Source organism: Rahnella laticis (assembly GCF_015644585.1).
GTDB classification, from domain to species: domain Bacteria; phylum Pseudomonadota; class Gammaproteobacteria; order Enterobacterales; family Enterobacteriaceae; genus Rahnella; species Rahnella laticis.
Map to the genome: position 1 here is coordinate 170,810 of NZ_JADOBI010000005.1, position 115,343 is coordinate 286,152.

Sequence of the window (115,343 nt, forward strand, 5' to 3'; positions counted from 1 at the left end):
AGAACTGGCATATCTGTTCGTACATCGATTTGAAATTCCTGAATGCCCCCAACTCGGTGGTCCAGCATATCCTGTATATGATGAGTAGGGTATTCTATTCCACCCAACTTAACGACATCATGAATGCGTCCTACAATATCACTAAGATATATGCCATCAACACGTTCATCGATAGTAGCCAGATCCCCAGTTGCATAACGTATAAGAGGCATTAATTTATTATGATAACCAGTGACAACAATCTCATTATTAGCATCTACTAGTCTGTTTTCAAGAAAACCTTCAGAGTCTAATACATACAAATCTGTGGAATTATTATTCAATTCATATGCTATGACACCGATTTCAGCTAACCCATATCTATTAATAACACTGCATCTTAAAGTTTTCTCGATAGCTTCGCGCATATATGGCTGTAAAAGTTCCCCACTGGATTCGAATACGCTAAAAGTTTTGTCGCTGCCATATTTATTTTCAATATAACAAGCTAGCGCATATATAGTTGATGGGTGAGCATGTGCAAGAAAAGGTTTTCTTAATTTCAATGTTTTCCATATTTCTTCAAGACCTTGCTCATCAATCCGATCAAAAAATATATTACTACGATTCATCGCAAAACATTTAAAATCTTCGCGGCTTGGCCACTCTGGTATAGTGGCATCAGGAAAGCGACAAGCAAAATGTAATTCAGAAAGATATTTTTTTTTCCCTATTGATTCGCGACAATACAATGTAACTGCGGATGAATAGTCTGCACCTTGTTGATCATAATAGATAAAGCACGATAAGCCTGTTGAACCGCCTGTTTTACAAACATGGTGACGGGTTTCTTGTAATGGGCTGGAAAGTAAACGATGCCCTTGTTCTCGAATGATATCTTTCGTCAAATAAGGAATGTCTTGAAGATAGCGGACATCATTGTAAATTTTCTCTGGATCAAATTTATTGGAACTGAATAAGTCTCTATAATATGGAACATTTCTTCCCGCAAAGCTAACTATATCTGCCAAACGTTTAGCGACACTTTTTTTTCGCTGAAGATAGGGTATCTGATAAAAACTAGACAATTCTTGTACTTTATCCCTGACATTCCTTTTTTCCATTCTTTCAGCGATGGGGTATGCAATACAAGCACTTGCCAGGCCCTTAATGATTTTGAAAGGTTGTTGACTTAAAAGTCTTTCGCTAAACTTTAAAAAAGGATGGTTAGCATCAATCATTTTCTGCCTCCACGCTTTCGATTTTCTCTACCGCTACATCAGAGAGAATAGAACCGTGCTCCATATGTATTTTTCGCGTACATACATTATTAATCAGTTTTGGATCGTGAGTAGCTACCACAAGTAATGATGCTTTATTAATTAATGACTCCAATCTTTTCTTCGCTTTATTTTTAAATGCTTCGTCGCCAACGCTTAACCACTCGTCCATGATGATAATATCAGCGTCAACACTTGTAGAAATTGCGAAAGCCAGTCGTAACATCATACCACTGGAGTAGATTCTTACTGGTAGATTTAGATATTCACCCAGTTCTGTAAACTCTGCAATTTCATCCACTTTCGATTTAATGATGGATGGTTTTAACCCATCCATGATACCTCGCAGATAAATATTTTCGAATCCTGTCGCGTCCGGGTCCAGACCTGTTGATACATCTAATAACGATGCGATTCTACCTCGACTTAAGAGTGAACCTTTTACAGGAGCATATACACCTGCTAAAACTCGAAGTAATGTTGTTTTTCCCGAACCATTATGTCCGACTAAACCAACGCGTTCGCCTTCATTGAATTCGAAATTAAGATTATCCAAAGCACGTACAAAAGGATATTTCCCTGCATCTTTTCCAATTCGACCACCAGTTGATAAATTAATCAGTGTCTTTTTAAAAGATCGATGCGAATTTTCATAGATTGGAAATTCAATTGACATATTTTTTGCAGAAATAACTGAAGACATATTCTTTAACCTTATAACCAGTAAGGAATTCTTTCTCTGTAGCGAACCAACAACAGTTGCGAAATCGCGAATCCTATAACGAGCAATATAAGACTTGACGCCCAAGATTCAATGTTGATTGGATGGCCAAGAATTGGCGCTCTTATTATCTCAATCAAATGATAAAACGGATTAAAATCAGCCGCCCATTCTCTGCCCTTGAGAAGATTTTTTTGCCACATTATCGGAGTAAAGAAAAATGCCACTTGTAATATATTTCCAACAATAGGCAATATATCACGATACCTGGCGCACAATATACTCAGTACCAAACAAATCCAAACACTGTTTAAAAATAAGATAGCTAAACCTGGGAACAATAGTAAAAATTCAACTTTAGGGAAAGTCCCAAAAAAGAACATCAATATAATCACTACAGGTAGGCTATGTAAGAGAATAATAAAATTACGACACGCTATTCTGCATACATGGACCGATAATGGCATCCTAATTTGCTTTATGATATAAGCAGATGCAATGAAACCGCTACATCCTTCATTTACACAAGTGCTAATAAATTGCCATATGATGAGACCAACGCCTAAATATGGTAAATAATCAACGATTTTTTGATTAAGTAAAGTTGAATATAAAAAACCTAAAACGCCTACCATGATCATAGTGCTAATAGTAAACCAGAATGGGCCAAGGATGGAGCGGCGATAACGTTGTTTTATATCGTGCCATCCTAACGAAAACCATATATCCGGCCTCTTCAATGCCACGTATAAATCGCTTGTACCAGTATGGTGGTGCCATTCATCCTGCGATTTTACATCTTCAGATATTCTGTTTTTACTTTCTTCTTGATATGTATTATTTTTCATAATTCACTCATAGATATTCATTTCTTAAATTTCAAAGATGTATTGCATCATCAAATAAAACACCATTTTTGTCTTTCTCAGAAAGTTGAATGCATGCATCAATAACTGGCCAATCTATATTTAATTGTGGGTCGTTCCATAGAATGGAATGTTCAAATTTCGGATTATAATAATCAGTACATTTGTATACGAATTCTGCTATCTCACTTGTTACATAGAAACCATGTGCAAATCCAGCAGGCACCCAAAATTGACGTTTATTTTCTGCTGACAAATAAACTCCAACCCACTGACCAAACGTTGGAGATTTTTTTCGAACATCTACAGCAACATCGAAAACCTCTCCTGCTGTAACTCTAACCAGCTTTCCTTGAGTATTTTGAGTCTGGTAGTGAAGTCCACGTAATATACCTTTATTCGACTTTGAATGGTTATCCTGCACAAACTGACATGGAGCAAAAGTGACCTGCTCTTCGAATTTTTTCTGTTGCCAGGTTTCCATGAAAAAGCCGCGTTCGTCGCCGAAAACTGCTGGTTCTATTATTTTTACTTCTGGAATTGTTGTATTAATAACTTTCATAATTTCACTTATAGTTAGAAATTTCTTTCAATGCTAATTTCCAATCACTCGGCTCAATATCAAATTGTTCTTTGATTTTTGTGCAATCTAACCTCGAATTTTTCGGTCTTTTTGCAGGTGTTGGATATGCTGAACTAGGGATAGATGATAATGAAGGCACTTTTTTGATTAACGTATGTTCTAAAGCTTGTGAAAAAATGGCTTCTGCAAATTCATACCAACTAACATATGGCATGCCAGTATAATGATATATCCCCCAGCGAGAGTGTTTCCCAGAGGCTATTGACTCAACCATTTTGATTAAAGTATCTGCAATATCGCCAGCATATGTTGGTCCACCATATTGGTCACCAACAACAGCTATAGAATCACGTTCTTTAACAATACGTAACATTGTTTTTACGAAATTATGGCCACATTCACCAAACACCCATGCAGTTCGTAAAATAATGTATTTATCTGTTTTTTCTGCAATGGCTTTTTCTCCTGCAAGTTTACTCTTCCCATAAATACCTTGCGGCCCGACTGACATATTCTCTGTGTAAATCGACTCATCATTACCATCAAATACATAGTCAGTTGATATGTGCAAAATTACAGCGCCAATTCTGTTAGCTGCCTCAGCCAGAAATGACGGGCCGTCACTGTTGATTGCAAATGCTAGTGCTTCTTCGCTTTCAGCCTTATCTACGGCAGTATATGCAGCCGCATTTATGATATAGTCAGGTTTGAAATTAGTCACAATTTCAATAACTGAATTGCGATCACTGATATCCAGTTTTTCTCGCCCTACAGCCAATAATTCGCATTCGTCTCGTAGCTTTTTCTCTAAAAGCGAACCCACTTGCCCTTGACTACCAGTGATCAGTATTCGCATCACAAATTACCCACTTAAAGTTTATTTCGCTAATGTTAGAAGGTACTGTCCGTATTCATTTTTAAGCATTGGCTGAGCTAACTTTATTAATTCTTCATCACTCAACCATCCATTACGCCATGATATTTCTTCCAGACAAGCGACTTTCAATCCTTGAACATTTTCGATCGTCTGAACAAAAGATGAAGCTTGATGTAAGCTTGCATGAGTTCCTGTATCCAACCATGCAAAACCTCGGCCTAGTAACTCAACTTGAAGTGAGCCTTGCTCTAAATATAGTTGGTTAACAGATGTGATTTCCAACTCACCTCTATGTGAGGGTTTAACATGTTTAGCATAATCGATTACTTGATTATCGTAAAAGTATAAACCTGTTACTGCATAGTTCGATTTAGGATTTTGAGGTTTTTCTTCTATAGAAATCGCTTGCATTCGATCATTAAATTCAACCACACCAAAACGTTCGGGATCTTTCACTTGATAACCGAAGATTGTTGCACCCACAGTTTTTTTTGCTGCATTATGTAGGGTATTACTAAAGGACTGACCGTAAAAAATATTATCACCGAGAACCAAACAACAACGGTCCTCTCCGATAAATTTTTCACCGATTATGAACGCCTGCGCTAATCCATCCGGGCTTTCCTGCACAGCATAAGTGATTGAGATTCCAAATTGACTACCATCACCCAGCATACGGCAAAAATTAGCATTATCTTCTGGAGTAGTAATGATAAGAACTTCACGAATTCCAGCTAGCATCAATGTAGACAGCGGATAATAAATCATCGGCTTGTCATAGACTGGTAACAGTTGTTTAGATACACCTAGTGTAATCGGGTATAACCGCGTACCAGAACCACCTGCAAGAATAATACCTTTCATATACTATTTAGTCTCCATTCCCAAACGCTCTCTACTATAAGAACCGTCTTGCACACGTTTCCACCAAGTTTCATTTGCCAAATACCACTCAACTGTCTTCCGCATACCTGTTTCAAAAGTTTCAACCGGCTTCCAATTCAGTTCACGCTGGATTTTAGTAGCATCAATAGCATATCGAACATCGTGTCCGGGACGGTCTTTGACAAAAGTAATTAAATCTACATATTTCCCAATTTTCTTTTGTTTTATTGGTACAAGTTCCTCAAGCAGCTGGCAGATGGTTTTTACAACATCGATGTTTGCTTTCTCATTGTGCCCACCAATGTTATAAGTCTCACCTATTTTTCCTTCTGTCAGAACTTTGTATAAAGCGCGCGCATGGTCTTCGACATATAGCCAATCGCGAATTTGCATACCATCGCCATAAACAGGAAGTGGTCTTCCTTCAATGGCATTAAGTATAGTCAATGGTATTAATTTTTCTGGAAAGTGGTATGGGCCATAATTATTTGAGCAGTTTGTCACAATTGTAGGCATACCATATGTTCTGTGCCATGCACGGATGAGATGGTCACTTGCAGCTTTTGATGCTGAATAAGGACTACTTGGCTCATAAGGTGTTTCTTCGGTAAATAAGTCGTCTGTTCCCTCAAGATCACCATAAACTTCATCTGTTGAAATATGATGGAAACGGAAAGCTTTTTTTCTTGCTGAATCGAGGTTATTCCAATATGACCTTGCTGACTCAAGCAAAGTGTAGGTCCCAATGATATTTGTCTCAATAAAGTCAGCAGGCCCATCAATTGAGCGGTCTACATGAGACTCAGCAGCCAGATGCATAATTGCGTCAGGTTGATGTTGTTCAAATATACGTTTCAACTCTATTGCATTACAAATATCCGTTTTTTCGAAATAATAGCGTTTGTCTTTTTCAAACTGATGAAGTGACTCTAAATTACCAGCATAAGTCAGCTTATCTAGATTAATTACCGAATCATGTGTATTCTCGATAATATGTCTTACAACTGCAGAACCTATGAAACCAGCCCCACCCGTAACCAAAATTCTCATAAAGCTTTACCTAAGTAAATATAGTTCGTGATTAATAGTAAGTTTTTATTCATAAATATGAAAAAAGCCATTTACAGCAACCTATTTAATAATAAATTGACATTTAATTTAGGTTGTTTAATAAAAGGAACATGCTTTATTCTTGCAATATTCCTTTATCTGTGAGATTTACTTTATTTACCCATAAAGTCCTTTAACCAACTTTCGAAACCACTACCTTGTGTCGGATGTCGCAGGCCGTATTCGACAAAAGCTTTCATATAACCTAATTTATCACCGCAATCATGGGAGCGGCCAGTCATTGTGAATGCTTCTACTGTTTTCTTCCTCATTAACATGGCAATAGCGTCGGTCAGCTGAATCTCATTACCTGCACCATAAGGGGTTATAGCTAATAATGGCCAAATATCTTCCGAGAACACATAACGACCTACTACCGCCAAATTCGAAGGAGCATCTTTACGTTCTGGCTTCTCAACAATAGCAGTCATCGGCGTACTTTTGCCAGGTTCACCTTCAATTCCGTTACAATCTACCACTCCATATTTCGATACATCCTCCTCCGGAACTTCTTCTACCATAACTTGACTGTTTCCGGTTTCTTTGAAACGAGCCAACATGGCAGCAAGATTATCCTTACCGTGATCGCTGGTTGATTCATCCATCAATACATCAGGGAGAATTACAGCAAAAGGAGCGTTACCTATAAGTGGTTTTGCACATAAAACTGCATGCCCAAGGCCTTTTGATTGTCCTTGGCGCACATTCATGATAGTTACACCTTTAGGACAAATGGACTGCACTTCTTCCAACAGCTGCCGCTTGACACGGGACTCCAACATGCTTTCGAGCTCAAAAGATGTGTCGAAATGGTTTTCAATTGCATTCTTAGATGAATGTGTTACTAGGATGATCTCTTTGATGCCTGCTGCTGCACATTCATTCACAATATATTGGATTAATGGCTTATCAACGATCGGCAACATTTCTTTAGGAATCGCCTTAGTTGCAGGTAGCATACGTGTACCTAAACCGGCTACTGGGATAACAGCTTTTAACATTGGGAAGATACTCCTGAAATTTATCGAAAGCAGTTCTTGACAGAGGTGGAGAATACTACGACACCATATGTCGACAGTATACTCATCGCATGCAGTGATCAATACGCAGTATCAGCGACAAACGAATACGTAATTGAAAGTCTCGCACCGTAAGAAGCCAATAACCATTTTCTGACCCCGCATCACATTGTAAATAATGAAAAAAACCTAAAAAATCAAACGATTACCTAATAAAAAACAAAGCTACCGCCCTTGGCTCTCAGCTACCAATGCACTCAAAACCATAAACTACAATGTTCATCGCTCTTATTTTTATGAATCCATTTGTTAGGAAAAATTTTATCCAACTATATTAGACGTATAAACAACCAATGCTTAATTTATATAGAATTTTAACCTTTTTTTTTTTTAAAATAAATTTTTATAACAAAATCTTGGTTTTTTCAGAGTAGGACTAAATCAGGGAACCACTAAGTGCATCAAATTATGCCTTACCTTTATTGCAAAAAAGCTATTGGCACAACATCAGGTTAGTGCTGTGCACATTTCATCCAGTTAACGCAAGTAAGCTCAGTTAATATGTCGCAATGCCTTGTAAGTTTACCCTCCTGCTATGGATACTGCTATTTATATGGTGGCAAATATGTCTTAGCGGCTAAATAACATGCGAGCTCTTCGTCCTTCCTCATTTTTCTGCTCGTTTTTTATCAATGACCGCTTCGCCTTCCTCTTTTAGATTTGAAATTTCGCCCTCTGACGCCCATTATTCAACGTGCGACAACCGTCGTGTAACCAAAGGTGAAACAAGCAATATGGAATGGATCGCCGATCCGTCAATCTGGGCCGGGCTGGCTACCCTGGTAATCCTTGAAATTGTCCTAGGGATAGACAACCTGATTTTCATCGCCATTTTGGCAGAAAAGCTTCCCCGCCGGCAGCGCGACAAAGCCCGCGTCACGGGTTTAATGCTGGCATTAGTGATGCGCCTGTTGTTACTGGCGTCAATTTCCTGGCTGTCGACTCTCACCCGCCCTCTCATCACTTTACTCGGGCATCCGTTCAGCGCCCGCGACATGATTATGCTGACCGGCGGCGTGTTCCTGCTGTTTAAAGCCACCATGGAACTCAATGAGCGCCTGGAAGGCAAAGATGAAGAGCAGAGCCAGCAGCAAAGCGGTGCCAGATTCTGGCCTGTCGTGGCGCAGATCGTGGTTCTCGATGCGGTATTTTCTCTCGACTCGGTGATTACCGCCGTTGGCATGGTGGATCATCTGGCCGTGATGATGGCGGCAGTCTGTATCGCCATCGGGCTGATGCTTCTGGCCAGCAAGCCGCTAACTAAGTTTGTGAACGCGCATCCCACCATCGTTATTTTATGTCTGAGTTTCCTGCTGATGATCGGCTTCAGTCTGGTCGCAGAAGGCTTTGGCTACGCGATCCCTAAAGGCTATTTGTACGCGGCTATCGGTTTCTCGGTGATCATCGAAGCACTCAATCAGCTGGCACAATTCAACCGCAAACGCTTCCTGTCATCGCGTCGTTCTTTGCGTGAACGCACGGCAGAGACGGTTCTGCGCGTTTTACGCGGCAAGCATGAAGAAGCTGAACTGGATGCCCATTCGTCCAGCATGATTGCGGACAGCACTGAAGAGGATGCCATTTTCAACCAGCAGGAACGCAACATGATTGAACGCGTTCTGGGGCTGGGGCAGCGGACAGTCAGCAGCGTGATGACCTCGCGTCATGACGTCGACAATCTCGAACTGAATGATCCGATTGATGTCCTGAGAAATCAGATTGCCGAGAATCAGCACACGCGCATTCTTGTGACGGAAGACAGCTCTACCGACGAACCGCTGGGCGTTGTTCATGTCGTTGACTTGCTTAAACAGCAGCTGCTGCAAAATGAGTTAGATCTTAAGGCGCTGATCCGCCAGCCCCTGATCTTCCCGGAGCAGCTTTCCCTGCTGATGGCGCTTGAACAGTTCCGTCAGGCGAAAACGCACTTTGCTTTTGTTGTGGATGAATTTGGTTCTGTCGAAGGCATCGTGACGCTGACTGACGTGATGGAAACCATTGCCGGGAACCTGCCGGAATCCGACGAGCTGCCGGATGCGCGCCACGACATTCAGCAGCAGGAAGACGGAAGCTGGATTGCGAATGGCTATATGCCGCTCGAAGATCTGGCAATGTACATTCCCCTGCCGCTCGATGATAAGCGCGAATACCACACGCTGGCCGGTTTGCTGATGGAATATACCCAGAGCATTCCGCAGGTCGGCGCGCAGATAAAAATTAACGATTATCTGTACGAACCGCTGGAAGTCAGCAGTCACCGGATTTTAAAAGTGAAAATCACCCCGCTCAATCCGCCGGTGTCCGACGATTACGAAGTCTGAGTTCTTCGCGGTAAGTGTGACAAAAAAAAACGGGATGCCATTAAGCATCCCGTTTTTTATTCCCGGCAAATCCGGTGTTACTTCTTCAATATCTTCTGCACTTCATCACCGGCTTTACTGTCTTTGCGTTTATCAATCCAGTTCTGGATAGCACTGCGGGCGCTCTGCTCCAGTGACTGACGCAATATCTGGTCAACCTGCAACTGATAATGCATCTGAGACCACGGCCCGTACACGCGCAGCGGAATATCGGTCGTTTTCAGCGTATTGATCAGATTGCTGTCGCCCTTCCAGCCGCCGGTTACGCGGATCAGCAGATTCAAATCCACCTGCTGCGCTGCCATATTAATGGTGCCGTCACCTTTGCCGGTCACCATTGGCGACACGCCTTCCATATTGCTCAGCGTCAGCGTGCCATCGGCAAGATGACCTTTCGCATTCAGCGTATCAATCTGGCTGTAGTGCTCGTAACGGTCGAGGCCCTGAACTTTATCGCTGTTTCTCGCAATGGCCTGCTGGATAAGCTGCTGAATATTCATGCCATTCAGACGTGCATTATCCATTGAAAGCTGGCCGTCGCCTTGCCAGTGCCGCGCGAAATCAGCTGCTGAAAGGCCTTCACCGCTCACATCACCCTTCAGCGAGAAGTTGCCGGTCAGCGCCTTAGGCAACTCATACGCCGCCAGCAAATCGCCCAGCTCAATCTTATTGACGTCAGGCACCATGTGAACCTGGATTTTCTTACCCGTCACATCCATTTTGCCTGGCAGTGAGAAATTACCGGTACCCATATTGCCGCTGAACGTTGACAGCGAAACCTGCCCCTGCTGATTATCAGCATCGAGCGCCAGGTTCTGAATTTTCATTCCACGGTAGGTAAGATCAGCCACTTTCAGCGCCAGGTGCGCATTGAATGTCTGAAGTTCACTCAACCCGTTGGGTTGTTCATCTACGTCGCGCGCAATTACCGGCGCCGACGTGATGGCCTGAGAAGTCGTGGTTGTCTCTTCCGTCGTTTTCGGCTGCCAGCCGGAAAGCGCGTCCAGATCGAGTTTTTCCGCGTTCAGGTTCAGCTGATAATTCGGTTCATCGCCCAGCGTGGCCGAAGCCGTACCGGAAATCTGATTATCATTGGCGGTCAGCGCCATCTGGCTGAGCGTCACGGCATTAGTATCCCGCTGATAACTCGCCTGCATCGAACCGTTGCCCTGAATGCCTTTAACCGGAATATCCGCGCCGCTCAGCTGATAGGTAAATTTGCTGATGTTGGCAGCAAAGGCCTGCGGATAATGCTGCATATCCAGTTCCGCATTCATCGTGAAGGCTAAATCACGCTGATTACGGTTGATGCGGCTGGAAAGCTGGACAGAGGCCTGGCGGTTGTCGTCTTTATCAATTTCGAGATTAATGTCGCGCACATTGATTTGTTCATCGTCGCCACGCTGCCAGATAAGCAAACTGTCAGCGATGCTGATTTTATCAATGTCGAACTTCCAGCCAGCGTCCAGCTCAGACGCACCAGGCGCTACAGGAACAGGAGAAGATGGAGCAACCGGCGCATCAGGCTGATTCTCTTCGGTATCCGGCGTTAACCGGATAACCGCATTTTTGAACAGAACCTGCTTAACGGCGAGCTGATGAGAAATGAGAGGCCAGAGTTTGACATCCAGTCGCATATTTTCAGCACTGACCACCGGTTCTTTCGCGCCCGGCGCGGTGAGCGACGTCTGCCCGGCAATAATGCTCAGCTGTGGCCAGACATGCCAGCGCAGCGAGCCATTAATGGCCAGCTTGTAACCGCTTTTCACCTCAACCCTTTCCACCATGTACTGACGGAAATCGTTCGGGTTGATCAGAAATACCAGCGAAGTCATGCCGGCAATGATAACCACCAGTAAAATCACCAGTGTTGTCAGTAGTCTTCTCATGCCTTCCTCACGTTTTCATCCGCTCACGCCGATAAAAAACAGAATCAGTCTTTATCAATACGACTGGCAATTGCACTTTGCTGGTCGCGGTATTTCGCATCCTGACGGCTGTTATAAGGGCGTGCAGCAGAACCGGACAACGGTTCAAAGCTTAACGCGCCAATCAGCATTCCCGGGCGAAGCGCCAGAGGCAGTTTACCGGAATTGTAGAACTCAAGGACAATGCGACCTTTCCAGCCCGGATCGATGCGGTGTGCGGTGACGTGCACCATCAGGCCGAGACGCGCCAGTGAAGAACGGCCGTCGAGCCAGCCCACCAGATCATCCGGAATGGTGACGGATTCAAAAGTCACCGCCAGCGCCAGTTCGCCGGGATGCAGGAAGAAAGCTTCACCTTCCGGCAGAACGATTTCGTCGCTCATCACTTTGTCCAGCGCCGCGCTCACTTCGTCTTTCGGGCCACTCAGATCGATAAAGCCGGCGTTATGGCCGAGGAAAACGCGAAAACCGTTGCCCAGACGCACATCTACCGTTGCACCGTTGATCCGCTCAACCGGCGGACGGGGTGAAATGCCTAATTTGCCGCTGTCCAGCCAGGCTTCTATATCTCGATCGCAAAGTCTCATCGTATCTCCGGTATGGTTTTCTACGGATTGTTCCGCGATTAGTTGAAGAACTGGCTGATTTTCGCCTTAAGAATATCAATCGCAATCCGGTTTTTACCGCCACGCGGCACAATGATGTCTGCGTATTGTTTTGAAGGTTCGATAAATTGCAGGAACATTGGGCGGACAGTTTTCTGGTATTGCGCCATCACGGAATCCATAGAACGGCCACGCTCGTTGACATCGCGCTTCATGCGGCGCATCAGGCAGATGTCCAGCGGCGTATCCACGAAGATAGAGAAATTCATTTCCTGACGCAGACGAACGTCGGTCAGTAACAGGATCCCTTCCAGAATAATGACTTTCTTAGGCTTGAGCGTCACGGTCTCAGCCAGACGGGTATGTTCGATAAAGCTGTAACTCGGTAATTCGATAGCCTGACCTGACTTCATTGCCTGCAAATGCTGGAACAGCAAATTGTGGTCCATGGCACTGGGATGGTCATAGTTGGTTTTGACCCGTTCTTCCATGGTCATATGGCTTTGGTCTTTATAGTAGCAATCTTCCGGGATCACCCCGATATGCTCATCACCTACCTGATCACGAAGTTCACGGTATAACGTACTGGCGATGAGGCTTTTTCCCGAAGCAGATGCGCCAGCGATACCCACGATGACACACTGATGGAATTTGTCAGACATAAAATTAAAGACCTGATTTGGAAGTTGGAAGGCAAGCACAGCGTGTGCTTTGAACGCGCCAATTATAAGTACAACACACTACCCGATGCCAGCGTTAAGGCGGTGTAATCGCTGACATCGGGCAATAATTCGCAGAGTTGGGAGATTAAACCGCCCGGAAAGCGATTTCTGTCGGAATCGCGTCGCCTTTCCAGTACAGCTGCGACGCCACTTTTGATGCGAGTTCGCGATAAATCGTCGTGAACTCGCTTTCAGGATTAGAGACAACGGTCGGTTCACCGCGATCCAAATCTTCACGCAGCGAAATATGCAGCGGTAGCTGAGCCAGTAATTCGCAACGGTATTTTTCGGCCAGACGTTGCGCGCCACCGGTGCCGAAAATCGGTTCATGATGCCCGCAGTTGCTGCACACATGCATGCTCATATTTTCGATAATGCCTAACACCGGCACATGTACTTTCTCAAACATCACAATGCCTTTCATGGCGTCGAGCAACGCAATGTCCTGCGGCGTCGTCACCACGAGCGCGCCCGTCACCGGAATATTTTGTGACAGCGTCAGCTGGATATCGCCGGTACCCGGCGGCAGGTCAATCACCAGATAATCCAGATCCGGCCACAGCGTATCCTGCAACATCTGCATCAGCGCTTTGCTGGCCATCGGGCCGCGCCACACCATCGCATTTTCGTCGGTGACCAGATAGCCAATGGAGTTAGTCGCCAGTCCGTGCGCCATAATCGGTGACATATGTACGCCATCCGGTGATGTCGGACGCTCTTCTTCCGTGCCCAGCATGTTCGGCACCGACGGGCCATAGATATCCGCGTCCAGAATGCCCACTTTTCCGCCTTCCGCGGCCAGCGCCAGCGCCAGATTCACCGCCGTGGTGGATTTCCCCACGCCGCCTTTGCCTGAGCTGACGGCCAGAATATTGCGCACGCCTTTAATGCCGGGCTGATCGTTGGCACGTTTCATCGTGGCGATGTCATGACGAAGATTCCATTCGATGGCCGAAGCGCCGGTCACCCGCAGCAGTTCGCCGCTGGTTTCTTCTTTTAAAACGTCGAAACCGCTGTTCCACGCGAACGGCAGCGTCAGATCGATATGCAAAACCTCGTCCATCAGCACGCAATGATGCACCGCTTTTATCGCAGCTAAATCTTTTTGAAGTGTTGAATGACGGAAGGTGGCCAGTACGCCGGTCACTAGTGCGCGCAGCCCTGCGGGTGTGGACTGCTGTGGGGATTGAGATGTCATCCCGGCTCCTTGAAACTGGTTATCAGACTATTTATCTGTTTAATAGCATAACAGAACACCCGTAAGGAGATCCCCCCGTTTGTTTACGCGGGGCGGCGCTTTCGGTTAACATCAATACCCCTGATTTCAACTACAGAAAGCAAGCTCTTACTATGGCTCAAGTCGCGAAAAAAATTTTGGTAACCTGTGCACTTCCGTACGCCAACGGATCCATCCACCTCGGTCACATGCTCGAGCACATCCAGGCTGACGTCTGGGTCCGTTTCCAGCGAATGCGTGGCAATGAAGTGCACTTCATCTGTGCGGACGATGCGCACGGCACACCGATCATGCTGAAAGCCCAGCAACTCGGTATCAAGCCGGAAGAGATGATTGCCGAAATGAGCCAGGAGCATCAGAAAGATTTCGCCGGCTTCGGCATCAGCTACGACAACTATCACTCCACGCACAGCGACGAAAACCGTGAGCTGTCGGAGCTGATTTATGGCCGTCTGAAAGAAAACGGTTTCATCAAGAACCGCACCATTTCTCAGCTGTACGATCCGGAGAAAGGCATGTTCCTGCCTGACCGTTTCGTCAAAGGCACCTGCCCGAAATGTAAATCGCCAGACCAGTACGGCGATAACTGCGAAGTGTGTGGCGCAACCTACAGCCCGACCGAACTGATCGAGCCGAAATCTGTGGTCTCCGGCGCGACGCCTGTGCTGCGCGATTCCGAGCACTACTTCTTCGACCTGCCGGAATTCAGCGCGATGTTACAGGCGTGGACCCGTTCCGGTGCGTTGCAGGAGCAGGTTGCGAACAAAATGCAGGAATGGTTTGAATCCGGCCTGCAACAGTGGGATATCTCCCGCGACGCGCCGTATTTCGGTTTTGAAATTCCTGATGCGCCGGGTAAATACTTTTACGTCTGGCTGGACGCGCCAATCGGCTACATGGGTTCATTCAAAAACCTGTGTGACCGCCGCAGCGACCTGAACTTCGACGAGTTCTGGAAAAAAGATTCCACCACCGAGCTGTATCATTTCATCGGCAAAGACATCGTCTATTTCCACAGCCTGTTCTGGCCGGCAATGCTGGAAGGCAGCAACTTCCGCAAGCCAACCAACCTGTTTGTTCACGGTTATGTGACGGTGAACGGCGCGAAGATGTCCAAATCACGCGGCACCTTCATCAAGGCCAGCACCTATCTGAACCATCTGGATGCGGACTGCCTGCGTTATTACTACACCGCGAAACTGTCTTCACGTATCGACGATATCGACCTGAATCTGGAAGATTTCGTGCAGCGCGTGAACGCAGACATCGTGAACAAAGTGGTCAACCTGGCTTCACGTAATGCCGGTTTCATCGCCAAGCGTTTTGACGGCAAACTGGCCGATAAACTGGCGGACGAAGCGCTGTACAAAACCTTCACCGATGCGGCAGAAAGCATCGCGCAGGCGTACGACAGCCGCGAATCAGGCCGCGCAATCCGTGAAATCATGGCGCTGGCCGACCTGGCAAACCGTTATGTTGACGAACAGGCACCGTGGGTTGTGGCAAAACAGGAAGGCCGCGACGCTGACCTGCAGGCGATTTGCTCAATGGGCATCAACCTGTTCCGCGTTCTGATGACCTACCTGAAACCGGTTCTGCCTTCACTGTCTGAACGTACCGAAGCGTTCCTGAACACCACACTTGAGTGGGATGCGATTGCACAACCGCTGCTCTCTCACCAGGTGAATCCGTTCAAGGCGCTGTTTAACCGTATCGAACTGGATAAAGTGACCGCCATGGTTGATGCATCGAAAGAAGACATTGCGGCGGCGAAAGCCCCTGCAACCGGCCCGCTGGCGGATGACCCGATTCAGGAAACCATCACGTTTGATGATTTCGCCAAAGTCGACATGCGTATCGCGCTGATCAAAAGCGCTGATTTCGTGGAAGGTTCCGACAAGCTGCTGCGTCTGAAACTGGATCTCGGCGGCGAAACCCGTCAGATCTTCTCCGGTATCCGCTCTGCCTATCCGGATCCGAAAGCGCTGGAAGGCCGTCTGACCATCATGGTCGCGAACCTTGCGCCGCGTAAAATGCGCTTTGGCATTTCTGAAGGCATGGTGATGGCCGCAGGCCCTGGCGGAAAAGACATCTTCCTGCTCAGCCCGGATTCCGGCGCACAACCTGGCATGCAGGTGAAATAAGCCACTGCGTTTCTCAGCAAGCCCCTCCCCTCATCCCCGGGGGGAGGTTCAAGGAGTTCCTGCTATGTTTAACTTCGATTACTACAATCCCACCCGCGTTCTTTTTGGTACACAGCGTATTGCCGATATCGGCCAGTACATTCCCGCCAACGCCCGCGTCCTGATTACCTACGGCGGCGGTAGCGCGAAAAAATTCGGTACGATTGATGAAGCGCGCAAAGCTCTCGGTGACCGCGAAATTTTCGAATTTGGCGGCATTGAAGTTAACCCGCATTTCGAAACCCTGATGTTTGCCGTTGAGCTGGTTAAAGAGAAAAAAATCGACTTCCTGCTGGCCGTCGGCGGTGGTTCTGTCGTGGATGCCACCAAATTTATTGCCGCCGCCGTCCTGTACGAGGGCGACGTCTGGAATATGTGGTCGAAACGCCTGCCGCTGGAAAAAGCCATGCCGCTCGGCTGCATCATGACGTTACCGGCGACCGGTTCGGAAATGAACCCGACAGCCGTGGTCACTAACGTCGCACTGGGCGCAAAAATGGGTTTCAGCGACGCGCACCTGTACCCGCAGTTTGCCGTGCTGGATCCGCGAAAAACCTACACGCTGCCGGTTAAACAAGTGTCCAACGGCGTGGTTGACGCCTTTGTGCATGTGATTGAGCAATATCTGACGTATCCGGTTTACGGCAAAGTACAGGATCGTTTTGCCGAAGGCCTGCTGCTGACGCTTATCGAAGAAGGCCCGAAAGCGCTGACCGATCCGGAAAATTACGATGTGCGCTCGACCGTCACCTGGTCGGCAACGCTGGCACTGAATGGTCTGATTGGCGTCGGCGTGCCGCAGGACTGGGCAACGCACCGCATCGGCCACCAGCTGACCGCGCTCTATCATCTGGATCACGCTGAAACGCTGGCCGTTCTGTTGCCTTCGCTGCTTCAGGTACAGCGTGAAACCAAACGTCTCAAACTGCTGCAATACGCAGAGCGCGTCTGGGGGCTGACCGGAGGTGATGAAGAAACCCGTATCACCGCGGCCATCGATAAAACCCGCGATTTCTTTGATGATATGGGCGTGAAAACGCGCATCAGCGCGTACGGCGTGCCGGAAAAAGTCATTGAAGAAGTGCTGGAGAATCTGACCCGATTCAACCTGCTGCCGATGGGCGAACACAAAGATATCGATCTGGTGGCTGCCCGCCGCATTCTCAGCCTGAGCTACTAAAAGCGGCTGCTGAAGAACTCGAAGGGGAAACGCGACACCGTTTCCCCTTTTTTATAACGTCTCATTTATTTCGGCCAGTTCGGCCAGACGCTGCGCGGATACTCTTTATCGATATCCGATCTTGCCATCCCGATATCTTTCAGTTGCTCCGGGCTCAGCGCATGCAGAAGTTTGCGGCTGACGCGGCGCTCATTCCAGGCATGTAAAACACTGAACACCTGTTTTACCCATCCGCCCTGCTTAACCGGCATCTGTACCGGTGCAACAATTTCGGCACAACGCACTGACTCACAAGCGGCAAACTGCCGTTCTTCAATGGTATTTTTCATTTTCTGCTCCTGTTAACGACCTGTGATCAGGATCTAACATCCGGCAAAAACATTACAGATTCAGTTATTTTGTATTTCAACCATACAGATCTGGATCCAATGACAGATTCAGCGTTAGATTAGACGCATCTGTACTGCTCTTATTGCGCAGACGTTGAGGGAATGAAAATGAACCGTTACGAAAATCTGGCGAATGTACTGAGCGAACGCATCGAACAGGGGCTGTACCCGGCGGGGATCCGGTTGCCGTCGGTGCGCGTCTTAAGCAGCGAGCACGGCGTCAGCGTCAGCACGGTTCAGCAGGCGTACCGCGTACTGGAAGAAAAACAGCTGGTGGAAGCGCGGCCAAAATCCGGTTATTTCGTCAAAGAAGCCCGCCTGCAGGCGGCGCTGCCGAGCGGGTGCCGCCCCACGCAGCGTCCGGTGGAAATTTCCCAGTGGGATCAGGTCCTGGAGCTGATCACCTCGCCGCATCTTCCCGGTTTTGTTCAGCTTGGGCGCGGATCACCGGATGTCACCGCCGCCACGCTCAAACCGCTCAGCCGCCTGATGGGGCGTGCCGGGCAACATCAGAACCTCAACGCCTTTCACTACGACAGCATTTACGGCTCCGAAGATCTGCGCGAACAGATTGCTCGCCTGATGATCGACAGCGGCAGCCATATGGATGCCAGCAACATATTGATCACCACCGGCTGTCACGAAGCACTGTCTATCGCCATCCGTTCCGTTTGCGAACACGGCGATATTGTGGCGGTGGACTCCCCGAGTTTTCACGGCGCGATGCAAACCCTGAAAGGTTTTGGCATGAAGGCGCTGGAAATCCCGACCGATCCGGTTACCGGCATCAGCCTGGAAGCACTGGAAATGGCGCTGGAACAGTGGCCCATCAAAGCCATCCAGCTCACGCCAAACTGCAACAATCCGCTCGGCTACAACATGCCGGATGACCGCAAGAAATCGCTGCTGCGGCTGGCACAGCGTTACGATATCGCCATTATCGAGGACGATGTCTACGGCGAACTGGCGTATCAGTATCCGCGCCCGGCAACCATTACCTCGTTTGATGACGACGGCCGCGTGCTGCTTTGCAGCTCATTTTCCAAAACGCTGGCACCCGGTTTGCGTGTCGGCTGGATTGCGCCGGGCCGTTATCATGACCGCGCCCTGCACATGAAATACATCACCACCGGCGCGTCGGCCACTCTGCCGCAAATCGCCATCGCGGATTTCATCAAGCAGGGTCATTACCTTCAGCACCTGCGCAGAATGCGTAATCAGTACCAGCGTAATCTGTGCACCATGACCGACTGGGTGATGAAATATTTTCCGTGCGGCACGCGGGTCAGCCGCCCTCAGGGCGGATTCCTGCTGTGGATTGAACTCGACGAACGCATGGATACGCAGCGCCTGAACCGGCTGCTGGAAGAACATTTTGTGCAAATTGCGATCGGTTCGATATTTTCCGCCTCAGGGAAATACCGCAACTGCCTGCGCATTAACTATGCTCAGCCTCTGGCGGCCAAAACTGAACGCGCCGTTCAGCAGGTCGGTCAGATGGTTTCATACATGCTGGAAAGCTGCTAAACGCATCCCGGAGAACTCCTCACCGTGCAGATAGAACCGTTACCGCCGCTCAACACCCTGGTGGCCTTCGAATGTGTGGCGCGTTATTGCAGTTTTTCCCGGGCGGCCGACGAGCTGAACCTCACGCAAAGCGCCATCAGCCGCCAGATTATTCAGCTTGAGGAAATGCTCGGCTGTAAACTTTTCCAGCGGGCGCAGCGTAAAACCACGCTCACACCGCGCGGTGAAACTTACGCGCATCAGGTAAGAAAACTGCTCGGTGATATCTCGCTTTCGACGGCCGAAGTCATGGGCTGGAACGGTTTGCCGCAGGTGACGCTGGCCTGTACCAGCGCAATGAGCGGCCTGTGGCTGTCATCGCGCCTGTCTTCTTTGCGCCAGCTGATGCCGGATCTGCAAATCCAGATGAAAATTTCCGACAGCTTTTCAGAGCTCAAGTCATCAGAATTTGATCTGGCTATTTTCTATCTTCGCGAGCCACCGTCCGGCTATCACGTGCAGGCGCTGTTTGATGAGGTCTGTTATCCGATGTGCTCGCCGGAATTTTTCAGCCGTCTGCCCGCCCGTGCCAGCGCGGCGGATTTGCTGGAACAAACCCTGCTGATTCAGGATGATCCGCAGCGGGAATGGACCGGCTGGCGCGACTGGTTCGCCTCACAGGATGTCACTTTCGTCACCCCGCGCCGGACATGGCGCGCCAACAACTACCCGTTTCTGGTGCAGTCGGCGGTGCTGGGCGATGGAATTCTTCTGGGCTGGGAAGGTCTGGTGCAGGATTACATCAACAGCGGACAGCTGGTCGCCGCGCACCCGGGTAAACTGGCCGCAGCCGGAAAATGCTACATGCTGACGCCGCAGGACAAATACCTGAAGCCCATCGTGCACAAAGTTATTAACTGGCTGAAACAGCCCTAGAAAAGAGCATTGCCAGATTTCAGATATCCGGTCTGGCAATCAATATTTAGCAGAACTGACGAGAGTGCCGTCACACTATTTATAAAAAATAATAATAATCTGACGTCATAATAAAATATTATGAATTGACATCCGCCGGTGGGATTTTATTTTTCTCCAAAATTCTGCGTTTTCTCGCAGAATTCATGCCCAGTAATGTAAACAGCAGCCAGCATGACTGCGAAATACAAGATGCAAGGTTAAAATCATGGCTTAAAGAATACAGGCCAAATACACCGCCGATTATATTAAGATAGGCGTAACTGTTAGCATCAACCGCTAGCCTGCGCATCTGAACCAGCGCATAAGCCAGAAGGTAGCAAAACACGCCAATTAAGCCGACAACCGTATGCAGTTCCACCGGTCACTTCCCTTTCCAGACATTGATAGCTCAGAAAAATAAAGCTTTTCAGGGTGTTCTGCCGCGCATTTTTCGCATACCCTCATGATAAATTCTCATGCAAGTTCCGCAGAGGGTTTTGATATAAATCATCAGGGCAATCCATTTCGCCCCTTTGAAACACCCGGAGTATTTCGCCTGCACCTATAAAATTCCAGCACGTACTATGGAGAAAATTAATGAAAGATAATAATTCCCCTTTGACGAAATTAATGCAGGATGCACAACTTAGCCGTCGCGGCTTTATTACCAGCGCTTCCGCTGTGGGTATTACCAGTGCCATGGGTTTCTCACCTTTCTCTGTTTTCGCCGCTGAACCGAAAAAGGGCGGCATATTAAAACTGGGTATGTCAGGCGGAAATACCAGTGATACGCTCGACCCAACGTTATTCAGCGACTGGGTGCCACTCAACCAGGCATATATGCTGATGAACGGCCTGATTGAAATTGATGAAAATAACAAAGCCACGCCTGAACTGTTCTCCGCATGGGAAGCTAAACCGGGCGCGGCCGAATGGGTGTTTACCGTCCGTGATGGCGTCACCTTCCACAACGGCAAAAAGCTGGACGCCGACGATATTCTTTACTCCATCAACCTGCACCGCGGCGACAAATCCAAAAGCGCCATCAAAACGCAGCTGGCACCGATTACCGGTCTGACCAAACAGGGCGACAACCAGATTCTGATTACGCTCGACAGCGGCAACGCCGACCTGCCGTACCTGCTGGCGGATTACCATCTGGTGGTCGTGCCCGCGGGCTTCACCGACTGGTCGCACCCGATTGGCACCGGCGGTTTTATCTTCGATCAGTACGAACCGGGCGTGCGCTCACTGTTCAAACGTAACCCGAATTACTGGAAGCCGGATCGCGCCTTTGTTGACGCCGTGGAAGTGCTGGTGATCAACGACCCGACCGCGCGCACCAACGCCCTGATTTCAGGTCAGGTTCACGCGATTAACCGCGTCGATTTCAAAACCGTCGATTTTCTTAAACGCAGCCCGGCCCTGAACATTATCCGTTCCTCCGGCGGCCAGCACTTTACGTTCCTGATGGATTGCAGCGTCGCGCCGTATAACAACAACGACGTGCGCATGGCGATTAAACACGGCATCGACCGCCAGAAAATTCTTGATACCGTGCTGCGTGGCTACGGCTCGCTGGGCAACGATCACCCGATCCCGAAAACCGACCGCTTCTTCAACCACAGCCTCGAGCAACGTGTTTACGATCCGGACAAATCAAAGTTCTATCTGAAAAAAGCCGGATTAACCGACCTGAAAGTCGAGCTGTCTTCGTCTGACGCCGCCTTTGCCGGGGCACTCGACGCCGCCGCATTGTTCCAGGGTCAGGCGCAGAAGGGCGGCATTCAGGTCAATATCAAGCGCCAGCCTGCCGACAGTTACTGGGACGACGTGTGGATGAAAGCGCCGTTCAGCATGGGTTACTGGGGCGGACGCCCGACGGCTGACCAGATGTTTTCAACCGCGTACCAGTCCACCGCCAAGTGGAACGACACGCACTGGAAAGATGAAAAGTTTGACGCCCTGCTGCTTCAGGCACGTTCGTTGCTCGATGAAAGCAAACGCGCGGAAATCTACGGCGAGCTTCAAAGCATCGTGCGCGACAACGGCGGCGCGATGATCCCGTTGTTTGGTGATTATCTTGATGCCGCCAGCAAAAAAGTCGGCGGCATCAAACCGCATCCGATGTTCAACTTCATGGGTGGTCGTCTGGCCGAGCGCGTCTGGCTGGAGGCATGATGAAAAAACGGATTTTACAGCGGGTCCTGTTGGGCATTATCACGCTGTGGCTGGTCTCTGTGCTGATATTTATCGGCACAGAAATGCTGCCCGGCGACGTTGCTACCGCGATTTTAGGGCAAAGCGCGACGCCGGAAACCGTGGCGGCGCTGCGGCTGCAACTGGGGCTGGATGAACCCTCGGTGCTGCGTTATCTGCACTGGCTGGCGGGGATTATGCACGGGGATCTCGGGCATTCGCTGGCCAATGGCCGCGCCATCAGCGACGAGCTGTTGCCACGTCTGGCAAATACGCTGTTTCTGGCCGGATATGCCGCCGTGATCGCCATTCCGCTGGCAGTCGGTTTAGGAATTGCGTCTGCCATCTGGCGCGGTTCCGTGTTCGACCGGCTGGCGAATACCCTCACGCTCATCAGCATTTCCGTGCCGGAGTTTTTCGTCGGCTACATTCTGGTGATCGCCTTTGCTATCCGCCTGACGTGGTTCCCGAGTCTGGCGATGGTTGACAGTTCATCTTCGTTCCCCGACCGGCTTTACGTCTGCACCCTGCCGATGCTCACGCTGACGCTGGTCGTGCTGGCACATATGTTGCGCATGACGCGTGCGTCGGTGACGGCGGTGATGTCCAGCCCCTACATCGAAAGCGCGGTGCTCAAGGGCATTCCGCGCTGGCGTATTGTGGTCTCGCACGCGCTGCCCAACGCCCTCGCGCCGATCATCAACGTCGTGGCGTTCAATCTGGCGTATCTGGTGGTCGGCGTCATTCTGGTGGAAGTGGTGTTTGTTTATCCGGGCATCGGCCAGTACATGGTGGACGCCGTCACCAAGCGCGACCTGCCGGTGGTTCAGGCCTGCGGTCTGCTGTTTGGCGGCACCTACATTTTTCTCAATACCACCGCCGATTTACTGGCGATCTGGTGTAATCCACGCCTGCGCCATGCGCGCTAAAAGAGGGACAGCATGAACCGGTATTTCATTAACATCCCGCTGTCGGCCTGGATTGGCCTTGTGATTATTGCGGTGAATCTCTTCGCCGCCATTTTCGCGCCGTGGCTTGCACCACATAGTGAAACCGAACAGGTCGGCGATATCTGGCTGCTGCCGTCTGCCGCCACGCCGTTTGGCACTGACAGCCTCGGGCGCGACATGCTTTCGCGCATTTTATTTGGCGCGCGCACGACAATTGCCATCGCACTGACCATCACCTTCAGCTCGTTTATCATCGGCATCGTCACCGGTTTTACCGCCGCGATTTACGGCAAATGGGTGGATACCGTGCTTTCGCGCATTGTCGATACCGTGATGTCGATTCCGGTGCTGATTTTCGCGCTGATCGTATTGTCCGTAATGGGCACCTCGATTCCGGTTCTGGTGCTGACGATCGCCCTGCTCGACGCCACCCGCGTATTCCGTCTGGCGCGGCTGGTGGCGCAGGCGATTGTCTGCCAGGAATATGTTGAAGCGGCGCGTCTGCGCGGCGAAGGCCTGCGCTGGGTGCTGTTCAGGGAAATTCTGCCAAACGCCCTGCCGCCCTTGCTTGCCGAATTCGGTATGCGTTTTTGCTTCACGTTCCTGTTTATCGCGGGCCTGAGTTTCTTAGGTTTAGGCATTCAGCCGCCGTACGCGGACTGGGGAAGCATGGTGCGTGATAACGCGCAGGCGATTAACTTCGGCCAGTTTGCGCCCCTTTATCCGGCGGCGGCGATTGCGCTGCTGACCATTGGCGTCAATCTGGTGGTTGACTGGCTGCTGGCGCGTAACAGCCTGCCGCATGGAGATGAAGCATGACCCGGACAATTTTAGAAATGCGCGGCCTGCGTATCGAAACGCTCGACGGTTCTCCGCTGGTTCAGGACATTTCCCTGACGCTGGCGGCGGGCGAAGTGCTCGGGCTGATAGGCGAATCCGGCGCGGGGAAATCCACCATCGGGCTGGCGGCGCTGGGCTATGCGCGTCAGGGCTGCCGCATTGCGGGCGGCGAAGTGATCCTCGACGGCACCGATATCGTTTCTCAGCCTTCACGCGTTAAACGCGAATGGCGCGGCAAGCGCGTGGCGTATGTCGCACAAAGCGCCGCCGCCTCGTTTAACCCGGCGCTGACCATCGAAAAACAGGTTTGCGAAGGCCCGATCCGCCACGGTCTGATGAACAAAGAAGAAAGCCGCCAGTGGGCGATTTCTCTGTTTCGCTCACTGGATTTGCCGGATCCGGAAAACATCGGCAAGCGTTATCCGCATCAGCTTTCCGGCGGACAACTTCAGCGCGCAATGGCCGCGATGGCGATGTCCTGTAAACCGGATTTGCTGATCATGGACGAACCGACCACGGCGCTGGACGTCACCACGCAAATTGAAGTGCTGGTGATGCTGCGCAAACTGGTGCGTGAATTTAACACCGCCGCGCTGTACATCACGCACGATCTGGCCGTTGTCGCGCAGCTCGCCGACCGCATTATGGTGCTGCGTCACGGCAAGGAAGTGGAAACCGGCAGCACGCAAACCATTCTGGAAAATCCGCAGCAGGATTACACCCGCAGGCTGGTCGCGGAACGTGAACATGCGCTGACGCCACTGACCGGCGGCCATGAATCTTCCGGCCAGCCGCTGCTGACCATGAAGAAACTCAGTACCGGTTATAACGGCAAACGCGTGGTACATGATGTCAACCTGCAACTCCCGCGCGGCAAAACGCTGGCGATTATCGGTGAATCCGGCAGCGGAAAAAGTACGCTGGCGCGGGCGCTGGTGGGTCTGTTACCGGACACCGAAGGCTCGGTGGACTTCGACGGCATGGCGCTTTCGCACAATTACCAGAAGCGCAACAAAGAAACCCTGCGCCGGATGCAGATGATTTATCAGCTTCCTGACGTGGCGCTTAATCCGCGCCAGACGCTGCTGGATATCATTGGCCGTCCGCTGAGTTTCTATTTCGGGATGAACAAAAAGCAGGTTCGCGAGCGCGTGGAAGAGTTGCTGCGCCTGACAGAACTGCCGGTGAAACTGATCGACCGTCGTCCCGGCGAACTCTCCGGCGGGCAGAAACAGCGCGTCTGTATCGCCCGTGCGCTGGCTGCACAGCCGGAACTGATTATCTGTGACGAAGCCACCTCCGCGCTCGATCCGCTGGTGGCAGAAGAAGTACTGAATTTACTGCGCCGTTTACAGGAACAGCTCGGGCTGTCATACCTGTTCATTACACACGATCTGGGCACCGTAAAACGCCTCGCCCATCAGGTCGCGGTCATGTATCAGGGCCAGGTTGTCGCCAGCGGCGATACCGACGTGGTATTCAGCGCGCCAATGCACAGCTACACCGAAAAACTGCTGACGTCCGTACCGGAAATGCGCACCAGCTGGCTGGACGACGTTCTCGCCCTGCGCGGCACCGCGCTTCCTGCGGCAGCCCTTTCTTCGACAGGAGTCTTATGACCACCAAACGCATAGTGACCGAATTCCCTCACGCCGTCACCGTGACCGAACATTTGTGGATCCCGCTGAGCGATGGCACGCGCCTCGCCGCCCGCCTCTGGCTGCCGGACGACGCCGCAGGCCAGCCGGTTCCGGCCATTCTCGAATACATCCCGTACCGCAAACGCGACGGAACCCGCACGCGTGACGAGCCGATGCACGGTTTCTTTGCAGGTCACGGCTACGCGGTGGTGCGCGTGGACATGCGCGGCAGCGGCGAATCCGACGGATTGCTGGCTGACGAATACCTGTTACAGGAACAGGACGACGCGCTGGAAGTCATCGAATGGATCACCCGGCAAAACTGGTGCAGCGGCAACGTCGGCATGATGGGCAAATCCTGGGGCGGATTTAACGGATTGCAGGTCGCCGCACGCCGTCCTGCCGCCCTGAAAGCCATTATTACCGTCTGTTCTACTGACGACCGCTACCGCGACGACATCCATTACAAAGGCGGCTGTCTGCTCAACGATAACCTCTGGTGGGGCGGCATTATGCTGGCGTACCAGAGCCGCCCGGCCGACCCGGCGCTGGTCGGCGAAAGCTGGTATGGCGACTGGATTAACCGTCTGGAAAACATGCCGTTCTTCCCGGCGTTGTGGATGGAACATCCGCTGCGCGACGCATACTGGCAGCACGGTTCAGTGTGCGAAGACTGGTCAGCCATTGAATGCCCGGTGCTGGCGATTGGCGGCTGGGCGGATGCTTACAGCAATGCCGTTTTCCGCCTGATGGACAATTTGCAGGTTCCGCGCCGCGCTATCCTCGGCCCGTGGGCGCATATTTATCCGCAGGACGGCACGCCGGAACCGGCGATCGGTTTCCTGCAGGAAGCGGTTCGCTGGTGGGATCACTGGCTGAAGGGTGAACAAAACGGCGCGATGGAAGGCCCGATGATTCAGACCTGGTTGCAGGACAGCCAGCCGCCTTCGGCGATGCGTCCGGTCAGCAAAGGTGAATGGGTGGGGTTTGATCGCGGCACCGCGAGCAATATTAACTACATGCCCCGCTGGCTTTCGCGCGGCCAGCTGAATACTCAGCCGGACGCCAATGCAGGCGTCATCAATATCTGTACCCCGCAAAATCACGGGCTGATGGCCGGTGAATGGATGGGCGCAGGCGTGCCCGGTGAAATGCCGCCGGATCAGCGCGTTGACGACGGCATGGCGGAAATCTTTGACGGCGAACCGCTGGCCGAACCGCTGTCCATCTTCGGTTTCCCGGAATTCACGGTGGAGCTGAGCAGTGATAAACCGGCGGCGATGCTTTACGTGCGCCTTTCAGACGTTTCACCGGAAGGCGCGGTAAACCGCGTCACGCACGGCTGGCTGAATCTGGCGCATCTTCACGGCCACGATAAATCTGTACCGCTCGTACCGGGGCAAAAAGTCAAAGTACCGGTACAGCTGGATGGCATCGCTCACCGCTTTGCCGCCGGGCATCGCCTGCGACTCTCGCTGGCAACCACGTTCTGGCCGATGATCTGGCCGATGGCAGAAGCCGCGACGCTGACGGTAGATCTGCACAGCGCGCAACTGAGTTTGCCGGTTTGCGAACAGCCGGTATCCATTGATGGCCCGATCGCCGAACCGCAAAGCGCCCCGCTCACTCCGCAGACCGTGCTGTCGCCGGGACGCGTTGACCGCAACATCACTTATGATTTCCTGACTGACAGCTGGACCAGCGTGACCCACGGCGTCGGCGGCGTATTCGGTGAAGGGGTATACCGTTTCGATGATATCGATACGACGGTCGATCACGGTTTACGCCGCGAGCTGACGGTCAGTAACAGTGACCCGCTTTCCGCGCGCTATCTGCTGACGCAAACCATGAAAATGGGGCGTGAAGGCTGGTGGATGGAGGCGGAAATAACGCTCGAGCTGCGCAGCGACCTGACCCACTTTATCGTCAGCGGCGACATGGTGGTGAGTCTGAACGGGGAGGAGGAGTTTACGAAGTACTGGCATGAGAGGATTGCGCGGTAGCGGTTGGGGTTGGCAATTCCAGGTCAAAACCGTGGGTTGCCACCCACACCGGCCTTAAGGAGCGCCTTTCGCCGCGCCCCTTAAGAATCCCGGGCTCTTTAACTGCGCGCTACCGCTGGGGCGATGGACATGTTCCGTTGCTCCGGCATGTGGCGCGAAATCTTGCCGCTGCGCGGTTCCTTCCCCGTGGGTTCGAGCCACAGGTCTCGAACCCACGGTCAGCAAAATTTCTGAGCGCGCCAGTGGGCATTTCTTGGGGAACTCATCCGTAAAATTTCTGAGCGCGCCTGTGGGCTTTCTCAAAAAATTAATCAGTGTGGGATTTGGGGACTATCGCTGTAATTTCGTTATCTTCCAGTATTCGCCCGTCTTGTGCGCGCAGTTCGATTTTGCGCAGGGGCTGGCGGTTTTTGGTGTCGACCATCAGGGTGCAGGCTTCGCCTTCTTCGAACAGGTATTCACTTCCCCACTGTCCTAATGCGATCAGCACAGGGCGCAGCGCGTGGCCTTTTTCTGTCAGGACGTATTCCTGATACGCCGAACCGTCGGCGGCGGGTTCCACTTTCATGATGCCTTCGGCTACCAGCGCTTTGAGGCGCGTGCTGAGAATGTTTTTCGCCGCGCCCAGGCTGCGCTGGAATTCGCTGAACCGCGAAACACCGTGCATCGCATCGCGGACAATCAGCAGCGTCCACCAGTCACCTATCAAATCCAGCGCGCGGCCTGCCGGGCATGGCGTGTTTTCCAGTCGGGTTCGTTTCATGGCACTTCCTGCTCAGGGCGGTTTATAAAATCTGGTTGCATTATAAAACCACCAGTGCTAAAAATCATCTGGTTTCATAATTAAACCACATTCACATTTCTGAGAGGTTCTGCCATGTCTGATTCAAAAGTTTCACACTCCGTCGCTTTAATCACCGGCGCATCCAGCGGTATCGGCGCGACTTATGCTGACCGTCTGGCGAAACGCGGTTATGACCTGATTCTGGTGGCGCGCGACGTTGCACGGCTGGATGCCCTGGCAGAGCGTCTGCAACAGGAGTACCGCACAAACGTGACCGTTTTGCCCGCTGACCTGACCCGTGCTGAGGATCTGGTTCGCGTCGAAGATTTCATCCGCGCAAACCCGCAAATTACACTGCTGATCAACAACGCCGGGGCTTCCCTGAAAGGCGGCTTCGAGAACAGCGATGCCGATGCCATTGAAAATCTGATTACCCTGAACGTCACGTCTGTGGCCCGCCTTTCCCGCGTGGCGCTGGATGGTCTGCTGAAACACAAAGACGGCGCGATTATTAACATCGCCTCGGTGATGGCGCTGATGCCGGAAGCCCGCGCCGCGGTCTATTCCGCGACAAAAGCTTTCGTGCTGACCTTCAGCCAGACATTGCAGTTCGAACTGGAAGAACGCGGTTTGTACGTGCAGGCCGTCTTGCCCGCCGCAACGCGCACTGAAATCTGGGAACGCTCCGGCAAGAATATCGACGAAATTTCCGGCGTGATGGAAGTCGGTGAACTGGTTGATGCCGCACTGCTGGGCTTTGACCGCAAGGAGAAAATCACCATTCCACCGTTGCAGGATGAACAGCAATGGATTGATTTCGAAGCGCGCCGCAGCGTGATGGTACCGGTGTTCAGCCAATCACATCCGGCGCCGCGTTACAAATCCTGACCGTCCGACATTGATCAGTAACAACAATTTGCTGGTCAACCGGTGTTCGCTTTGCAAATATGAAAATACGTTAACTTTGTGAAGTGAATACGATGACCGAATTTGTAATTGCCGTACCCAAAACGCCTTCTCTGGCCGTTGAAGGCCAGAGTGCGCGTTTCCCTTTACGCCGCGTGTATTGCGTTGGCCGTAACTATTCTGAGCACGCCCGCGAAATGGGTCATGACCCTGACCGCGAGCCGCCATTCTTCTTTGCAAAACCGGCAGACGCGGTGATCCCGGCCAGCGGCAATGTGCCCTATCCGACGCTGACCGAAGATTTGCATTATGAAGTGGAGCTGGTGGTGGCGCTGGCAAAAGGCGGAAAAAATATTGCAGCCGGAGACGCGCTGTCTCACGTATGGGGCTATTCCGTAGGCGTGGATTTAACCCGTCGTGATATTCAGGCTCAGGCGAAAAAACTGGGCCGTCCGTGGGATTTCGCCAAAGGTTTTGATGATTCCGCACCGGCGAACCCGCTGCTGCCGGTCAGCCAGACCGGACATCCTGCCGCCGGTAAAATCTGGCTGGATGTGAACGGCGAAAAACGTCAGCGCGGCGATTTAAGTGATCAGATCTGGCAGGTCGCGGATGTGATCAGTTATCTGTCACAGGCCGTTGAGCTTAAGCCCGGCGACCTGATTTACACCGGTACGCCTGCGGGCGTCGGCCCGGTCGTGCGCGGTGATGTGATCACCGGCGGGATCGAAGGGCTGAGCGAATTCCGCTTTACTATCGTTTAAGCGTTAATCCAGTTGCGACGCCTGAATTCAGGCGTCCTTTTCTCCCACCTTTCTTTCTGTCTCTTCCGTAACGAGCGGGATCAGTTTCTCAAATGCACAGGCGCTCGACGGGTCAAACAGTGACAACGTTTCTATCTGGCTGAGCAAAATCACTTTCCTGAAATTCAGCGCATTCACCGGCCGGGAAACAGGCGTCACGCCATGTTCCTGATAATACCGGGCGTAGTTATGCTCAACGCGCAGCTCCAGTGTGTCTTTGTCGCGGTAACCGCTGACCATCGGGATCACCACGACGTTATCTGACGATGACGTTTCACAGCGCGCCGTGTGTACCATTCCGATATACACCCGCCGTGACTGGAGCGTGATAAACACCATATCGCCCTGTTCCATGCACTGGTACAAAAGGCCTTCAACACCGTTGGCGCGGGTAAGCTGTTTGTACAACTGCTTACGCCCGGCGGTATTGAGCCGCAATCCCGGCGACCAGGTAGTACGCACCAGACAAAGCATTACCGAAATGCCGAGCATGATGACAACCGGGGCCTGGATCCCTAAGAAACTCCAGTTGATAAAATCGCGGTGGTAATGAACGTTCTGATGCGCATAAACCGTGGCCGGAATGGCGTTCACGATTTCTGAAATTCCCCACAGCGCCATATAACCCAGCGCAATCATCAGCACGCCTTGCAGGACGAAAATGCAGCCGTAGAGCGCCACCAGAAAATAGACATCCCAGCCAAATGTCCGTTTGAGTTTGAAACGTGATGAGATGTCGCGGGTGGTGTACCAGTAACCGCAGACCATTAACACCATGAAGACCGCCGTCGCCATTACAGCACGCTCATGCGTTTGACGTGCCGGGCGAAATCTTCCTGCATCTCCTGATTCGCCGGATTGACCGAGGCAGTACCGTTTTCATCAATCAGAATACGCTCGCCCTCCTCCAGCGTATTTTCAATATCCTTCGCACTGAACAGCCCGAGAAATTGTTCGGGGCTGGAAAAAATTTGAAGCAGATTCTTCAACATAGGTTTCTCTCACAGCAAAAGAACAAGCCTAGTCAACAGAGGGCAATGCGGTGAAAAATCAGGGGAGTTTAGGAATGTTTACTTTCTGAAAGGCAAAAAAAAGGCCGCCCCGCGGGACGACCTTCTTTCTTTACAGCAAACGTTCTGCCCGGCTTACTTCGATTCCACGCTTTCGTGATGCGCTTCTTCGTGCGCAGCCTGCTCGGCATGCACTTCCGCCGCGCGCTTACGCAAACCAATCCAGCCCAGTACCAGCAGAATAATCAGCACCGGAATGGTGGAAACCGTGAAGGTTCCGTTCGGGTAATCAAACGCCATCAGGATCAGTACGCCCGCCAGGAATGCCAGCGTCAGCCATGAAGTAAACGGCGCCCACGGCATTTTGAAGGAGACGTCTTTCGCACGGCCTTCTTTGATGGCGGTACGAAGTTTCATCTGGCACACAATGATGAACGCCCATGAGCTGAGGATGCCCAGTGACGCGATGTTCAGAACGATCTCAAAGACCTGCGAAGGCACGTAATAGTTGAGGATGACGCCTATTACGTAAATACCGACGGTCACCAGAATACCCGCGTAAGGCACCTGCTGCGCGCTCATCTTCGACATAAATTTCGGCGCAGAACCTCCCATCGACAGCGAACGCAGAATACGACCGGTGGAATACAGGCCGGAGTTCAGGCTCGACAGCGCGGCGGTCAGCACCACGATATTCATGATAGTCCCGATGTACGGAACGCCGAGCTTGCTGAAGAAGGTTACGAACGGGCTCTGGCCCGCCTGATACGCATTCCACGGCAGCAGCAGAACCAGCAGAACCACAGAGCCGACGTAGAATAAAGCAATACGCCAGATCACGCTGTTGATGGCTTTCGGCAGCACTTTTTCAGGATCTTTCGTTTCGCCCGCTGCGGTACCGACCAGTTCGATTGCCGCAAAGGCGAAGACCACGCCCTGCACTAAGACCAGCGCCGGTAACAGACCGTGCGGGAAGATACCGCCGTTGTCGGTGATCAGATGCAGACCGGTGTTATTGCCGTCGAGCTGTTTGCCGGTGCCGAGGAACACCACGCCGACCACCAGGAAGATCGCGATAGCCGCGACTTTTATCAGCGCAAACCAGAATTCCATTTCAGCGAACCACTTCACGCCGATCATGTTCATGGTCGCCACAATCGCCAGCGCACCGAGGGCAAACATCCATTGCGGGACATCACCGAAGGTTCCCCAGTAGTGCATGTACAGAGCCACTGCGGTGATATCGACAATGCCGGTCATCGCCCAGTTCAGGAAGTACATCCAGCCCGCCACGTAGGAGGCTTTTTCGCCCAGAAACTCACGGGCATAGGACACGAAGCTGCCGCTGGTCGGACGGTGTAAAACCAGTTCGCCCAGTGCGCGCAGAATAAAGAATGAGAAAATACCACATACCGCATACACGATAGCCAGCGCCGGGCCTGCCATCTGTAAACGCGCACCCGCACCGAGGAATAAACCGGTACCGATAGAGCCACCAATAGCAATCATCTGAACCTGACGATTGCCCATGCTCTTGTGATAACCGCTTTCGTGCGAATCCAGCCAGCGCCGTTTTGCGGCGTGTTTTGCCTCTGCCGATTTCTTATGAGACTTCATTATGACTTGTTCTCCAAAATAACCTTCACCTGACGCCGGTGCTGCAAGCAAACGATTGCAAGCCACGACGTTTACGTGGTTAACCCACTGTAGTTTTTTTAGCCGGAACTGTTTTTGATGCAATAACGGCGAAGGATGCTACCTGTTCTCATTAACCGAGGCAAAAAAAACCGTACTTAAAAATTGTGATAAGACATAATTCGCGGCGTGAATTGCGCATGCAACGACGGTTTTATGCATGATCTTGCGGTTTGCTCTCTTTGCGCACCCGCTCAATATTGATCGACAGGTACATGATCTCTTCCGTCGTGAGCCCGCGCTGGTACTGCGCCGCCAGATAGTCCCCGATCTTTTCTGCACACTGCCACGCCTGCGGGTAATTCTCTTTTACCGCCACATGCAGCGTCATATCGTCATCGGCGACCACGGTCCGGTTCAGCATCCGCTGGGCGAAGAATTTCAGGTGGGTCACGAACCGCTGATAGCTCAGCGACTCTTCGTCATATTCCAGACGCAGCTGGTATTTCACCAGATTGAGGATTTCCTGCATCACTCGGGTAATGCGCGCCACTTCCGGCATTTCGCCGTTCAGCTGCGCATTGACCAGATGCAGGGCAATAAAACCGGCTTCATCCACCGGCAGCCGCACGCCCAGACGCGCATCAATAATGTCCAGCGCTTCCACGCCCAGCGCATACTCTTTCGGATACAGACGCCGCGTTTCCCACAACAGCGCATTGCTGATGGGCACACCTTTTTTCTGCCGTTCAATGGCAAAGTTGCAGTGATCGGTCAGCGCGATATACAGATTTTCCTGCAATTTTCCCAGCCGGGTTCGTGCCAGCGAAATGATCTGGTCGCAGGTCGTCATCACTTCCATCGGAATATGCGAGAGCAGTTCCGTCAGATGCGCGACCAGTTCGTCGTTTTGTAAGGCGAAGATTTTCTCGATTTTGCTGTCATCAAGTTCATCTCCTGTTTTTTTCATAAACGCCAGACCACGGCCCATGACGACCTGTTCCCGCTGCTGATCGTTGACGACAACCACCACGTTATTATTTAAAATTTTGGCGATTTTCATTGTGATTCCCTGAAAAGAAAAACCCGATCGTCAGTGAAGAAGATCAGGTTTTATCTGCCGCAGCATTGCGTATCTGCCTGATAATTCTAGCAGGTTAGATTAGCCACTCAATGCACATTACTGAAAAAGCGTGATAACGATCCCGGCTCTCCGGCCATGCCCGCACTCAGAAAGTGACAATGGCTTTCAGCCCCGTCACCCAGGCGTCCTGCGTTTCTTTCACGCCACCCGGACGGTACCAGTATTGCAAATCGGGTTGCAGGATAAGCCATGAACGCACTTTGATCTGGTAATACAAATCGGCATTAACCGAATGCCCGGACAGCGGCGTGTACAACGGATTGCCGTAATCATCCACCTGATAAATGGCGTTGCGGTTTTCCTGATTCTGCCGGTAGTGGTCGCTCATTTTAATGTACGTCATACCAAAACCCAGCCAGTCGTCAGGGCGCGCATCGAACAGACCGCGATAACGCATGGAAGCCGCCTGCGTGTAATGCATGGTGTTGCTGCGCGGATCGGCGAGACCGAGACTGTATGACACGCTCATGCCGCGGTTCGGATCATCGCCACGCTGCGTCACCTGCTGGTTGAAACCGGTGTACATAAACCAGGTGCTGCTGTGGGAACGATAACCTTCCGGGTCGCTGGCGCCGACGCTTTGCGTTTTACCTTCCGAAAGATCCTTCTGCGGCGAGTTGGTGTAAAGCAGCCCGAAGTTATAAATGCCCGGCAAACCGTTGACCTTGGTTTTCAGCTCGGCTTCCATCGGCAGCAAAATCCCGCGCGCGCCTTTCAGCGAACCGCTCCAGGCGTATTTCCTGTCCGACGCGTCCGGATTTTGTTCCATGATGCCGGTTTTCAGCGTCAGGCCATCCGTCAGTTTGTACTGGAACGTGGTGCCCCAGTAATGTTTGTTCCAGTTGTACCAGGTCATCGAGTTGGCCGATTTACCGCCGCACTGACTGAGCAGCTGGAAATCACACGGGATAATCTGGTCGAAATCCTGATTCTTATTCATCATACCGATGCGCCAGTGCAGCTTCCGGTCGTCAAAACTGCGGCCAAAGGTCAGCCAGCCCAGACGCGTAATCGACTGCCCTCCCCAGCTTTCCTGCGCGATATCGTTAAAACCCACGCGCGGATCCTGCGTACGTTCGGACGTCAGGTTGTCATCATGGTTACGGTTAACAATGTTCCCTTCAATCGCCGCATCCGGAATGCCGGTGTACATTTCCAGATCCTGCGTAAACGTCAGCGAGAACTGGTCGATGTACGCCAGTTTTTTGTCGTGGTTATAACCGCCGCCCGCGTTGTAGGAGGATTCACTCAGATAACCGAGCTGATAATGGAAACCGTGGTCTTCAAGAATGGGCCGGATCCCCAGCATGTCGCCGAGCATCCCTTCGCCGGGTGCTTCAAAACCGAGCACGGTTCCGTTCCAGTCGCTGGCGGCCATTGCCGGTTGAATCCCTGCGCCCGCAAGACAAACGGCCAGCGCGAGATATTTATGATATGAACGAACTGCGGGTCGTATTTTATACCCGGTATTATTGTGTGCAGGTAATACAGAAGTCTGAGAAAATTTCATCATTACATTCCCTTCGAATTATTGATTATCTTTTTATTGTTATTCGAATTCCTTCCCGCAGACACAGATTGCCCTGCGGGTGAAATTTCGCATTATTAAATGAGATTGGTATGAAGTGGCCTGCTCATTCAGGCCACCGGATTACAGTTTTTTATTTACGCTTTTAAAGAGGCACCGTGCGTTTTAATCACGTCGGCATACCAGAAGAAGCTTTTCTTGCGGCGTCGTTCCAGCGTGCCATTGCCCTGATCGTCGCGGTCGACATAGATATAACCGTAGCGTTTGGAGAATTCGGCTTTCGATGCGCTGACCAGGTCGATAGGCCCCCAGCTGGTGTAGCCCATGACTTCCACACCGTCTTCAATGGCTTCGCGCACCTGCACCAGATGGTCATTGATATACTCAATGCGGTAATCGTCATTAATGCTGCCGTCCGCTTCGACTTTATCGCGGGCACCCAGACCATTCTCAACAATAAATAACGGCTTCTGGTAGCGGTCATATAATTCATTCATTAAGAACCGCAAACCTTCCGGATCAATCTGCCAGCCCCATTCGGAACTTTTCAGATGTGGATTGGGCACCATATTTAATATATTGGCACGTGCTTTAATATTTTGTTCTGCATCCGTGGTGACACAACCGGTCATGTAATAACTGAAGGAAATAAAGTCGACTGTTTCTTTCAGCGCTATTTTGTCTTCAGCAGTAATGTTAATTTCCATACCGCGATCTTTAAAGAAACGTTTCATATACGCCGGATACGCGCCACGTACCTGAACGTCGCCGAAGAATAACCAGTCGCGGTTTTGTTGCAGCGTTTCCATCATATCAGCCGGTTTGCAGGTCAGCGGATAGAGCATTCCGCCCAGCAGCATGTTACCGATTTTGCCGTCAGGAATGATTTCATGACAGGCTTTCACCGCTTTGGCACTCGCCACCAGCTGATGATGAATGGCCTGATAAATCGCCTGTTTACTGCTGCCTTCCGGCAATCCGACGCCGGTAAACGGCGCGTGCAGCGACATGTTGATTTCGTTGAACGTCAGCCAGTGTTTCACTTTATCTTTGTAACGCGTGAACACGGTGCGGGCATAATTTTCGAAGAAACCGATGGTATCCCGGCTGCCCCAGCCGCCGTGTTTTTTCACGATGCCGTAAGGCATTTCGTAATGGGAAAGCGTCACCAGTGGCGTGATGCCGTATTTCGCCATTTCATCAAACAGGCGGTCATAGAATGCCAGACCGGCTTCATTCGGGTGAAGCTCGTCGCCTTCCGGGAAAATACGCGTCCAGGCAATAGACGTGCGCAGTACGGTGAAGCCCATTTCCGCGAACAGTTTCATGTCTTCCGGATAACGATGGTAAAAATCAATCGCCACATCTTTGATGCCGAAATCGCCTTCCACGCGCTCCTGCACCGGGCCGAAAACGCCCTGCGGTTGCAGGTCAGAGGTGGACAATCCTTTACCGTCGGTCAGGTACGCGCCTTCAACCTGATTAGCTGCGACTGCGCCGCCCCATAAGAATTCCTTCGGGAATTGCTTGCTCATGTGAACCTCCTGGTTCTGACTGTTATCGTAAAAGGGTAAGTAATAAAGCTTGTTCGCAGACGTCCTGACCGGTGCTGGCCGGAATGACGTCGAGATAGTCGTCGCTGTTGGTGATAAGCACCGGCGTCGTCAGGTCGTAACCCGCTTCGGAAATGCCCGGGATATCGAACTCCAGCAGCAAATCGCCCTGCTTCACGACGGTGTCTACTGCCACGTGCGGCGTGAAGAATTTGCCGTCAAGCTTCACGGTATCGATACCGACGTGGATCAGGATTTCCGCGCCGTCTTCTGATTCAATTCCGATGGCGTGATGGGTTTTGAACAGGGAAACCACGGTGCCGTTGACCGGCGACACAACACGGCCCGCGGACGGAATAATCGCCACACCTTTACCCAGCAAACCGCTGGCAAATGTCGGATCTTTCACGTCTTCAAGTGCCACGCAGGCACCGGCAATCGGGCTGGTCACCAGGGTTTTGCCACGCGGTGCCTGAACGGAAGCCGTCGCGACGGTATCGGCCGTTTCACCCGCTTTCACTTCTTCATTCATACCGAAGAAGAACGTTGCCAGAGCGGCAAAAGCGAGGGCGAAGACGGTGCCGGCAATCGCGGCGATAACCGTCTGGTCGAAACCTGTCGGTGGAATAATCTGCGTGAAAGTGAAGATGTTAGCGAAGCCGAACGAGTACGCGGTGGTCTGGAAATAACCGAGGATTGCCGCACCCAGCGCGCCGCCGACGCAGCCGAAAATAAACGGACGGCGGCGTGGCAGGTTAATGCCGTAAACCGCCGGTTCTGTGATACCAAAAATCCCGGCGCTGACAGCGGAACCCGCCAGTGCTTTGGTGCGCGCGTCTTTGGCACGCAACATCACGCCGATAACAGCGCCAACCTGCCCCATGACCGCCGGTAACAGCAGCGGCAGCATGGTGTCGTGGCCGAGAATACTGAAGTTGTTGATCATCAGCGGCACCAGCCCCCAGTGCAGGCCGAAAATCACGCAAACCTGCCACAGGCCGCCCATAAAGGCACCCGCGATGGCCGGGCTGATGTGATAGATAAACTGATAGCCGTTAGCAAGTTGCTGGCTGGCCCAGGTTGCGACCGGTCCGATAAGCAGGAAGGTCAGCGGAACAATCACCATCAGGCAGATAAGCGGCGTAATGAAGTTGCGCAGGGAACCCGGCAGCAGTTTCATCAGGCGTTTTTCCATCCAGCTGGAGGCCCACGCGGCGAGGATCACCGGAATAACCGATGAGGCGTAATTGATGAATACCAGCGGTATGCCAAAGAAATGTTCAGACGGTACGCCCGGCTGCTGAGCGTTGAACGCCGCCGTCATCAGCGGATGCACCATCGCGCCGCCAATCATCATCGTCACGAAGGGATTGCCGCCGAATTTTTTACCGGCGGTGAAGCCTATCACCAGCGGGAAGAAATAAAACATGGCATCGCTGGCGGCGAACCAGACTTTATATGTGCCGCTTTCCGGATTCAGCCAGCCGCAGGCCAGCGCCAGGGACAGAAACCCTTTCAGGATCCCTGACGCGGCCATGATGCCGATAAACGGGGTAAAAATACCGGAAATGACGTCAATGGCGCGGGCGAACAGATTGCCTTTATCCTGCCCCTCTTCGTCATCGCCGCTTTCCGAAAGTGCGCTGCCGCGCACCAGCGCGTCATAGACCGCGCCGACGTGGTTGCCGATCACGACCTGAAACTGGCCGCCGCTTTCCACCACCATAATGACGCCGGGGTTCTTTTTTAATCCTTCGGCATCCGCTTTACTGATGTTTTTAAGCTTGAACCGTAAACGGGTGGCGCAATGCACCACGCTGTTCACGTTTTCCTTTCCGCCCACTCCGCGGAGAATTTCGTCGGCTAATGTTTTGTATTCCATGGTGTTATCTCATCAGAGTAATGGCGTCGTGCACGACATTGCCGTTGTATTTCAAAGGGGCGGCCGGCCCCTGAATTCAGGCCAAAAAAAAACCTAAACGTCCGGTCTCTTCGCGACATGCGAAGAAACGAGAAGTTTAGGTTTTGCCTGTCAGACAGTAACAATCCTGCTTTCTGATCCGGATTCTCTGGCGAATCGTTGACAGAAACAAGTCGTAATATCAGCCGTGTGACGAAACTGTGATCGGCTTCAGATTTTGTGCTGAAGGAGGCTCATCCCTGAGCTTCTTCGGCAAATTAGCGTAGTCCGGCGATGGTGAATCCGCCGTCCACCAGCAGATTTTGCCCGGTGACAAACCGCGCTTCGTCGCTGCACAGCCACACAACAACGTCGCCCACGTCGTCGGATTCGCCCACGCGCCCTGCCGGCGTCAGGTGAACAAACGGCCTGAGCATCTCTTCATTCGCGCCCATCCGTCGTGCCATCGGCGTATCGATAATGCCCGGATTTACGTTGTTGATACGGATTTTATGCGCGCCGGTTTCCAGCGCAATGGCGCGTATCATGGCATCCAGGCCGCCCTTGCTGGCGGAATAAGCCGCAGACCCGAAACTCGCGCCGTGCGCCAGCCATGAAGACGTGTTCACAATCGCGCCGCCGCGACCTGCGGCCACCATCGCCTCCAGTTCATATTTCACTGACAGCCAGACGCCTTTCAGATTGATGGCGATCACGCGGTCGAATTCGGCTTCCGTCATCTCGCTGACCGGCGCAAAACCCTCGATACCGGCATTATTAAACGCCGCGTCCAGACGCCCGAAATGCGCCAGCGTTTCCGCAATCAGATGCTGAACCTGCGCGCTGTCTGAAACGTCCGCCGGCACCGCCAGCGCGTCGCCGCCTTGTTCATGGATCAGCGCCACGGTGTGCAGAAGTTCCGCTTCACGTCGCCCGGCAACCACCACTTTTGCGCCGTCGCGCGCGAAAGCCAGCGCCGCGGCACGACCAATTCCGCTGCCTCCGCCAGTGACCAGCGCCACGCGGTTATGCAGACGAAGGGGCTGATTTTGAAGATGTGATCCCTGAAGATACGATTGTTGTGACATAGAAACCTCTGAGGAAATGTGTTGACCAGAACCTGACTATAAGAGGATTAATTGTTGTGGATAAGCCATCTTATATCGCATGATTTGCTGGTTCATATTCATCAATAGGAAACGAAATGCGGACTAACGAACTGGGTGAGCTGACCGCTTTTGTCGCCGTGGCAGAAGAAAAAAGCTTCCGTAAGGCGGCGGCGCGGCTGAATTTAACCGCATCCACCCTGAGCCACTCTTTGCGCGCGCTGGAAGAACGGCTGGGCGTCAGGCTGCTGAACCGCACCACGCGCACCGTTTCGCCGACGGAAGCGGGGATTGCGCTGCTGGCCGAAATTGCGCCCGCATTTGCGGCAATTGCCGGTGCGGTTGAAAAAGTGAATACCTTCAGGGAAACCCCGCAAGGCACGGTGCGCATCAATACGCCGCGCATTGCGGCAGATCTCGTTTTTATGCCGCAGCTTAAGCAATTTAGTCAGGATTTCCCGGACATCCGGCTGGAACTGGCCACCAACGACGGTTTCGTGGATATCGTCAGTGAAGGGTTTGACGCCGGAGTGCGTATCCGCGGCGACGTTCAGCAGGATATGAGTGCGGTTCGCCTGACGCCCGATTTTCATTCAGCGGTTTACGGCTCGCCTGAATATTTCACGCGGCATCCGGAACCGCTCTCACCCGCCGATTTGCAACATCACGCCTGCATTGGGCGACGGGAAATTACCGGCGGTGCGTTGTATCGCTGGGAATTTGAAAAAGAAGGTAAACAAATCTCGGTGCCGGTCAGCGGCCCGCTGATTGTTGACAGCGTAACGATGATGACCCGCATCGCTCTCGACGGTATCGGGCTGGTTTACACTGCCCGCAGCCCGGAACATGACGCGCTGGTCGCGCAGGGTTTGCTTATCCGCGTGCTCGAAGACTGGTCGGTCACGTTTCCCGGTTTCTTTCTCTATTATCCCGGTCACCGCCAACTTTCCGCGGCGTTAAAAACCGTGATTAACAGCTTCCGTTTACCGTTGCGGGATCACTAATCTGCTCATTTAACGTCAAGAATTTAAAGGCACTCCTAATGCGGTGTTGGTACACGTAAGCCGTTACGTTATAATTACCCTGTTACGGCAAAATCCGTAACCAGGATTCTCAACCTGAATGTTTACTGGCGACATGGAGTGCGTAACTGCATTTCACGTTTGAGTCTGCGCATGCCTATTGCCTGTACAAACAACAAGCAATATCTCAATGGTGGCTCAGGCGGGGCTGACTTCGGTCAGGCCGGTATCCAGTAGAACCGGTGTTGAGAACCCCGTCAGGGCTACCACCAGTGAGATTCTCAACTCCGGTGGTCGCTGTAACATCAAACTACTGGACAATGAACCATGAACGACAAGCCAAGGCAGGCATTACTTCCTCCCCCTCTGTTGGTTTATGCTCCCGTTTCTTACGGAGAGAGCATATGAAGAACACCCGTGAAGACTGGCATCCCGCCGATATTATCGCTGCAATTCGCAAAAAAGGCTCAACGCTGACGGCACTCTCGCGTGATTCAGGACTGGGCGCATCAACCCTGTCCAATACGCTGTCGCGACGCTGGCCCAAAGGTGAGTTGATTATTGCGGCAATGATCGGCGTTCCGGCGTGGGAAATCTGGCCAAGCCGTTATTACAATGCCAACGGGGAGTTGGTTGTTCCTAAATTGCGGAACCCTAAAGCGGAGAGTTAATCCGTGACAGCGGTGAGAGCCTGGCTTTCACCGCATTTTGAAGAGCCTCAGACCGGCGTATTTTTTAATCTTCACGCCGTTAGTCCATCCATTCGCAAGAGACCGCATACCCTTCGCTGCGGGCTTTTGCCAGTCAGGCCTCATTCTGTTTGATCCCGTTCACAAATAAAAAACAAAATCAAAAAACGTAAATTACATATTCGTTTCCTCAATTGTTTACCCTCGACTCATTATCAATACTTCAGTCGCACGATTATTTATTCAGCATTTTCCCTACATTTTTTGATTCGGACGCACAGTGTTTCAGTCGGTTATCTCTCATCTTTGAAAGCAGGTAACGAATAATGATAACTACCCCGGTTCTTTCCGTTAAAGATAAAATTGGTTACGGGCTTGGCGATATGGCCAGCGCGCTGGTCTGGCAAACGGCCACTTTATTTCTGGCCTATTTTTACACCGATGTTTTCGGCCTGCCGGCCGCCATCATGGGCACGTTGTTTTTAGTGGTCCGCGCCGTTGATGCCTTCGTCGATCCTTGTATCGGCGCGATGGTCGACCGCACCACGACCCGCTTTGGTAAATTCCGCCCCTGGCTTTTGTGGTTTGCGATCCCGTTCGGGGTTTGCTGCCTGATCACCTTTTACGTACCGGACATTTCCCCGACCGGAAAAATCATCTATGCCTGCGTCACTTACACCCTGCTGAGTCTGGTGTATTCGGCCATCAACGTGCCGTATTGCGCCATGCCGGGCGCGCTGACGCTCGATCCGCGTGAACGCCATTCGTTGCAATCGTGGCGTTTTGGTCTGTCATTTGTCGGCGGTCTGGTGGTGACGGTGATTGCCCTTCCGCTGGTGGCGAAACTGGGCGACGGCAATCCGCAAAAGGGTTATTTCTACGCGATGAGCCTGATGGGGCTGCTCGGCATCGTGCTCTTTTTCTGCTGTTTTGGCCTGACCCGCGAACGTTATCACCCGCGTAATGACACCTCGGGCTCCATGCTCAGCGATTTAAAATTACTGTGGAATAACCCGCAATGGCGCATCGTTTTTATTTTTAATATTTTGCTGTTATGCGCCGTGGTTATCCGCGGCTCGGCAACAATGTATTACGTAAAATATGTTCTTGGCCGTCCGGATCTGGTCTTCAACTTTATTGTTTTCGGGATGCTGGCGTCTTTATTTGGCGCATTGCTGTCGGAACGGTTATTAGGGAAATTTGACCGCGTCAAATCCTATCAGTGGACAATTCTGACCTTCGTTATCTGCAACGCCGCTATTTTCTTTATTCCGGCACAATCGCTGTGGTTTATTTTTGGCCTGAATCTGGTATTCAGCTTCATCCAGAATCTGACGACTCCGCTGCAATGGACGATGTTCTCCGACGTCGTTGATCACGAAGAATCGCGCACCGGCCGCCGTCTGGACGGACTGGTGTTTTCCACCGCGCTGTTTGCCATTAAATTCGGTCTGGCGCTCGGGGGCGCCGTCGTGGGCTGGGTGCTGGGCATGGTGGATTATGTGCCGAACGGCTTGGCTCAGGCACCGGCGGTCATGCTGACCATCAATTCCCTGTTCACCCTGGTTCCCTGCGCGCTATTCCTCGTCATGGCCGCCCTTCTTTTCACCTACCGGCTCAACAGCCGCACGATGCAAACCATCGTGGCCTCACTGGCGGGCAAACGATCCTTCGACGGCGAGAGCGCCGCTGTACCCGCAGGTTCTGCCCCACTGATTAATCAAGGAGAAATACGATGACTCATCTGTATCAGGATGCTTCGCAACCCGTCGCCACCCGCGTTGCCGACCTGCTGGCGCGCATGACACCGGAAGAGAAATTTGCCCAAATGCACGCATTCTGGCTCATCCTCGACAGCGGCGGAAATCATAAAGAACGCTCAGATCTGAGTGATGATTTTGCCGGTCATAAAAAAACGTTGTCACTGGAGAAACAGCTGGCCTGCGGCGCAGGCCAAATCACCCGCCCGCTCGGCACGCACGTTGTCAGTCCGGAAGAAGGCGTCCGGGCGCTGAACCGCCTGCAAAAAACGCTGGTGGAGGAAACGCGGCTGGGCATTCCGGCGATGTTCCATGAGGAATGTCTGGTCGGTTTACTGTGCAAGGACGCCACGCTGTTCCCCTCTTCGCTCAGCTACGCGTCAACGTGGGACCCAGAACTGATGGAAAAGGTCGCCGCGGCTATCCGTGAGGAAGCGCAAAGCATCGGCTGTCATCAGGGTTTAGCGCCGGTTCTGGATGTTTCGCGCGATGTGCGCTGGGGACGCACCGAAGAAACTTTCGGTGAAGATCCGTATCTGGTGGGGGTCATGGCGACGGCCTACGTGCGCAGTTTACAGGGCGAAAACCGTGATTTTCTCGCCACGCTGAAACATTACGTCGGCCATTCTTTCAGCGAAGGCGCACGCAACCACGCCCCGGTACATCTTGGTTTCCGCGAACTCAACGATACCTTCCTGCTGCCGTTCGAAATGGCGGTAAAGCTGGCCAACGCCGGTTCCGTTATGCCGGCTTATCACGATATTGACGGGCAACCGTGCCACAGCGATCACTTCCTGCTGACGGAAATTTTGCGCGAACAATGGGGCTTTGACGGCCTGATTGTGGCGGATTACGGCGGCGTCAGTCTGCTGCATCAGCATCATGGCGTCAGCCACGATGATGCCGAATCGGCGGCGCTGGCATTCAACGCCGGTCTGGATATTGAGTTGCCGAAAGGCGATTGCGCCCGGCATCTGGCTGATGCGGTATCACGCGGGCTGATTGATATGGCTAAAATCGATGAAATCGTAGCCCGCGTTCTGACGGAAAAATTCCGCCTCGGGCTTTTCGAGCAGCCGTATGCGCCTGAATCACAGCCAAAAATGCAGCAATCTGCCGTACGTGAACTTGCCTGGGAAGCGGCCGTTCGCTCCATCACACTGCTGGAAAATAACGGTATTCTGCCGCTGAAACCTGCCTCTGATCAGAAAATCGCCGTAATCGGACCGACGGCGGACGACCCGCTGGCATTACTCAGCGGTTACAGTTTCCCGGTGCATCTGATTATCAGCGAGATGGAAGCGCAGACCGGACAGGTCACCACGCCGCTTCAGGCACTGCGTTCGGCCTACGGCGAGCAGAATATTCGTTATGCCAAAGGCTGCCATATTCTCGAAAAACGCACAGCGGGTGCGCCGGTGTTCCCCGGTGATGCCGGTAAGCCAATGCAACGTTCACCGGTTTCTCAGGACACCACGCAGATCGCCGCTGCGGTCAAAGCGGCGCAGGAAAGTGACGTGGCGCTGGTGTTTGTCGGCGATCTGGCGGGATTGTTCCAGAGCGGCACGGTCGGTGAAGGTTCTGACACCGACAGCCTTCAGTTACCCGGAGTTCAGCAAAAACTGCTCGAGCAGGTTGTCGCAACCGGCAAACCGACCATTGTCGTCATGACCGGCGGCCGTCCTTATTTGCTGGGCGGTTTAGAGGAAAAAGTAGCCGGATTCCTGATGGCGTTTGCGCCCGGTCAGGAAGGCGGACGGGCGATTGCCGATGTGCTGAGTGGCAAAGAAGCGCCATCCGGGCGGCTGGTGGTTTCCGTGCCGAAAAGCGCAGGCGCGATGCCGTATTACTACAATCACAAACTGAAAAGTGGCGGAACGCCGATTGCGTTCCACTTCGGCGCGAAATACCCGTTCGGCTACGGGCTGAGCGGCACCACGTTCCGGTACCACGATTTGCAGTTAAATCAGCAGCCGGTTGCCATCGAAAACGGTGAAATTTCCGTACAGATTCAGGTTACCAATACCGGTTCGAGGGCAGGCAGCGAAGTGGTTCAGGTTTATCTGCGCGACTGCGTGGCTTCGCTGGTGCGGCCGGTACACGAACTGAAAGCGTTCCAGCGCGTTGAACTGAACGCCGGCGAAACCGCCACGCTGAATTTCAGTATTCCAACCGACATGCTGAATTTCACCAACGTCGCGCACAAACGCATCGTCGAGCCGGGCTTTATTGACGTTCAGGTCGGGGCTTCCAGCGCTGATATTCGCGCTAACGGCAGGGTGACGCTGGCCGGAAAAGTACGGGAATTGCCTCGTCACTGGCGGATGGTCAGCCGGTGTGAGGTGAATCAGTAAAGGCTGCTTGCAGACCACAAAACCAGAAAGCAAAACGGACGCATCAGCGTCCGTTTTTACAGGGTTCAGATAGGCTGTTATTCAGTTTCCCGCGTAATGCCGAAATGCTTATACGCATGGTTAGTTGCCATACGTCCGCGCGGTGTGCGCTGAATAAAGCCCTGCTGGATCAGGAACGGTTCGATCACGTCTTCAATCGTTTCACGTTCTTCGCCTATTGCGGCGGCTAAGTTATCCAGCCCCACCGGCCCGCCGGTGAATTTATCGATAATCGCCAGCAGCAGTTTGCGGTCCATATAATCGAAACCTTCCGCATCAACGTCCAGCATGTCCAGTGCGCCATTTGCTACATCACCGTTGATCGTGCCGTCGCCTTTCACTTCGGCAAAGTCACGTACGCGGCGCAGCAGACGGTTGGCAATACGCGGCGTGCCACGCGAGCGTCGGGCAATCTGATGCGCCCCTTCTTCCGACAATTCCAGCCCGAGGCAGGACGCACTGCGCCCGACGATATGCTGCAAATCGGCGACCTGATAAAATTCCAGACGCTGCACAATACCGAAACGGTCACGCAGCGGAGACGTCAGGGAACCGGCGCGCGTCGTGGCACCAATCAGGGTAAACGGGGGTAAATCGAGCTTGATGGATCGCGCCGCCGGGCCTTCGCCAATCATGATATCCAGCTGATAATCTTCCATCGCCGGATACAGAATTTCTTCGACAACCGGCGAGAGGCGGTGGATTTCATCGATAAACAGCACGTCGTGAGGTTCGAGATTGGTCAGCATTGCGGCCAGATCGCCGGCTTTTTCCAGCACCGGCCCGGAAGTCGTGCGCAGATTCACGCCCATTTCGTTGGCAACGATATTCGCCAACGTGGTTTTACCCAGCCCCGGCGGCCCGAAAATCAGCAGGTGATCGAGTGCGTCTTTGCGTTGCTTTGCCGCCTGAATAAAGATTTCCATCTGCGAGCGCACGTGGGGCTGCCCGACGTATTCGTTAAGCAGCTTCGGGCGGATCGCACGGTCTATGACCTCTTCTTCACTAAACACTTCAGAAGAAATCAGGCGGTCAGCTTCAATCATCGTTTACCTCACAGCGCCGCGCGCAGCGCTTCTCTAATCAACGTTTCGGATTCTGCACCCGGTTTCGCCACCTTACTGATCATGCGGCTGGCTTCCGGCGGTTTGTATCCGAGGGATATCAGGGCGGCTACTGCTTCACCTTCGGCATCAGATTCTTTCGCTTTCGACGCCGATGCAGGTAGCGTGATATCAGTATGATTGTTAAATAGATCACCGTTTAATCCTTTAAACCGGTCTTTCATTTCGACGACCAGGCGTTCTGCGGTTTTCTTACCGACGCCGGGTAATTTAATTAAGGCAGTGATTTCTTCCTTTTCCACTGCGCTGACGAACTGCTGCGCCGACATGCCTGACAGGATTGCCAGCGCCAGCTTTGGCCCGACGCCGTTCACTTTGATCAGTTCACGAAACAGCGCGCGCTCTTGTTTATCATTGAACCCGTAAAGCAGTTGGGCATCTTCGCGAACGATAAATTGCGTGAAGAGGATGGCTTCCTGACCCAGCTCGGGCAATTCGTAAAAACAGGTCATCGGCATATGGACTTCATAACCCACGCCGTTGGTTTCCAGCAGCACCAGAGGTGGCTGTTTTTCCAGAATAATGCCTCGAAGTCTGCCTATCACGTTCGTTTTCCTTATCAGGTCAAAAGCAGCAATGTTTATATCATAAAAAAGGCTGGATGAATATCCAGCCTAATGGACTTGCGGCGTCTATCGCATACGTCCGCGCGCCATCTGCAATTTATCAGAACTCAGCCGGATCGCATTCTGGCTCATGTGGCAATGCGTAATCGCAATCGCCAGCGCATCGGCGGCATCGGCCTGAGGATTGGCGGGCAGTTTCAGGATAGAACGCACCATGTGCTGCACCTGCGATTTTTCGGCAGCGCCTGTGCCGACAACTGTTTGTTTCACCTGCCGCGCGGCATATTCGAACACCGGTAAATCCTGATTCACTGCGGCCACAATCGCCGCGCCGCGCGCCTGCCCGAGCTTTAACGCGGAGTCCGCATTCTTCGCCATGAATACGGATTCGATGGCAAAAAAGTCAGGCTGGAACTGCGTAATAATTTCCGAAACGCCAGCGTAAATTAATTTCAAACGCCCCGGCATATCGTCAACGACGGTACGGATGCAGCCACTGCCCAGATAGCTCAGCTGACGCCCTGTCTGGCGGATAATGCCATAGCCGGTGATGCGTGAACCGGGGTCGATCCCCAGAATAATAGCCATAGCCGCTCAACGCCTTGTGTTGTCGTTTTTTTGAGAAAGTTGGGGACAGTATAAACTGCTGAGGGATTTCAGAATAGCCAGCCGGTGGAGACCACCGGCTGCGGTGAGATTACAGAGTTTCTGCGATCTCGTCGGAGATTTCACCGTTGTGGTAAACCTCTTGTACGTCGTCACAATCTTCCAGCATGTCGATCAGGCGCAACAGTTTTGGTGCAGTTTCTGCATCCATGTCGGCTTTGGTCGATGGGATCATGGTGACTTCTGCGGAATCTGCTTTGAAACCGGCAGCTTCCAGTGCGTCTTTCACTTCGCCCAGATTTTCCCAGGCAGTGAACACGTCGATTGCGCCATCGTCGTATGACTGGATATCTTCTGCGCCCGCTTCCAGCGCGGCTTCCATCAGCACGTCTTCATCCAGACCCGGTGCGAAAGAAATCACGCCTTTCTTGGAGAACAGGTACGCAACGGAACCGTCAGTGCCAAGATTACCGCCGGTTTTGGTGAAGGCATGACGCACTTCAGCCACGGTACGGTTGCGGTTGTCACTCAGACATTCCACCATGATTGCAGAACCACCCGGGCCGTAACCTTCATAAATGATGGTTTCCATGTTGGTGTCTTCGTCACCACCGACGCCACGCGCAATGGCACGGTTCAGGGTATCGCGGGTCATGTTGTTGGACAGTGCTTTATCAATTGCAGCGCGCAGACGTGGGTTTGAACCCGCATCGCCGCCGCCCAGACGTGCAGCGGTAACCAGCTCACGAATGATTTTGGTGAAGATTTTGCCACGTTTAGAATCTTGCGCCGCTTTGCGGTGCTTGGTGTTGGCCCACTTACTGTGACCTGCCATAAATATCTCCAAAAAGTCTAAAGTCTTAACAGACCGAATAGTTTACAAATTCTTCAATCGCCTGCTGGTTGCTCGGGGAGACGGTCAGCGCTGCCGCTTCCGCTTTTCCCAGCCACCGGAACGCATGATGTTCGGTAAGAACCACATCACGCTCGTCGGGTAACGCCAGACAGAACCAATGTTCTTTATTACGGGTTACGCCGGGAGCATAGCGATGGCGCAAATGCGCAAATATTTCAAAGTCCTCGCAGCGGTCACAATCCTGAAGAGGCAGGTTTTCACCTGCGATGTCGATTCCGACCTCTTCCATCACTTCACGCTGCGCGGTTTGATTCGGGGATTCCCCGCCTTCCAGACTGCCGGTCACCGACTGCCAGAAATTCGGGTCATCCTTTCGTTGGAGCATCAGCACCCTGCCGGTGTTTCTGGCGTAGATGACGCACAGTATCGACTCAGGACGCTTATAGCTCATTAGTTATTCTCTGTATTTGTGTCTGGTGTCACTTCTTTTTTCGCGACAACCGCAATACCGAGTTCCAGCAAAGAGGCCGGATTCGCGAAGCTTGGTGCTTCGGTCATCAGACAGGCCGCTGCCGTGGTTTTCGGGAAGGCGATAACGTCACGGATGTTATCCGTACCGGTCAGGAGCATGACCAGGCGATCCAGACCAAATGCCAGACCGGCATGTGGCGGTGTGCCGTATTTCAGGGCGTCGAGCAGGAAGCCGAATTTCTCGCGCTGTTCGTGTTCGTTAATACCCAGAATGCTGAACACGGTCTGCTGCATTTCGCTGCGGTGAATACGTACAGAACCGCCGCCCACTTCGTAGCCGTTGATGACCATGTCGTACGCGTTCGCGATTGCGGAAACCGGGTTCGCCGCCAGTTCCTGCGCCGTCATTTCTTTCGGTGCGGTGAACGGGTGGTGCATGGCGCTCAGGCCGCCTTCGTCGGTGTCTTCAAACATCGGGAAGTCGATAACCCACAGCGGAGCCCACATATCTTCGTTGGTGATTTTCAGGTCGCGACCTACTTTCAGACGCAGTGCGCCGATTGCGTCAGTCACAATTTTCGCGCTGGCGGCGCCGAAGAAGATCATGTCACCGTCTTGCGCGCCGGTACGTTCAATCAGGGCAGACAACAAATCCGCATTGAGGAACTTCGCGACCGGGCTCTGAATGCCTTCCAGACCTTTGGCAACTTCGTTGACTTTGATGTAAGCCAGGCCTTTCGCGCCGTAGATTTCGATGAATTTCGCATACTCGTCGATTTGCTTACGGCTCAGCTGTGCGCCGCCCGGTACGCGCAATGCCGCTACGCGACCTTTTGGATCGTTAGCCGGATCGGCGAATACTTTGAACTCGATGTTTTTCATCAGGTCAGCAACATCAACCATTTCCATCGGGTTACGCAGGTCTGGTTTGTCTGAACCGAAACGACGCATGGCTTCTGCAAAGGTCATGATCGGGAAATTGCCCAGATCCACGCCTTTGATTTCCTGCCACAATTCGCGGGCCAGTTTCTCCATCACTTCGCGCACTTGCTCGGCGCTCATGAAAGAGGTTTCCACATCGATCTGGGTGAATTCTGGCTGACGGTCAGCACGTAAATCTTCGTCACGGAAGCATTTAACAATCTGATAGTAACGGTCGAAACCGGACATCATCAGCAACTGTTTGAACAGCTGCGGGGACTGCGGCAATGCGTAGAATTTGCCTTTGTGCACACGGCTTGGCACCAGATAGTCACGCGCGCCTTCCGGCGTGGCTTTGGTCAGCATCGGGGTTTCAATGTCGAGGAAGTCATGGCTGTCCATGAAACGACGCACGAAACTGGTGATTTTTGCGCGCGCTTTCAGTCGGTTAGCCATCTCCGGACGACGCAGGTCAAGATAGCGGTATTTCAGACGCGCTTCTTCAGTGTTGACGTGATTGGAGTCCAGCGGCAGCGCTTCTGAACGGTTGATGATGTTCAGCTGGTTAGCGAACACTTCCACTTCACCGGTCGCCATGTCTTTGTTGAACTGGCTTTCAGGACGTGCACGGACGGTACCGGTTAACTGGATACAAAACTCGTTACGCAGTTCAGAAGCCAGTTTGTAGGCTTCGGCCTGATCCGGGTCGAAGAAGACCTGAACGATACCTTCGCGGTCACGCATATCGATGAAAATCAAACCACCCAAATCGCGGCGACGGTTAACCCAGCCACACAATGTCACTTCCTGGCCCACATTGGACGCATTCAGCTTTCCACAATATACAGTACGCATAACGGTATCCTTTTGATCCCACTACCCGGCCTCATGGCGCACAGGTACAGAAACGGTTATTCACTCTGGTCGCCCGCCGCAAAACTGTGCAGCGCGCGGAATGGGTTTTATTCGGGTCGAAAAAAGGCGGCTATTATAAAGGAATTTCCGCCGCAGGATAAGTGCGAACGCATCAAGGCTGGCGCGGAAATTCACACATGTTGCTTGCTACACATAATTTAACAAAATTATCCCCATTTTGACCCACGCGTTAGCATAGACTCCGGCTATCCCCTTTGTACACGCAGTTCATTATTCCTGCCTCTATTTACCCCTTTTGATAACCGGGAGCTAAACACCATGAAACTCGACCCTAAAACGACCGCATTAGTGCTGATCGATTTACAGAAAGGCATTCTGCCGTTTGCCGGCGGCCCGCATACTGCGCAGCAGGTTCTGGATAACGCCACTGAACTGGCAAACCGTTTCCGTAAACTGGGCTCTCCGGTGGTAATGGTGCGCGTGGGCTGGTCCGACTCTTTTGACGAAGCACTGAAACAGCCGGTTGACGTCCCTGCGGCCGCGCCGGAAGACGGCCTGCCAGCGAGCTGGTGGGAATTCCCGGAGCAACTGGGCGTCACCGACAAAGACTTGCTGGTGGTGAAACGCCAGTGGGGCGCGTTCTACGGTACAGATCTGGATTTACAACTGCGCCGCCGTGGCATTAAAAGCATCGTGCTGGCCGGTATTTCCACCAACATCGGTGTGGAATCCACAGCCCGTAACGCCTGGGAACATGGCTATGAGCTGGTGATCGCCGAAGATGCATGCAGCGCGCACAACAACGACCATCATCAGTCCAGCGTGCAGTTCATCTTCCCGCGCATCAGCCGCGTGCGTTCAACCGCCGAAGTGCTTGCCGCACTGCCACAGTAACGTTACCCTGCCGGATATCCCTGACGCCGCCTGCCGGGCGGCGTTTTTTATGGAAAAAACAGAGGAATCGCGGCATGTATATTGGTTTACCGCAATGGCACCACAACGCCTGGGCCCGTATCGGGCTTCGCGATCTGGCTGATTACGCCCGGTATTTCAATTGTGTCGAAGGCAACACCACATTTTATGCGTTGCCAAAACAGGACGTTGTGATGCGCTGGCGCGATATGACGCCTGAATCCTTCCGTTTCTGTTTTAAATTCCCGTCATCCATCAGCCATAAAGCAGCACTGGCAAACTGTCAGGAAGATGTCGATACGTTTTACCGCACGCTCGGGCCGCTTGGCGAACGCATCGGGCAGCTCTGGTTACAGCTTCCTCCCACTTTTGCACCCGCGCATCTTGAGCGTTTATGGCAATTTCTGGACGCCCTGCCCGCCGGTTTTGATTACGGCGTTGAAGTACGCCACTCTGATTTTTTCGCCAAAGGCGATGCCGAGCGCGCGCTGAATCAGGGGTTACATCAGCGCGGGATCAACCGCACGATTCTCGACAGCCGTCCGGTTCACAGCTCGAAATCTCAGACTGAAGCGGTGCTTGACGCCAAACGTAAAAAACCTGTTCTGCCGCTCCACGCCGTCGTGACGGCGACGCGCCCCATCGTGCGTTTCATCGGTGGCGATATTCTTGACGATAACCGGCCGCTGTTCGTGCAGTGGGCTGACAAACTTGCGGCGTGGGAAACCCAGGGGCTTTCTCCTTATCTGTTTATCCACACGCCGGATTGCACCGACGCACCGCAGCAGGCGCGCAGTCTCTGGCCCTTGCTGCGGGCCAAAATCCCGACCGTTCAGCCTGAACCTGACTGGCCGGAACAGGACGCGCTGTTCTAAATTATTCGTGATTGTCTGACGACAGTTTTGCGTCTTGCCGCTATCATAGTGGCGCAGTGAAGCGGGTCATTGCCCCGCAGGATCACAGGGAATAACCAAGGAAGTCATCATGATTAGCGCGTTATATGTCGTGCTTGCCGCCATACTTTTGATCAAACTCTCTTTCGATGTGGTACGCCTGAGAATGCAGTACCGTATTGCCACCGGCGACGGCGGCTCCTACGAACTGCAAACCGCCATCCGCGTTCACGGCAACGCCGTCGAATATCTGCCTATCGGTTGTTTATTGCTGCTGTTTATGGAAATGAACGGTGCCGGCGTCTGGATGATTCACGCCTGCGGATTACTGCTGATTACCGGCCGGCTGTTCCATTATTACGGCTTAAAACACCGCGAATTCGCCTGGCGCCGCAGCGGCATGGCCGCTACTTATATCTCGCTGGTGTTAATGGTTATCGCGAATATCATCTATTTGCCGTGGTCCCAGTTTCTGGCATTCGACTAGCTTTTCCGCCGTTTTTTACGGGCAGCGCCGCGCACAGGTATCTGCCCGCCTCAGTATCTGCTAAAATTCGCCCTCAAAATTCTGTCCCTTCAATTTTTTGGTTCGACTCACCATTATGGCAAAGCACGATACGCTGTTTTCTGCACCGATAGATAAGCTGGGCGACTGGACGTTCGATGAACGCGTTGCTGAAGTTTTCCCCGATATGATCCAACGTTCTGTACCGGGTTATTCCAACATTATTTCGATGATTGGCATGCTCGCCGAGCGCTTTGTTAAGCCCGACACGAATGTCTATGATCTGGGATGCTCGCTTGGTGCGGCTACGCTGTCGATGCGCCGCAATATCAAGGTTTCGGGTTGCGAAATCATAGCAGTCGATAATTCCCCTGCCATGGTGGAACGCTGCCGCCGCCACATCGACGCCTTCCGCGCCGATACGCCGGTTAACGTTATCGAAGCCGATATTCTGGATATCGAACTCAAAAATGCCTCGATGGTTGTGCTCAATTTCACCCTGCAATTTCTTGAACCGGACGATCGTCAGCGACTGCTGAATCAGGTCCATCAGGGAATGCGCCCGGGCGCAGCGCTGGTACTGTCAGAAAAATTCAGTTTTGCGGACAAAGACGTCGGCGAACTGCTCTTCAATATGCATCATGATTTCAAACGTGCGAACGGCTACAGCGAACTGGAAATCAGCCAGAAACGTAGCATGCTGGAAAACGTGATGCTGACCGATTCTGTTGAAACCCACAAAGCACGCCTGCATCAGGCCGGTTTCCAGCACACAGAACTCTGGTTCCAGTGCTTTAACTTCGGCTCGCTGATTGCCGTCAAAGCCGGGGAAGCAGAATGATTGATTTTGGTGATTTTTACCGCGTGATTGCCAAAGGGCCACTGAGCCCGTGGCTTAACACTTTGCCTTCACAACTCACTGCATGGCAGAAAGAGTCGCTGCACGGTAAATTTAAACTGTGGTTCAACTCGGTTGACCGCCTGCCGTTGTTACAACCAGAACGTCTTGATTTGCTGCACAGCGTTTCCGCCAATATGGAAACCCCGCTGCCCGCCGGTCAGCGTGAAGGCATCGAGAACCTGCTGCGCAATATGATGCCATGGCGTAAAGGGCCTTTCTCGCTGTACGACGTTGAAATCAATACCGAATGGCGTTCAGACTGGAAATGGGATCGCGTACTTCCGCACATCTCCTCTCTGGCGGGCCGTACAATTTTAGACGTCGGCTGCGGCAGCGGCTATCACATGTGGCGAATGATTGGCGCGGGCGCGCATCTGGCCGTCGGTATCGATCCGATGCAGCTGTTCCTGTGCCAGTTTGAAGCGGTGCGTAAATTACTGGGCGGCGATCAGCGTGCACATTTACTGCCGCTGGGCATCGAGCAGCTGCCTGAGCTGAACGCGTTCGACACCGTTTTCTCTATGGGCGTGCTTTACCACCGCCGTTCACCGCTGGATCATCTTTATCAGCTGAAAAACCAGCTGGTCAGTGGCGGTGAACTGGTGCTGGAAACGCTGGTTGTCGAAGGCGACATTCAGCAGGTTCTGGTGCCCGGCGACCGTTACGCACAGATGGGAAATATCTATTTCATTCCGTCTGCCGAAGCACTGAAAGACTGGCTGGTTAAATGCGGATTTGCCGATGTGCGTATCGCGGATGTCAGCGTCACGACGGTTGAGGAACAGCGCCGTACCGACTGGATGACCAGCGAATCACTGGCCGAATTCCTCGACCCGAAAGATCCAACCAAAACTATTGAAGGTTATCCGGCACCGCGCCGCGCGTTGCTTATCGCCCGCAAACCTTAAACCCTGCTTTCTCCGCCAGACGCACTGTCTGGCGGAAACCTCCCCCGCATTTATCTCCGGCTTTCTGCCCCGTCGTGCTGTACATCCGGGATTAAAAAGGTCTAACCTTTCGGAATGGCTATCTGTTTGTTCTGACAGAGATCGTGGTTAACGTTCTGGGAGGATGTATGAAATTCCCTAAAGGCAGTATCGTTCAACACAGATCCGGCGATATTAAAGGCACCGTGATGAATACGTTTGAATCTGATAAGGACATCGTCTCGTATTACGTTTCCTGGGAAGATGGCAGCAGCAGTCTGCATCAGGAAAACGAATTGCACTGGGCCAATATTGATGTCGCAATCAAAATTAAAAACTTCTACGAAAAGTAGCCAGCACGCTTCTGACTGACATAAATCTTCCGAATTTACTCACCTTTTCCGGCCTTAAGATCAGCGCTGACGGCCACTGTGCGCCAGGCCTTTGTAAAGCTTCCTGTTTTCATACTTTATCGTTGGATTGATTCATAGTCTTTCGTGTATAAATTCGGCCAAAGTTATTCATCAGAACGCGAACCTGTCGCGGAGAAAAGTATGCGCCGGAGAATCCGATTCCTTTTTGATCGTGCAGTGATTGTTTTAGGCCTCTTTGTAATGTGTCTGGTGGTCAAAGCGGGCATGTTTGGCGTGGCTTACCTTACCTGGGGCTGACACTTTTCAGATTAAATGACAACATTTGTCCAATTTTCGATCTGACACCCTTTCCAAATGTAATGGAAATGCTAGTCTCCTATAACCATTCAAACCATAAGGTTATAAAGTGTCCGACTCACACGAAAACCCGGATGTTCTCCTGCGCACCGCTCAGGCACTGGAGGCAGCAATTGCATTCAGCATCGCTTCAATTTCGGTAAATCTTCCCGATGTAAAAACGGAAGTTGTTGAGTCTTTACGCCGTAATACGGCGAACAGCGATAAACAGGATCCGACTAAAGACGCCATCGAACATCTGGTGACGCTGATTGAAACCGCAGCAGGCCCTTCCGAAAAACACCGCGTCTAGCACAGAAATTAAGCATAAAAAAAGCCCCGCCAAAATGACGGGGCCTGGTACTTGCGCAGGGCGACGCAATAAGGGTCGTTTGACCCGGTTAAATCTTGAGATTATTACGCCGTGCGGGATATTTGATCGTCAAACTGCAATGTACTTTTCATTGCGGCAACAATATCACCGTCCACGCAATAACGACTGAATTCATCAAAATCGGTGTCGGAACTCATGGTGACACCGGCTTTGCGGTAGCGCATAGAGGAAGGAACCTGACGCCCTGCCGAGCTGTGTAATTCGGTCAGCCCGATATCCACAAACTTTTGCAGATTCGTCAGGCGCACACCTGCGCCAGCCATAATAATTGGACCACGCGTGAGCTGATTCAGTTCCCGAAGCATCGGCAAACCGACTTCCGCATTTTGCTGCTGTCCGGAAGTCAGAATGCGCGCCACACCTAGCTGAGTCAACTGCTCAAGCGCAATCTTCGGGTTCAGGCACATGTCGAAAGCGCGGTGAAATGTCACAGCCATATCGCCGCATAACGCCATCACTTCCCACATTCTTGGCATATCAATATGCCCTTCATCGTCGAGCATGCCGACCACCAGGCCGGGAAAACCGAGATCGCGGATCATCGCGATGTCACTTTTCAAAACATCAAATTCGCTTTGGCTATAGCAAAAGTCACCACCCCTCGGACGTACAATCGGATGTACAGGGATCGTCACTTTTTCCCTCGCCAGTTTGAGGGTGCCGTAACTCGGCGTAATACCGCCGTCAGCCTGACTCGCGCACAATTCGACGCGATCGGCTCCGGCTTGTTCTGCTGTTAACGCACAATCCACGCTGTAACAACACACTTCTAATTTTGTCATGTGACCTCTCCTGATTACGGCATTATGCTACAACACTTGTGTGTAACCGGCCATGTCGCGTAGGCTCTGACATGAGCATTCCCGCCCAACTGCCTGCTTAGGAAAGCTAACTATGGCACTCAATTTTGATTTGTGGGTAGACCGCAGTCACAGTGATAGCGTTAAGTGGAATAAATATCATCATCAGGATGTGATTCCGCTTTGGGTCGCCGATACCGACTTCACGTCTCCGCCTCAGGTTATTAAAGAACTGCAACAACGCGTGGCCGAAGGTGTCTTTGGTTATGGTATTACTCCGCCGGAACTGATTGATATTGTGGTTAAACGGCTTGCAGATCTTTATGACTGGGCGATTCAGCCTGAATGGATTGTCTGGCTTCCGGGTCTGGTCTGCGGGCTGAACGTGGCCGTGCGCGCCAACGTTGAGCCGCACGAGAGCAGCCTGATGCCGATGCCCATTTATCCGCCTTTCATGCAGGCCGCACAATCTGAAGGCCGGGCATTTAAATCCATTCCGGTCACCCAACAGCAACAACGCTGGGTGGCAGATTTTTCCGCCGCTGAAGGCCAGCTTGATGGCAGTGAAAAGCTGCTGATGCTCTGCAATCCTTATAATCCGGGCGGCACGGTTTATCGTCGCGATGAATTACTGCAACAACAGGAATTCGCCAGACGCCACAATCTGGTGGTGTGTTCCGATGAAATCCACTGCGACCTGATTCTGGAACCGGATCTGAAGCACGTTCCGTTTGCCTCACTCAATGCGGATGCAGAACAGCGTTCGATTACGCTGATGGCACCGTCGAAAACCTTCAATCTGGCCGGACTGGGTGCCTCGATGGCGATCATCCCAAACCCCGAATTGCGCCGGAAATTTTTAGACACCAGCAAAGGTATCGTTCCGCACGTCAATATTCTGGCGTATGTTGCGGCGACGGCGGCCTACCGTGATGGCGGAGCGTGGCTTAACGCACAGCTCGATTATTTGCGTGAAAACCGGGATCTTGTGGCGTCGCGTATTAACGCCATGCCAGGTTTACGCATGCTGGCACCCGAAGGCACCTATCTTGGCTGGATTGATGCCAGCGCATTGCCGGTGGACGATCCGTACCGTTTCTTTGTCGAAGCGGGCGTGGGCTTCTCCGGCGGGGCCGAATTTGGCGCGCCGAAGTGTGTGCGCATCAATTTCGGCTGTCAGCGCGCCCTTCTCGGGAAAGCACTCGACCGGATGGAAGCCGCACTCGATAAGCTCCGGCGTTAACCCGCGTCCCTTTCGCTGGCGACAATTTCACGCAGGCTGTGCGGGTGAAATTTAATCGTTACTGAACCGTCAGTGACCGCCAGCGTGGGGTTAGGCAAACGCTCATTTTCCCCTTTGGGCGCACTCTGCTTCAGTTTTATACCAGGCGTCATCAGCGCTTCATCGGCAATCAGTGCCAGCGCCCGCGTATACAACTCTTCTTCTGCCCCCGGCAGCACAATCTCAATATGTTCCCAGCCCTCATGCGGATATCGCTTATCTCCCGGATAAGGCAATTCCACCAGAACAATGCTCAGCGGCCCGACCGTGAGCGGCTCATCGAGCGTAAACAGGCAGATAGGCCGCCCGTTAATCAGGGTTTCATTGAGCAGGCTGCCGCATTTTTCCAGCCCGGATTTCCAGCGATCGGCTGTCGTGTTCTGATGACAGCGCACAGAAATATGATCGGCATGAAATTCACCCAGGTTGATCTGCAATTTTGCAGCGAATGTCGTTAATACGTCGGTGAAACGCGACATATCATCAACTAAATCCTGTAACTCTGGCACATGTTTCATGGCGGGCATCCTATCTCTTTTCAGTTTGCAGATCTTCAGGGTCGGGTAATTTACACAGCCTTTCATCCGGTTGCCAGAGACATGCCGCAGAATCACGCTTTCATGCCGCCAGACGTGCGGCAATACTGACGCCGCAGGGCTAATATGATATAAACACGCATCATTTTCGGTTAATCCGTTAAAAACGTATAACCAGTAAACAACTACATTCTTCCCCTAAATCATTCGGGTTGCAGTGAAACTGCGCAGCCGAAAGATGACGGGGATATCGACTAAAGGTAATCCGGTGAATATTCAGTCATTCCTTTCAGAAAAAGTCAGCCAGGCGCTGATCGCAGCAGGCGCATCCGCCGACAGCGAAGCGCAGGTCCGTCAGTCCGCCAAAGCTCAGTTTGGCGACTATCAGGCTAATGGCGTAATGTCCGTGGCGAAAAAACTCGGTATGCCGCCACGACAACTGGCAGAGAAAGTGGTTGAACTGTTGGATCTGAACGGCATCGCAAACAAAGTCGAAATTGCCGGTCCGGGTTTCATCAATATCTTCCTGGATCCGGCATTCGTCGGTGCGCATGTCGACAGCGCGCTGAATGACGAAAAACTGGGTATTGCGCCCGTTGAGCCGCAAACTATCGTCATCGACTATTCTGCGCCAAACGTGGCGAAAGAAATGCACGTTGGCCACATCCGCTCCACCATTATCGGTGACGCCGCCGTGCGTACCAACGAACTGCTGGGTCATAAAGTGATCCGCGCAAACCACGTTGGCGACTGGGGCACACAATTCGGGATGCTGATTGCCTATCTCGAAAAAGTGCAGAACGAAAACGCCGGTGACATGAATCTGGCAGATCTTGAAGAATTCTACCGCGCAGCGAAAAAGAACTACGACGAAGACGAAGCCTTTGCAGAACGTGCGCGTGGCTACGTGGTGAAGTTGCAGGGCGGCGACGAATACTGTTTGCAAATGTGGCGCAAACTGGTCGATGTGACCATGAAGCAAAACCAGCTGACTTACAACCGCCTGAACGTCACCCTGACCGAAGACGATGTTATGGGGGAAAGCCTTTATAACAGCATGCTGCCGGGTATCGTGTCTGACTTGCAGTCAAAAGGTCTGGCCGTCGACAGCGAAGGTGCCGTCGTGGTTTATCTGGACGAGTACAAGAATAAAGAAGGCGATCCGATGGGCGTCATCATCCGTAAAAAAGATGGCGGCTACCTCTACACCACCACCGACATCGCTTGTGCGAAATACCGCTACGAAACGCTGGGGGCCGATCGTGTGCTGTATTACATCGACTCCCGTCAGCATCAGCATTTGATGCAAGCCTGGACCATCGCGCGCAAAGCCGGTTATGTCCCAGATTCTGTTGCGCTTGAACACCACATGTTTGGCATGATGCTGGGCAAAGACGGCAAGCCGTTCAAAACCCGCTCAGGCGGCACGGTGAAACTGTCCGATTTGCTGGACGAAGCGATTGAACGCGCACGTAAGCTCATCACAGAGAAGAATCCTGAGCTGAAAGATGCAGAAGAGCTGGAAAAACTGGTCAACGCCGTCGGTATCGGCGCAATCAAATACGCTGACCTGTCGAAAAGCCGCACCACCGATTACATCTTCGACTGGGACAACATGCTGGCCTTCGAAGGTAACACCGCGCCGTACATGCAATATGCTTACACCCGCGTGGCATCAATCTTCAAACGTGCAGAGATTGACGTTAATAGCCTGACACAGCCGGTCGTGCTGCGTGAAGAACGCGAAGCGGCATTAGCTACCCGTTTGCTGCAATTCGAAGAAGTCCTGACCGTTGTTGCCCGCGAAGGCACACCACACACCATGTGTGCTTATCTCTACGACGTTGCTGGCCTGTTCTCCAGCTTCTACGAACATTGCCCGATCCTGAACGCAGAAGACGAAACCAGCCGCAACAGCCGCCTGAAACTGGCACTGTTAACGCAGCGCACGCTGAAAACCGGTCTGGATACGCTGGGTATCGAAACCGTAGAACGTATGTAATTCCTGTCTGGCAGGCATTAAAAAAGGGCGCTTAGCGCCCTTTTTTGTTTCTGCATTTTCTCACATGAACGCCGGATTAATGCCGGGCAAACTCTTTCACGCGGAACCCTAACAGGCCGAGCACGGCGAAGTACGCCACCACGCCAGCGGCGACAACGGCCGCCAGACGTGCCAGACGATACGCCATTCCGCCGACATCCCAGGCAGGCATCAGCCACATCATGCCGAGCAGCGCCGCAGACATTGCAATCACCGCCACAAACAGTTTGATCAGGAAGACTTTCCAGCCCGGCTGCGGCTGGAAGATATCCTGCTTACGCAATTGCCAGTAAAGCAGCGACGCGTTCAGGCATGCAGCCAGACCAATCGACAACGAAAGACCGGCATGTTTCAGCGGACCGATAAACGCAAGGTTCATCACCTGTGTCATCAGCAATGTGACGATGGCGATTTTGACCGGTGTTTTAATGTCCTGACGGGAATAGAAGCCCGGCGCCAGCACTTTCACCACAATCAGCCCCATCAGACCAACGGAATATGCCACCAGCGCGCGCTGCGTCATTGACGCATCAAAGGCGCTGAATTTTCCGTACTGGAACAGCGCAACGGTCAGCGGTTTCGCCAGAATACCCAGCGCGACAGAACTTGGCAGTGCCAGCAGGAAACACAGGCGCAGGCCCCAGTCCATCAGGCGATTATATTCGGCATGATTGCCGCTCGAAAAACTCCGCGCCAGCGACGGCAGCAGAATTGTCCCCAGGGCCACGCCCAGCACGCCGGACGGAAACTCCATCAGTCGGTCAGCGTAATACATCCATGACACGGAACCTGAAACCAGAAATGACGCGAAAATAGTGTTGATAATCAGGGAGATCTGGCTCACCGATACACCCAGAATTGCCGGGCCCATCTGACGCATAACGCGCCAGACCCCGGCATCCTTCAGGTTCAGACGCGGCAGAACCAGCATACCGATTTTCTTCAAATGCGGGAGCTGGTAGCCCAGTTGCAGCAATCCGCCTGCAACCACCGCCCAGGCCAGCGCAAGCACCGGCGGGTGGAAATAAGGCGCAGCAAACAGCGCAAAACCAATCATGCTAACGTTCAGGAACGTCGGCGCAAAAGCCGGTATCGAGAAACGGTTCCAGGTATTAAGTATCGCACCGACCAGAGAAGCCAGTGATATCAGCAGGATATACGGGAACGTGATGCGCAGCAGCGAACTGGTCAGTGCAAATTTATCGGGCGAATCCACAAAACCGGGAGCTGTAATGTAAATCACCCACGGCGCGGCAAGCATACCGAGCACAGTGACAATCGCCAGAACCAGCGTCAGCAGGCCCGAAACGTAAGCAATGAACGTCCGCGTGGCTTCCTCGCCCTGCTGGGTTTTATACTCCGCGAGAATGGGCACGAAAGCCTGAGAGAATGCGCCCTCAGCGAAAATACGACGTAATAAATTGGGCAGTTTGAACGCCACAAAAAAGGCGTCGGTCACCATGCCGGCACCAAAAACGCGGGCCACAATGGCGTCGCGGGCAAAGCCTAATACACGTGAAAACATCGTCATTGAACTGACGGCTGCCAAAGATTTAAGTAGATTCATGTCACTTTTCTTGTTTGCCGGTGGCCTGTCTTTAACTCAATATTGATCAACAGGTTAAACAACCACGCCTGCATCAGCAGGCGTGAAAGATGAACCGGCATGGCTCAAAGATGCGCTTAGTCTACGCATCCGCCATGCAATAGCCAACGGCAGTTGTTATAGATTGTTACCCGCACCATCCTGTGGGGCTTTCACTCAGTTTTGCAGAATTTTTTCGATCATAGCCTGCGCGTAAATCGCCTGCTCGCCGCTGGTTTCAGGTGCGGTCTGGTTCGAGACGCAGTCGACGAAATGCTCAATTGCACCGGCAAAACCACGCTGCGCCAGCGTACTTTGCCAGCCTGCAACAGGTTGCTGCGTCAGAATATCGTCACGTTCATCGCGCCAGACCCGCATATCGTCGAGCTGATAAACGGCGCCTTCTGTCACCGCCTGCACGCTTTCGCGGAATGTCCCTGCGCGGCGATGCATTGAAGTCGTCACCAGCGTTTCTCCGCACAGGAAATGATGCTCGCCATAAAGCATCTGGTCAGCCTCGTTAATCTGAATCAGCCCGCTTTCCAGAGTCGCATTGCCGCCCGCCAGCCACAGCGCCGTATCCACGACGTGCAGATAATCATCCAGCAACGTAAAACGCAGATCGTGTGGCCCGACGCTGTTCGTGCGGTGTTTATCCATCCGCAAGGACGCCGGTTGTTGCATCTGCTCCTTCAGCTGACGATACAGTGGCGCAAAGCGGCGGTTAAACCCGACCATCAGCGCTTTGCCTGCCCGGTTCGCCTGCTCTACCAATTGTTCGGCCTGATCCAGCTCAGCCGCCAGCGGTTTATCGACATACACATGGACGCCCTGCGCCAGCAATTGCCCGACGACGTCGAAATGGCTGGCCGTACTGCTGTGGACGAATACCGCGTCGCACTGGCTGGTAAGTTCGTCCATCCGGGAAAAACAGGCCATCCGGTAGCTGTCGCAAACGGCCTGTGCTTTTTGCTGATTCGGGGAAAAACCGCCGACCAGCGTCCACTTTTCAGCATGACTGAGAACCGGCAGATACGCTTTTTGCGCGATCCCGCCAAGCCCGATAACGCCTATACGAAGTTTACTCACGACGTTTTCCTTTTAATCACCCAAATGTTGCAGCAGGTTTTCCAGACGTTGTTTCAGTTCGGCCACTTCGGCCTCAAGCGCTTCCACGCGCGCGGCCAGCCCGGAGTCCGGTGCGGCGGCGCTGAAAAATGGCTCTTCTGTGGCGCTGGCCGCCTGGCTGACTTCACCGCTGAACAGGTGCATAAAACGGCTTTCACGTTTGCCCGGTTCACGCGCCAGACGCACGCAGAACGGGCCATCTTCGCGGTTAGTCAGATCTGTCAGAGTTCGCTCGACTTCAGCAACGTCAGAAAAATCATGCAGGCGGTTGGTGCGGGTGCGTAATTCGCCCGGCGTTTGCGCGCCGCGCAACAGCAGCGTAGTGACGACCGCCACTTCCTGCGGGGAAAATTTGAGATTGCCGAATTCGGAATTACAAAAACGATGCTCGTACTTCATGGTGCGGGAACCGCTGAGGGTGCGGATAATGTGCTTGCGCAGCAGTAAATCCAGTGTTTGCTGAACGTCACTTTCGCTGAGTTCCATCACCGGTTCACGGTTGCTTTTCTGGTTGCAGGCGGTGGTTAATCCGTTGAGCGTCATCGGATACTGTTCCGGCGTGGTGAGTTGTTTTTCCAGCAAACAACCGACAACCCGGGCTTCCCGGTCACTGAGTTCATGTTTCATGTTGCTCTCCTTATCGGGACGGGGGCGTCCATTCTTGCCAGGTTAGCGCCGTCAGCACGTGATCCTGCCATTTACCATCAATCAGTAAATAGTCTTTCGCATAGCCTTCACGCTCGAAGCCCAGACGCTCGAGCAGTTGGCCGCTGCGTTTATTGTGTGGCATGTAATTGGCCATAATCCGGTGCATTTTTTGCTGGCGCTGCATATAACGGATTAACGATTGCAGCGCTTCCTGCATCAGCCCTTTCCCCTGCCATTCCTGACCGAGGGAATAACCGAGGAAACAGGCATGGAATGAGCCGCGCAGAACATTACTGAAATTTGCCACGCCCATAACGCGGTTTTCATCGGGATCGAGCAGGATAAAATAATACGCGCTGCCCTGTTTCTGCATTTCGGAAATTAACCCCAGACGCGCCTGCCATCCGGAAGGATAACAATGGCTTTCATCCCTGACCGGTTCCCAGGGTTTCAGAAACACCCGGTTCTCCGCATAGTATTCAGCCAGCCGGTGCGCATCGCGGTCATGAACCAGGCGCAGAACCATCCGGTCAGTGGTAAGCCGCACTTTCGGCACGGCAGATTTATAGCCAAACATCCTTTCCTCCACATCCCGCTCGGGTCGATGAATAGAATTTATAGGAAACACCTGATCATCGCCAATTCTGCCAGTCAGAACGCGGCTTGACGATAAAAAAATATTATCAATAGCGCCCTATCTAATTGCCTGATTCCAGTTCAGACTGGAACGGTCTTTTCTTCCTTTCTGTATCTGCCGGACAGGGTACAAATAATCGCTCATGGTGAAGCATGTCTCTGGTATCACAAGCTCGGAGCTTGGGTAAGTATTTTCTGTTATTAGACAACGCGCTGGTTATTTTAGGCTTTTTCGTGGTTTTTCCGTTGATCTCGATCCGATTTGTCGATCAGCTCGGCTGGGCCGCGATGGCCGTCGGTCTGGCGCTGGGTGTCCGCCAGCTCACGCAACAGGGATTAGGCATTTTCGGCGGCGCAATCGCTGACCGTTTCGGTGCCAAACCGATGATTATCACCGGCATGCTTTTACGCGCGGCCGGATTCGCCACCATGGCAATGGCAGATGAACCGTGGATTTTAGTCTGTTCCTGCATTCTCTCCGGCCTCGGCGGCACCTTGTTTGACCCGCCTCGTACCGCGCTGGTGATTAAGCTGACCCGTCCGCACGAGCGCAGCCGTTTCTTCTCCCTGATGATGATGCAAGACAGCGCCGGTGCGGTTATCGGTGCGCTCATCGGCAGCTGGTTGCTGCAATATGATTTCCATTACGTGTGCTGGGCCGGCGCGGGCATATTTGTTCTCGCCGCCGCCTGCAACGCCTGGCTGCTCCCTGCTTACCGGATTTCCACTATGCGCACACCGATGCGTGAAGGCATGATGCGTGTGCTGCGCGATCGCCGTTTTCTCGCGTATGTGCTGACGCTGACCGGTTATTACATGCTGACCGTGCAGGTCATGCTGATGTTGCCGATTGCGGTCAATGATGTCGCGGGCAGCCCGGCGGCGGTGAAATGGATGTATGCGATTGAAGCAGTGCTTTCCCTGACGCTGCTGTATCCGATTGCGCGCTGGAGCGAAAAACGCTTCCGCCTTGAGCAGCGTCTGATGCTCGGCCTGCTGATCATGACCCTCAGCCTTCTGCCCGTCGGGCTGGTGACATCGATTAACCCGCTGTTGCTGCTGATCGGTTTCTTCTACATTGGCTCAATCATTGCCGAACCGGCGCGCGAAACGCTGAGTGCCTCGCTGGCAGACTCGCGGGCACGTGGCAGTTACATGGGTTTCAGCCGTCTGGGGCTGGCGCTGGGCGGCGTGATTGGCTACACCGGCGGCGGCTGGATGTATGACACCGGCCGCGCGCTTGAACTTCCTGAATTGCCCTGGTTTTTACTGGGCATCGTGGGCTTCATCACCCTCACCGGTTTGTACTGGCAATTCAATCTTCGCCGTATCGAACCGGCCATGCTGAGCGGCAGTTAATACCTTGATGCAGACCGCGTTCTCAGGGACGCGGTTTGATCTCCCCTCCTCATTTACCCATACTGGTTTCAGCGTATCGATTAAATCCGAACCTATATCCGGCAGTTTTCACGCACCCTACAGGCCAACGCCGGCGACAACAGGAGCTATGAACCATGAGACTTTACGTTTACGAACATTGCCCTTTTTGCGTTAAAGCACGCATGATTTTCGGTCTGAAAAACATTCCGGTAGAAATCAAAGTTCTGCTCAATGATGACGAGAAAACCCCGATTTCCATGGTGGGCAAAAAGATGGTGCCGATCCTGCAAAAACAGGATGGCGGCTTTATGCCGGAAAGTATGGACATCGTGCATTACGTGGATAAAAGTGACGGAAAACCGTTGCTGACCGGCCCGCTAAATGCGTCTGTTGCGACCTGGCTGCGTCATGTTTCTGAATATATGGGTCGTCTGCTGCTGCCTCGTTTTGCAGCCGCGCCGCTGGAAGAGTTCTCCACGCCGGAAGCGCGTAAATATTTCTCCGACAAAAAGCAGGCTGCCAGCGGCGATTTTCAGGAGCATTTGAAACATTCAGAAGGTCTGGTAAAAAAAATCAGCCAGGACTTACGTGCGCTCGATAAGCTGATCGTCGAACCGAACGCCGTCAACGGCGAGCTTTCAGAAGATGACATCAATCTCTGGCCGGTACTGCGTTCGCTGACTATCGTTCAGGGAATTGAGTGGCCGTCCCGCGTTCAGGCTTATCGCGACAATATGGCAAAACAGACGCAGGTTAATCTGTTTACACGCTTAGCCAGTTAAATCTTACGCCGGAAGCCTGCTTCCGGCGATTTTCCCTTTTCTTCCCCTTCTCCAGCACTTAGGCTAATCAGCGTTGTCTGATTGGAGCGAAACCGTTTAGCGGTCATGCTGACAAAATAGTTTTTACGTAATGAGGGAAGAATGACAAAGCGACTTTTAGGTGCAGCAGTTCTGATGTGCGCCAGCCTGCTGGCCGGGTGTAACCAGCTGACGCAGTACACCATCAGCGAGCAGCAGGTTAATGACTATCTGCACAAGAACAATAATTTCGAGAAACAACTCGGCGTGCCGGGGCTGGTGGATGCGAAATTAGTGCTGACCAATCTCAGCAGCCAGATTGGCCGCGCCGAACCAGGCGTCGTCACGCTGACCGGCGACGCACATGTCGATATCTCGTCATTATTTGGCCCGCAGAAAGCCGATATGCACCTGACGCTTAAAGCCAATCCGTCGTACGACAAGGATAAAGGCGCGATTTTCCTGAAAGATATGCAGGTGGTGGATTACACCATTCAGCCGGAAAAAATGGACAGCGTGATGAAAGGCCTGATGCCTTACCTGAATAATTCGCTGAAAACTTACTTCGATCAGCGTCCGGCGTACGTTCTGAATGGCGATCGCAGCAAAGGCGAAGCGATGGCCAAAAAACTGGCGAAAGGTATAGAAGTGAAACCGGGTGAACTCGTCATCCCGTTTACTGACTAATATAAAAAGCCCGGCACATCTTCATGGCCGGGCTTTTTTATTTCTGACTCATCAGGGATTTACTGATCGTCTTCTTCGTCGTCATCCAGATCCGGCGGCAGCTGTTCTTCCAGCTCATCGCGCATCACCTGCAATGCTTCGCGGCTGATTTCAGCCAGCGTGCGGTAAAAACCGCTGGTGGCGTGCGCTTCAACTTTACCGAGGAATTTCCCGCACCACGGGAACAGGTAATCATCGAACAAGGTGATTTGTGCGCCCACTTCATCTTCCTGCGACTGATCTTCCAGCCATGACGCTGCAAGCAGCATCGCGCCGAAGTGATCGGCAGGCGCTTCGCCTAACGGCATTCCGCGCTGTTGCAGGAAAGTACGGATATCCATTTCATTTGCGCCATCAACGTAAGCGCTGCGGAAAGGCGAAACTGCACATTCTGAGCCGACAAACAAACGGTTAAACTCAGCGGCCAGCGCCTGAGGATCGGCGCTTTCCTGCAAACGGATCAGTAACGCATCCTGCTCCAGCGGCCAGTGTTCGCGCAATTTTCCGTCCTGAATCAGGCCAAAAAGTGGAACCAGTAACGGATCCTGCGGCTGGCGGTAAAACAGCGTGCCCAGAATACGGCAGACAATTGAAAATTCATTCATAACAATAACCTGATCAGTCGGTGAAAAGGGGCAATCCCCCGCAAATTGGCCGCGACAATGTCACAGTTCGCTTAATTCTGCAATTGGTGCGCGCCCGCGTTTTTCCAGAAAATCCAGGAAACGGCGCGGGCTGACGTTCAGAATACGGTCTTCCGGGAAATCAACTTCACGCAAAATACGCTCGCAATGCTCAAACCCGCCCAGTGAATACGCAATGTGCGAATCCGATCCCAGCGCCAGCCAGCCACCGGCTTCTTTCACCGCCAGCGCAACCGCACGGCAATTGGGTTCGCTGCCTTTACGCGAGTGGATGAAGGAGGAGTTATTCAGCTCCAGCGCGACGTTATATTTCGCCGCCGCCGCCGCAACGGCAGGAATATCAATCGGGTATTTCGGATTACCCGGATGCGAAATAATATGCACTTCGCCACCCGCCATCGCGGCAATCATCGCGGCGGTGTGCGTTTCTTTATCCACCGGTTGCATCACCGGCTCATGGAAACCGGCGATGATCACGTCGATTTCATCGAGCATCGGGCCGGTGCAATCAATGTCGCCCTGAATGTTTTTGATGTTCGATTCGATACCGCGCAGGATGCCGATTCCGTTCACCAGACGCGGCCAGACCCGCATATTCATAAAATGCCAGTAGTGCGGGGCATCGGCCATATCAGGGCCGTGGTCAGTGATGGCAAACAGCTTAATGCCTTTCTCAGCGGCCTCATCAATATAATCATGTAATGTGCTGTAAGCATGCGTGCTGGCAACAGTATGCATATGCAAATCAACGGGGTACGGCATGTGCTCTCCTTAAGTGATCCCGTGGCGACTGCATGGCCGCCACGTGAGTAATTTTAGCAGATGAACGTTAATAACCCCGGTCGAGGCAGACACGTCCTGCCGGTTCCCGCCCTGCTTCGATAGCGAGAATATTCGCCGCAATACTGTCCATCGCTTCTTCCGGCAAAGTATCCGCACCCACGTGCGGCGTGATGCTGACGCGCGGATGCGACCAGAACGGGTGCATGCCCGGCAACGGCTCTTCGGCAAAAACATCGAGCGTGGCGGCAGCAATCTGCCCGCTGTCCAGTGCGCGCAGCAAATCACCTTCCACCAGATGTCCGCCGCGTCCGAGGTTAATCAGATAAGCATTATGCTGCAGATTTGTGAACAGTTGATGATTAAGAATACCGGCGGTGTGCGGCGTATTTGGCAGCAGGTTAATCAGCACCTTGCAGCCGGACGCAAATGCCGCCAGCTGATTGTCTCCGTAAAAGCTTTGCACGCCGTCCTGAGATTTCTCGCTACGGCTCCAGGTGCGAACGGTGAATTGCAGGTCAACCAGCGCTTTCGCCACGCTGCTGCCCAGCACGCCAGCGCCAAGAATGCCGACAGTAAATTCACCGCGAGAATGCGGTGCCAGCGGCCGCCACTGTTTTTGCTGCTGGAACAGCTGGTATTCATCCATGCGGCGGAAATACCGTAACACGCTGGCCAGCGCGTATTCCTGCATCTGCAACGACATTCCGGTATCTTCGAGACGAATCAGCGGCACACCGGCGGGCAATGTGCCGGGCTGACGCTGTTCCTGTGTGAGAATGGCATCCACGCCTGCGCCGAGGGCAAAAATGCCCTTGAGCATCGTGCGCGGGGCCAGCATGGCGTGCGGTGGCCGCCAGACCAGCGCGTAATCGGCGGGTTCGTGGTCTGCGGCGTTCCATACGCGCATTCTGGCCTGCGGTATGCGTTTTGTTATTCCGTCAATCCAGGGCTTTGCATCAAATGTAGGGTGGTAAAAAATAATGTTCATCGGGGACGCCTCCTGTGAGCTGATAGATTTCCCTGAATATCATCAGGATGCAACCCTGAGGCCGAAAAAAGAAAAAGCCCCGAAAATCGGGACTTGAAGATTCACTGATAGCGTTGTCGTTCAGGTCAGGCAACGGCAGGCTCGCGGCGGATCATCCGGCGTAGAAGCGGGATCAAAACCAGCAGAACCACGCCGGTGACAACAGAACCCCAGCCAAGCATGTTGAAGACTTCGCTGTAGCCCGGGTTAGTGAGCACCGGCGTACTGCCTTCGTTTTGCGGCATCAGCCCGGAGATGTAGCTGGCGAGCACCGAAGCCACGCCGGTCACCATCATCCAGCAGCCCATCATCACGCCCTGATAACGCGCCGGGGCCAGTTTACCAATCATCGCGTAGCCGATAGGAGAAATCAGCAATTCACCAATGCTTTGCAGCAGATAGCTGATGGCAATCCATTTAAACGCCACCAGCCCGTCGCCGCCCGCAAGATGGATCCCCAGCGGCAGAACCAGCATTCCCAGTCCCATGCAGAATAAAGAAGCCGAGAACTGTGCCGGAACATCAATTTTCCAGCCACGCTGACGCAATTTATTGAACCACAGCGCCATCAGCGGTCCGCCGATAACAATCACGATGGTATTGATATTCTGGATCCACTGCGGTGCCACGCGGATGCCGTAAACGTTCAGATTGATGTTGTTTTCGGAGAACAGCATCAGCCCCATCGGAGCCAGCTGATACAGCGTCCAGAACACCAGCGAACCCAGTGCCAGCAGAAGATACGCTTTCATGCGGCGGCGTTCATCAGCCTGGCGGTGACGGAAAGTGACCAGCGTCATCAGCGCAAAAATGATAATACCCAGCGCAACCACAAAATAACTGCTGAACTCGGCGTGGGTCAGCAACAGTCGGATAACCGGCACCAGGACGATTAAAATGGCGATACCGACAGCCATACGGCGCAGCAACTGGCCGCGGCTGGCTTCTTTAAGCGGCGTGCTGATGTCGGCCAGAATCGACCAGCGAGACAGCGTCACCACCACCGCCGCCACGTTGCCCAGCGTGGCAAACAGGAACAGCGCGCGATAGTTTTCGCTCAGCTGGAAATAACCGGCAACGGCAAAACCAATAAAGAAGCCCAGATTCATCCCGGCATAATTCCACAGGAACGCCGATTCGCGGCGGTCATCATCCGGTGCAAAACGCTGCGTCAGCATCATATTCAGGCAGGTCACGTTCAGCCCGCTGCCGGTCAGGAACATCGCCAGCCCCCAGTAAAGGCCGGTTACGCCTTCCAGCGCAATCAGCGCACAGCCGAAGACCTGCAACACCATGCCCAGCACAAACAGGTTACGGTTGCTCAGATAACGGCCGCCGAGATAACCGCCAAACATGTGCAGGCCATAGTTGAACGCACCAAACACGCCCATAATGGCGTTGGCGTTATCTTCGCTGAAACCCAGTTTTTTTGTGGCGTACAGCACCAGAGTGGAATACAGCACCGCGAAGCCGAGTGTCGCGAAAGTCTGAACGAAGAATAATGTGCCCGCGCCGGCAGGTATCGCCGTGCGGTGCTGCGACGCCGTCGCGTTATTTGACTGACTCAAGTAAGAACCCCTGTCCCGTTGTGTGGATTTATTCTGCTTCTGGTTTTAACTAGCCCAGTTTTTATACGAAGCCTTTTTTTAGAATCCATTGTTATACCTTCGGGACTGGCGATTTTCACAACATATTTTGCTATTTAACCGTAACGGGAAGTGTTTGCTGCTTAATCGCACTTTTATGCAGTTATTCTAATTATCTATTCATAAGCATAAGCAGAATTAATGACGCTGCGTGACTTACGGCAAACTGGTCATCCTTAATACAGTTTTTGGTCTGTAAATCAGCAAACTGCTCTAAGTTTGTCTAAACAGCACAGAACCTGCAAAAAGAAGGTTGACGCTGAACGCGCTTTTCCCTACATTAGCGCCGGTCAGCAGCACTGCGGTGTAGCCGGCGACTGGAGAGGTGTCTGAGTGGCTGAAGGAGCACGCCTGGAAAGTGTGTATATGAGCAATCGTATCGAGGGTTCGAACCCCTCTCTCTCCACCACACAATACGAGAAGGCCCGAATGAAAATTCGGGCCTTTTTGTTTTTGCATTTTCTGCAAATGGGTGCCTGAGGCCAACTTGCTTTGTCAACATCCGAAAAGGTGGGGCGAACCCCACCTTACGGTTAGCCGTTAATTTCGTAGCTTAAGACTGCCGCAATTTCCGTATTTCCCTGCTTAATATGCAACTCGCACAGCGAATCACGCACCATCCAGGTCCAGGCCAATAACGTGAAACAGATCACCATGAGCCCGTACAAAATCAGCTTTCGCGCCATCTTAACCTCCGTTGCATTTCTGCATCTATGAGGCTATCCTGACGTTGTCTAGGCGTCGTTGGTAGCCTCGGGTTGATTGAAAAAATTAACTCGGGGCTTTCTTCTTATTACGCCTTGAACAACACTGCTCAAGACCAATAAGCCTCAAGCACCCGCGCGCATTCTGGCAAGTCAACCTCCCTGCCATCTGATTACTTAATATTCACTTTGTCCTAATTTTCGCCTGCCCGCTCACCCTGCCGTGAGACGAATATATGTTTATCATCATTGTGCATTAGACATCTAAACGTCCATAACTTAGGATCGAACCACCCGGGATAACAATTTGATGTCGCAAATGAAAATTAAAAACTTACCACTCGATCAGAATATCAACGGCTGGGCGGCGCTGCGTGGCGATACAACACGTCATCCGGCCCTGCATGGCAAGGTAACGGCTGACTGGCTGGTGATCGGCGCAGGATTTGCCGGGCTGGCTTTTGCCCGCCGGATTGCAGAGCTTCGCCCGCATGAACACGTCGTGGTGCTTGAAGCACTCGACGTTGCCGATAACGCCTCGGCGCGCAACTCCGGCTTTGTCATTGATTTGCCCCACACCGTTGGCAGCACGTCGGCTGAACTGGAGCATGCCAACACTTACCGCCGTCTGTTGCAGTACGGGCTTCATCACCTGAAAGACACCGTTGACCGGCACGAAATTGAGTGCGACTGGCTGAATTCAGGGAAATACCATTGCGCCGTGAGCGAACAGTTTGACGGCGAGATTGCGCATTATCAGAAAGAGCTGACCACGCTCGGCGAAAGCTTTGAATATCTGGATAACGCCGCTTTGAAACAGCGTCTGGGCACAAGTTTCTACCGCAGCGCGGTGTATACGCCGAACTGCATTCTGGTCAATCCGGCGGCTCTGATCAGCGGTTTAGTGGCGACACTGCCGGAAAACGTCACGGTTTATGCCAATTCCCCGGCTTTGCAGATAGAGACACAGGGCACGATCCGCGCCGAAACGCCGCACGGCGAAGTCCGCGCCCGTAAGCTGATGCTGGCGATTAACGGTGCTGCCCGCGGGCTGCCGCTGTTTAAAGGTAACGTATTCGCGATGTCGACGTTTGCGACGCTCACCGAGCCGCTGACGCCTGAACAGCGCCGTGTTATTGGCGATATCTCTGCGTGGGGGTCGACGCCGGTGAATGCGCTCGCGGGCGCAACGTTGCGTTATACCTCAGATCATCGTTTTCTTATCCGCGAACACGTGAATTTTGCGCCGGGTCTGGTGACCAGTGCGGTGGAGACTGGCCGCCACGCGCGCCGCCATCAGAAGCTGTTTGCGCGGATTTACCCGCAATTGCAGGATGTGAATATGGCGTACACCTGGTCGGGGCTGATCAGCATTACACGTAATGGTGCGCCGGTATGGGGGAATTTATCGGAGAATGTCTATTCGTCGGCAGGCTGCAACGGCTCAGGCAGCTCGAAACAGAGCGCGTTTGGCCGGTTGCTCGCAGAACATGCGCTGGGTGAAGATAATCCGCTGCTGGCAGATATGGAAGCAGTCGGACGCGCCAATTATCTGCCGCCGCGCCCGTTCCTGGATGTGGGTGTTAAAAGTTTTATGGCCCGCGAGCGCTGGCGTTCACGCAGTGAGATGTAACGTTTTTTAGCCAGTCTGATAAAGCCGGTCGCCCGATGACGACCGGCTTTTTAATGACGTTTATCCACGCGCGCCACGATGCGATCGCCCAGCCACTGAATGCCGCAGACGATGACAATCAGCACCACAATCACTTCCACCATCACCACGGTTTCAAAACGCTGATAGCCGTACCGGATAGCCAGATCACCCAATCCGCCCGCACCGATCGCGCCCGCCATCGCCGAGGCACCAATCAGCGCCACCAGCGTCACGACAAACCCGGACAAAATACCCGGCAGCGCTTCCGGGATTAATACATCCCAGACGATGCGCAGCTTACTGGCCCCCATCGCCCGCACCGCATCAATCAGCCCGCGATCCACATCGCGCAGCGACACTTCGGCCACACGGGCGAAATACGGTGTAGCGGTAATGGAAAGCGGAACAATCGCCGCCCACGTGCCCAGCGAAGTCCCTACCAGAAAACGGGTCACCGGGATCAGTGCCACCAGTAAAATGATAAACGGCAATGAACGGAAACCGTTGATAACCAGCCCGAGCGAACGGTTAACCCAGTGGTTTTCGGCAATCCCTCCCGGGCTGCTCATGACCAGAATCAGCCCAAGCGGTAAACCGGCAACCAGTGAGAATAAGCCCGAAACTGCCGTCATCAGCAGCGTTTCCTGGACGGCATTGAATAACAGATCAAGCATTACCGGAGACATAGCCCGTCAGCTCCACAGTTGCCTGGCGCTGTTGCAGCCAGTGTAAAACGGCCTGCTCGGCGGCAGCGTCAGCCACCGGTACCGAGTAGAAAAATCGCACGATAGCGTAATGCTGAATATGATCCACACCGCCCTGAATAAGCCGGAACTTACCCGGTAATTCCGCCGCCATCTGGGTGATAATCTCCCCCTGACTGCCCTGCCCGGCATACTGTACGCTGTAAATCGCCTGTCCCTGACGCTCCGTCGTCAGTTCATCGGCCAGCGCTTCCGGTAACTGCGGCAGCAAGCCCTGTAACAATGTGCGGGTGAGCTGCGACTGCGGATGGGCAAAGACCTGCCACACCGGGCCTTCTTCAATGATTTCACCGGCGTTAATGACCGCCACGCGATGGGCGATTTTCTTGATCACTTCCATCTCATGGGTGATCAGCAAAATCGTGATCCCCAGTTTCTGATTCAGTGACTGAAGGAGCGCGAGAATTGAGCGGGTCGTTTCAGGATCCAGTGCCGACGTGGCTTCATCACACAGCAACAGCGCCGGGCTGGCAGCCAGCGCGCGGGCAATGCCGACACGCTGCTTTTGCCCGCCCGACAACGCTGCCGGATAACTTTTGGCTTTATCCTCCAGCCCGACCAGCGCCAGCAGTTCGGCCACACGCGCCAGACGACGCGCCTTGTCGAAACCGGCAATTTTCAGCGGCAGTGCAACGTTCTGTTCGACGGTTTTGGCCGACAGCAAATTAAAATGCTGAAACACCATCCCCACGCGGCTGCGCACCGACTGCCACTGTTTTTCACTCAGCCCGGTAATGGCGTGACCTTCGATTTCGATCAAGCCTTCGTCCGGTTGTTCCAGCCCGTTAAGACAGCGGATCAGGGTCGATTTCCCTGCCCCGCTGCGGCCAATAATCCCGAGAATTTCGCCCCGTTTTACCGTTAATGACACGCCGTTCAGGGCCTGCGTTTCCCCGAACCGGCGGCTGACCTGATGCAACCGCACCACATTTTGTGCAGCATCCTTGTCAGCAATCCGGTCTGTCTGTGCCGGAGTGCCCGCCAGAGGGCGGCGGGCATTGTCCTTTTCCGGGGACGTAGCGGTAAACTGCGCCCCGGTCTCAGTGATTATTGTCATGCTTTTACTTCCTTACCAGGCCGTTACGCCAGTACCTTTGTAAACCTTATCAAACACTTGCTTGACGGCGTCATTCTGATAAGAACTCACCAGCGTTTTCACCCACGGTGCGTTAACATCCGCAGTTTTAACAGCGATGAAGTTGTTGTACGGGTTACCTTTTACCGGTTCTTGCGCGATACGGTCAGCCGGCGTCAGGCCACTTTTCAGCGCCCAGTCGGTGTTAACGATCGCAGCATCCAGATCAGGCACGGAGCGGCCGATAATGCCGGAATCCAGCTCTTTGATTTTTACGTGGCGTGGGTTTTCAGTGATGTCTGCCGTTGTGGCAGAAATCCCTGCGCCCGGTTTCAGTTTGATCACGCCGGATTGCTCCAGCAGAACCAGCCCGCGTGCTTCGTTTGCCGGGTCGTTAGGTACGCCGATCACCGCGCCGTCTTTCAGTTCTGCGGCGGTTTTCACTTTTTTGGAATACAAACCGATTGGCCAGACGGCGGTATAACCGACGCGGACGATATCGTAGTGGTTCACTTTGATCTGATTATCGAGGAAAGGCTGATGCTGGAACGCATTGGCGTCTACTTCGCCGTTTTGCAGTGCTTCGTTTGGCTGGTTGTAGTCATTGAAAACGACCGGTTTAACGGTCAGCCCTTTTGCCGCCGCCTGTTTAACGACTTCGCGCCAGACATCTTCGTCTTCGCCGCTCATGATGCCGACTTTGATGGTGGTTTTATCGGCTGCGTGCGCTGCCGCAAGCGGTGCCAGAACGCTGCCGGAAATCACAACTGCAGAGGTGGCAGCCAGTAAAATGGTACGTTTAAGGCGGGTCTTAGTTTTATTAAACATTGCTTGCATGGAGTATCCCCAAAATTTAGATGAGAAGCCTGCGCAGAGCCGAGTTTCCGTGCAGGAATTTGGCGAGTATACCCATAGGCTTATTTCTTTATAATATTGTTTAAGAGATTCATATTCCTGAAATGAATATGTGAAATGGGATAGCAAATCAATAAAAAAGCTAACCTTGCGGGAGTAGGGAAATTCGCGATCTGCGGACAAAAAAAACCCGCCGAAGCGGGTTTTTCTCATTCCTGACATCAATACTTTTATGACTGCGGATCAACCGGCTGAACTTCCAGCGACACCATGCCGATGCCCAGTTTACGCGGCTGGAAACCACCGCTGGTACCTTCGGTCGGCTCGGTCGGTGACGGGGGCGTAATCACAATACTTTGCGCCGCGTCAGGGTTAGTGAACTGCACCTTCACAATGCCGTCCTGATCGCCAAAGGTCACAAACTGTTCCTGATCGCCGACTCGCACGGAAACCGGTTTGTCGATGTTATTTCCATAGGCTCTGGCGCGGATAACCACATCAAACGTCGCTGGCAGCGGTTTCACGTAATCAATTTTTACCGACGGTGCCAGATTGGCATCTGACCAGCGCCCCCAGTTTTCAACCGAAGAAACGCCCGTAATGGCTTTCACCTGCTCAGGCAGGCCCGGCACCATAAACGCGATGGACGGCGACTGATAGGTGGTCGCTGCATCGTCGATGTTCAGCGCAGCCAGCGTTTTCTGATAAATCGCATTGCTGCCCGACGTATCTTTGGCGAAGTCGACTTTGCCTTTAAACGAATCACCGCTCACCTGCACGATAGACGGCTTCGCACCCAGGTTACCGGATGCCACGCACAGGCCGGTATTAAGCGACAGCTCCGGTGCCCAGACGCGGCCCATTTCATAGCATTTATCGACCCAGACGAAGTTATCGCTGGTCGCCAGACCGGCAAGCTGTTTCTTGAGCGGCGTCGACAGATACACATCAAACATCGGCTCGATTTTTTCGCCAGTCACTTTCAGGATGAACGGCGTTTTGATGGTCATACCTGAGAACGTAAAGCTGCTGTCTTTGTTGTTGACCGTGTAATTTTTAATGCTGTTCGGGAAGCCCCACTGTTTGATAACCGCCGGTTTCCAGGCATTCACTTTGTCATCAATATTGAGGAACTGCGCGGTCATGGATGTCGCGGAAAAACCGCTGCGCCCCAGGCCGATGTAGTTATCGCCGCCCATGATATCAAGCACCGTGGCACCGTTATCAAGCGTACTGCGTTTCGCAGCATTCAGATCGCCAACCGGTTTACGGCCATCGAGCACGAAGAACAAGTCCTTGCGGTTTTGCTTGGTCAGAATGTTATAGGCGGTGTTGTTCATCGCCAGATGGTCGGAAGACACCACAATGATGGTGTTATCGAAATAGCCTGACGCTTTAATCTTGTCGATAAATGCCGAAATCAGCTCCTGACTGCACGATACCGCGCTCAGCGACTGGTTGGATTTCCCGTTCACTTTATAGTCTTTGCGGGTACAACCCCGGGAAATAAAGCCGTCCGGGTGATGCGTATCGACCGTCAGCGTGAACAGCGAGAAAGGCTTGCCCTCTTTGCTCAGCGTGATGAATTTCTTGTAAACCTCGTCGAGCAGCGTGTCGTCATACCAGCCCCAGTCATTTTTGTATGCCGGGTCAGCCACGGTCGGACGCAGTTCGTTGTAGCCATACAGATGATCAAAACCGTGAGATTTCAGGAACGTGCCTTTACCGGCAAACGCCAGTTCCGCACCCTGATAGAAATAGTTGGTGTAGCCCGCACCTTTCAGCACGTCGCCAAGACAGACGTTTTCCGGATAGAACGTGGCTAATGCGCTGGACGCATTGCCATCAAACGGGGCAAACAGCGGGATACCGCACTGGGAAGCCACCATGCCGGCGATAGTATATCCGGTGCCGGGAACTTGTTTGGTATTCGTAAAATCAATACTTTGTGCTTTATGGCGGCTTAATTCAGTCGTCAGCCCGGGGAACACTTTGTCATCAAAATATGTGCGTTCCAGACTTTCGCCATAGATGTAAACCAGATTCGGCTTTTTCGCGCCTTTCACCACTTTTTCCGGCACTTTGTAATACGTGTCGAAGTCCGCACCATTGCCGCTGATCTGCGTTTTGACCAGACGGGAAATATTCTGGAAGGCCTGTGTGGATCCGACCGAAAACACCGCCAGCACCACGGCCAGCACGCTGTAGACCGCGCTGCTGTTTTTAGCGCGACGCTGTTTCAGGCCCCACGCCAGCAGGGCAAATACGGCAATCAGACCGGCAAGTAAGCCGATGAATGGCAGGATATATTTGTTCAGCCCGGCGCCTTTCAGGCTGCTGGTGACGGTGTAAAGCACGGCGTCAGTGATGCCTTCGCCAGTAAAATAATTACTGCCGATCAAGACGACGTTGAGGATGACGTAAAGCCCGAGGAAAAACAGAACCAGCGAAAACCAGACACGCCCAGCCGACGCGCGGGTGACGTAGAAAAAGATAGAGGAAAGAAATAAAACAAAAGAAAGTATCTCAGAAGCCATTTCAGCACCCTGTCTGATTAAACAATAAACGCTACGACCCATTTCTGCTTTTTTACGAGCAGCGCCGACGGTTCAACGCATCGAATGAATGGCGCGTTCGCCATTCACTTCATCCTTGATCCTTGAGACAGGAAAATTCATGCCAAAAACGGACAGCGTTATATAGCCCGTTGTCCCCTGAGGGTCAACGCTTTAACACTGCGTCAGGTCATTGATTCGTCCTAAAAAACTCATCTTTAACAAATTTTTGATGGGTAACTCTGCATGATAACTCAGAAATTTAACTTTCCAGTCACCAATTTGTAAGAATTGCATGATAACGGAATACTGTGAGTGAAATGTGGAGGGGTGATGGAAATTGAGAAAATAGTTTAGCGGGAAGCCCGCAATACGCGGTATTACGGGCTTTGAAAGCGATAAATCAGATTCCTCCCAGATAGGCTTTACGCACCTCCTGATTATGCAACAATTCTTCCCCGCTTCCGCTCAGACGTATCTGCCCGTTGACCATCACATAGCCCCGGTCGGAAAGCTTCAGCGCGTGATGCGCATTTTGCTCAACCAGAAAAATCGTCATGCCGTTGCGCGCCAGTTCACGCAGCGTCTGGAAAATCTGTTTAACGATAATCGGTGCCAGCCCGAGGCTGGGTTCATCGAGCAATAACAGTTTCGGACGGCTCATCAGCGCACGCGCTATCGCCAGCATTTGCTGCTCACCGCCGGACATGGTCATCGCGCGCTGTTTCCGCCGCTCTTTCAGGCGGGGAAATAAATCGAACATGGTTTGCAAATCTTCCGCCGCATATTTATTTCCCACAGGAATGGTGCCCATCAGCAGATTCTCCTCGACGGTCATATCGGGGAAAACGCGCCGCCCTTCCGGCGACTGCGCAATCCCGGCCGACGCCACAAAGTGCGTGGATTTTCGGCTGATATCTTCTCCGCGAAACAGAATCTGCCCGCTCTGCACGCGAGGCTGCCCGAAAATTGACATCAGCAGCGTCGATTTCCCTGCGCCGTTCGCTCCGATCAGCGCCACCGTTTCACCCTCGTTAACCTGCAACGACACTTTTTGCAGCGCCTGAATCGCGCCATAAAAAACATCGACCTCACGAAACTCCAGCATCGCGTTGCTCATAGGCTGACCTCATCTTCACTGGCACCCAGGTAAGCGGCGATCACTTTTTCATCGTTCTGAATGGCCTGCGGAACGCCTTCGGCAATCACATCACCGTGGTCGAGCACGATAATGTGGTCGGAAATTTCCATCACCATGCCCATATCGTGTTCAATCAGCAGCACGGTGATGTCGTGGTGGTCTCGCAGAAAACGGATAATTTTGCTCAGCGTGCGCGTTTCAACCGGATTCAGACCCGCCGCAGGCTCATCCAGGCAAATCATTTCCGGCGCAGTACACATCGCCCGGGCGATTTCCAGACGTCGCTGTTGCCCGTACGACATTTCCCCCGCCAGCCGGTTGGCGCAGTCCACCAGTTCCACCACTTCCAGCCAGTAAAATGCGCGATCCAGCGCCTGATTCTCCGCACGGCGGTAGCCCGGCGTATTCAGCACGCCGGCAATCAGATTGCGGTTAGTCTGCATATGCTGTGCCACCAGCAGGTTTTCGACGACGGACATTTCGCGGAACAGACGGATATTCTGGAACGTGCGCGCCAGTCCCGCGCGGTTCACCAGATGCGTTCCGCCGAACATTTTGTAGAAAATCCGCTGCCCGAGCTGCGCCGGTTTCACCCAGTCACTGGCCTGAAATTTTTGCCCGAGCACCTGAATCACATTGGTCGTACGCCGTTGCGTATTGAGTAAAATATTGCCGCCGGTCGCCTTGTAAAACCCGGTCAGGCAGTTAAACACCGTGGTTTTCCCCGCACCGTTCGGGCCGATTAATGCCGTGATTGAGCCACGTTTCACCTCCAGATTGACGTCATTGAGCGCCCTGATCCCGCCAAAATGCATCATCAGATGCTGCACGCTAAGAATGTTGTCGCGACGCAGAGCCTCACTCATGGCGCGACTCCTTTACGCACGGTAAAGCCGCTGCGGCTGATGCGGATTAACCCGCGCGGACGCCAGATCATCATCACCACCATCAGCACGCCAAACAGCAACACGCGATATTCCGCAAAACTGCGCAACAGCTCCGGCGCGACCGTAAGAACAAATGCCGCCAGCACCACGCCGATGGTCGAGCCCATCCCGCCGAGCACCACAATGGCGAGGATCAGCGCGGATTCAAAAAAGGTGAAAGATGTCGGGTTAACGAATCCCTGATAGGTGGCGAAAAACACCCCGGCAATACCGGCCGTTGATGCGCCGAGCGTAAACGCCGAAAGTTTTACCAGCACATGGTTCAGCCCCATGGCCCGGCAGGCGATTTCGTCTTCACGCAGCGCTTCCCACGCACGCCCGATCGGCATCCGCGTCAGGCGATGTTTGATAAACAGCACCAGCAACACCACCAGAACCAGCACCGCGTAGATAAAAATAAACTTCATATTCGGGTTATAGGTCAGATGGAAAAATTCATGAAACGGCACGCCGCCCTCTTTCGCCCGCCTGCCGAATTCCAGCCCGAAGAATGTGGGTGGCGGCGCGGAAACGCCGTTCGGTCCGCCGGTAAACGACAACCAGTTGGTCAGCACCAGACGGATAATTTCCCCGAAACCGAGCGTCACAATCGCCAGATAATCGCCGTGCATCCGCAACACAGGAAAACCCAGCAACGCGCCTGCCAGTGCGGCCATCACCGCCGCCAGCGGCAACATTGACCAGAATCCGAGGCCAAGATACTGATAACCCAGCGCCAGCCCGTACGCACCAATCGCGTAAAAAGCCACGTATCCGAGATCTAACAACCCCGCCAGCCCGACCACGATATTCAGCCCGAGCCCCAGAAGGACGTAAATCAGCCCTAAAATCGCCACGGTCAGAATGTATTTTGTGGCCACAAACGGGAAGAAAATCGCCAGCACCAGAATCAGCGGGATCACCCAGCGCAGGTTACTTTTGTAATCCGGCGGACGCACATAAACTCCGGCGCTGTCAGCCTCAAAGCGCGCACGCATTTTCCGCCCAGCTGCCGTTTCTAAAAATGCGCTAAGCAGGAAACGTCCGAGCATCACCGCGGCGATAATCCACACCAGCCGCTGGCTGTGGAATGTAAAACTGTAGCCATCAAGCACAACGCCGACGACCGGGCCGAAAATAATCAGCGCCACCAGCCCGGCAAAAATGGCATCAAGCAGACAACGTTTGAGCGAAAAACCGCTCCTCATATCAGTTTGTGACGTCATTTTTTCCCCTCACACTTTCGTCACGACCGGACGACCCAGCAGGCCCTGAGGGCGGAAAATGAGGATCACCACCAGCAATCCAAACGAAAAGACATCTTTGTAATCCGAGTTCACCATGCCCGAGAACTGCGCTTCGGCGATCCCCAGAATCAGGCCGCCCAGCATCGCGCCCGGCAACGAACCAATACCGCCCAATACCGCCGCCGTGAACGCTTTAATACCGATGATAAAACCGGCGTAAAAATCAAACGTGCCGTAATTCATGGTGACCAGCACGCCCGCCAGCCCGGCCATCGCCGCGCCAATCATAAAAACCAGCGAAATAATGCGGTCTGTATTGATGCCGAGAATCGACGCCATTTTGCGGTCCTGCTGGACGGCGCGACACATACGCCCGAGCTTCGTATTGCTGATAATCCACGACAGCACCAGCATTCCGACCAGCGAGGCCACCAGAATGAACAGCTTGGTGTACGTCATCTGCACAAAACTTTCGCCAATGTGAAAACGCACCGCGCCGTCCAGCATGGTCGGGATCCCTTGCTGGCGTGGTCCCTGGCTGATTTGTGCGTAGTTTTGCAGGATAAGCGACATACCGATGGCGGAAATCAGCGGCGCAAGGCGGGTGGAATTTCGCAACGGTTTGTAGGCAATGCGTTCAATCGCCCAGCCATAAACGCCGGTCACGACAATGGTGAACACCAGCGTGCCGAGGATAAGCAACGGAAAAGAGTGCAGCCCGAAGAAGGAAAGCAGCGCCAGCGCGATGGCGCACAGGTACGCAGAAATCATGTAAACCTCGCCGTGAGCGAAGTTAATCATGCCGATAATGCCGTAAACCATGGTGTAGCCGATGGCGATCAAACCGTAGACAGCGCCGAGCGTGATGCCATTAAACAATTGTTGCAGAAAGAATGAATCCATAAATACGCAGTCTCTTTTTGCGACCGCGATGACGAAAAGCGCGATCAAAATTAATAAAGCGTAATCGTTGCAGCCAGTTTGAACCCGGCCAGCACGCAAGAGCCGGAGCGTACATAAAGTATGTGAGCCAGCTCTTCCGAAAAGAGTGAGTACTGCCCGGGCTCAAAATGGCAAATAAGATAGCTTTATTCCTTCACTTCCTGGTATTTGCCTTTGTCATCCCACTTATAGACTACGTAATCGGAAACCTTCAGATCGCCTTTGCTGTCCCAGGCTTTCTTGCCCATGACGGTATCGACGCTGTTGACTTTCAGCCAGGCACTGGCTTTGGCGGAATCCGTACCGCCGGTGGCTTTGAATGCGGCAGCAATGGCCTGAACGGACGCGTAGGAGTAGAGCGTATAACCTTCCGGCTCAAATTTACTGGCGCGGAATTTATCGATAACCGCTTTGCCGTCCGGGATCAGACGCGGGTCTTTGCCGAAGGTCATGAGAATGCCGTTGGTGTATTGCGGGCCACCGGCAGCGGTCACCATCTCCTCATTGACGATACAGTCGCCGGAGAAGAAGGTCGCCTGAACGCCCTGCTCACGCATCTGACGTACTAACGGACCGGCTTCCGGATGGCAGCCGCCGAAGAACACCACATCCGGTTTTTGCGCACTGATTTTGGTCACCAGCGCGTTAAAGTCTTTTTCGCCGCGTGACAGCCCTTCATACATCACCTCTTTTACACCGCGTTTGTTGAGCGCCGCTTTGGTGGCGTCCGCCAGCCCCTGACCGTAGGTGTCTTTATCGTGGATGATGACCACTTTTTTGGCTTTCAGTTTGTCGATGATGTAATCGCTCGCCACTAATCCTTGCTGGTCGTCGCGGCCACACATGCGGAACATATCACTCATGCCGCGTTCGGTGATTTGCGGGTTGGTGGAGCCCGGCGTGATGGCGATAATTCCGGCGTCGTTATACACCTCGGAGGCAGGCATGGTGGAGGAAGAACAGAAATGCCCGACCACGGCCTGCACTTTATCCTGATCGACCAAACGGTTAGCCACCGCCACCGCCTGTTTCGGTTCGCAGGCGTCATCGCCCTGTACCAGTTTGATTTTCTCGCCATTAATCCCGCCTGCGGCATTAATGTCTTCGGCAGCCTGCGTGGCCCCGTGCCAGTACTGATCACCGTAAGTCGCATTCGGCCCGGTAAACGGCCCCGCGACGCCAATCACAATATCCGCATGCGCGGAGAAAGCGGTAACCAGACAACCGGCCAGCAACAAAGAGAGCGGACTTTTCATAAATTTCATCGACATCGTCATGATCCTTAGCACTGTGTTTGAGTAGAAACCTGAACTAAAAAGAAAATTCTGAAGCTTAATTTTGAAATTCACGGCTGAAGCCAAAAGACGAAAGGTTTCCCGAGGTTGAATCAAAGGTAAGAAACATAAGCAAAATATCTGCCAGTGTTTCCAATGCTCTGAGAATGTGTCGGGCTCTGTGAGTATAGATAGCGCTCAGCCCGCGTTACGGGCAACTGACAGAAACGACGACGGGATCACACCGCACTGCGCTGGTGCTGAAAAGCGACGAAAAAGAGGATAGCGAAACCGCGTGCACCAAAATGAGCCGTGATAAATCAGTCACTCAGTTCACACAATTACGCCTGGTGACATTTTTATCCTTTGCTTCTTGCGGCGGGTTGTTTTGTAATGCGGGCAGATGATTGCAACAGGAAACTACTGAACAATGAAGAGATTATCCTGCCTGACGGCGATAGTTCTGGCGATGACATTAACCGGTTGCGCTGGCGATTATGTGATACACACCAAAGCCGGCGACCAGCTTTTCGCCCACGGCGAACCTGACCGCGACCGCGATACCGGCATGACCAGCTACACCGACATGAACGGCGATTATCATCTGATGAATACCAATGATATTGCCGGAATTGTGAAGAAATAGGATTTTGACTGGCAGTAATTCAGGCATAAAAAACCGGGCTTTCGCCCGGTTTGTCATTCTCAGCGTCAGCTGAAAATCAAATCCCCTGCCCGGCTATATCCATCGCAAAGTAGGTCAAAATGATATCTGCACCGGCACGTTTGATTGCGCCGAGGCTTTCGCGCACGACGGCGCGTTCGTCGATGGCACCGGCCTGCGCAGCGAATTTGATCATCGCGTATTCACCGCTGACCTGATACGCCGCCAGCGGCAGACGGGAGGCTTCGCGGATATCGCGGATAATGTCCAGATAGGCGCCCGCCGGTTTCACCATCAGCGCATCAGCGCCTTCCTGTTCATCCAGCAGTGACTCGCGCACCGCTTCGCGGCGGTTCATCGGGTTCATCTGATATTGCTTGCGGTTGCCTTTCAGCACGCTGCCGCCCGCTTCGCGGAATGGCCCGTACATTGAGGATGCGAATTTGGTGGAGTACGCCATGATTGATGTATCAATGAATCCGGCTTCGTCCAGCGCGCTGCGGATGGCCTGAACCTGACCGTCCTGTGCGGCGGAAGGCGCGATAAAATCGGCACCGGCAGCGGCGGCAACGACGGCCTGTTTGCCCAGATTGATAAGCGTTGCATCGTTATCCACGCCGTGGTCGTGCAATACGCCACAGTGGCCGTGCGAGGTGTATTCGCAGAAACAGGTGTCGGACATCACAATCATTTCAGGCACGGTGTCTTTACAGATACGCGCCATACGGGCGACGAGACCGTTTTCATTCCAGGTGTCACTGCCGGTCGCATCCATGTGATGCGAAATACCAAAAGTCATCACCGAGCGGATACCGGCGCGGGCGTAGCGTTCAATTTCAAACGCCAGACGCGATTCGGGAATGCGCAGTACGCCGGGCATGGCTTCGATGGGTACGTATTCAGAGGTCTCTTCTTCTACGAAAATCGGCAGTACCAGATCGTTGACGCTAAATTCAGTTTCCTGAAAAAGAGTGCGCAGGGATTCGGACTGTCTCAGGCGGCGAAGGCGTGAGCTCGGGAACTGATTCGACATGAAAACTCCTAAAAATTAATCTGTTGCGCTGATATTTTTTAGAAACAGGAGCGCAGACAGTTCAGACGGCAGGAGGCAATGCAGCGCCGTCAGACGATGAAGCCCGCATTTTATAATAACTTTTAAACAAATGATGAACTTTCCGTGAGGAGATGTAACAGAGGCCGCATTTTTGGAAAGGCGATCCCCGTTCAGGGGATCGCCGGAGTGAGGATTTAACCGAGTTTTATCTCACGATCGGCTGAGGCAATCGTCGATGGCCGGTGCGCGATAAATATCCGCGTGATATCCAGCTCGCTTATCGCCTGATTGATACGCGCTTCATTGTCGAGATCCAGATGGCTGGTCGCTTCATCGAGGAACAAAATGGCCGGACGGCGATACAACGCGCGGGCAATCAGCAGCCGCTGTTTCTGGCCGCCGGACAAGCTGCCGCCCAGTTCGCTGATAAGCGTCTCATAGCCCATCGGCATCCGTTCGATGTCGTCATGAATGTTGCAGCGCCGCGCGCAATCCATGATCCGCTCTTCGTCTTTTGCCTCATCAAAGCTGGCGATGTTCTCGGCGATAGAACCGGCGAAAAGCGTATCATCCTGTAACACACAGGCGATGCAGCTGCGGTAATTGTTCAGCCCGGCGGTGGTGATATCCATACCGTTGATCAGGATGCGGCCTTCAGTTGGTGAGAGTAAACCGGTCATAATTTTCATCAGCGTGGTTTTCCCCTGCCCCGACGGCCCGGTGATCGCCACACTTTCCCCCGCCGCCACCGACAGGTTCAGGCCGTTAATCAGCGGCGCGGAAAGGCTGTCGTACTGAAAGACCAGATCCCGCACGTCCAGCGACGCCGCTTCGCCCGCCCGCAGCAACTCACGCTCCGGCAGGGATTTCTCGGTATCCGTCAGCGCAATATCCGCGATACGGTCGCGATGCAGCGAAAGCATCCGCAGCTGTAATACCATGTTCAGCAGGTTCGCCGCGCGTTCGGAAAATTGCCCGCGATAGGTATTGAACGCAACGAACATCCCGAGCGTCATGTGCCCGTCGATTACCTGCGTTGCGCCCAGCCACAGCAGCGCGACCTGGTCGAGCGTGGCGATCAGCGTATTCCCGCCGGTGAACATCATTTCAAACTTAGTTTTACGCACAGTCGCATTGGCGTTATCCACGTTCAGGTTGAGCCAGAAATTGGCCCGGGCTTTCGATAAACCGAGCGCTTTAAGCGTGCTGATGCCGTACAGCGTTTCCATAAAATGCGAACCGGCACGCGCGCCTTTCACGATTTGTTCTTCCGAAACCTGACGATAGGCGTTGTACGTCGTAAGGCGGAACACCACGTAAACGGCGGTAAACCCGAGGATCACCCAAATCAGCCAGCCCCCGTAGAGCACCATCATGACGATCAACCCGACCGACATAATGCCGTCGATAATGCTGTTCACGACGTTGGTGGTCAGCGTGGTGCGTAAAGTATCGAGCGAGGCAAAGCGCGACTGAATATCGCCAAGTTTGCGCTTTTCGAAGTAGTCGAGCGGCAGTTTCAGCAGATGGTCAAACAGCCGCGCTTTCCACTGCACGTCAATCAGTGTGCTCATGACCAGCGACGTCCAGGCACGCAACATACTGACGCCGGTGCGGAAAATAATGAAGAACAGCAAACCAAGGCAAATCAGCGTCAGCAGATCCGGATCTTTCGCCGGGATCACGTGGTCCATCACCAGCTGCATCCCAACCGGCAGCAGCAGGTTGACCGATTCAATCATCAGTGACAGGCAGAAAATCTTGGTCAGCGCCGGCATCAGGCCGCTGACGTTGCCCATCATTTTGCGCAAGTCCAGCCGGACGCGCGGTTTTTCGCTGGTGAAACCGTTGTCCGGCCACAGCTCCAGCGCGACGCCGGTGAAGTGCTCCGACACTTCGCGCATACCCAGCGAACGCCGCCCGAATGCCGGGTCATGAATAATCACCTTGCCCTGTTTCACGCCAACCAGCACCACGAAATGGTTGAGATCCCAGTGCAGAATACACGGCGTTTTCAGGGCGTTCAGCTCATCGATGTCCAGCTTCAGCGCGCGGGATTTCAGTTCATTGGCAGTGGCAATATCCATCAGTGTGCGCAGCGTTGCGCCACGCGACGAAATGCCATAGCGCTGACGCAGGCTTTGCAAATCAACGTGTTTGCCGTGATAGCCGCACACCATCGCCAGACAGGCCAGCCCGCATTCGGCGGCTTCGGTCTGAATAATTTGCGGCACCCGGTGGCGCCAGCTGAAATGCAGGCGGTCAGCCAGCTCGCGTACGTTATCGAGATTCATTGATTGGCCCCACCACGCTTTTCTTCATGCTGTAATACGGAGACAACATCCACTGATACAGCGGCCTTTTCTCCAGGAATAAGGTTGATTCGGCTTTCATACCGCTGGATAAGTTCAGCGTTTCGCCGTGCCAGTTCATGGCTTTTTTATCCAGTGAAACAATCACTTTGTAATAGGGCCCGCTGACCGTACCGTTGGCCGTGCGCGGCGCGCTGGCGTAGGTATTCAGTTCCTGTCCGGAAACGGGTGCAGAAGAGATCGATTCGACCTTGCCGGGGAACTGGCCATATTTTTCAAACGGATAGGCTTCGTAGCGGATGTTGATATGTTCACCGGCTTTCACGTAAGGCACGCTTTCATTCGGCAGCCACGCGACCAGGAAGAACGGGGAATTTTTAGCAGGCACCAGCTGAGCCAGACTGTCACCGGCATTAACCATCTGACCCGGCGTGACGCTCAGCGAGGAAATCTTGCCGGACGTCGGCGCGGTAATTAGTAAAGAACCTTTCGCATCAGCCTGCGCCAGCTGGCGCTCCAGATCGTTACGCTGATAACCGTATTGCGAAATCTGGTTATCAAATTCGGCCGCGCGGGTGACCAGCTCGCTGCGCAAATTGGTTATCTGTAAGGCTTCCTGAATTGCCTGCGTGTTGAGGCTCTGGAACGAGGTTTGTTGCTGATAGAACAGGTATCGCTGGTTGTTCAGCTGGTCAGTATTGATCAGTCCTTTTTTCTGGTAAGCGCCGTAGTTCTGCATGCTTTTTTTCATGGCATCCAGCCCTTCCTGCGCGGAATCCACCATGCTTTGTGACACCTGATGCGCCTTCTGATACTGGTCGAGCTGCTGTTGCAGGTTTTCCAGCGTTTCCTGTTTATTGTGCTGAAGCTGCACAATAATGGCGTCAATTTGCTCACGTTGTTTTTTAATGGCAGCCAGCGTGGTAGTGCTGACATTTCCCGCCTGCGTCACCCGGCTGACGTCGATTTCATACAGTGGCTGGCCTTTTTTCACCGGTTTCCCGGTATCAACATACAAACCGGTAACCACGCCCTGTTCCGGGCTGAATAAATTGATGCTGTGCGGCTGAGTAATAATTTCACCGCTGACATTAATTCGTCGGGTGTAGTTTGCGAAGATTAGGAATATCAGTAGAGCCAATATAAAAATGGCCGTCAGTGAAGTCACAATCCATAAAGGCCAGCCAGCGAGTAATAAAGCCTTACCCGTCCAGTGGTTTTGCTGATGATCATTCACCTCTTTGCGAAAGAGCATATTTTGTGATCCGGAAAAACAGAATCCCAAAAAGATAGCAGCCGGAAAACGGCCTGCCACCGCGATTACTCTGAAACAGGATAATCCTTTATTTTCATGATGAAATTGTCACCACTCAATATCACCGGAAGACATTACCCCGATCACCCGGAATTAATAATACCCAAAGTGAATAAGATTAATTTTTGTCCGGAAAATAAATTATTCAGATTTTCTTAACTATTAATTCAACTTTAAAACAACAGGTTAACCTCGATATTTCACTTAGGAGATTATTCCTAGTCTAATTTCAGTCGTGGTGCTCTAGGCTTAATCCCCGTGAAGACATTGCGTAGAAATTATCTCCATAGCATTACTCAATGTTTTCATCGCCCCCGGATTTTCGGGGACTTGCTTTAACAGATTAAAAGGAAGGCCTAAGATGAAACAATTAACAGAACATGATATTGAAATGGTTAATGGTGCGGGTTGGTCGGAAGATATCAATAAAGTTGCCGATCGCCTCTCAAACTTTGGTCAGGACGCGGTAAGTGACACCAGTAATGCGGTGAACAAGGCGTATTCACAAATTTCCGATGGTCTTGCTAAAGCACAGAACTATCTGACGACCTAGTGATTAAAGGTTATTCAGCGTAATCCAGGCCCCGCTCACGCGGGGCTTTTTTATATCTTAAGGTTTAAACACCGGCTTTCGTTTTATCCGTTTTCACCATGCTGTTTTTCAGCTTACCGACCAGTTCCTTACGGAAATCGCCGAGTTTAGGTTTGTCACCTTCCAGCCACGGCAGCGGACGGCACAGTTCCATGGTTTTGATACCCAGACGCGCGGTCAGCAAACCGGCTCCGATACCTTGCGCAGCACGGGCAGAAAGGCGCGCCGCCAGATCCTGCGACATCCAATCCATGCCCACTTCGCGTACCAGTTCGGACGCGCCGGCAAATGCCATATTCAGCAGCACCAGACGGAATAACCGGATGCGGCTGTAATAACCCAGTTCGATGCCGTAAAGCACCGCGATGCGGTTCACCAGACGCAGGTTTCGCCAGGCGATAAAGGCCATATCCACCAGCGCCAGCGGGCTGACGGCGATCATCAGCGCAGATTCCGCGGCGGAATGGCTGATTTCACGGCGCGCCTGCGCATCCAGAACCGGCTGCACTAGCCGGGCATAAAGCTCGACCACTTCGCGGTCGTTTTGCGTTTCATGGAGTGACGCCTGCCAGCGTTGCAATGCCGGATGGCTGTTATCCAGCCCGGCCTGCGCAGCCAGTTTTTCGCAGAACGCGCGGCCCTGTCCCAGCCCGTGGCTGTGCAGTAAATCCCGCGCCACATCACGTTCATCAGCGCGCTGACGCAGACGATACAGGCGACGCCATTCAGTTGCCACGGAGCCCATGCCCGCAATAATAATCAGGCCGCCCGCCGTGCAGGCGCCGAGCGCCACCCAATCCTGCTGAACCCACGCCTGATGCACCCATTGCACGCCCTGCGCCACGACGCTGATACCCAGCACCGCAACGCCAAGACGCACAATTTTGCCCCATAAACTGCGGCGTGGTTTGAGCGCACGGCTGAGTACCGCTTCGGCTTCGCCCTCTTCCTGCTGTTCGTCGGTTTCGGCGGTCACCGGAATAAAACGTTCTGAAATCATTTCGTCAAAGGCCAGCGCAGGTTTGATCACCGGATCCGCAGGCGCTTTTAATTCCGTTTCAAAATCGATACGCGGTTTTATCGGTTCGCTCATCGCATTTTATCTCCCAGTAAAAACTCCATCACCGCATCCAGACGGATGTGCGGCAACGGCGTGTCCACGCTCATTTCGCGCGGACGAAACTCGTCAAAATGAAAACCCTGTTTTTGCCAGAACGCCGCGCCCGGCAAACGTGCAGGCACTTCGCCGGGAAACACCGTCAGCGGCGCGCCATCCTGTAAACGGTGGCCTTTCAGCGCTGGCAGGCTCTGCCCCTGGTATTCCACCATGCCGGTTTCGGTTGCCTGAACGGAAGCCAGCCCGGCGCAGTCCATGCTGATGCCCTCGAAGGCCGCATTTTGCCAGGCTTCCTGTACCAGTTGCTGCAACAGCGAAACCAGGTTCGCATGCTGATCGCCGGTGATGTGGTCGGCTTTGGTGGCCGCAAACATCAGTTTGTCGATGCACGGATTAAACAGGCGACGGAACAGCGTGCGTTTACCGTAGTGGAAACTTTGCATCAGCTGCGTCAGCGCCAGACGCATATCGTTAAACGCCTGCGGCCCGCTGTTGAGCGGTTGCAGGCAATCCACCAGCACAATCTGGCGGTCAAAGCGGACAAAGTGTTCTTTGTAGAAACCTTTCACAATATTCTGGCAGTAATACTCAAACCGCGCGCGCAGCATGCCGAGATTGCTGTTTTTATCTGCCTGCGCCAGCTGTGCGTCGCTGTACTGATGCATTTCCGGCCACGGGAAAAACTGCAATGCGGGCGCACCGGCTAAATCGCCCGGCAGAACAAAACGCCCCGGCTGAATGAAGTGCAGGCCTTCGGTTTTGCAGCGGATCAGGTAATCGGTATACGCCTGCGCAATCGCGCCCAGCAGATTTTCATCGGCGGGTGCCAGCGGGTCGCATTGCTGGCACAGTTCCAGCCAGGGCTTCGCCCATTCAGCGCGATCGCCCTGTAACAGCCCCGCCATCTGGCGCGACCAGTCGAGATAATTTTGCTCCAGCATCGGCAAATCCAGCAGCCATTCGCCCGGATAATCGACAATTTCAAGATATAGCGTCGAGGTGTCTTTGAAGTGGCGAAGCAGGGAATCATTGGAGCGGTAACGCAGTGCCAGCCGGATTTCACTGACACCGCGCGTTGGCGTCGGCCACGCAGGTGGCGTGCCGTAAAGTGACGCCAGGCCTTCATCATAAGCAAAGCGCGACACGCCCAGATCACGCTGAGGAACGCGCTTTACGCCGAGCAGGCGTTCTTCCCGCGCAGCCGAAAACAGCGGCAAACGTGCGCCGCTGTGCATGTGTAGAAGCTGGTTAACGAATGCGGTGATAAAGGCTGTTTTTCCGCTGCGGCTTAAACCGGTGACGGCCAGCCGCAGATGCCTGTCCATCCCGCGATTGATCAGTGAATTAAACTCGTTTTGTAGTCTTTTCATTGCTCTCCCTGGCGTAGCGCCCAAACAGCGCGGTCAAAATTCGTTTAAATAACGGTTCTAATAGTAGTGCCAAAACGTACCTGAGTGGGCCTTTTCCCACCACGCCCAGCACACGCGCTGCCAGCCCGGCCGGGCCAAAGGTCAGCGCCAGCGTGATGACCACGCTGAGAATTTTGGAAAACCAGCTGCTCTTACCCGGCAGCGGGGAATTCAGGTAACGGGCCATAAGGTTTCCTTAAGCGGACGTGAGGGGAAAAATAGCAGCCGGAGCGTTGTCCGGCGGCCAGAGGCGTAGCGAAGAATCAGGCTAAAGCTGGCGGAAGCGGCTGCGTACGCCAAAAGTTTCTGAGGTGACGTAACGTTCAACCTGCCGCAAACGCTGCTCGCTGGCTTTCAGCTCGCGATCGGCTTCTTCGAGTAAACTGCGCGGCGATGGCGCGGTCTCTTCGTCATATTCGCTGGCCGGAACCGGATCGAGCACGTAACTCAGAATGATGTAAGCCACCAGCGTGAACATGAACAGGCCAAAAAACACCGACAACACCGCCATGATGCGCAGAAGTTTGACCGGTACGCCGAGATAGTGCGAAAGCCCGGCCAGCACGCCCTTCACCACGCCCTCTTCCGGCACGCGGTAGAGTTTTTTCTCAGACAAACGCGTCGCCATTATGATTGCCTCCAGCCCGGATGCTCGGCGTCCAGAATTTCTTCCAGCGCCTGAATACGTTCGCGCATGCGCTGCGCTTCATGTGTCAGGTTCGAGAGATTTTGTATCTCATGCTGACTGAGCTGACTGCCATTTTGCTGGCGGTTGCTGTAGTGAAGCCATAACCAGACAGGCGCCACGAATAAAACAAAAATAGTCAGCGGAATTGCTAAAAACAGGAAGCTCATTATTTATCCTTAATTCTGATGAGTCTTATGGGTGCGTTAACCCCGCATAACCTGCCTGCGGACAGGCAGGTTTACCGGAATATTACGCGTCCTGATTACCGTTCATTTTGGCTTTCAGGGCAGCAATTTGCGCGCTGATTTCATCGTCGGCTTTCAGCTCAGCAAACTGCTGATCCAGCGATTTCTTTTTGCCAATACTGACGCTTTCCGCTTCTGCTTCCATATGATCGATACGGCGTTCGAACTGCTCAAAACGCGCCATCGCTTCATCAATTTTACCGCTGTCGAGCTGACGACGAACGTCACGCGAAGAGGCTGCCGCCTGATGACGTAACGTCAGCGCCTGCTGGCGGGCACGGGTTTCAGTCAGTTTGCTTTCCAGCTCGCCAATTTCTGACTTCATGCGATCCAGCGTTTCTTCAACGACGGTCACTTCGTTTTTCAGCGTCGCCACCAGCTCGGACAATTTCTGTTTCTCAATCAGCGCCGCACGCGCCAGATCGTCTTTGTCTTTACGCAGGGCCAGTTCGGCTTTGTCCTGCCATTCAATCTGCTGGGATTCACCCTGATCAATGCGGCGGATCAGCTGTTTCTTTTCTGCCAGCGCGCGGGCAGAGGTTGAACGCAGTTCCACCAGCGTGTCTTCCATTTCCTGAATCATCAGACGAACCAGTTTTTGCGGATCTTCTGCTTTATCCAGCAAGGTGTTGATGTTGGCGTTAATGATGTCAGCGAAGCGAGAAAAAATACCCATAATCGAAATTCCTCTTTGATTCTGTTTGGTTTCCGGCCAATTGTTTACCGGTTAAAGCCGCAGGAAAATTTTCATCCGCGGCGATAAACCTATATCAGGATCCGTGCCAACTTTTTAAAATCATTATCTTCATGAATAAATTGAATTTTTTATTTTCGTCTCTGCTATGCTTAATTTCCAAGATGATTATTTTCACTAAGAGTTAGTGTGTTTCACCACACAAGGAAAGCCTCATGCCTGATAACACAGACAATTTACTCGGCGAAGCCAATGCGTTTATCGAAGTGCTGGAACAGGTTTCGCAACTGGCGAAGCTGAATAAACCGGTTCTGGTGACCGGTGAACGCGGCAGCGGTAAGGAACTCATCGCGCACCGTCTGCATTATCTGTCACCGCGCTGGCAGGGGCCGTTCATTTCGCTGAACTGCGCCGCGCTCAATGAAAATCTGCTGGATTCCGAGCTGTTCGGCCACGAAGCCGGTGCGTTTACCGGCGCGCAGAAGCGCCATCTCGGACGCTTTGAACGGGCAGACGGTGGCACGTTATTTCTCGACGAACTGGCAACCGCACCGATGCTGGTGCAGGAAAAATTATTACGCGTGATCGAATACGGACATCTGGAACGCGTCGGCGGCAGCCAGCCGTTACAGGTCGATGTGCGGCTGGTATGCGCGACGAATGATGATCTTCCGGCACTGGCCGCCGCCGGAAAATTCCGTGCGGATTTGCTCGACCGTCTGGCGTTTGACGTCGTTCAGCTTCCGCCGCTGCGTGAGCGCCAGCAGGACATCATGTTGCTGGCTGAGCATTTTGCCATCCAGATGTGCCGCGAACTCTCCCTGCCGCTGTTCCCCGGTTTTACCGAACATGCCCGCGAAACGCTGATGCACTATCGCTGGCCGGGCAATATCCGCGAACTGAAAAACGTCGTGGAGCGCTCGATGTACCGGCACGGCACCAGCGATTTTCCGCTGGATAACATTATTCTGAATCCGTTTGCTCAGCGGGCAGCGTATTCCGCACCGGAGGAACCACGTGAAAGTGTTTCGTTACCGGCGTTGCCGCTGGATTTAAAACAGTGGGTCACCGGTCAGGAAAAAAATCTGATTGAGCAGTCGTTGCGGCAGGCGCGTTTCAACCAGCGCAAAGCCGCTGAGCTGCTTAACGTGACGTATCATCAGTTACGCGGAATGTTGAAAAAGCACGGGATACAGGTGAATACGCAGGAAAGCGACTGAATAACAGGCAAAAAAAAAGCCAGCACCCGAGCTGGCTAAGTAATACTGGAAGCAATGTGAGCAATGTCGTACCTCGCGATTAACGCCCCTGGCGGGACACCTCTCGTTCGGTGAAAAGAATGATAATGGTTCTCAGTATCGTCTGTAAAGTGTTTTGTTGAGAATATTTCTCATTACCACACTGTTTTTACGGCTACTTTTTGAACAACCTTACCGACGTTACGGACTACCATTCCGGGAAAGGATCGGCCATCGCCATCCAGCTGTCGATCCCTTCGGCCATTTGTTGCTCGCTCAGCAGACATGCATCCAGCCGGTGAATAATCTCTTCTTTATCCAGATGCTGGCCGATGAATACCAGCTCCTGACGCATATCGCCAAACGGCTCAACCCACTTTTCCATGATTTGCTGGCGGGTTTCTTCATCCTGCGGCCAGTCATTTTCGGGCAATGCGCGCCAGAAAATCCCCGCCATGCCATAACGCGCGATCCCGCCCGCCTGGCTCCACTGCCCGGCAAAACGCGGACGCGTCGCCAGCCAGAAAAAACCTTTCGACCGCAACAACGTCCCGCCCCCCCAGTCGCCGTGTACCACGCGATAAAATTTATCCGGATCAAACGGCCGGCGCGCGGTGTAGACAAAACTGCTGATGCCGTATTCCTCGGTTTCCGGCGTGTGTTCACCGCGCAGTTCCTTCAGCCAGCCCGGAGCCTGCTGCGCTTTGGCAAAATCAAAAAGGCCGGTATTGAGCACATTTTCCAGCGGCAAACTACCCGGTGATATAGGAATGATTTGCGCTGCCGGGTTCAGGCTTTTCAGTAAAGCAATCACTTCACGCTGCTGCTGGCTGTCGAGCAGATCCGTTTTGCTTACCAGTAAGACGTTACAAAATTCAATCTGGTCAATCAGGAGATCAGTCACGCTGCGCGCGTCGTCCTCGCCCAGACTTTCACCCGCCTCCTGAACGCTGGGGGCTTCCTGATATTGCTGCATAAAATTGACGCCATCCACGACGGTGACCAGCGTATCCAGCCGCGCAAATTGTGAAAGGCTTTCGCCGTTTTCATCTTCAAACGTAAAGGTTTCCGCCACTGGCAGCGGCTCTGAGATCCCGCTCGATTCAATCAGCAGATAATCAAACCGCCCCGCCTGTGCCAGTTCGCGCACGGAAATCAGTAAATCTTCCCGCAACGTGCAGCAGATGCAGCCGTTGCTCATTTCCACCAGTTTTTCCTGCTGACGGTCGAGCGTAATTTCGTTAGCGACCAGCGCCGCATCAATATTGACTTCGCTCATATCATTGACGATCACCGCTACGCGCATGCCCTCACGGTTGTTCAGAATGTGGTTCAGCACGGTAGTTTTCCCCGCGCCCAGAAAGCCGGAAAGCACAGTGACGGGCAGTAAAGACATAGTTAACCTCGAATCAGAAGACCGCGCAGGCAAAATACTTCGCCTGCAATTATTGTTATAATATAACATAACAATGCCAGCGCGATTTCAAGGGTTTTCTGAAGGAACGGATAAAATCTGCGCGAAGTGCCGCAGGATTTCACCCTGTTTTGTGCAATGGATTGGGGTACCTCGCAGAGTACGGTACACTTAAGGCATTGCACCTTAACTTTGAAGCCTTTATGCGTCGTCTAACTTTGTGGATGCTTTTACTGAGCAGTTTGTCCACAGCAGTTTTTGCTGAGACTGCTCCAACACATGCCAGCCCGACGGTGGCCAGCGCGCCAGTCAAAGATATTCGCCAGAGCGGCTTTGTCTATTGCGTCAACGGCATGGTCAATACCTTCAATCCGCAAAAAGCCAGCAGCGGGCTGATTATTGATACGCTCGCTGCACAGCTTTACGACCGTCTGCTGGACGTTGACCCGTATACCTATCGCCTGATCCCTGAACTGGCGCAAAGCTGGGAAGTGCTCGACGACGGCGCAACCTACCGTTTCCATCTGCGCAAAGATGTGCCTTTTCAGAAAACCAGCGGGTTTGTACCTTCACGTAAAATGAACGCCGATGACGTGGTGTTCAGCTTCCAGCGCATCATTGATCCGAATAATCATTTCCACGGCGTTAACGGCGAAGAGTACCCGTATTTCGACAGTTTGCAGTTTGCCAAAACGGTGAAAAGCATCAAAAAGCTCGATGACTACACAGTCGAGTTTCGCCTGAACAATCCCGATGCCTCTTTCCTCTGGCATCTGGCGACCCATTACGCGCCGGTACTTTCCGCTGAATATGCAGCCAGTCTGACGAAATCAGGCAATGAAGAAGAAATAGACCGTCAGCCCGTCGGCACCGGCCCGTTCCAGCTGGGCGAATACCGCACCGGCCAGTACGTGCGTCTTGAACGCAACGGGCAATACTGGAAAGGCACGCCGCGCATGGCGCAGATTGTGATCGACATGGGCGTCGGCGGCACAGGACGTTTATCTAAATTGCTCACCGGTGAGTGCGATGTTCTGGCGTATCCGGCGGCCAGCCAGCTGTCGATTTTGCGTGAAGATCCGCGTCTGCGTCTTTCCCTGCGTCCGGGCATGAATGTTGCCTATCTGGCGTTTAATACCAATAAAGCGCCGCTTAACGATCCGCGTATCCGTCAGGCCGTTGCGCTTTCTATTAATAACCAGCGTCTGATGCAGTCGATTTACTACGGCACGGCAGAAACGGCGGCGTCCATTTTGCCGCGCGCCTCGTGGGCGTATGACAGCAATGCGCAGGTGACGGAATACAATCCGGCCAAAGCCAGACAAATCCTCAAAGATCTCGGGCAGGAAAAACTGAATCTGCATCTGTGGGTGCCGACGGCGTCGCAGTCGTTTAACCCGAGCCCGCTGAAAACCGCTGAACTTATTCAGGCGGATTTAGCGCAGGTGGGGATTAAAGTGACGATTGTGCCGGTTGAAGGCCGATTCCAGGAAGCCAAGCTGATGGAGATGAACCATGACCTGACGCTGACCGGCTGGTCGACGGACAGTAATGACCCGGACAGTTTCTTCCGCCCGATGCTCAGCTGTGCAGCGATTCATTCACAGACCAACTATGCTCACTGGTGTGATCCGGCGTTTGATGAATTACTGCGTCAGGGCCTGTTGTCACAGCAGCTTTCGCAGCGCATTGAGTTTTATCAGCAGGCACAAAAAATCCTCGAACAGGAATTACCGGTGCTGCCGCTGGCTTCCTCGTTGCGCCTTCAGGCTTACCGTTACGACATCAAAGGGCTGGTTCTGAGTCCGTTCGGCAACTCTTCATTCGCAGGCGTTTTCCGTGATGACGAAGGAAGGAAAGCACCATGATTATCTTCACGTTACGCCGTATTTTGTTGCTGCTGGTCACGCTGTTTTTCCTCAGTCTGGTAGCGTTCAGCCTGAGCTATTTCACGCCGAATGCGCCGCTGCGCGGTGCGTCTTTGTGGGATGCCTATCGCTTCTATTTCATGGGGCTGTGCCAGTTTGATTTTGGCGTATCGAGCATCAACGGCGAAAGCATTACTTATCAGCTGAAAGCGGTATTCCCGGCCACCATGGAACTGTGCGTTCTGGCCTTTGCGCTGGCGCTGTTCGTCGGGATCCCGCTGGGGATTCTGGCGGGCGTAATGCGCGGAAAATGGCCGGATGTGGCGATCAGCAGCCTGGCGCTGCTCGGTTTTTCTATCCCTGTTTTCTGGCTGGCCGTTCTGCTGATGCTGTTCTTCTCATTACAGCTCGGCTGGCTGCCGGTTTCTGGTCGCCTTGATTTGTTGTATCAGCTGAAAACTGTGACCGGCCTGACGCTGGTCGATGCCTGGCTTTCGCATTCGCCGTACCGCCACGAGATGATCATCAGCGCCATCCGCCACATGATTTTGCCGATTGCCGCGCTGGCCGTTGCGCCGACCACGGAAGTGATCCGCCTGATGCGGATTTCCACTGATGATGTTCTGGCGAAAAACTACGTGAAAGCCGCTGCAACCCGCGGTCTGTCGCGCTTTACCATTATCCGCCGTCATGTTTTACACAATGCGCTGCCGCCGATTATCCCAAAACTGGGTCTGCAATTTTCCACCATGCTGACGCTGGCGATGATCACGGAAGTGGTCTTTAACTGGCCGGGCATTGGTCGTTGGCTGATCAACGCGATCCGCCAGCAAGATTACGCCGCGATTTCCGCCGGTGTGATGGTCGTGGGCTCGCTGGTGATAGTCGTCAACGTGCTTTCAGACATTCTCGGTGCCCTGATGAACCCATTGAAACATAAGGAATGGTATGCCCTTCGATAACGTATACCGTGAAAAACAGGTTCCCAGCCCGCTGCGTCATACGTGGGGGATTTTCTATCGCGATCCGCTGTCGATGATCGGCTTCTACGGCGTGCTGGGGCTGCTGTTCCTGTGTGTTTTCGGTCATCTGCTGGCGCCGTATGCGCTTGATCAGCAATTCCTCGGCTACCAGTTGCTGCCGCCGTCGTGGTCGCGCTACGGGAATGTTTCATTCTTCCTCGGTACCGACGATTTAGGCCGCGATTTACTCAGCCGGATGTTAACCGGCGCGGCACCGACCATCGGCGGTGCGCTGGTGATTACCCTCGCGGCGTCGCTGTGCGGCGTGATTATCGGCGTGCTGGCGGGCATTACGCGCGGGCTGAAATCAGCGATCCTTAACCATATTCTCGATACGCTGCTGTCCATCCCTTCCCTGCTGCTGGCGATTGTGGTCGTGGCCTTTATCGGCCCGAAACTTGAACACGCTATGCTGGCCGTCTGGCTGGCGCTGTTGCCACGAATTTCCCGTACGATTTACAGCGCCGTGCATGACGAGCTGGAAAAAGAGTACGTGGTAGCCGTGCGTCTGGACGGTGCATCAACCTGGCAAATCCTGCGTTACGCGGTGCTGCCAAACATTGTGGCCGTACTGGCAACGGAATTTACCCGCGCGCTATCGATGGCCATTCTGGATATTGCGGCATTAGGTTTTCTGGATTTAGGGGCGCAACTTCCGTCACCGGAATGGGGAGCCATGCTCGGTGATTCGCTGGAGCTGGTTTACGTCGCGCCCTGGACGGTGATGCTGCCGGGTGCCGCAATCCTTGTCAGCGTGTTGCTGATCAACCTGCTGGGTGACGGTGTGCGCCGGGCGATTAATGCAGGGGTGGAATAATGCCGTTACTTGATATCCGTAACCTGACAATCGAATTTATGACCGCTGACGGCCCGGTAAAAGCTGTCGATCGCGTGAGCATTACGCTTAACGCCGGCGAAGTTCGCGGGCTGGTGGGCGAATCCGGCTCAGGCAAAAGCCTGATTGCCAAAGCCATCTGCGGCGTGACCAAAGACAACTGGCGCGTCACCGCTGACCGGATGCGTTTTGATGATATTGATTTGCTGACGCTGTCCCCGCGCGAACGGCGCAAGCTGGTCGGGCAGAACGTGTCGATGATTTTTCAGGAACCGCAGTCCTGTCTGGATCCTTCCGAAAACATTGGCCGTCAGCTGATTCAGGCCATTCCCGGCTGGACGTACAAAGGCCGCTGGTATCAGCGCTGGAAATGGCGGAAAAAACGCGCCATTGAGCTGCTGCACCGTGTTGGGATTAAAGATCATAAAGACATTATGGCCAGCTATCCGTATGAGCTGACCGAAGGCGAATGTCAGAAAGTGATGATTGCCATCGCGCTGGCCAATCAGCCGCGTTTGCTGATTGCGGATGAACCGACCAACGCCATGGAACCGACCACGCAGGCGCAGATTTTTCGCCTTCTGGCGCGGCTTAATCAGAACAATAACACCACCATTTTGCTCATCAGCCACGACCTGCAAATGATGAGCAAATGGGCCAACCGCATTAACGTGCTGTATTGCGGACAAACCGTCGAAAGTGCCGTGTGCGAAGACTTGCTGGCTACGCCGCATCATCCTTACACGCAGGCGCTGATCCGCGCGATGCCGGACTTTGGCCGTTCGCTGCCGCATAAAAGCCGCCTGAATACGCTGCCGGGTGCTATTCCTTCACTGGAACATTTGCCGATTGGCTGTCGTCTTGGGCCACGCTGCCCTTATGCGCAGAAAAAATGCATTGAAACGCCGCGCCTCCGCCTGGCAAAAACGCATGCATTTGCCTGCCACTTTCCGCTGAATATGGAGGAGCAATAATGGGCGAGACCTTGCTTGAAGTCCGCAACCTGAGCAAAACGTTCCGTTATCGCACCGGCCTGTTCCGCAAGATGGATCTCGATGCTGTGAAGCCTGTCAGCTTTACGTTGCGTGAGAAACAGACGCTGGCGATTATTGGTGAGAACGGTTCGGGGAAATCCACGCTGGCGAAAATGCTGTCGGGCATGGTTGAACCGAGCGGCGGTGAAATCCTGATTGATGAGCACCCGCTGGAATTTCGCGATTACCGCTACCGCAGCCAGCAAATCCGCATGATTTTTCAGGATCCGAGTACGTCGCTGAACCCGCGTCAGCGCATCGGCCAGTTGCTTGAAGCACCCCTGCGCCTCAACAGCGAGATGGATGCCCAGCAGCGCGAACAGCGTATCAACCAGACTTTGCGGCTGGTGGGTATGTTGCCGGATCACGCGTTTTATTACCCGCACATGCTGGCCTCGGGGCAAAAGCAGCGTGTCGCACTGGCGCGTGCTTTAATCCTGCAACCGAAAGTGATTGTTGCCGATGAAGCGCTGGCGTCGCTTGATATGTCCATGCGCTCACAAATCATCAACATGATGCTCGAATTGCAGGAGAAGCAGGGTATTTCCTACATTTACGTGACGCAACATTTGGGCATGATGAAACACATCAGCGATCAGGTGCTGGTGATGCACGAAGGCGAAGTGGTTGAGCGGGGAAACACGGCGGAAGTGCTCGCCGCACCGCTTCATGACCTTACCAAACGGCTCATCTCCAGCCATTTTGGTGAGGCATTAACTGCCGATGCCTGGCGCCGCGACGGGAACTGACACAGACGATCTCTCACGCCTTTCTGGCACTAAAACCGGCATCAACCTCCTGAGCCGGTTTTTTTATGATTCTAATTTCACAAAATGTCGATAAAACGTCTGCCGAAATCGCTTCATCTGGAATATTCACGGTCTTCTATTCCATTTGGCTATGATTTATCGCTTAACATTATTTTATCTCGACAGCGGTATCGGCAAGGATAGGGTCTGTAAATTCGCCTGAGTGACAGGCTTGAAGCAAAGGACCCGATCATGGAACAACAACGCAAGGCCGCGCACAGCGGCTGGTATCACGAAACACAATCCAGCCAGTATGGTCACCTGCCACTCGATCCTCATGCCGCGTTGATTCAGGATCGCTTTTTACTCGGACTGGAAAACCAGCTCGACCCGACGCTTCGCCCGCTGATTAATGACCGCCAGGGTTTGCTGCGCGCTTCCCGCGCCTGTTACGACGTGCTCTTTCCGGACAACCTGAGCGTTTCGCGTACCGAAACCTTGTCCTTATATGACCGCCTCAGCAGCGCGCTGACAGTCGCGCAGGTGAGCGGCGTACAATGTCTTTGTAGCCATTACGCTGCCCGCCTCGCCCCCCTTTCCAGCCCCGACGCCTCACGTGAAAGTAACATCCGCCAGACCCACATTACCCAGTTCGCCCGCTTACTCGCCACGCAACCCACGTTAATTACCGCACCGATGCTCAGTCAGCTTTACGACGTCGGGCTGAGCACGCGCGATATTGTCACGTTCACCCAGCTCATTGGTTTTGTCAGCTATCAGGCGCGCGTGCTGGCCGTTCTTAACGGTCTGCGTGGCCGCGCGGCGGCTGTGTTACCAGGATTCCCGTCGCCGGAAGGATGCGAGCAAAAAGGGTTCTCACTGGCGATGCTGCAATGGACGTCACGTTTGCCGGAAGTGGTGCCGGAAACCGCCAGCCGTCACCAGCAGGATGTGCTGGATTTGATCGCACCGGATGCCCGTTCTTCTTCTTTCTATACGCTGCTGGTTCACGACGCCGATGCGCTGAGCGAATTCTCAGCCGTGTTCAATAATATTATGCAGGCTGGCGAACGCCCGAAAGCCGCGTGGCGCGAGCTGTCGGCAGTGACGACGTCGCAGTTAAACGGTTGTCTGTACTGCGCGGGGATCCACGGCCGTCTCTATCTGGAAGCGGGCGGAAGTGAGACGCTGATCGAGGAATTGTTTAAAGAAAGCCATCGTGATGACGCCGTTGATTTTGTCTCGCAAAAGCGGGCAGATGCCAAAGAAGCGGCGTTGCTCGAAGCCGTGATTACGTTAACCCGTACACCGGAACGTTTTGACGCACGCCGTCTGCACGGTTTGTCTGACGCGGGTTACAGTGCCGTACAATCTCTGGATATCCTGCTGACCGCAGCGCTGTTCAGCTGGTCGAATCGTCTCATTCAGACGTTGGGCGATACGCTCAACAGATAATGCAGGGCACGTTTTTCATTCATGCTTTGCCCCTCCTTTTCGGCAGGATATTCGCCTGCCGAATCCATCAAATGTAAATGCCTCCGCCTTCTAACCGCCATAAGTCGTACTAATCTTATTTTCAACCGGAAATTTAGTGTTAAAACGAGAGGCAGATCACATCAGGTTATTTGCTGCTCTGGTCACAACTTCACCCACCATGCTTTGATTCATAAAACCCCGCAACAGCCACCATCAACCAGAGATATTCACTGCATATTCACGCTTTTTCAGCCGATGAACCCACTTATGACTTTTCATGTAAAACAATAACGAATTACACTTCCGGATTATTATTCATACAACATTTTCACATTGTCTATTTAGAAAACATAAACGTTAATTCTGCATAACATTTCGAACATAGTTTAATCAGGACGGATAAGTTAAATGTAACGATACATTTCAAACTCCTTGCCTCATTTATGAAGATAGTGAACATTACCTGCCGTCATCCCATCTTATAACAATGCAAAGGGTGCTTATTTCGCGCCACTTATGCGTTTTCGCCATTCACGGGCGAAAGGAATAAACAGAGGTACGAGTGTCAACTGCAAACAAAACACCAAATAATGAAAGCGTGAGTCTTAACGCGTTCAAGCAGCCAAAAGCGTTTTATCTGATCTTCTCCATCGAATTGTGGGAACGTTTCGGTTACTACGGCCTGCAAGGGATCATGGCAGTTTACCTGGTCAAAATGCTTGGCCTGAGTGAAGCTGACTCCATTACCCTCTTCTCCTCATTCAGTGCGCTTGTGTATGGCTTCGTGGCTATCGGCGGCTGGCTGGGCGATAAAGTGCTGGGTTCGAAACGCGTGATCGTGCTGGGTGCGATCGTGCTGGCGTTGGGTTATTCATTCGTTGCCTATTCCGGCCACGAAATCTTCTGGGTTTATCTGGGTATGGCGACTATCGCCGTCGGCAGCGGCCTGTTTAAAGCAAATCCATCCTCATTGCTTTCTACCTGCTACGAAAAAGATGACCCGCGTCTTGATGGCGCATTCACCATGTATTACATGTCGGTCAACATCGGTTCATTCTTCTCTATGCTCGCCACACCTTGGCTTGCCGCGAAGTATGGCTGGAGCGTCGCGTTCTCCCTGAGCGTCGTCGGTATGCTGATCACTATCGTGAACTTCCTGTTCTGCCGTAAATGGGTGAAACGTCAGGGTTCAAAACCAGACTTCGCGCCACTTCAGTTCCAAAAATTGCTAATGGTGCTGGTTGGCGTCGTGGCGCTGGTGTTTGTTTCCAGCTGGTTGCTGCATAACCAAACCATCGCACGTATGGTTCTGGGTGTGGTTTCTGTCGGTATCATCATTGTGTTTGCGAAAGAAACCTTCGCCATGCAAGGCATCGCACGTCGTAAGATGATTGTGGCGTTCCTGCTGATGATGGAAGCGGTGGTGTTCTTCGTGCTGTACAGCCAGATGCCAACGTCTCTGAACTTCTTCGCTATTCATAACGTCGGTCACGATCTGCTGGGTATCAGCTTCCAGCCTGAGCAATTCCAGGCACTGAACCCGTTCTGGATCATGGTTGCCAGCCCGATTCTGGCGGCTGTTTACACCAAAGTGGGTGACCGCATGCCAATGCCGCATAAATTTGCGATTGGTATGGTGCTGTGTTCAGGTGCGTTCCTGGTGCTGCCGTGGGGTGCAAGCCTCGCCAACGAACACGGGATCGTGTCTGTTAACTGGCTGGTGCTGAGCTATGCGTTGCAGAGTATCGGAGAGCTGATGATTTCTGGTCTGGGTCTGGCGATGGTGGCACAGCTGGTTCCACAACGTCTGATGGGCTTCATCATGGGCGCATGGTTCCTGACAACCGCCGCAGCGGCGATTATCGCGGGTTATGTTGCGAACCTGACAGCGGTTCCTGCGGATATCGATGATGCACACGCTTCACTGGCAATCTACAGCCACGTGTTCCTGCAAATTGGTATCGCGACCGGTGTGATTGCAGTCCTGATGCTGGTTACCGCATCTAAATTGCACCGCATGACACTTGACCGCGAAACTGACGAAAAAAAGCCTGAACTGGCTTCCGCTCAGTAATCGAAGACGGTTTACCGTGTTGATAAACGCTTCCTCCGGGAAGCGTTTTTTTTGCAAGAAATTTAGCAAACATCTTGATTGTGTTAGGATTGCGTAATGCATCCTGACGAAAACAACAAAATGATGATAAACGAAAACCACAAACCCTATGAGCAATTAACCCGTTATTTAGCCGCGGATATCCTTAAGAATAAAAAACCATTTTCCTGGCGGCGGGTAATACTCAGATGTATTAAACAACCTCAACACCGGTACATTTTCTGGTGGCGTATTGCGAGTTATTTGTATGGCACTGAAAGCCATTTTTGTAAATCCCGCGCACGAAAGTTGAATTATTCGCTAATCAGAAAGTATGGCATAGAGATCATGCTGGGCGCGCAGGTCGGAGAAGGGATCAGGCTTCCGCATCTTACCGGCATCGTGATTAATCCCCATTGTATTATTGGGAAAAATGTCCGGGTCCGGCAAAATACGACGATCGGCATTAAAGTTGATGAGGGGACAAGACAAATAATGATTGGTGACAATGTCGATATTGGTGCGAATTGCTGCATTATCGGGAATGGCATTACGATTGGTCATAACGTCACCATTGGCGCGATGTCTTTTATCAACAAAGATATTCCCGACAACGCCGTGTGTTATACGGAAAAGAGCGTCAAAATAATTATTAAACCTTGAGAGACGTGCATTTGACTAATGAAACTCTCTCAGATGAGTTCATTTTTAATTGTTCTCTCTAAAAATTTTACCCTATCTCATCCAAGATAATACCGCCCCTTCCCGCTCTGCTTCGCCCGGTACATCGCCGCATCGGCTCTGGCCATCAACGTATCGGGTAACAGAGGCTGGCGCGCGCGCCCGACCGCCACACCGATGCTCGCCGATAACGCCACCGGCACACCGGCCACGCGTTCGATGGAGTGTAAGGCGCTCATCAGGCTGATACAAATGCGGCTGACATCATTTTCGGTGTTCACCAGATGCCCGAGTAAAACCGTAAATTCATCGCCCGCCAGCCGCGCCACAATGTCCTGTGAACGGAGATTATCGCGTAAGGTATGACCGAAAAATTTCAGGATCAAATCGCCAAATTCGTGCCCATAGGTGTCGTTGTAAGCTTTAAAGTTATCAATATCTAAAAAGAGTAATGCGATGTCTTTATCTGCTTTTTCTTGTTGTTTTGCGGCATAAATCAGTGACTGCTGGAACGCGCGCCGGTTAGGTAATCCGGTCAGTGAATCATGATTGGCCTCGAACTCAAGCTGCGCCTGAAGTTCTTTGATTTCGCTGATATCAGTGGAAAGACCGTAGTATCCGTTACGCACATCATCGCAGGGAATCAGCGTGGTGTGCAGAACGCCACCCTTGCCGTAACGGGAATCATCGGATAATTCAATTTCGTAGCTGACCGTCATGCCCTGCAAAACCTGCCGGATATAGGGCTGAATTTTTTCGTAACTCTCGTACCCCACCACATCCCTGACCTGCTGCCCGTTGACTTTGTTTTCTTCCACGCCGTACCAGTTCGCGTGGAAATGGTTCACAAACGTATATTGTTCATTGGCATCCACGTGGCAAATCAGGGCCGGAATGTTATCGGTTATGGCCCTGAGGCGATTTTTACTTTCAGTCAGCTCGCGTTCGCGGGTCAGGCGCTGCGCTATTTCCTGATGAAGCTGGTCCATCGCCATCTGAAGCTCGTGCGTGCGCGCGGCCACGCGTCGCTCCAGATCTTCCTGTAAGGAATAGAGCGCCTGTTCGATATGCTTTCGTTCAGTGATATCGCTGATGACGACGATATAGTGGTGCGCGTCACCGGATGCATTACGTACCAGCGACGCCGTCAGCGTAACCCAAAGCGTGCCGCCGTCCGCGCGCTGTAGCAGTTTTTCAACGCTGAAACTGTTGATTTCACCCGACAGCAGGCGCGGTATGAGAATATTTTCAGCGTAGAGGTCGTCCGGATGAGTAACATCGTGGAGTAAGCAGGTCCGCAGCTGATATTCGGCGTAACCGAGCATGTTGCAAACCTGCGGATTGATGCGTAACCAGCGCCAGTCCAGCCCGACGAGAGAGAAACCGACTGCTGCGTGGGCAAACGTCTGCTCAAATAAGGCTTCGCTTTTGGCGAGGTTGTCTTCCACCCGCGCGGTGTACTGGCGGTTTTCCAGGTGAAAGATGTAGCTTTGTACCAGCGCAGTCATGTCCGTCAGCGTCTGCTGATCTTCTTCGCTCCACTCCCGCGTGCGGTCGTCAATCAGGCACAACGCACCGAGCGCCACGCCCTCCTTTGAGTACAGTGCACAGCCTGCGTAAAAGACAATGTGGGGATCACCGGCCACCAGCGGGTTGTCGTGAAAGCGTAAATCCAGCCGCGCATCCCGGACAATCAGCGGACATTGCTGGAGAATAGTGTGGCCACAAAACGAGGTATCGCGGGGAGACTCACTGATATCAACGCCGGTGTGGGACAAAAACCATTGCCGGTCAGCATCGATCAGTGAAACAACGACGGCTTTTGCCTGAAACTGGCGGGCTGCCATCCGGGTAATGCGGTCGATTTCCTCAATTCTGGGGGAATCTACTATGCCCAGAGAAGCCAGTATGGCAAGACGAGCTTGTTCATCAACTGCCTGTTGAGGGACTAACATAATGCACTCTCAATGATTACTGGTGAATATTCCACCAAGTCTACTGTGTTTAACCGGAAAAACGGCCCTGATTCAGCCCTTCACGGGCAAAATTCAGAATAGTGACAGATCACGAAATGCATATAATTTTAACAAATTTCGTACAAGGTTCGACAAATCAACCATTAAAGTGAACTGACCCAGTTCACATGCGTGGCATCAGCCTGTCCGGATTGTTCTGAGTCGCGGCGATATTTCTCCCGCATCTCTGATGGCGTGGTGCCGTAAAACTCATGGAAGTACCGGCGCAGCGCGCTCAGTTCAAGGCCGCAATGGCGTGCAATGGCCGCCAGACTTTGGTCTGACATCGAAGATGTGCGTAATAAACGTTTTGCCAGCAGAAGACGACGGCTGCGTATAAATTGCGCAATACCGCCAAGCGGCTCAAATAACCGGTACAAACCCGATCGTGAAATCGCGAAGTTTTTACATAAGACGTCGATGCTGATGGGCTTGCTAAGATGCTTCTCAATGTAAAGGCAGATCCTTTCCAGCCGCGCACTTTGCTCAAACGGATGTTCGACTTTTTTACCCGCCACCAGATGCAGCGTTTGTAAAAACACCGAGGCTGCACCTTCACCGGTGCTCAGCACTTCCTGTTCCGTCATCTGATCAAAAACCTGCACCATCGTCGCAAAGTGGTTACGCAAAATGATGTTTACTGGCGAGGCCGCAGGAATACGCTTGCCATGCAGCGAGGCTATATCGACATTAAAGTGCAGGCTGTGCTTGGGCATAATAATGTACTGATACGAGCCAAGACGCGGCTTACTTTCACCAGGATAAACGTGGATTTTGATGGGCTGCGACATATCCTGAATCAGGATATCGCCCTGAATTAATTCGAAACGTTCACCAAAACACTGGCATGACATCCCGCCGACAATCACGATAAAGATTACGATGTGATCCGGCATCGAAAACAAGTTGCCATACTGCCGGTTGATGTCGTGCTCGCTGACCGTCAGTACGCCGCCGATGACGCGGCCAAAATTGTAACCGGTGACGCCCCAGTCAAACTCTTCGCGGTGGCGATCCGGCAGTTCCAGTTTAAAACCGGCGCTGGACATCCCGTCTTCCCATTCGTAAAAACGGGTTTCGAAGTCCTGATAAATGTTGGCACCGTCAACGATCTTTCGTGATGATGAATCGCTCATTATCTCACCGAAAATTAAGATTATTCCGAAACGATAATCTACGTCATACTGAGAAATCAATGCTCAGCAGAAATTGATAATACTTTTTCACCAAAAACGACTATTTTCTGCATCCGACAAGTCCAGGCAAAAGACTGTGAAATCAGTCAATAAGCGCGGTTATTCGGTCGATTGCTTCAGTGTTTACTCCGCGATAATTATTTTCGAATCAGTTAATATCGCATTGAAGCTTTTCACTTTTGTGATTTGCTAATCTTTTAAGAAGCACGACTAAGCTTTTCACTCACTCCCACCAGGAAATTGCGATGGATAAACGAAAAGTCCTGGATGAAGGACGTCAGCTCAAACGCCTGAATGCAGAAACCCGCCGGCATGCGCATATGCATAAATGGTTCGCTATCGTGGCGGCTCTCGATTGTGTACTGGTCATTTTCTACGATCAGGACATGCGTAATATCGTCTTCTCGGCGGGTGTTTGCGTGGTATGTACCTATTTATGGCTGAAAGGCAGGAAACAATCCCGTAGCTACCGGCGCGAGTGGGACGCCAAATTCGGCACAAAAAAACAGCTCTGAAATCATTTCGTCGGCTTTAGCTGCTCTTCCCTTATTCCTTTCATAAAGAAATTCCTAATTTTTACGAAAGTGTTTCTGTTCCGACCTGATAATCGGCCAAAATAACATTTGGCATACCCGCAAATAACAACTCATACAATTTATGCATCTCGACGTTTACACGTTATTTATTTTCGAACTTTATATTCTCATTCTGCTGACCGGTGTCATGCTTTTTGCGTGGATCGGCGGCCGCAGGGATCCGACGCTCGGACTGATGGCGCTCATGCTGGCTTTCGCTACGGCGGGAACACAGCTCAGCAGTATGCGCTCTGATGTGAACGATATAATTCCGGTTTTGTTCAGTAACCTGCTGATATTGCTTTGCTATGGAATTATGTGGTCGGCTGTCAGGGTATTTACGGACCGCCGGATTATCCTCCCCGGCGTATTCGCCGGGCCGCTGATCTGGGCATTTTTCTGCCTTTCTCCGGATTTCTATCACAGCCTTTCTCAGCGGATTTTACTGACATCCATACTGACCGCTGCGTATACGCTGATGACCACCGTGGAGCTGTGGCACGTCCGCAGGCAGCTGAACGTTACCTTCTGGCCTGCACTGCCACTCAGCCTGTTTCATGCGGGGTTCTATCTGATGCGGCCGGTGTTTGATGACGGCCTGCCTTACGCCGAAATGGCCGGAGGTCACAGCAGCGGATTCTTCGCCATACTCATTTTCGAAGCGATTCTTTACGCCATCTGCCTGACCTTTATCATTCTTGCCATGGTGTATGAACGCGGACAACTGAGCTACAAACTGGCTTCGCTGCGGGATCCGCTGACCGGAGTTGGAAACCGTCGCGCGTTTCTGGAATTTGGTAACGAATTGATCAGGAAGCGTAAAAACTGCACCTTACCGCTGCAATTAATGTTATTTGATTTGGACAATTTTAAAAAACTGAATGATCAGTACGGTCATGCAGGCGGTGATTCCGCGCTTATTTTCTTTTGCAGTATCGTTAATTCCCTGCTGGAAAAGAAAGATGTATTTGCCCGTATCGGCGGTGAAGAATTTGCCTGTCTGACAAGCCAGCCTAAAGAACAGGCCATAAAATTGGCAGAAACGATTCGTTTCCGGCTGGCACAAAGTTCGCAGCACAATATTCCAATGACCGTCAGCGTCGGTATTGCGTTCAGCGATCTGAATCAGGACACGATTTCTCACTTATTGATCCAGGCAGATCATGCTTTGTATCGGGCTAAATCTGCGGGTAAGAACCGGATTGAACTGAGTTGATCGTTATTCACCCGAACATTATATCGAATACCTTACTTAGGGCGTGATAACCAATTGAATTTTCAAATTTAATAACAACGGTAATAATCTCATCCAAATGTGAGTAATAATTGCAAAAACAACCTGATGAGGTTACTGGCTAAAAAATGTTGCCAGAACACACTCATTTCCTGCTCGGGGTATTTAACTCATGCTTACTGATATTGCGATATGCCAGGCAGTTCTTGATGCTCTTCCCGAAGCGACGGTACTTAAAGACGACGAACGCAAACTGGTATTTCTGAATCAGAAAGCCAGCGAGTTCTATGGCCGCACGCGTGAAGAACTGATCGGCCAGGACGTCTCTTTTTTTACCGATCCTGAGCAGGCAGCCCGTCAGCGTGAGCGTGATATTGAAGTGCTGGTCACCGGCGAAAAGACGGTGAACGAAGAAACGCTGGTCGATCCATCCGGTAAGCGTCGTAGTGTTCTGGTACGTAAGTCCCGCGTTACGCTGGAGACCCGCCATTTTATTCTGACGTCCATTATGGACATTTCCCTGTTACGCAGTTCAGAAGCGCAGATCCGTTATCTTGCCCGCCACGATGTGTTAACCGGTCTGCCGAACCGGACCGCCCTGAGTGAAGAACTGAGCCAGATTGCCGCACAACGAATGTACCGCCCCGAGCCTTACGCCCTTTTCCTGTTAAATCTTAACGACTTTAATTACATCAACGATACCTATGGCTATCAGGCTGGCGACGCTATTTTATGTGAATTTGGTCAGCGTCTGCGCAACGAAGTCGGTAACAACGGCACCGTTTCCCGGATTGGCGGCGACGAGTTTTCCATTATTTTGCGTAACAACCCGACCAGTGAAATGGCCAATAATCTGGCCCTCGAAATCCTGGTGATGATGCGCCAGCCGTTTACGCTGACCCGCGCCAATCCGATGATCACCATTTCTTTCGGCATCGTGATGTTTGGTGCCGAGAATATTACTGCCGGCGAAATTATGCGCCGGGGAAATACCGCCTTGCTGGAAGCCAAGCAGCGCGGCAAAAATATGTTCTCGTTCTACTCTGAACTGCTTGATGCCAGCAGCGTGAGTAAACGTATCATGGTGAAAGCACTGGCCGAATCGCTGGCAAAAGACGGCGATTTGTCCTGCGTCTATCAGCCGATTTTGCGCAGCCGCGACGAAAAGGTGGTATGCGTTGAAGCCCTCGCCCGCTGGAACCACGGCGTACTCGGACAGGTTTCACCAGTGCAGTTTATTGCGCTTGCGGAAGAAACCGGGCTGGTGATTCAGCTGGGTGAAATCGTCCTGCGACAGGCTTGCCGGGATATCAAAAACTTTGAGCAGCTCAATCTGGCGATTAACGTTTCTGCCGTGCAGCTCGGTGAGCCGGATTTCGGGCCGCGTTTTCTGGCCGTGCTGGAAGAAGAGGATTTCCCGCCTTCGCGGCTTGAGCTGGAACTGACCGAAACGTCAGTCATGAACGCCAATGCGAACAGCCTCAGTCAGCTGGCGAAACTGCGCAAACTGGGCGTTAAAATCTCTCTGGACGATTTCGGCACCGGCTATTCCAGCCTGAGTCTGCTGAAAGATATCTCCGTGGACAGCGTAAAAATCGACCGTTCGTTTGTGCAGTACGTCACAGAAGTGAATGATACTGCCGCCATCGTCACGGCGGTCTCTCAGCTCGGCAATAAAATGCATCTCAACGTGATTGCGGAAGGCGTGGAAAATCAGCTGCAAAAATCGTTCCTGGTTTCAGCGGGTTGCTCACATCTCCAGGGCTATCTTTTTTCGCGTCCCGTGACCGTCGAAGTGTTAAACAGTTTGTTGAGTAATGAAATGGATATGTTAGCCGGTACATAAAACCCGCAACCATAAGCACCATAGATAACTCAAAACACCTTATTAATTCATTCAATTGGCGCTCGTCCCTGTTTTACTGACATGATCCGAGGCTGATAAAACACGCCGTTTAAGGAATTTCAACATGTCATCGTTTTCAGGTATCTGGGTTCCGCTGGTCACGCCTTTCCATCAGGGTGAGATCGACTTTACTGCACTCAAATCTT

Annotated in this window: 106 protein-coding genes and 1 tRNA gene (2 of these 107 running past the window's edge); 46 read left to right on the forward strand and 61 right to left on the reverse strand. The window is 52.7% G+C overall.

Translation table 11 applies throughout. The features are described from left to right. The 8 genes from IV433_RS12680 to galU all read right to left on the reverse strand — a co-directional run. Nucleotides 1-1,220 carry the 5' portion of a phenylacetate--CoA ligase family protein gene (locus IV433_RS12680; protein WP_229893365.1) on the reverse strand. 154 nt of this gene lie to the left of the window's left edge, so the window shows 1,220 of its 1,374 coding nt (coding positions 1-1,220); it begins with the start codon at nucleotides 1,218-1,220; the stop codon falls past the left edge of the window. Then, a complete protein-coding gene (locus IV433_RS12685; protein WP_195814556.1) occupies nucleotides 1,213-1,962 on the reverse strand; it encodes an ABC transporter ATP-binding protein in 750 nt (249 codons plus the stop codon). Before IV433_RS12685 ends, IV433_RS12680 begins: the two co-directional genes overlap by 8 nt. A gap of 11 nt (nucleotides 1,963-1,973) precedes the next feature. Then, a complete protein-coding gene (locus tag IV433_RS12690; RefSeq protein ID WP_195814555.1) occupies nucleotides 1,974-2,828 on the reverse strand; it encodes an ABC transporter permease in 855 nt (284 codons plus the stop codon). A gap of 31 nt (nucleotides 2,829-2,859) precedes the next feature. Beyond that, on the reverse strand, nucleotides 2,860-3,408 hold the full coding sequence (gene rfbC, locus IV433_RS12695) for a dTDP-4-dehydrorhamnose 3,5-epimerase (protein ID WP_195814554.1): 549 nt from the start codon (nucleotides 3,406-3,408) through the stop codon (nucleotides 2,860-2,862). A 4-nt stretch (nucleotides 3,409-3,412) separates the two neighbouring features. Beyond that, on the reverse strand, nucleotides 3,413-4,285 hold the full coding sequence (rfbD, locus tag IV433_RS12700; RefSeq protein WP_195814553.1) for a dTDP-4-dehydrorhamnose reductase: 873 nt from the start codon (nucleotides 4,283-4,285) through the stop codon (nucleotides 3,413-3,415). A gap of 21 nt (nucleotides 4,286-4,306) precedes the next feature. Next, on the reverse strand, nucleotides 4,307-5,170 hold the full coding sequence (gene rfbA / locus IV433_RS12705) for a glucose-1-phosphate thymidylyltransferase RfbA (protein ID WP_195814552.1): 864 nt from the start codon (nucleotides 5,168-5,170) through the stop codon (nucleotides 4,307-4,309). A gap of 3 nt (nucleotides 5,171-5,173) precedes the next feature. Continuing rightward, the gene (gene rfbB / locus IV433_RS12710; protein ID WP_195814551.1) at nucleotides 5,174-6,241 is read right to left on the reverse strand and encodes a dTDP-glucose 4,6-dehydratase; all 1,068 of its coding nucleotides are present in this window, start codon (nucleotides 6,239-6,241) and stop codon (nucleotides 5,174-5,176) included. A 173-nt stretch (nucleotides 6,242-6,414) separates the two neighbouring features. Next, complete coding sequence (gene galU, locus IV433_RS12715; protein WP_195814550.1) at nucleotides 6,415-7,302, reverse strand: UTP--glucose-1-phosphate uridylyltransferase GalU; 888 nt, start codon at nucleotides 7,300-7,302, stop codon at nucleotides 6,415-6,417. A gap of 812 nt (nucleotides 7,303-8,114) precedes the next feature. Here galU and IV433_RS12720 point away from each other — a divergent pair. Then, nucleotides 8,115-9,701, forward strand: a complete 1,587-nt coding sequence (locus IV433_RS12720) for a TerC family protein (RefSeq protein ID WP_195814549.1) — start codon at nucleotides 8,115-8,117, stop codon at nucleotides 9,699-9,701. A gap of 77 nt (nucleotides 9,702-9,778) precedes the next feature. Here the strand turns inward: IV433_RS12720 and asmA are convergent, their stop codons facing one another. The 4 genes from asmA to apbC all read right to left on the reverse strand — a co-directional run bounded on the left by asmA (nucleotide 9,779) and on the right by apbC (nucleotide 14,193). Beyond that, entirely contained in the window at nucleotides 9,779-11,629 is a 1,851-nt protein-coding gene (asmA, locus tag IV433_RS12725) for an outer membrane assembly protein AsmA (protein ID WP_195814548.1), read from the reverse strand. 44 nt (nucleotides 11,630-11,673) lie between these two features. Next, nucleotides 11,674-12,255 (reverse strand): dCTP deaminase, encoded by a 582-nt coding sequence (gene dcd / locus IV433_RS12730; RefSeq protein ID WP_152325831.1) that lies wholly within the window; start codon nucleotides 12,253-12,255, stop codon nucleotides 11,674-11,676. Between the two features lie 38 nt (nucleotides 12,256-12,293). Next, a complete protein-coding gene (gene udk / locus IV433_RS12735; RefSeq protein WP_120506638.1) occupies nucleotides 12,294-12,935 on the reverse strand; it encodes a uridine kinase in 642 nt (213 codons plus the stop codon). Nucleotides 12,936-13,080: 145 nt separating this feature from the next. After that, on the reverse strand, nucleotides 13,081-14,193 hold the full coding sequence (gene apbC, locus IV433_RS12740; protein WP_195814547.1) for an iron-sulfur cluster carrier protein ApbC: 1,113 nt from the start codon (nucleotides 14,191-14,193) through the stop codon (nucleotides 13,081-13,083). 110 nt (nucleotides 14,194-14,303) lie between these two features. Between apbC and metG the strand changes: the two genes are divergently transcribed. Together metG and IV433_RS12750 are read left to right on the forward strand one after the other, a co-directional pair. Then, on the forward strand, nucleotides 14,304-16,376 hold the full coding sequence (gene metG, locus IV433_RS12745; RefSeq protein WP_326838658.1) for a methionine--tRNA ligase: 2,073 nt from the start codon (nucleotides 14,304-14,306) through the stop codon (nucleotides 16,374-16,376). Between the two features lie 64 nt (nucleotides 16,377-16,440). After that, on the forward strand, nucleotides 16,441-17,595 hold the full coding sequence (locus tag IV433_RS12750) for an iron-containing alcohol dehydrogenase (RefSeq protein WP_195814545.1): 1,155 nt from the start codon (nucleotides 16,441-16,443) through the stop codon (nucleotides 17,593-17,595). Between the two features lie 65 nt (nucleotides 17,596-17,660). On the opposite strand, the gene IV433_RS12755 is transcribed toward IV433_RS12750, so the two are convergent. Beyond that, nucleotides 17,661-17,924 carry a DUF1127 domain-containing protein gene (locus IV433_RS12755; protein WP_195814544.1) on the reverse strand — a complete coding sequence of 88 codons (264 nt, stop codon included), beginning with the start codon at nucleotides 17,922-17,924 and terminating at the stop codon, nucleotides 17,661-17,663. A 168-nt stretch (nucleotides 17,925-18,092) separates the two neighbouring features. Here IV433_RS12755 and IV433_RS12760 point away from each other — a divergent pair, with 168 nt between their 5' ends. Both IV433_RS12760 and IV433_RS12765 read left to right on the forward strand, forming a co-directional pair. Further along, the gene (locus IV433_RS12760; RefSeq protein ID WP_195814543.1) at nucleotides 18,093-19,511 is read left to right on the forward strand and encodes an aminotransferase-like domain-containing protein; all 1,419 of its coding nucleotides are present in this window, start codon (nucleotides 18,093-18,095) and stop codon (nucleotides 19,509-19,511) included. A 24-nt stretch (nucleotides 19,512-19,535) separates the two neighbouring features. Further along, nucleotides 19,536-20,426 carry a LysR substrate-binding domain-containing protein gene (locus tag IV433_RS12765; protein WP_195814542.1) on the forward strand — a complete coding sequence of 297 codons (891 nt, stop codon included), beginning with the start codon at nucleotides 19,536-19,538 and terminating at the stop codon, nucleotides 20,424-20,426. A gap of 118 nt (nucleotides 20,427-20,544) precedes the next feature. Here the strand turns inward: IV433_RS12765 and IV433_RS12770 are convergent, their stop codons facing one another. Beyond that, nucleotides 20,545-20,826: a CBU_0592 family membrane protein gene (locus IV433_RS12770; RefSeq protein ID WP_195814541.1), complete on the reverse strand. Its 282-nt coding sequence runs from the start codon at nucleotides 20,824-20,826 to the stop codon at nucleotides 20,545-20,547. Between the two features lie 218 nt (nucleotides 20,827-21,044). Here IV433_RS12770 and IV433_RS12775 point away from each other — a divergent pair, with 218 nt between their 5' ends. From IV433_RS12775 to IV433_RS12795, 5 genes are read left to right on the forward strand one after another with little or no spacing between them, the layout of a single operon-like run. Beyond that, nucleotides 21,045-22,628: an ABC transporter substrate-binding protein gene (locus IV433_RS12775; RefSeq protein WP_195814540.1), complete on the forward strand. Its 1,584-nt coding sequence runs from the start codon at nucleotides 21,045-21,047 to the stop codon at nucleotides 22,626-22,628. Then, nucleotides 22,628-23,575, forward strand: a complete 948-nt coding sequence (locus IV433_RS12780; RefSeq protein ID WP_195814539.1) for an ABC transporter permease — start codon at nucleotides 22,628-22,630, stop codon at nucleotides 23,573-23,575. The genes IV433_RS12775 and IV433_RS12780 overlap by 1 nt, the downstream gene beginning before the upstream one ends. A gap of 12 nt (nucleotides 23,576-23,587) precedes the next feature. Continuing rightward, on the forward strand, nucleotides 23,588-24,415 hold the full coding sequence (locus IV433_RS12785; protein ID WP_195814538.1) for an ABC transporter permease: 828 nt from the start codon (nucleotides 23,588-23,590) through the stop codon (nucleotides 24,413-24,415). Next, nucleotides 24,412-26,055 (forward strand): ABC transporter ATP-binding protein, encoded by a 1,644-nt coding sequence (locus tag IV433_RS12790; RefSeq protein ID WP_195814537.1) that lies wholly within the window; start codon nucleotides 24,412-24,414, stop codon nucleotides 26,053-26,055. Before IV433_RS12785 ends, IV433_RS12790 begins: the two co-directional genes overlap by 4 nt. After that, on the forward strand, nucleotides 26,052-28,079 hold the full coding sequence (locus IV433_RS12795; RefSeq protein WP_195814536.1) for a CocE/NonD family hydrolase: 2,028 nt from the start codon (nucleotides 26,052-26,054) through the stop codon (nucleotides 28,077-28,079). The genes IV433_RS12790 and IV433_RS12795 overlap by 4 nt, the downstream gene beginning before the upstream one ends. A 307-nt stretch (nucleotides 28,080-28,386) precedes the next feature. On the opposite strand, the gene IV433_RS12800 is transcribed toward IV433_RS12795, so the two are convergent. Beyond that, a complete protein-coding gene (locus IV433_RS12800) occupies nucleotides 28,387-28,842 on the reverse strand; it encodes a winged helix-turn-helix transcriptional regulator (protein WP_195814535.1) in 456 nt (151 codons plus the stop codon). Nucleotides 28,843-28,956: 114 nt separating this feature from the next. Here IV433_RS12800 and IV433_RS12805 point away from each other — a divergent pair, with 114 nt between their 5' ends. Together IV433_RS12805 and IV433_RS12810 are read left to right on the forward strand one after the other, a co-directional pair. Beyond that, nucleotides 28,957-29,751: an SDR family NAD(P)-dependent oxidoreductase gene (locus IV433_RS12805; RefSeq protein ID WP_195814534.1), complete on the forward strand. Its 795-nt coding sequence runs from the start codon at nucleotides 28,957-28,959 to the stop codon at nucleotides 29,749-29,751. 92 nt (nucleotides 29,752-29,843) lie between these two features. After that, complete coding sequence (locus IV433_RS12810; protein ID WP_195814533.1) at nucleotides 29,844-30,533, forward strand: fumarylacetoacetate hydrolase family protein; 690 nt, start codon at nucleotides 29,844-29,846, stop codon at nucleotides 30,531-30,533. A gap of 27 nt (nucleotides 30,534-30,560) precedes the next feature. Here IV433_RS12810 and IV433_RS12815 read toward each other — a convergent pair whose 3' ends face one another. The 8 genes from IV433_RS12815 to IV433_RS12850 all read right to left on the reverse strand — a co-directional run bounded on the left by IV433_RS12815 (nucleotide 30,561) and on the right by IV433_RS12850 (nucleotide 40,430). Beyond that, nucleotides 30,561-31,367 carry a hypothetical protein gene (locus IV433_RS12815; RefSeq protein WP_195814532.1) on the reverse strand — a complete coding sequence of 269 codons (807 nt, stop codon included), beginning with the start codon at nucleotides 31,365-31,367 and terminating at the stop codon, nucleotides 30,561-30,563. After that, nucleotides 31,367-31,564, reverse strand: a complete 198-nt coding sequence (locus tag IV433_RS12820) for a hypothetical protein (protein WP_195814531.1) — start codon at nucleotides 31,562-31,564, stop codon at nucleotides 31,367-31,369. Before IV433_RS12820 ends, IV433_RS12815 begins: the two co-directional genes overlap by 1 nt. Nucleotides 31,565-31,717: 153 nt before the next feature. Next, nucleotides 31,718-33,199 (reverse strand): L-asparagine permease, encoded by a 1,482-nt coding sequence (gene ansP / locus IV433_RS12825; protein WP_195814530.1) that lies wholly within the window; start codon nucleotides 33,197-33,199, stop codon nucleotides 31,718-31,720. Between the two features lie 232 nt (nucleotides 33,200-33,431). Beyond that, entirely contained in the window at nucleotides 33,432-34,280 is an 849-nt protein-coding gene (gene bglG / locus IV433_RS12830; protein WP_195814529.1) for a transcriptional antiterminator BglG, read from the reverse strand. Nucleotides 34,281-34,446: 166 nt separating this feature from the next. Continuing rightward, complete coding sequence (locus tag IV433_RS12835) at nucleotides 34,447-35,739, reverse strand: carbohydrate porin (RefSeq protein ID WP_195814684.1); 1,293 nt, start codon at nucleotides 35,737-35,739, stop codon at nucleotides 34,447-34,449. 287 nt (nucleotides 35,740-36,026) lie between these two features. Beyond that, complete coding sequence (locus IV433_RS12840) at nucleotides 36,027-37,424, reverse strand: glycoside hydrolase family 1 protein (protein ID WP_152325812.1); 1,398 nt, start codon at nucleotides 37,422-37,424, stop codon at nucleotides 36,027-36,029. A 22-nt stretch (nucleotides 37,425-37,446) separates the two neighbouring features. Continuing rightward, entirely contained in the window at nucleotides 37,447-39,324 is a 1,878-nt protein-coding gene (gene bglF / locus IV433_RS12845; RefSeq protein WP_195814528.1) for a PTS beta-glucoside transporter subunit IIABC, read from the reverse strand. Between the two features lie 296 nt (nucleotides 39,325-39,620). Beyond that, entirely contained in the window at nucleotides 39,621-40,430 is an 810-nt protein-coding gene (locus tag IV433_RS12850) for an SDR family NAD(P)-dependent oxidoreductase (protein WP_195814527.1), read from the reverse strand. Nucleotides 40,431-40,546: 116 nt separating this feature from the next. Here IV433_RS12850 and IV433_RS12855 point away from each other — a divergent pair, with 116 nt between their 5' ends. From IV433_RS12855 to IV433_RS12875, 5 genes are all read left to right on the forward strand, one after another. Next, nucleotides 40,547-41,452 carry a LysR family transcriptional regulator gene (locus IV433_RS12855; protein ID WP_195814526.1) on the forward strand — a complete coding sequence of 302 codons (906 nt, stop codon included), beginning with the start codon at nucleotides 40,547-40,549 and terminating at the stop codon, nucleotides 41,450-41,452. A gap of 178 nt (nucleotides 41,453-41,630) precedes the next feature. Continuing rightward, nucleotides 41,631-41,801, forward strand: coding sequence for an ash family protein (locus IV433_RS26290; RefSeq protein ID WP_255534032.1), 171 nt, complete (start codon nucleotides 41,631-41,633; stop codon nucleotides 41,799-41,801). A 73-nt stretch (nucleotides 41,802-41,874) separates the two neighbouring features. Beyond that, entirely contained in the window at nucleotides 41,875-42,141 is a 267-nt protein-coding gene (locus tag IV433_RS12865; protein ID WP_152325807.1) for a helix-turn-helix domain-containing protein, read from the forward strand. A gap of 344 nt (nucleotides 42,142-42,485) precedes the next feature. Continuing rightward, the gene (locus IV433_RS12870) at nucleotides 42,486-43,898 is read left to right on the forward strand and encodes an MFS transporter (RefSeq protein ID WP_195814524.1); all 1,413 of its coding nucleotides are present in this window, start codon (nucleotides 42,486-42,488) and stop codon (nucleotides 43,896-43,898) included. After that, a complete protein-coding gene (locus tag IV433_RS12875; protein ID WP_195814523.1) occupies nucleotides 43,895-46,273 on the forward strand; it encodes a glycoside hydrolase family 3 N-terminal domain-containing protein in 2,379 nt (792 codons plus the stop codon). The genes IV433_RS12870 and IV433_RS12875 overlap by 4 nt, the downstream gene beginning before the upstream one ends. Before the next feature lie 77 nt (nucleotides 46,274-46,350). Here the strand turns inward: IV433_RS12875 and ruvB are convergent, their stop codons facing one another. The 6 genes from ruvB to aspS form a co-directional block, all read right to left on the reverse strand. Continuing rightward, nucleotides 46,351-47,358, reverse strand: coding sequence for a Holliday junction branch migration DNA helicase RuvB (gene ruvB, locus IV433_RS12880; protein ID WP_015696866.1), 1,008 nt, complete (start codon nucleotides 47,356-47,358; stop codon nucleotides 46,351-46,353). Between the two features lie 8 nt (nucleotides 47,359-47,366). Then, on the reverse strand, nucleotides 47,367-47,981 hold the full coding sequence (ruvA, locus tag IV433_RS12885) for a Holliday junction branch migration protein RuvA (protein WP_152325805.1): 615 nt from the start codon (nucleotides 47,979-47,981) through the stop codon (nucleotides 47,367-47,369). A gap of 87 nt (nucleotides 47,982-48,068) precedes the next feature. Next, a complete protein-coding gene (gene ruvC / locus IV433_RS12890; RefSeq protein WP_015696865.1) occupies nucleotides 48,069-48,590 on the reverse strand; it encodes a crossover junction endodeoxyribonuclease RuvC in 522 nt (173 codons plus the stop codon). A gap of 109 nt (nucleotides 48,591-48,699) precedes the next feature. Further along, on the reverse strand, nucleotides 48,700-49,443 hold the full coding sequence (locus tag IV433_RS12895; RefSeq protein ID WP_152325803.1) for a YebC/PmpR family DNA-binding transcriptional regulator: 744 nt from the start codon (nucleotides 49,441-49,443) through the stop codon (nucleotides 48,700-48,702). A 25-nt stretch (nucleotides 49,444-49,468) separates the two neighbouring features. After that, entirely contained in the window at nucleotides 49,469-49,915 is a 447-nt protein-coding gene (gene nudB / locus IV433_RS12900) for a dihydroneopterin triphosphate diphosphatase (protein ID WP_152325802.1), read from the reverse strand. Beyond that, the gene (gene aspS, locus IV433_RS12905; protein ID WP_195814522.1) at nucleotides 49,915-51,711 is read right to left on the reverse strand and encodes an aspartate--tRNA ligase; all 1,797 of its coding nucleotides are present in this window, start codon (nucleotides 51,709-51,711) and stop codon (nucleotides 49,915-49,917) included. The genes nudB and aspS overlap by 1 nt, the downstream gene beginning before the upstream one ends. Nucleotides 51,712-52,050: 339 nt before the next feature. Between aspS and IV433_RS12910 the strand changes: the two genes are divergently transcribed. From IV433_RS12910 to IV433_RS12940, 7 genes are all read left to right on the forward strand, one after another. After that, nucleotides 52,051-52,626 (forward strand): hydrolase, encoded by a 576-nt coding sequence (locus tag IV433_RS12910; RefSeq protein ID WP_195814521.1) that lies wholly within the window; start codon nucleotides 52,051-52,053, stop codon nucleotides 52,624-52,626. A gap of 74 nt (nucleotides 52,627-52,700) precedes the next feature. Continuing rightward, a complete protein-coding gene (locus tag IV433_RS12915) occupies nucleotides 52,701-53,519 on the forward strand; it encodes a DUF72 domain-containing protein (protein ID WP_195814520.1) in 819 nt (272 codons plus the stop codon). 109 nt (nucleotides 53,520-53,628) lie between these two features. Then, nucleotides 53,629-54,024 (forward strand): MAPEG family protein, encoded by a 396-nt coding sequence (locus tag IV433_RS12920; RefSeq protein ID WP_152325798.1) that lies wholly within the window; start codon nucleotides 53,629-53,631, stop codon nucleotides 54,022-54,024. Nucleotides 54,025-54,139: 115 nt separating this feature from the next. Further along, nucleotides 54,140-54,883, forward strand: coding sequence for a carboxy-S-adenosyl-L-methionine synthase CmoA (gene cmoA / locus IV433_RS12925; RefSeq protein WP_195814519.1), 744 nt, complete (start codon nucleotides 54,140-54,142; stop codon nucleotides 54,881-54,883). After that, nucleotides 54,880-55,851 carry a tRNA 5-methoxyuridine(34)/uridine 5-oxyacetic acid(34) synthase CmoB gene (gene cmoB, locus IV433_RS12930; RefSeq protein WP_195814518.1) on the forward strand — a complete coding sequence of 324 codons (972 nt, stop codon included), beginning with the start codon at nucleotides 54,880-54,882 and terminating at the stop codon, nucleotides 55,849-55,851. Before cmoA ends, cmoB begins: the two co-directional genes overlap by 4 nt. Before the next feature lie 167 nt (nucleotides 55,852-56,018). Then, nucleotides 56,019-56,222, forward strand: coding sequence for a hypothetical protein (locus IV433_RS12935; protein WP_195814517.1), 204 nt, complete (start codon nucleotides 56,019-56,021; stop codon nucleotides 56,220-56,222). Between the two features lie 427 nt (nucleotides 56,223-56,649). Further along, nucleotides 56,650-56,892, forward strand: coding sequence for a hypothetical protein (locus IV433_RS12940; RefSeq protein ID WP_195814516.1), 243 nt, complete (start codon nucleotides 56,650-56,652; stop codon nucleotides 56,890-56,892). Between the two features lie 104 nt (nucleotides 56,893-56,996). On the opposite strand, the gene cutC is transcribed toward IV433_RS12940, so the two are convergent. Continuing rightward, a complete protein-coding gene (cutC, locus tag IV433_RS12945) occupies nucleotides 56,997-57,755 on the reverse strand; it encodes a copper homeostasis protein CutC (protein WP_165056982.1) in 759 nt (252 codons plus the stop codon). A gap of 112 nt (nucleotides 57,756-57,867) precedes the next feature. Here cutC and IV433_RS12950 point away from each other — a divergent pair, with 112 nt between their 5' ends. Then, the gene (locus IV433_RS12950; RefSeq protein ID WP_195814515.1) at nucleotides 57,868-59,016 is read left to right on the forward strand and encodes a MalY/PatB family protein; all 1,149 of its coding nucleotides are present in this window, start codon (nucleotides 57,868-57,870) and stop codon (nucleotides 59,014-59,016) included. Here IV433_RS12950 and IV433_RS12955 read toward each other — a convergent pair. Then, nucleotides 59,013-59,573, reverse strand: coding sequence for a VOC family protein (locus IV433_RS12955; RefSeq protein WP_195814514.1), 561 nt, complete (start codon nucleotides 59,571-59,573; stop codon nucleotides 59,013-59,015). The two genes, IV433_RS12950 and IV433_RS12955, sit on opposite strands and share 4 nt — an antisense overlap. 286 nt (nucleotides 59,574-59,859) lie before the next feature. Here IV433_RS12955 and argS point away from each other — a divergent pair, with 286 nt between their 5' ends. After that, on the forward strand, nucleotides 59,860-61,593 hold the full coding sequence (argS, locus tag IV433_RS12960; protein WP_195814683.1) for an arginine--tRNA ligase: 1,734 nt from the start codon (nucleotides 59,860-59,862) through the stop codon (nucleotides 61,591-61,593). Nucleotides 61,594-61,669: 76 nt separating this feature from the next. Here the strand turns inward: argS and murJ are convergent, their stop codons facing one another. From murJ to rimJ, 4 genes are all read right to left on the reverse strand, one after another. Then, a complete protein-coding gene (gene murJ / locus IV433_RS12965; protein ID WP_195814513.1) occupies nucleotides 61,670-63,199 on the reverse strand; it encodes a murein biosynthesis integral membrane protein MurJ in 1,530 nt (509 codons plus the stop codon). A 195-nt stretch (nucleotides 63,200-63,394) separates the two neighbouring features. Further along, a complete protein-coding gene (locus IV433_RS12970; RefSeq protein WP_195814512.1) occupies nucleotides 63,395-64,306 on the reverse strand; it encodes a Gfo/Idh/MocA family protein in 912 nt (303 codons plus the stop codon). Nucleotides 64,307-64,318: 12 nt separating this feature from the next. Then, complete coding sequence (locus IV433_RS12975; RefSeq protein WP_195814511.1) at nucleotides 64,319-64,972, reverse strand: YceH family protein; 654 nt, start codon at nucleotides 64,970-64,972, stop codon at nucleotides 64,319-64,321. Between the two features lie 10 nt (nucleotides 64,973-64,982). Next, complete coding sequence (rimJ, locus tag IV433_RS12980) at nucleotides 64,983-65,570, reverse strand: ribosomal protein S5-alanine N-acetyltransferase (protein WP_195814510.1); 588 nt, start codon at nucleotides 65,568-65,570, stop codon at nucleotides 64,983-64,985. A gap of 212 nt (nucleotides 65,571-65,782) precedes the next feature. Between rimJ and mdtH the strand changes: the two genes are divergently transcribed. From mdtH to IV433_RS12995, 3 genes are all read left to right on the forward strand, one after another. Continuing rightward, entirely contained in the window at nucleotides 65,783-66,988 is a 1,206-nt protein-coding gene (mdtH, locus tag IV433_RS12985; RefSeq protein ID WP_195814509.1) for a multidrug efflux MFS transporter MdtH, read from the forward strand. 155 nt (nucleotides 66,989-67,143) lie between these two features. Continuing rightward, complete coding sequence (gene grxB, locus IV433_RS12990) at nucleotides 67,144-67,791, forward strand: glutaredoxin 2 (RefSeq protein ID WP_195814508.1); 648 nt, start codon at nucleotides 67,144-67,146, stop codon at nucleotides 67,789-67,791. Between the two features lie 141 nt (nucleotides 67,792-67,932). Continuing rightward, nucleotides 67,933-68,496: a lipoprotein gene (locus tag IV433_RS12995; RefSeq protein WP_152325783.1), complete on the forward strand. Its 564-nt coding sequence runs from the start codon at nucleotides 67,933-67,935 to the stop codon at nucleotides 68,494-68,496. A gap of 59 nt (nucleotides 68,497-68,555) precedes the next feature. On the opposite strand, the gene IV433_RS13000 is transcribed toward IV433_RS12995, so the two are convergent. The 4 genes from IV433_RS13000 to IV433_RS13015 all read right to left on the reverse strand — a co-directional run bounded on the left by IV433_RS13000 (nucleotide 68,556) and on the right by IV433_RS13015 (nucleotide 72,557). Then, complete coding sequence (locus IV433_RS13000; RefSeq protein WP_195814507.1) at nucleotides 68,556-69,140, reverse strand: TorD/DmsD family molecular chaperone; 585 nt, start codon at nucleotides 69,138-69,140, stop codon at nucleotides 68,556-68,558. Between the two features lie 60 nt (nucleotides 69,141-69,200). After that, nucleotides 69,201-69,941: a phosphatase gene (locus IV433_RS13005; RefSeq protein ID WP_195814506.1), complete on the reverse strand. Its 741-nt coding sequence runs from the start codon at nucleotides 69,939-69,941 to the stop codon at nucleotides 69,201-69,203. A 67-nt stretch (nucleotides 69,942-70,008) separates the two neighbouring features. Continuing rightward, on the reverse strand, nucleotides 70,009-70,950 hold the full coding sequence (gene ghrA, locus IV433_RS13010; protein ID WP_195814505.1) for a glyoxylate/hydroxypyruvate reductase GhrA: 942 nt from the start codon (nucleotides 70,948-70,950) through the stop codon (nucleotides 70,009-70,011). Nucleotides 70,951-71,075: 125 nt separating this feature from the next. Beyond that, nucleotides 71,076-72,557: a peptide MFS transporter gene (locus IV433_RS13015; protein ID WP_195814504.1), complete on the reverse strand. Its 1,482-nt coding sequence runs from the start codon at nucleotides 72,555-72,557 to the stop codon at nucleotides 71,076-71,078. A 397-nt stretch (nucleotides 72,558-72,954) separates the two neighbouring features. On the opposite strand from IV433_RS13015, the gene IV433_RS13020 reads away from it, so the two are divergent. Further along, nucleotides 72,955-73,044, forward strand: a tRNA-Ser gene (locus IV433_RS13020). Nucleotides 73,045-73,168: 124 nt separating this feature from the next. Here IV433_RS13020 and IV433_RS13025 read toward each other — a convergent pair. Then, complete coding sequence (locus IV433_RS13025; RefSeq protein WP_195814503.1) at nucleotides 73,169-73,321, reverse strand: Hok/Gef family protein; 153 nt, start codon at nucleotides 73,319-73,321, stop codon at nucleotides 73,169-73,171. A gap of 337 nt (nucleotides 73,322-73,658) precedes the next feature. Here IV433_RS13025 and IV433_RS13030 point away from each other — a divergent pair, with 337 nt between their 5' ends. Further along, nucleotides 73,659-74,972: an NAD(P)/FAD-dependent oxidoreductase gene (locus IV433_RS13030; RefSeq protein WP_195814682.1), complete on the forward strand. Its 1,314-nt coding sequence runs from the start codon at nucleotides 73,659-73,661 to the stop codon at nucleotides 74,970-74,972. Between the two features lie 50 nt (nucleotides 74,973-75,022). Here the strand turns inward: IV433_RS13030 and IV433_RS13035 are convergent, their stop codons facing one another. The 9 genes from IV433_RS13035 to IV433_RS13075 all read right to left on the reverse strand — a co-directional run bounded on the left by IV433_RS13035 (nucleotide 75,023) and on the right by IV433_RS13075 (nucleotide 85,769). Next, complete coding sequence (locus IV433_RS13035) at nucleotides 75,023-75,679, reverse strand: methionine ABC transporter permease (protein ID WP_195814502.1); 657 nt, start codon at nucleotides 75,677-75,679, stop codon at nucleotides 75,023-75,025. After that, nucleotides 75,660-76,814: a methionine ABC transporter ATP-binding protein gene (locus tag IV433_RS13040; protein ID WP_195814501.1), complete on the reverse strand. Its 1,155-nt coding sequence runs from the start codon at nucleotides 76,812-76,814 to the stop codon at nucleotides 75,660-75,662. The genes IV433_RS13035 and IV433_RS13040 overlap by 20 nt, the downstream gene beginning before the upstream one ends. 12 nt (nucleotides 76,815-76,826) lie before the next feature. Then, nucleotides 76,827-77,669, reverse strand: a complete 843-nt coding sequence (locus IV433_RS13045) for a MetQ/NlpA family ABC transporter substrate-binding protein (RefSeq protein WP_195814500.1) — start codon at nucleotides 77,667-77,669, stop codon at nucleotides 76,827-76,829. A gap of 248 nt (nucleotides 77,670-77,917) precedes the next feature. Then, on the reverse strand, nucleotides 77,918-80,224 hold the full coding sequence (gene opgB, locus IV433_RS13050; RefSeq protein ID WP_195814499.1) for a phosphatidylglycerol--membrane-oligosaccharide glycerophosphotransferase: 2,307 nt from the start codon (nucleotides 80,222-80,224) through the stop codon (nucleotides 77,918-77,920). Between the two features lie 421 nt (nucleotides 80,225-80,645). Beyond that, nucleotides 80,646-81,362 carry an ABC transporter ATP-binding protein gene (locus tag IV433_RS13055; RefSeq protein ID WP_195814498.1) on the reverse strand — a complete coding sequence of 239 codons (717 nt, stop codon included), beginning with the start codon at nucleotides 81,360-81,362 and terminating at the stop codon, nucleotides 80,646-80,648. Then, entirely contained in the window at nucleotides 81,359-82,249 is an 891-nt protein-coding gene (locus IV433_RS13060) for an ABC transporter ATP-binding protein (RefSeq protein WP_195814497.1), read from the reverse strand. Before IV433_RS13060 ends, IV433_RS13055 begins: the two co-directional genes overlap by 4 nt. After that, nucleotides 82,246-83,535: a high-affinity branched-chain amino acid ABC transporter permease LivM gene (gene livM, locus IV433_RS13065; RefSeq protein ID WP_195814496.1), complete on the reverse strand. Its 1,290-nt coding sequence runs from the start codon at nucleotides 83,533-83,535 to the stop codon at nucleotides 82,246-82,248. The genes IV433_RS13060 and livM overlap by 4 nt, the downstream gene beginning before the upstream one ends. 9 nt (nucleotides 83,536-83,544) lie before the next feature. Then, nucleotides 83,545-84,459, reverse strand: a complete 915-nt coding sequence (locus tag IV433_RS13070) for an ABC transporter permease subunit (RefSeq protein ID WP_195814495.1) — start codon at nucleotides 84,457-84,459, stop codon at nucleotides 83,545-83,547. Between the two features lie 185 nt (nucleotides 84,460-84,644). After that, entirely contained in the window at nucleotides 84,645-85,769 is a 1,125-nt protein-coding gene (locus IV433_RS13075) for a branched-chain amino acid ABC transporter substrate-binding protein (protein ID WP_195814494.1), read from the reverse strand. Between the two features lie 433 nt (nucleotides 85,770-86,202). On the opposite strand from IV433_RS13075, the gene IV433_RS13080 reads away from it, so the two are divergent. Further along, entirely contained in the window at nucleotides 86,203-86,418 is a 216-nt protein-coding gene (locus IV433_RS13080; protein WP_195814493.1) for a YgdI/YgdR family lipoprotein, read from the forward strand. 76 nt (nucleotides 86,419-86,494) lie between these two features. Here the strand turns inward: IV433_RS13080 and hemB are convergent, their stop codons facing one another. From hemB to IV433_RS13095, 3 genes are all read right to left on the reverse strand, one after another. Further along, nucleotides 86,495-87,469: a porphobilinogen synthase gene (gene hemB / locus IV433_RS13085; RefSeq protein WP_195814492.1), complete on the reverse strand. Its 975-nt coding sequence runs from the start codon at nucleotides 87,467-87,469 to the stop codon at nucleotides 86,495-86,497. 215 nt (nucleotides 87,470-87,684) lie between these two features. Further along, nucleotides 87,685-89,784: a peptidase domain-containing ABC transporter gene (locus IV433_RS13090; RefSeq protein ID WP_195814491.1), complete on the reverse strand. Its 2,100-nt coding sequence runs from the start codon at nucleotides 89,782-89,784 to the stop codon at nucleotides 87,685-87,687. Continuing rightward, nucleotides 89,771-91,057, reverse strand: a complete 1,287-nt coding sequence (locus tag IV433_RS13095) for an HlyD family secretion protein (RefSeq protein WP_195814490.1) — start codon at nucleotides 91,055-91,057, stop codon at nucleotides 89,771-89,773. Before IV433_RS13095 ends, IV433_RS13090 begins: the two co-directional genes overlap by 14 nt. A gap of 421 nt (nucleotides 91,058-91,478) precedes the next feature. Here IV433_RS13095 and IV433_RS13100 point away from each other — a divergent pair, with 421 nt between their 5' ends. Then, nucleotides 91,479-91,670, forward strand: coding sequence for a chemotaxis protein (locus IV433_RS13100; RefSeq protein WP_195814489.1), 192 nt, complete (start codon nucleotides 91,479-91,481; stop codon nucleotides 91,668-91,670). 64 nt (nucleotides 91,671-91,734) lie between these two features. Here IV433_RS13100 and IV433_RS13105 read toward each other — a convergent pair whose 3' ends face one another. The 6 genes from IV433_RS13105 to pspA all read right to left on the reverse strand — a co-directional run bounded on the left by IV433_RS13105 (nucleotide 91,735) and on the right by pspA (nucleotide 95,844). Beyond that, entirely contained in the window at nucleotides 91,735-92,802 is a 1,068-nt protein-coding gene (locus IV433_RS13105; RefSeq protein WP_195814488.1) for a YcjF family protein, read from the reverse strand. After that, the gene (locus IV433_RS13110) at nucleotides 92,799-94,196 is read right to left on the reverse strand and encodes a YcjX family GTP-binding protein (protein ID WP_195814487.1); all 1,398 of its coding nucleotides are present in this window, start codon (nucleotides 94,194-94,196) and stop codon (nucleotides 92,799-92,801) included. Before IV433_RS13110 ends, IV433_RS13105 begins: the two co-directional genes overlap by 4 nt. After that, nucleotides 94,171-94,422, reverse strand: coding sequence for a phage shock protein PspD (locus IV433_RS13115; RefSeq protein ID WP_101077026.1), 252 nt, complete (start codon nucleotides 94,420-94,422; stop codon nucleotides 94,171-94,173). The genes IV433_RS13110 and IV433_RS13115 overlap by 26 nt, the downstream gene beginning before the upstream one ends. Before the next feature lie 81 nt (nucleotides 94,423-94,503). Further along, nucleotides 94,504-94,863 (reverse strand): envelope stress response membrane protein PspC, encoded by a 360-nt coding sequence (pspC, locus tag IV433_RS13120; protein WP_101077027.1) that lies wholly within the window; start codon nucleotides 94,861-94,863, stop codon nucleotides 94,504-94,506. Further along, entirely contained in the window at nucleotides 94,863-95,090 is a 228-nt protein-coding gene (pspB, locus tag IV433_RS13125; RefSeq protein ID WP_195814486.1) for an envelope stress response membrane protein PspB, read from the reverse strand. The genes pspC and pspB overlap by 1 nt, the downstream gene beginning before the upstream one ends. Nucleotides 95,091-95,172: 82 nt before the next feature. Further along, nucleotides 95,173-95,844 carry a phage shock protein PspA gene (gene pspA / locus IV433_RS13130; protein WP_195814485.1) on the reverse strand — a complete coding sequence of 224 codons (672 nt, stop codon included), beginning with the start codon at nucleotides 95,842-95,844 and terminating at the stop codon, nucleotides 95,173-95,175. A gap of 233 nt (nucleotides 95,845-96,077) precedes the next feature. Here pspA and pspF point away from each other — a divergent pair, with 233 nt between their 5' ends. Next, nucleotides 96,078-97,082 carry a phage shock protein operon transcriptional activator gene (gene pspF, locus IV433_RS13135; RefSeq protein WP_195814484.1) on the forward strand — a complete coding sequence of 335 codons (1,005 nt, stop codon included), beginning with the start codon at nucleotides 96,078-96,080 and terminating at the stop codon, nucleotides 97,080-97,082. Between the two features lie 226 nt (nucleotides 97,083-97,308). Here pspF and zigA read toward each other — a convergent pair whose 3' ends face one another. After that, the gene (gene zigA, locus IV433_RS13140; RefSeq protein WP_195814483.1) at nucleotides 97,309-98,496 is read right to left on the reverse strand and encodes a zinc metallochaperone GTPase ZigA; all 1,188 of its coding nucleotides are present in this window, start codon (nucleotides 98,494-98,496) and stop codon (nucleotides 97,309-97,311) included. Nucleotides 98,497-98,717: 221 nt separating this feature from the next. On the opposite strand from zigA, the gene sapA reads away from it, so the two are divergent. From sapA to IV433_RS13180, 8 genes are all read left to right on the forward strand, one after another. After that, complete coding sequence (sapA, locus tag IV433_RS13145) at nucleotides 98,718-100,382, forward strand: ABC transporter substrate-binding protein SapA (protein ID WP_195814482.1); 1,665 nt, start codon at nucleotides 98,718-98,720, stop codon at nucleotides 100,380-100,382. Next, nucleotides 100,379-101,344: a putrescine export ABC transporter permease SapB gene (gene sapB / locus IV433_RS13150; RefSeq protein ID WP_152325752.1), complete on the forward strand. Its 966-nt coding sequence runs from the start codon at nucleotides 100,379-100,381 to the stop codon at nucleotides 101,342-101,344. The genes sapA and sapB overlap by 4 nt, the downstream gene beginning before the upstream one ends. Next, complete coding sequence (gene sapC, locus IV433_RS13155) at nucleotides 101,331-102,221, forward strand: putrescine export ABC transporter permease SapC (protein ID WP_195814481.1); 891 nt, start codon at nucleotides 101,331-101,333, stop codon at nucleotides 102,219-102,221. Before sapB ends, sapC begins: the two co-directional genes overlap by 14 nt. Continuing rightward, nucleotides 102,221-103,213, forward strand: a complete 993-nt coding sequence (sapD, locus tag IV433_RS13160; RefSeq protein ID WP_195814480.1) for a putrescine export ABC transporter ATP-binding protein SapD — start codon at nucleotides 102,221-102,223, stop codon at nucleotides 103,211-103,213. The genes sapC and sapD overlap by 1 nt, the downstream gene beginning before the upstream one ends. Next, complete coding sequence (gene sapF / locus IV433_RS13165) at nucleotides 103,213-104,022, forward strand: putrescine export ABC transporter ATP-binding protein SapF (RefSeq protein WP_195814479.1); 810 nt, start codon at nucleotides 103,213-103,215, stop codon at nucleotides 104,020-104,022. The genes sapD and sapF overlap by 1 nt, the downstream gene beginning before the upstream one ends. A gap of 252 nt (nucleotides 104,023-104,274) precedes the next feature. Further along, entirely contained in the window at nucleotides 104,275-105,477 is a 1,203-nt protein-coding gene (locus IV433_RS13170; RefSeq protein ID WP_195814478.1) for a CMD domain-containing protein, read from the forward strand. A gap of 583 nt (nucleotides 105,478-106,060) precedes the next feature. Then, nucleotides 106,061-107,572 (forward strand): dipeptide/tripeptide permease DtpA, encoded by a 1,512-nt coding sequence (dtpA, locus tag IV433_RS13175; RefSeq protein WP_195814477.1) that lies wholly within the window; start codon nucleotides 106,061-106,063, stop codon nucleotides 107,570-107,572. 96 nt (nucleotides 107,573-107,668) lie between these two features. Next, a complete protein-coding gene (locus IV433_RS13180; protein WP_229893367.1) occupies nucleotides 107,669-108,253 on the forward strand; it encodes a serine acetyltransferase in 585 nt (194 codons plus the stop codon). 77 nt (nucleotides 108,254-108,330) lie between these two features. On the opposite strand, the gene IV433_RS13185 is transcribed toward IV433_RS13180, so the two are convergent. Both IV433_RS13185 and IV433_RS13190 read right to left on the reverse strand, forming a co-directional pair. After that, nucleotides 108,331-110,226: a diguanylate cyclase domain-containing protein gene (locus IV433_RS13185; RefSeq protein ID WP_195814476.1), complete on the reverse strand. Its 1,896-nt coding sequence runs from the start codon at nucleotides 110,224-110,226 to the stop codon at nucleotides 108,331-108,333. Nucleotides 110,227-110,390: 164 nt separating this feature from the next. Next, nucleotides 110,391-111,422, reverse strand: coding sequence for a helix-turn-helix domain-containing protein (locus IV433_RS13190; protein WP_195814475.1), 1,032 nt, complete (start codon nucleotides 111,420-111,422; stop codon nucleotides 110,391-110,393). A 305-nt stretch (nucleotides 111,423-111,727) separates the two neighbouring features. Here IV433_RS13190 and IV433_RS13195 point away from each other — a divergent pair, with 305 nt between their 5' ends. The 4 genes from IV433_RS13195 to dapA all read left to right on the forward strand — a co-directional run. Then, nucleotides 111,728-111,997 (forward strand): hypothetical protein, encoded by a 270-nt coding sequence (locus IV433_RS13195; RefSeq protein ID WP_195814474.1) that lies wholly within the window; start codon nucleotides 111,728-111,730, stop codon nucleotides 111,995-111,997. A gap of 142 nt (nucleotides 111,998-112,139) precedes the next feature. Next, nucleotides 112,140-113,273 carry a GGDEF domain-containing protein gene (locus tag IV433_RS13200; RefSeq protein ID WP_195814473.1) on the forward strand — a complete coding sequence of 378 codons (1,134 nt, stop codon included), beginning with the start codon at nucleotides 112,140-112,142 and terminating at the stop codon, nucleotides 113,271-113,273. A 190-nt stretch (nucleotides 113,274-113,463) separates the two neighbouring features. Further along, the gene (locus IV433_RS13205; protein ID WP_195814472.1) at nucleotides 113,464-115,137 is read left to right on the forward strand and encodes a putative bifunctional diguanylate cyclase/phosphodiesterase; all 1,674 of its coding nucleotides are present in this window, start codon (nucleotides 113,464-113,466) and stop codon (nucleotides 115,135-115,137) included. Nucleotides 115,138-115,261: 124 nt separating this feature from the next. Beyond that, a protein-coding gene (dapA, locus tag IV433_RS13210) for a 4-hydroxy-tetrahydrodipicolinate synthase (RefSeq protein ID WP_195814471.1) crosses the window boundary here: on the forward strand, nucleotides 115,262-115,343 show its 5' end (the start). It continues 785 nt past the right edge of the window; only the first 82 of its 867 coding nucleotides appear in the window; its start codon is at nucleotides 115,262-115,264; its stop codon lies off the right edge, out of view.

Excerpts from the sequence above, each read along its gene's own strand:
- IV433_RS12995 (WP_152325783.1), top strand. The coding sequence starts at position 67,933 with ATGACAAAGCGACTTTTAGGTGCAGCAGTTCTGATGTGCGCCAGCCTG.
- IV433_RS13105 (WP_195814488.1), bottom strand. The coding sequence starts at position 92,802 with ATGAGCGAACCGATAAAACCGCGTATCGATTTTGAAACGGAATTAAAA.
- IV433_RS13070 (WP_195814495.1), bottom strand. The coding sequence starts at position 84,459 with ATGGATTCATTCTTTCTGCAACAATTGTTTAATGGCATCACGCTCGGC.
- IV433_RS12815 (WP_195814532.1), bottom strand. The coding sequence starts at position 31,367 with ATGGCGACGGCGGTCTTCATGGTGTTAATGGTCTGCGGTTACTGGTAC.
- mdtH (WP_195814509.1), top strand. The coding sequence starts at position 65,783 with ATGTCTCTGGTATCACAAGCTCGGAGCTTGGGTAAGTATTTTCTGTTA.
- IV433_RS13100 (WP_195814489.1), top strand. The coding sequence starts at position 91,479 with ATGAAACAATTAACAGAACATGATATTGAAATGGTTAATGGTGCGGGT.
- IV433_RS12865 (WP_152325807.1), top strand. The coding sequence starts at position 41,875 with ATGAAGAACACCCGTGAAGACTGGCATCCCGCCGATATTATCGCTGCA.
- dcd (WP_152325831.1), bottom strand. The coding sequence starts at position 12,255 with ATGAGACTTTGCGATCGAGATATAGAAGCCTGGCTGGACAGCGGCAAA.
- IV433_RS12755 (WP_195814544.1), bottom strand. The coding sequence starts at position 17,924 with ATGAAAAATACCATTGAAGAACGGCAGTTTGCCGCTTGTGAGTCAGTG.
- IV433_RS13040 (WP_195814501.1), bottom strand. The coding sequence starts at position 76,814 with ATGACAATAATCACTGAGACCGGGGCGCAGTTTACCGCTACGTCCCCG.
- sapF (WP_195814479.1), top strand. The coding sequence starts at position 103,213 with ATGGGCGAGACCTTGCTTGAAGTCCGCAACCTGAGCAAAACGTTCCGT.
- nudB (WP_152325802.1), bottom strand. The coding sequence starts at position 49,915 with ATGAGCTATAAGCGTCCTGAGTCGATACTGTGCGTCATCTACGCCAGA.
- IV433_RS12955 (WP_195814514.1), bottom strand. The coding sequence starts at position 59,573 with ATGAAACATGTGCCAGAGTTACAGGATTTAGTTGATGATATGTCGCGT.
- IV433_RS12690 (WP_195814555.1), bottom strand. The coding sequence starts at position 2,828 with ATGAAAAATAATACATATCAAGAAGAAAGTAAAAACAGAATATCTGAA.
- IV433_RS12780 (WP_195814539.1), top strand. The coding sequence starts at position 22,628 with ATGAAAAAACGGATTTTACAGCGGGTCCTGTTGGGCATTATCACGCTG.
- galU (WP_195814550.1), bottom strand. The coding sequence starts at position 7,302 with ATGTTAAAAGCTGTTATCCCAGTAGCCGGTTTAGGTACACGTATGCTA.
- IV433_RS13035 (WP_195814502.1), bottom strand. The coding sequence starts at position 75,679 with ATGTCTCCGGTAATGCTTGATCTGTTATTCAATGCCGTCCAGGAAACG.
- IV433_RS12800 (WP_195814535.1), bottom strand. The coding sequence starts at position 28,842 with ATGAAACGAACCCGACTGGAAAACACGCCATGCCCGGCAGGCCGCGCG.
- IV433_RS13200 (WP_195814473.1), top strand. The coding sequence starts at position 112,140 with ATGCATCTCGACGTTTACACGTTATTTATTTTCGAACTTTATATTCTC.
- sapD (WP_195814480.1), top strand. The coding sequence starts at position 102,221 with ATGCCGTTACTTGATATCCGTAACCTGACAATCGAATTTATGACCGCT.
- IV433_RS12750 (WP_195814545.1), top strand. The coding sequence starts at position 16,441 with ATGTTTAACTTCGATTACTACAATCCCACCCGCGTTCTTTTTGGTACA.
- IV433_RS12760 (WP_195814543.1), top strand. The coding sequence starts at position 18,093 with ATGAACCGTTACGAAAATCTGGCGAATGTACTGAGCGAACGCATCGAA.
- IV433_RS13000 (WP_195814507.1), bottom strand. The coding sequence starts at position 69,140 with ATGAATGAATTTTCAATTGTCTGCCGTATTCTGGGCACGCTGTTTTAC.
- IV433_RS12895 (WP_152325803.1), bottom strand. The coding sequence starts at position 49,443 with ATGGCAGGTCACAGTAAGTGGGCCAACACCAAGCACCGCAAAGCGGCG.
- IV433_RS13205 (WP_195814472.1), top strand. The coding sequence starts at position 113,464 with ATGCTTACTGATATTGCGATATGCCAGGCAGTTCTTGATGCTCTTCCC.
- rimJ (WP_195814510.1), bottom strand. The coding sequence starts at position 65,570 with ATGTTTGGCTATAAATCTGCCGTGCCGAAAGTGCGGCTTACCACTGAC.
- opgB (WP_195814499.1), bottom strand. The coding sequence starts at position 80,224 with ATGGCTTCTGAGATACTTTCTTTTGTTTTATTTCTTTCCTCTATCTTT.
- IV433_RS13090 (WP_195814491.1), bottom strand. The coding sequence starts at position 89,784 with ATGAATCTCGATAACGTACGCGAGCTGGCTGACCGCCTGCATTTCAGC.
- udk (WP_120506638.1), bottom strand. The coding sequence starts at position 12,935 with ATGTCTGACAAATTCCATCAGTGTGTCATCGTGGGTATCGCTGGCGCA.
- IV433_RS13185 (WP_195814476.1), bottom strand. The coding sequence starts at position 110,226 with ATGTTAGTCCCTCAACAGGCAGTTGATGAACAAGCTCGTCTTGCCATA.
- aspS (WP_195814522.1), bottom strand. The coding sequence starts at position 51,711 with ATGCGTACTGTATATTGTGGAAAGCTGAATGCGTCCAATGTGGGCCAG.
- IV433_RS12785 (WP_195814538.1), top strand. The coding sequence starts at position 23,588 with ATGAACCGGTATTTCATTAACATCCCGCTGTCGGCCTGGATTGGCCTT.
- bglG (WP_195814529.1), bottom strand. The coding sequence starts at position 34,280 with ATGAAAATCGCCAAAATTTTAAATAATAACGTGGTGGTTGTCGTCAAC.
- ansP (WP_195814530.1), bottom strand. The coding sequence starts at position 33,199 with ATGAAGTCTCATAAGAAATCGGCAGAGGCAAAACACGCCGCAAAACGG.
- cutC (WP_165056982.1), bottom strand. The coding sequence starts at position 57,755 with ATGACAAAATTAGAAGTGTGTTGTTACAGCGTGGATTGTGCGTTAACA.
- IV433_RS12795 (WP_195814536.1), top strand. The coding sequence starts at position 26,052 with ATGACCACCAAACGCATAGTGACCGAATTCCCTCACGCCGTCACCGTG.
- IV433_RS13170 (WP_195814478.1), top strand. The coding sequence starts at position 104,275 with ATGGAACAACAACGCAAGGCCGCGCACAGCGGCTGGTATCACGAAACA.
- IV433_RS12950 (WP_195814515.1), top strand. The coding sequence starts at position 57,868 with ATGGCACTCAATTTTGATTTGTGGGTAGACCGCAGTCACAGTGATAGC.
- IV433_RS12820 (WP_195814531.1), bottom strand. The coding sequence starts at position 31,564 with ATGTTGAAGAATCTGCTTCAAATTTTTTCCAGCCCCGAACAATTTCTC.
- ruvC (WP_015696865.1), bottom strand. The coding sequence starts at position 48,590 with ATGGCTATTATTCTGGGGATCGACCCCGGTTCACGCATCACCGGCTAT.
- IV433_RS13005 (WP_195814506.1), bottom strand. The coding sequence starts at position 69,941 with ATGCCGTACCCCGTTGATTTGCATATGCATACTGTTGCCAGCACGCAT.
- IV433_RS12685 (WP_195814556.1), bottom strand. The coding sequence starts at position 1,962 with ATGTCTTCAGTTATTTCTGCAAAAAATATGTCAATTGAATTTCCAATC.
- IV433_RS13080 (WP_195814493.1), top strand. The coding sequence starts at position 86,203 with ATGAAGAGATTATCCTGCCTGACGGCGATAGTTCTGGCGATGACATTA.
- zigA (WP_195814483.1), bottom strand. The coding sequence starts at position 98,496 with ATGTCTTTACTGCCCGTCACTGTGCTTTCCGGCTTTCTGGGCGCGGGG.
- IV433_RS13025 (WP_195814503.1), bottom strand. The coding sequence starts at position 73,321 with ATGGCGCGAAAGCTGATTTTGTACGGGCTCATGGTGATCTGTTTCACG.
- IV433_RS13115 (WP_101077026.1), bottom strand. The coding sequence starts at position 94,422 with ATGGCCCGTTACCTGAATTCCCCGCTGCCGGGTAAGAGCAGCTGGTTT.
- IV433_RS12805 (WP_195814534.1), top strand. The coding sequence starts at position 28,957 with ATGTCTGATTCAAAAGTTTCACACTCCGTCGCTTTAATCACCGGCGCA.
- cmoA (WP_195814519.1), top strand. The coding sequence starts at position 54,140 with ATGGCAAAGCACGATACGCTGTTTTCTGCACCGATAGATAAGCTGGGC.
- IV433_RS13055 (WP_195814498.1), bottom strand. The coding sequence starts at position 81,362 with ATGAGCAACGCGATGCTGGAGTTTCGTGAGGTCGATGTTTTTTATGGC.
- IV433_RS13095 (WP_195814490.1), bottom strand. The coding sequence starts at position 91,057 with ATGCTCTTTCGCAAAGAGGTGAATGATCATCAGCAAAACCACTGGACG.
- IV433_RS12720 (WP_195814549.1), top strand. The coding sequence starts at position 8,115 with ATGGAATGGATCGCCGATCCGTCAATCTGGGCCGGGCTGGCTACCCTG.
- IV433_RS12775 (WP_195814540.1), top strand. The coding sequence starts at position 21,045 with ATGAAAGATAATAATTCCCCTTTGACGAAATTAATGCAGGATGCACAA.
- IV433_RS12915 (WP_195814520.1), top strand. The coding sequence starts at position 52,701 with ATGTATATTGGTTTACCGCAATGGCACCACAACGCCTGGGCCCGTATC.
- pspA (WP_195814485.1), bottom strand. The coding sequence starts at position 95,844 with ATGGGTATTTTTTCTCGCTTCGCTGACATCATTAACGCCAACATCAAC.
- grxB (WP_195814508.1), top strand. The coding sequence starts at position 67,144 with ATGAGACTTTACGTTTACGAACATTGCCCTTTTTGCGTTAAAGCACGC.
- IV433_RS13195 (WP_195814474.1), top strand. The coding sequence starts at position 111,728 with ATGGATAAACGAAAAGTCCTGGATGAAGGACGTCAGCTCAAACGCCTG.
- IV433_RS13030 (WP_195814682.1), top strand. The coding sequence starts at position 73,659 with ATGAAAATTAAAAACTTACCACTCGATCAGAATATCAACGGCTGGGCG.
- pspF (WP_195814484.1), top strand. The coding sequence starts at position 96,078 with ATGCCTGATAACACAGACAATTTACTCGGCGAAGCCAATGCGTTTATC.
- IV433_RS12810 (WP_195814533.1), top strand. The coding sequence starts at position 29,844 with ATGACCGAATTTGTAATTGCCGTACCCAAAACGCCTTCTCTGGCCGTT.
- sapC (WP_195814481.1), top strand. The coding sequence starts at position 101,331 with ATGCCCTTCGATAACGTATACCGTGAAAAACAGGTTCCCAGCCCGCTG.
- IV433_RS13110 (WP_195814487.1), bottom strand. The coding sequence starts at position 94,196 with ATGAAAAGACTACAAAACGAGTTTAATTCACTGATCAATCGCGGGATG.
- IV433_RS12855 (WP_195814526.1), top strand. The coding sequence starts at position 40,547 with ATGCGGACTAACGAACTGGGTGAGCTGACCGCTTTTGTCGCCGTGGCA.
- IV433_RS12840 (WP_152325812.1), bottom strand. The coding sequence starts at position 37,424 with ATGAGCAAGCAATTCCCGAAGGAATTCTTATGGGGCGGCGCAGTCGCA.
- IV433_RS13060 (WP_195814497.1), bottom strand. The coding sequence starts at position 82,249 with ATGAGTGAGGCTCTGCGTCGCGACAACATTCTTAGCGTGCAGCATCTG.
- IV433_RS13180 (WP_229893367.1), top strand. The coding sequence starts at position 107,669 with ATGCATCCTGACGAAAACAACAAAATGATGATAAACGAAAACCACAAA.
- IV433_RS12920 (WP_152325798.1), top strand. The coding sequence starts at position 53,629 with ATGATTAGCGCGTTATATGTCGTGCTTGCCGCCATACTTTTGATCAAA.
- asmA (WP_195814548.1), bottom strand. The coding sequence starts at position 11,629 with ATGAGAAGACTACTGACAACACTGGTGATTTTACTGGTGGTTATCATT.
- cmoB (WP_195814518.1), top strand. The coding sequence starts at position 54,880 with ATGATTGATTTTGGTGATTTTTACCGCGTGATTGCCAAAGGGCCACTG.
- pspB (WP_195814486.1), bottom strand. The coding sequence starts at position 95,090 with ATGAGCTTCCTGTTTTTAGCAATTCCGCTGACTATTTTTGTTTTATTC.
- hemB (WP_195814492.1), bottom strand. The coding sequence starts at position 87,469 with ATGTCGAATCAGTTCCCGAGCTCACGCCTTCGCCGCCTGAGACAGTCC.
- sapB (WP_152325752.1), top strand. The coding sequence starts at position 100,379 with ATGATTATCTTCACGTTACGCCGTATTTTGTTGCTGCTGGTCACGCTG.
- IV433_RS12935 (WP_195814517.1), top strand. The coding sequence starts at position 56,019 with ATGAAATTCCCTAAAGGCAGTATCGTTCAACACAGATCCGGCGATATT.
- IV433_RS12790 (WP_195814537.1), top strand. The coding sequence starts at position 24,412 with ATGACCCGGACAATTTTAGAAATGCGCGGCCTGCGTATCGAAACGCTC.
- pspC (WP_101077027.1), bottom strand. The coding sequence starts at position 94,863 with ATGGCGACGCGTTTGTCTGAGAAAAAACTCTACCGCGTGCCGGAAGAG.
- rfbD (WP_195814553.1), bottom strand. The coding sequence starts at position 4,285 with ATGCGAATACTGATCACTGGTAGTCAAGGGCAAGTGGGTTCGCTTTTA.
- IV433_RS13075 (WP_195814494.1), bottom strand. The coding sequence starts at position 85,769 with ATGTCGATGAAATTTATGAAAAGTCCGCTCTCTTTGTTGCTGGCCGGT.
- IV433_RS12910 (WP_195814521.1), top strand. The coding sequence starts at position 52,051 with ATGAAACTCGACCCTAAAACGACCGCATTAGTGCTGATCGATTTACAG.
- apbC (WP_195814547.1), bottom strand. The coding sequence starts at position 14,193 with ATGACATCTCAATCCCCACAGCAGTCCACACCCGCAGGGCTGCGCGCA.
- IV433_RS13190 (WP_195814475.1), bottom strand. The coding sequence starts at position 111,422 with ATGAGCGATTCATCATCACGAAAGATCGTTGACGGTGCCAACATTTAT.
- rfbA (WP_195814552.1), bottom strand. The coding sequence starts at position 5,170 with ATGAAAGGTATTATTCTTGCAGGTGGTTCTGGTACGCGGTTATACCCG.
- ghrA (WP_195814505.1), bottom strand. The coding sequence starts at position 70,950 with ATGAACATTATTTTTTACCACCCTACATTTGATGCAAAGCCCTGGATT.
- IV433_RS12975 (WP_195814511.1), bottom strand. The coding sequence starts at position 64,972 with ATGAAACATGAACTCAGTGACCGGGAAGCCCGGGTTGTCGGTTGTTTG.
- bglF (WP_195814528.1), bottom strand. The coding sequence starts at position 39,324 with ATGGAATACAAAACATTAGCCGACGAAATTCTCCGCGGAGTGGGCGGA.
- IV433_RS12870 (WP_195814524.1), top strand. The coding sequence starts at position 42,486 with ATGATAACTACCCCGGTTCTTTCCGTTAAAGATAAAATTGGTTACGGG.
- IV433_RS12850 (WP_195814527.1), bottom strand. The coding sequence starts at position 40,430 with ATGTCACAACAATCGTATCTTCAGGGATCACATCTTCAAAATCAGCCC.
- rfbC (WP_195814554.1), bottom strand. The coding sequence starts at position 3,408 with ATGAAAGTTATTAATACAACAATTCCAGAAGTAAAAATAATAGAACCA.
- rfbB (WP_195814551.1), bottom strand. The coding sequence starts at position 6,241 with ATGAGAATTTTGGTTACGGGTGGGGCTGGTTTCATAGGTTCTGCAGTT.
- sapA (WP_195814482.1), top strand. The coding sequence starts at position 98,718 with ATGCGTCGTCTAACTTTGTGGATGCTTTTACTGAGCAGTTTGTCCACA.
- livM (WP_195814496.1), bottom strand. The coding sequence starts at position 83,535 with ATGACGTCACAAACTGATATGAGGAGCGGTTTTTCGCTCAAACGTTGT.
- ruvB (WP_015696866.1), bottom strand. The coding sequence starts at position 47,358 with ATGATTGAAGCTGACCGCCTGATTTCTTCTGAAGTGTTTAGTGAAGAA.
- murJ (WP_195814513.1), bottom strand. The coding sequence starts at position 63,199 with ATGAATCTACTTAAATCTTTGGCAGCCGTCAGTTCAATGACGATGTTT.
- IV433_RS12875 (WP_195814523.1), top strand. The coding sequence starts at position 43,895 with ATGACTCATCTGTATCAGGATGCTTCGCAACCCGTCGCCACCCGCGTT.
- IV433_RS13045 (WP_195814500.1), bottom strand. The coding sequence starts at position 77,669 with ATGCAAGCAATGTTTAATAAAACTAAGACCCGCCTTAAACGTACCATT.
- IV433_RS12835 (WP_195814684.1), bottom strand. The coding sequence starts at position 35,739 with ATGGCCGCCAGCGACTGGAACGGAACCGTGCTCGGTTTTGAAGCACCC.